General features: G+C 72.7%; 108 protein-coding genes and 7 pseudogenes. 57 read left to right on the plus strand and 58 right to left on the minus strand.

The features are described from left to right. Positions 1-970: 970 nt before the first annotated feature. Positions 971-1309 carry a hypothetical protein gene (locus tag ABD832_RS37905; RefSeq protein WP_344906231.1) on the minus strand — a complete coding sequence of 113 codons (339 nt, stop codon included), beginning with the start codon at positions 1307-1309 and terminating at the stop codon, positions 971-973. A gap of 165 nt (positions 1310-1474) precedes the next feature. On the opposite strand from ABD832_RS37905, the gene ABD832_RS37910 reads away from it, so the two are divergent. The 3 genes from ABD832_RS37910 to ABD832_RS37920 all read left to right on the plus strand — a co-directional run bounded on the left by ABD832_RS37910 (position 1475) and on the right by ABD832_RS37920 (position 3427). Next, positions 1475-2545 (plus strand): CocE/NonD family hydrolase, encoded by a 1071-nt coding sequence (locus ABD832_RS37910; protein ID WP_344906234.1) that lies wholly within the window; start codon positions 1475-1477, stop codon positions 2543-2545. Then, on the plus strand, positions 2443-3039 hold the full coding sequence (locus tag ABD832_RS37915) for a CocE/NonD family hydrolase C-terminal non-catalytic domain-containing protein (RefSeq protein ID WP_344906237.1): 597 nt from the start codon (positions 2443-2445) through the stop codon (positions 3037-3039). The genes ABD832_RS37910 and ABD832_RS37915 overlap by 103 nt, the downstream gene beginning before the upstream one ends. 217 nt (positions 3040-3256) lie before the next feature. Further along, positions 3257-3427: a hypothetical protein gene (locus ABD832_RS37920; RefSeq protein ID WP_344906241.1), complete on the plus strand. Its 171-nt coding sequence runs from the start codon at positions 3257-3259 to the stop codon at positions 3425-3427. Positions 3428-3921: 494 nt separating this feature from the next. Here ABD832_RS37920 and ABD832_RS37925 read toward each other — a convergent pair whose 3' ends face one another. Both ABD832_RS37925 and ABD832_RS37930 read right to left on the minus strand, forming a co-directional pair. Further along, on the minus strand, positions 3922-4140 hold the full coding sequence (locus ABD832_RS37925; RefSeq protein ID WP_344906244.1) for a DUF2277 domain-containing protein: 219 nt from the start codon (positions 4138-4140) through the stop codon (positions 3922-3924). A gap of 140 nt (positions 4141-4280) precedes the next feature. After that, a complete protein-coding gene (locus ABD832_RS37930; protein WP_344906247.1) occupies positions 4281-4652 on the minus strand; it encodes an ArsR/SmtB family transcription factor in 372 nt (123 codons plus the stop codon). Positions 4653-4802: 150 nt separating this feature from the next. Here ABD832_RS37930 and ABD832_RS37935 point away from each other — a divergent pair, with 150 nt between their 5' ends. Then, positions 4803-5903, plus strand: coding sequence for an NADH:flavin oxidoreductase/NADH oxidase (locus ABD832_RS37935; protein ID WP_344906250.1), 1101 nt, complete (start codon positions 4803-4805; stop codon positions 5901-5903). Positions 5904-6146: 243 nt separating this feature from the next. On the opposite strand, the gene ABD832_RS37940 is transcribed toward ABD832_RS37935, so the two are convergent. Further along, entirely contained in the window at positions 6147-7448 is a 1302-nt protein-coding gene (locus tag ABD832_RS37940; protein ID WP_344906253.1) for a serine hydroxymethyltransferase, read from the minus strand. 146 nt (positions 7449-7594) lie between these two features. Here ABD832_RS37940 and ABD832_RS37945 point away from each other — a divergent pair, with 146 nt between their 5' ends. The 3 genes from ABD832_RS37945 to ABD832_RS37955 are packed head-to-tail and all read left to right on the plus strand — an operon-like array spanning position 7595 to position 10401. Then, positions 7595-8665 carry a PucR family transcriptional regulator gene (locus ABD832_RS37945; RefSeq protein ID WP_344906256.1) on the plus strand — a complete coding sequence of 357 codons (1071 nt, stop codon included), beginning with the start codon at positions 7595-7597 and terminating at the stop codon, positions 8663-8665. Between the two features lie 53 nt (positions 8666-8718). Then, positions 8719-8853 (plus strand): hypothetical protein, encoded by a 135-nt coding sequence (locus ABD832_RS37950; RefSeq protein WP_344906259.1) that lies wholly within the window; start codon positions 8719-8721, stop codon positions 8851-8853. Positions 8854-8856: 3 nt separating this feature from the next. Beyond that, positions 8857-10401 (plus strand): WS/DGAT/MGAT family O-acyltransferase, encoded by a 1545-nt coding sequence (locus ABD832_RS37955; protein ID WP_344906262.1) that lies wholly within the window; start codon positions 8857-8859, stop codon positions 10399-10401. Here ABD832_RS37955 and ABD832_RS37960 read toward each other — a convergent pair. From ABD832_RS37960 to ABD832_RS37975, 4 genes are all read right to left on the minus strand, one after another. Further along, positions 10288-10821 carry an ATP-binding protein gene (locus ABD832_RS37960; protein WP_344906265.1) on the minus strand — a complete coding sequence of 178 codons (534 nt, stop codon included), beginning with the start codon at positions 10819-10821 and terminating at the stop codon, positions 10288-10290. The two genes, ABD832_RS37955 and ABD832_RS37960, sit on opposite strands and share 114 nt — an antisense overlap. A gap of 393 nt (positions 10822-11214) precedes the next feature. Further along, positions 11215-11769: a type 1 glutamine amidotransferase domain-containing protein gene (locus tag ABD832_RS37965; RefSeq protein WP_344906268.1), complete on the minus strand. Its 555-nt coding sequence runs from the start codon at positions 11767-11769 to the stop codon at positions 11215-11217. A gap of 63 nt (positions 11770-11832) precedes the next feature. Beyond that, entirely contained in the window at positions 11833-12117 is a 285-nt protein-coding gene (locus ABD832_RS37970; RefSeq protein WP_344906271.1) for a DUF4031 domain-containing protein, read from the minus strand. Then, the gene (locus ABD832_RS37975) at positions 12114-12665 is read right to left on the minus strand and encodes a TetR/AcrR family transcriptional regulator (protein ID WP_344906274.1); all 552 of its coding nucleotides are present in this window, start codon (positions 12663-12665) and stop codon (positions 12114-12116) included. The genes ABD832_RS37970 and ABD832_RS37975 overlap by 4 nt, the downstream gene beginning before the upstream one ends. 106 nt (positions 12666-12771) lie before the next feature. Between ABD832_RS37975 and ABD832_RS37980 the strand changes: the two genes are divergently transcribed. Together ABD832_RS37980 and ABD832_RS37985 are read left to right on the plus strand one after the other, a co-directional pair. Then, entirely contained in the window at positions 12772-14355 is a 1584-nt protein-coding gene (locus tag ABD832_RS37980; protein ID WP_344906277.1) for an MDR family MFS transporter, read from the plus strand. A gap of 68 nt (positions 14356-14423) precedes the next feature. Further along, positions 14424-15374 (plus strand): GNAT family N-acetyltransferase, encoded by a 951-nt coding sequence (locus tag ABD832_RS37985; protein WP_344906280.1) that lies wholly within the window; start codon positions 14424-14426, stop codon positions 15372-15374. Between the two features lie 13 nt (positions 15375-15387). Here the strand turns inward: ABD832_RS37985 and ABD832_RS37990 are convergent, their stop codons facing one another. Further along, the gene (locus ABD832_RS37990; RefSeq protein ID WP_344906283.1) at positions 15388-16773 is read right to left on the minus strand and encodes an MFS transporter; all 1386 of its coding nucleotides are present in this window, start codon (positions 16771-16773) and stop codon (positions 15388-15390) included. A gap of 102 nt (positions 16774-16875) precedes the next feature. Here ABD832_RS37990 and ABD832_RS37995 point away from each other — a divergent pair, with 102 nt between their 5' ends. Then, entirely contained in the window at positions 16876-17784 is a 909-nt protein-coding gene (locus ABD832_RS37995; RefSeq protein ID WP_344906287.1) for a helix-turn-helix transcriptional regulator, read from the plus strand. A gap of 87 nt (positions 17785-17871) precedes the next feature. Here the strand turns inward: ABD832_RS37995 and ABD832_RS38000 are convergent, their stop codons facing one another. The 6 genes and pseudogenes from ABD832_RS38000 to ABD832_RS42440 form a co-directional block, all read right to left on the minus strand. After that, complete coding sequence (locus ABD832_RS38000) at positions 17872-19179, minus strand: AAA family ATPase (protein WP_344906291.1); 1308 nt, start codon at positions 19177-19179, stop codon at positions 17872-17874. After that, positions 19176-20645: a hypothetical protein gene (locus ABD832_RS38005; RefSeq protein WP_344906294.1), complete on the minus strand. Its 1470-nt coding sequence runs from the start codon at positions 20643-20645 to the stop codon at positions 19176-19178. Before ABD832_RS38005 ends, ABD832_RS38000 begins: the two co-directional genes overlap by 4 nt. Positions 20646-20658: 13 nt before the next feature. Further along, positions 20659-21786, minus strand: a complete 1128-nt coding sequence (locus ABD832_RS38010) for a hypothetical protein (RefSeq protein WP_344906297.1) — start codon at positions 21784-21786, stop codon at positions 20659-20661. 28 nt (positions 21787-21814) lie between these two features. Next, positions 21815-22600, minus strand: coding sequence for a hypothetical protein (locus tag ABD832_RS38015; RefSeq protein ID WP_344906300.1), 786 nt, complete (start codon positions 22598-22600; stop codon positions 21815-21817). Between the two features lie 102 nt (positions 22601-22702). Then, positions 22703-24070, minus strand: coding sequence for a HelD family protein (locus ABD832_RS38020; RefSeq protein ID WP_344906303.1), 1368 nt, complete (start codon positions 24068-24070; stop codon positions 22703-22705). Between the two features lie 1563 nt (positions 24071-25633). Then, positions 25634-26533, minus strand: a pseudogene (locus ABD832_RS42440) (NADP(+)-dependent, decarboxylating phosphogluconate dehydrogenase). 1259 nt (positions 26534-27792) lie between these two features. Here ABD832_RS42440 and ABD832_RS42445 point away from each other — a divergent pair. The 3 genes and pseudogenes from ABD832_RS42445 to ABD832_RS42455 form a co-directional block, all read left to right on the plus strand. Further along, positions 27793-28215 (plus strand): annotated as a pseudogene (locus tag ABD832_RS42445) (NAD(P)-binding domain-containing protein); the annotation flags it as partial. A gap of 118 nt (positions 28216-28333) precedes the next feature. Continuing rightward, positions 28334-28591, plus strand: a pseudogene (locus ABD832_RS42450) (NADP-dependent phosphogluconate dehydrogenase); the annotation flags it as partial. A gap of 88 nt (positions 28592-28679) precedes the next feature. Continuing rightward, a complete protein-coding gene (locus tag ABD832_RS42455; protein ID WP_425582733.1) occupies positions 28680-29186 on the plus strand; it encodes an NADP(+)-dependent, decarboxylating phosphogluconate dehydrogenase in 507 nt (168 codons plus the stop codon). A 105-nt stretch (positions 29187-29291) separates the two neighbouring features. Here ABD832_RS42455 and ABD832_RS38030 read toward each other — a convergent pair whose 3' ends face one another. Then, positions 29292-29597 carry a hypothetical protein gene (locus tag ABD832_RS38030; protein ID WP_344906306.1) on the minus strand — a complete coding sequence of 102 codons (306 nt, stop codon included), beginning with the start codon at positions 29595-29597 and terminating at the stop codon, positions 29292-29294. Next, positions 29594-29896, minus strand: coding sequence for a TetR/AcrR family transcriptional regulator (locus ABD832_RS38035; protein ID WP_344906309.1), 303 nt, complete (start codon positions 29894-29896; stop codon positions 29594-29596). The genes ABD832_RS38030 and ABD832_RS38035 overlap by 4 nt, the downstream gene beginning before the upstream one ends. A gap of 1212 nt (positions 29897-31108) precedes the next feature. On the opposite strand from ABD832_RS38035, the gene ABD832_RS38040 reads away from it, so the two are divergent. From ABD832_RS38040 to ABD832_RS38060, 5 genes are all read left to right on the plus strand, one after another. Further along, positions 31109-32122 (plus strand): ATP-binding domain-containing protein, encoded by a 1014-nt coding sequence (locus tag ABD832_RS38040; protein WP_344906312.1) that lies wholly within the window; start codon positions 31109-31111, stop codon positions 32120-32122. A gap of 103 nt (positions 32123-32225) precedes the next feature. Next, positions 32226-33011: a hypothetical protein gene (locus ABD832_RS38045; protein WP_344906300.1), complete on the plus strand. Its 786-nt coding sequence runs from the start codon at positions 32226-32228 to the stop codon at positions 33009-33011. Between the two features lie 28 nt (positions 33012-33039). Next, positions 33040-34167, plus strand: a complete 1128-nt coding sequence (locus tag ABD832_RS38050; RefSeq protein WP_344906297.1) for a hypothetical protein — start codon at positions 33040-33042, stop codon at positions 34165-34167. A 13-nt stretch (positions 34168-34180) separates the two neighbouring features. After that, positions 34181-35650 (plus strand): hypothetical protein, encoded by a 1470-nt coding sequence (locus tag ABD832_RS38055; RefSeq protein ID WP_344906294.1) that lies wholly within the window; start codon positions 34181-34183, stop codon positions 35648-35650. Between the two features lie 364 nt (positions 35651-36014). Continuing rightward, the gene (locus ABD832_RS38060; protein WP_344906315.1) at positions 36015-36770 is read left to right on the plus strand and encodes a hypothetical protein; all 756 of its coding nucleotides are present in this window, start codon (positions 36015-36017) and stop codon (positions 36768-36770) included. Between the two features lie 267 nt (positions 36771-37037). Here ABD832_RS38060 and ABD832_RS38065 read toward each other — a convergent pair whose 3' ends face one another. Further along, positions 37038-37634 carry an MmyB family transcriptional regulator gene (locus ABD832_RS38065; RefSeq protein WP_344906318.1) on the minus strand — a complete coding sequence of 199 codons (597 nt, stop codon included), beginning with the start codon at positions 37632-37634 and terminating at the stop codon, positions 37038-37040. Between the two features lie 413 nt (positions 37635-38047). Here ABD832_RS38065 and ABD832_RS38075 point away from each other — a divergent pair, with 413 nt between their 5' ends. From ABD832_RS38075 to ABD832_RS38085, 3 genes are all read left to right on the plus strand, one after another. Continuing rightward, positions 38048-38371 carry an MFS transporter gene (locus ABD832_RS38075; protein WP_344906320.1) on the plus strand — a complete coding sequence of 108 codons (324 nt, stop codon included), beginning with the start codon at positions 38048-38050 and terminating at the stop codon, positions 38369-38371. 58 nt (positions 38372-38429) lie between these two features. Next, complete coding sequence (locus tag ABD832_RS38080; RefSeq protein WP_344906322.1) at positions 38430-39062, plus strand: MFS transporter; 633 nt, start codon at positions 38430-38432, stop codon at positions 39060-39062. A 139-nt stretch (positions 39063-39201) separates the two neighbouring features. Next, positions 39202-39429, plus strand: coding sequence for a hypothetical protein (locus tag ABD832_RS38085; RefSeq protein WP_344906597.1), 228 nt, complete (start codon positions 39202-39204; stop codon positions 39427-39429). Positions 39430-39624: 195 nt separating this feature from the next. Here the strand turns inward: ABD832_RS38085 and ABD832_RS38090 are convergent. Continuing rightward, positions 39625-39768 (minus strand): annotated as a pseudogene (locus ABD832_RS38090) (GNAT family N-acetyltransferase); the annotation flags it as partial. Positions 39769-39883: 115 nt separating this feature from the next. After that, positions 39884-40387: a hypothetical protein gene (locus ABD832_RS38095; protein ID WP_344906600.1), complete on the minus strand. Its 504-nt coding sequence runs from the start codon at positions 40385-40387 to the stop codon at positions 39884-39886. 933 nt (positions 40388-41320) lie between these two features. On the opposite strand from ABD832_RS38095, the gene ABD832_RS38100 reads away from it, so the two are divergent. From ABD832_RS38100 to ABD832_RS38105, 3 genes are all read left to right on the plus strand, one after another. Further along, on the plus strand, positions 41321-41602 hold the full coding sequence (locus ABD832_RS38100; RefSeq protein WP_344906324.1) for a hypothetical protein: 282 nt from the start codon (positions 41321-41323) through the stop codon (positions 41600-41602). Positions 41603-42211: 609 nt separating this feature from the next. Beyond that, positions 42212-42649 (plus strand): hypothetical protein, encoded by a 438-nt coding sequence (locus tag ABD832_RS42460; RefSeq protein ID WP_425582735.1) that lies wholly within the window; start codon positions 42212-42214, stop codon positions 42647-42649. Continuing rightward, positions 42564-42941: a DUF4031 domain-containing protein gene (locus tag ABD832_RS38105; RefSeq protein ID WP_425582736.1), complete on the plus strand. Its 378-nt coding sequence runs from the start codon at positions 42564-42566 to the stop codon at positions 42939-42941. The genes ABD832_RS42460 and ABD832_RS38105 overlap by 86 nt, the downstream gene beginning before the upstream one ends. Before the next feature lie 2365 nt (positions 42942-45306). Here ABD832_RS38105 and ABD832_RS38110 read toward each other — a convergent pair. Beyond that, positions 45307-46096, minus strand: a pseudogene (locus ABD832_RS38110) (wax ester/triacylglycerol synthase domain-containing protein). A gap of 204 nt (positions 46097-46300) precedes the next feature. Beyond that, positions 46301-46720 (minus strand): hypothetical protein, encoded by a 420-nt coding sequence (locus tag ABD832_RS38115; RefSeq protein ID WP_344906326.1) that lies wholly within the window; start codon positions 46718-46720, stop codon positions 46301-46303. 1169 nt (positions 46721-47889) lie between these two features. On the opposite strand from ABD832_RS38115, the gene ABD832_RS38120 reads away from it, so the two are divergent. Then, complete coding sequence (locus tag ABD832_RS38120) at positions 47890-48255, plus strand: hypothetical protein (RefSeq protein ID WP_344906327.1); 366 nt, start codon at positions 47890-47892, stop codon at positions 48253-48255. Between the two features lie 85 nt (positions 48256-48340). Beyond that, positions 48341-48514: a hypothetical protein gene (locus ABD832_RS38125; RefSeq protein ID WP_344906328.1), complete on the plus strand. Its 174-nt coding sequence runs from the start codon at positions 48341-48343 to the stop codon at positions 48512-48514. A gap of 260 nt (positions 48515-48774) precedes the next feature. Here the strand turns inward: ABD832_RS38125 and ABD832_RS38130 are convergent, their stop codons facing one another. Further along, a complete protein-coding gene (locus tag ABD832_RS38130; RefSeq protein ID WP_344906330.1) occupies positions 48775-50268 on the minus strand; it encodes an oxidoreductase in 1494 nt (497 codons plus the stop codon). 280 nt (positions 50269-50548) lie between these two features. Here ABD832_RS38130 and ABD832_RS38135 point away from each other — a divergent pair, with 280 nt between their 5' ends. Further along, positions 50549-50854, plus strand: a complete 306-nt coding sequence (locus ABD832_RS38135; protein ID WP_344906332.1) for an ArsR/SmtB family transcription factor — start codon at positions 50549-50551, stop codon at positions 50852-50854. 141 nt (positions 50855-50995) lie between these two features. Continuing rightward, positions 50996-51214, plus strand: coding sequence for a DUF2277 domain-containing protein (locus ABD832_RS38140; RefSeq protein ID WP_344906244.1), 219 nt, complete (start codon positions 50996-50998; stop codon positions 51212-51214). Between the two features lie 493 nt (positions 51215-51707). Here ABD832_RS38140 and ABD832_RS38145 read toward each other — a convergent pair whose 3' ends face one another. The 5 genes from ABD832_RS38145 to ABD832_RS38165 form a co-directional block, all read right to left on the minus strand. Further along, a complete protein-coding gene (locus tag ABD832_RS38145) occupies positions 51708-51878 on the minus strand; it encodes a hypothetical protein (protein WP_344906241.1) in 171 nt (56 codons plus the stop codon). A gap of 216 nt (positions 51879-52094) precedes the next feature. Further along, positions 52095-54143: a Xaa-Pro dipeptidyl-peptidase gene (locus ABD832_RS38150; RefSeq protein WP_344906334.1), complete on the minus strand. Its 2049-nt coding sequence runs from the start codon at positions 54141-54143 to the stop codon at positions 52095-52097. Positions 54144-54243: 100 nt separating this feature from the next. After that, positions 54244-55281, minus strand: a complete 1038-nt coding sequence (locus ABD832_RS38155) for a glycoside hydrolase family 6 protein (RefSeq protein WP_344906337.1) — start codon at positions 55279-55281, stop codon at positions 54244-54246. Beyond that, positions 55278-57509 (minus strand): radical copper oxidase GlxA, encoded by a 2232-nt coding sequence (gene glxA, locus ABD832_RS38160; RefSeq protein WP_344906340.1) that lies wholly within the window; start codon positions 57507-57509, stop codon positions 55278-55280. The genes ABD832_RS38155 and glxA overlap by 4 nt, the downstream gene beginning before the upstream one ends. After that, entirely contained in the window at positions 57506-59251 is a 1746-nt protein-coding gene (locus tag ABD832_RS38165) for a glycosyltransferase family 2 protein (RefSeq protein WP_344906343.1), read from the minus strand. Before ABD832_RS38165 ends, glxA begins: the two co-directional genes overlap by 4 nt. A gap of 175 nt (positions 59252-59426) precedes the next feature. On the opposite strand from ABD832_RS38165, the gene ABD832_RS38170 reads away from it, so the two are divergent. The 3 genes from ABD832_RS38170 to ABD832_RS38180 are packed head-to-tail and all read left to right on the plus strand — an operon-like array spanning position 59427 to position 61490. Next, positions 59427-60074 (plus strand): pyridoxamine 5'-phosphate oxidase family protein, encoded by a 648-nt coding sequence (locus ABD832_RS38170; RefSeq protein ID WP_344906346.1) that lies wholly within the window; start codon positions 59427-59429, stop codon positions 60072-60074. Positions 60075-60084: 10 nt separating this feature from the next. Continuing rightward, positions 60085-60729: a nucleotidyltransferase domain-containing protein gene (locus ABD832_RS38175; protein ID WP_344906349.1), complete on the plus strand. Its 645-nt coding sequence runs from the start codon at positions 60085-60087 to the stop codon at positions 60727-60729. Further along, positions 60726-61490 carry a nucleotidyltransferase domain-containing protein gene (locus ABD832_RS38180; protein WP_344906353.1) on the plus strand — a complete coding sequence of 255 codons (765 nt, stop codon included), beginning with the start codon at positions 60726-60728 and terminating at the stop codon, positions 61488-61490. Before ABD832_RS38175 ends, ABD832_RS38180 begins: the two co-directional genes overlap by 4 nt. 9 nt (positions 61491-61499) lie before the next feature. Here the strand turns inward: ABD832_RS38180 and ABD832_RS38185 are convergent, their stop codons facing one another. From ABD832_RS38185 to ABD832_RS38195, 3 genes are all read right to left on the minus strand, one after another. Then, positions 61500-62696, minus strand: coding sequence for an MBL fold metallo-hydrolase (locus tag ABD832_RS38185; protein WP_344906356.1), 1197 nt, complete (start codon positions 62694-62696; stop codon positions 61500-61502). A 94-nt stretch (positions 62697-62790) separates the two neighbouring features. Further along, positions 62791-63093, minus strand: coding sequence for a thiamine-binding protein (locus ABD832_RS38190; RefSeq protein ID WP_425582738.1), 303 nt, complete (start codon positions 63091-63093; stop codon positions 62791-62793). 182 nt (positions 63094-63275) lie between these two features. Next, positions 63276-64145 (minus strand): MOSC domain-containing protein, encoded by an 870-nt coding sequence (locus tag ABD832_RS38195; protein WP_344906359.1) that lies wholly within the window; start codon positions 64143-64145, stop codon positions 63276-63278. 38 nt (positions 64146-64183) lie between these two features. Between ABD832_RS38195 and ABD832_RS38200 the strand changes: the two genes are divergently transcribed. The 4 genes from ABD832_RS38200 (at position 64184) to ABD832_RS38215 (ending at position 67274) form a co-directional block, all read left to right on the plus strand. Beyond that, the gene (locus ABD832_RS38200) at positions 64184-64876 is read left to right on the plus strand and encodes an endonuclease V (protein ID WP_344906362.1); all 693 of its coding nucleotides are present in this window, start codon (positions 64184-64186) and stop codon (positions 64874-64876) included. 2 nt (positions 64877-64878) lie between these two features. Next, complete coding sequence (locus ABD832_RS38205) at positions 64879-65844, plus strand: ankyrin repeat domain-containing protein (protein ID WP_344906365.1); 966 nt, start codon at positions 64879-64881, stop codon at positions 65842-65844. Positions 65845-65920: 76 nt separating this feature from the next. Continuing rightward, positions 65921-66469, plus strand: coding sequence for a hypothetical protein (locus ABD832_RS38210; RefSeq protein ID WP_344906368.1), 549 nt, complete (start codon positions 65921-65923; stop codon positions 66467-66469). A 133-nt stretch (positions 66470-66602) separates the two neighbouring features. Next, on the plus strand, positions 66603-67274 hold the full coding sequence (locus tag ABD832_RS38215; protein ID WP_344906371.1) for an SDR family oxidoreductase: 672 nt from the start codon (positions 66603-66605) through the stop codon (positions 67272-67274). Between the two features lie 60 nt (positions 67275-67334). On the opposite strand, the gene ABD832_RS38220 is transcribed toward ABD832_RS38215, so the two are convergent. From ABD832_RS38220 to ABD832_RS38230, 3 genes are all read right to left on the minus strand, one after another. Beyond that, positions 67335-67574: a helix-turn-helix domain-containing protein gene (locus ABD832_RS38220; protein ID WP_344906374.1), complete on the minus strand. Its 240-nt coding sequence runs from the start codon at positions 67572-67574 to the stop codon at positions 67335-67337. Then, entirely contained in the window at positions 67574-68071 is a 498-nt protein-coding gene (locus ABD832_RS38225) for a DUF2975 domain-containing protein (protein ID WP_344906377.1), read from the minus strand. Before ABD832_RS38225 ends, ABD832_RS38220 begins: the two co-directional genes overlap by 1 nt. Positions 68072-68303: 232 nt before the next feature. Next, entirely contained in the window at positions 68304-68708 is a 405-nt protein-coding gene (locus ABD832_RS38230; RefSeq protein ID WP_344906380.1) for a RidA family protein, read from the minus strand. A gap of 145 nt (positions 68709-68853) precedes the next feature. Here ABD832_RS38230 and ABD832_RS38235 point away from each other — a divergent pair, with 145 nt between their 5' ends. Then, complete coding sequence (locus ABD832_RS38235) at positions 68854-69333, plus strand: OsmC family protein (protein ID WP_344906383.1); 480 nt, start codon at positions 68854-68856, stop codon at positions 69331-69333. A gap of 122 nt (positions 69334-69455) precedes the next feature. Here ABD832_RS38235 and ABD832_RS38240 read toward each other — a convergent pair whose 3' ends face one another. Continuing rightward, positions 69456-70046 carry a TetR/AcrR family transcriptional regulator gene (locus ABD832_RS38240; protein ID WP_344906386.1) on the minus strand — a complete coding sequence of 197 codons (591 nt, stop codon included), beginning with the start codon at positions 70044-70046 and terminating at the stop codon, positions 69456-69458. A 71-nt stretch (positions 70047-70117) separates the two neighbouring features. Here ABD832_RS38240 and ABD832_RS38245 point away from each other — a divergent pair, with 71 nt between their 5' ends. After that, positions 70118-70690 (plus strand): dihydrofolate reductase family protein, encoded by a 573-nt coding sequence (locus tag ABD832_RS38245; protein ID WP_344906389.1) that lies wholly within the window; start codon positions 70118-70120, stop codon positions 70688-70690. Between the two features lie 171 nt (positions 70691-70861). Here the strand turns inward: ABD832_RS38245 and ABD832_RS38250 are convergent, their stop codons facing one another. Both ABD832_RS38250 and ABD832_RS42465 read right to left on the minus strand, forming a co-directional pair. After that, positions 70862-71803 (minus strand): MFS transporter, encoded by a 942-nt coding sequence (locus ABD832_RS38250; protein WP_344906392.1) that lies wholly within the window; start codon positions 71801-71803, stop codon positions 70862-70864. A gap of 55 nt (positions 71804-71858) precedes the next feature. Further along, positions 71859-72209, minus strand: a pseudogene (locus tag ABD832_RS42465) (MFS transporter); the annotation flags it as partial. Between ABD832_RS42465 and ABD832_RS38260 the strand changes: the two are divergent. Continuing rightward, the gene (locus ABD832_RS38260; protein ID WP_344906398.1) at positions 72103-72423 is read left to right on the plus strand and encodes a hypothetical protein; all 321 of its coding nucleotides are present in this window, start codon (positions 72103-72105) and stop codon (positions 72421-72423) included. The pseudogene ABD832_RS42465 and the gene ABD832_RS38260 sit on opposite strands and share 107 nt — an antisense overlap. 70 nt (positions 72424-72493) lie before the next feature. Here the strand turns inward: ABD832_RS38260 and ABD832_RS38265 are convergent, their stop codons facing one another. Continuing rightward, positions 72494-72850 carry a hypothetical protein gene (locus ABD832_RS38265; RefSeq protein ID WP_344906401.1) on the minus strand — a complete coding sequence of 119 codons (357 nt, stop codon included), beginning with the start codon at positions 72848-72850 and terminating at the stop codon, positions 72494-72496. Continuing rightward, positions 72811-73149, minus strand: a complete 339-nt coding sequence (locus tag ABD832_RS38270; protein WP_344906404.1) for a TetR/AcrR family transcriptional regulator — start codon at positions 73147-73149, stop codon at positions 72811-72813. Before ABD832_RS38270 ends, ABD832_RS38265 begins: the two co-directional genes overlap by 40 nt. A 155-nt stretch (positions 73150-73304) precedes the next feature. Between ABD832_RS38270 and ABD832_RS38275 the strand changes: the two genes are divergently transcribed. Next, positions 73305-74351: a GlxA family transcriptional regulator gene (locus tag ABD832_RS38275; RefSeq protein WP_344906407.1), complete on the plus strand. Its 1047-nt coding sequence runs from the start codon at positions 73305-73307 to the stop codon at positions 74349-74351. On the opposite strand, the gene ABD832_RS38280 is transcribed toward ABD832_RS38275, so the two are convergent. Then, positions 74323-74736, minus strand: coding sequence for a nuclear transport factor 2 family protein (locus ABD832_RS38280; RefSeq protein WP_344906410.1), 414 nt, complete (start codon positions 74734-74736; stop codon positions 74323-74325). The genes ABD832_RS38275 and ABD832_RS38280 overlap by 29 nt on opposite strands. 283 nt (positions 74737-75019) lie before the next feature. Here ABD832_RS38280 and ABD832_RS38285 point away from each other — a divergent pair, with 283 nt between their 5' ends. Then, positions 75020-75502, plus strand: a complete 483-nt coding sequence (locus ABD832_RS38285; protein WP_344906413.1) for a GNAT family N-acetyltransferase — start codon at positions 75020-75022, stop codon at positions 75500-75502. 55 nt (positions 75503-75557) lie between these two features. On the opposite strand, the gene ABD832_RS38290 is transcribed toward ABD832_RS38285, so the two are convergent. The 3 genes from ABD832_RS38290 to ABD832_RS38300 form a co-directional block, all read right to left on the minus strand. Continuing rightward, the gene (locus tag ABD832_RS38290; protein WP_344906416.1) at positions 75558-76667 is read right to left on the minus strand and encodes a hypothetical protein; all 1110 of its coding nucleotides are present in this window, start codon (positions 76665-76667) and stop codon (positions 75558-75560) included. A gap of 227 nt (positions 76668-76894) precedes the next feature. After that, positions 76895-77551 carry a lysoplasmalogenase gene (locus ABD832_RS38295; RefSeq protein WP_344906419.1) on the minus strand — a complete coding sequence of 219 codons (657 nt, stop codon included), beginning with the start codon at positions 77549-77551 and terminating at the stop codon, positions 76895-76897. Positions 77552-77711: 160 nt separating this feature from the next. After that, positions 77712-78173 carry a hypothetical protein gene (locus ABD832_RS38300; RefSeq protein ID WP_344906422.1) on the minus strand — a complete coding sequence of 154 codons (462 nt, stop codon included), beginning with the start codon at positions 78171-78173 and terminating at the stop codon, positions 77712-77714. 445 nt (positions 78174-78618) lie between these two features. Between ABD832_RS38300 and ABD832_RS38305 the strand changes: the two genes are divergently transcribed. Beyond that, the gene (locus tag ABD832_RS38305; RefSeq protein WP_344906425.1) at positions 78619-80226 is read left to right on the plus strand and encodes a M4 family metallopeptidase; all 1608 of its coding nucleotides are present in this window, start codon (positions 78619-78621) and stop codon (positions 80224-80226) included. 538 nt (positions 80227-80764) lie between these two features. Further along, the gene (locus tag ABD832_RS38310; protein ID WP_344906428.1) at positions 80765-82222 is read left to right on the plus strand and encodes an MFS transporter; all 1458 of its coding nucleotides are present in this window, start codon (positions 80765-80767) and stop codon (positions 82220-82222) included. A 94-nt stretch (positions 82223-82316) separates the two neighbouring features. Here ABD832_RS38310 and ABD832_RS38315 read toward each other — a convergent pair whose 3' ends face one another. Further along, the gene (locus ABD832_RS38315) at positions 82317-82601 is read right to left on the minus strand and encodes a DUF1540 domain-containing protein (protein ID WP_344906431.1); all 285 of its coding nucleotides are present in this window, start codon (positions 82599-82601) and stop codon (positions 82317-82319) included. A 313-nt stretch (positions 82602-82914) separates the two neighbouring features. Beyond that, a complete protein-coding gene (locus ABD832_RS38320) occupies positions 82915-84159 on the minus strand; it encodes a saccharopine dehydrogenase family protein (protein WP_344906434.1) in 1245 nt (414 codons plus the stop codon). Positions 84160-84349: 190 nt separating this feature from the next. Here ABD832_RS38320 and ABD832_RS38325 point away from each other — a divergent pair, with 190 nt between their 5' ends. Together ABD832_RS38325 and ABD832_RS38330 are read left to right on the plus strand one after the other, a co-directional pair. After that, positions 84350-84832, plus strand: a complete 483-nt coding sequence (locus ABD832_RS38325; RefSeq protein ID WP_344906437.1) for a cation:proton antiporter regulatory subunit — start codon at positions 84350-84352, stop codon at positions 84830-84832. Positions 84833-84840: 8 nt separating this feature from the next. Further along, positions 84841-85998 (plus strand): cation:proton antiporter, encoded by a 1158-nt coding sequence (locus tag ABD832_RS38330; protein WP_344906440.1) that lies wholly within the window; start codon positions 84841-84843, stop codon positions 85996-85998. A 75-nt stretch (positions 85999-86073) separates the two neighbouring features. Here ABD832_RS38330 and ABD832_RS38335 read toward each other — a convergent pair whose 3' ends face one another. Beyond that, positions 86074-86505: a MarR family winged helix-turn-helix transcriptional regulator gene (locus ABD832_RS38335; RefSeq protein WP_344906443.1), complete on the minus strand. Its 432-nt coding sequence runs from the start codon at positions 86503-86505 to the stop codon at positions 86074-86076. 81 nt (positions 86506-86586) lie between these two features. Between ABD832_RS38335 and ABD832_RS38340 the strand changes: the two genes are divergently transcribed. Next, the gene (locus ABD832_RS38340) at positions 86587-86997 is read left to right on the plus strand and encodes an organic hydroperoxide resistance protein (RefSeq protein ID WP_344906446.1); all 411 of its coding nucleotides are present in this window, start codon (positions 86587-86589) and stop codon (positions 86995-86997) included. Between the two features lie 27 nt (positions 86998-87024). Here ABD832_RS38340 and ABD832_RS38345 read toward each other — a convergent pair whose 3' ends face one another. Continuing rightward, positions 87025-87387 carry a DUF2203 domain-containing protein gene (locus tag ABD832_RS38345; protein WP_344906449.1) on the minus strand — a complete coding sequence of 121 codons (363 nt, stop codon included), beginning with the start codon at positions 87385-87387 and terminating at the stop codon, positions 87025-87027. A 115-nt stretch (positions 87388-87502) separates the two neighbouring features. After that, entirely contained in the window at positions 87503-88753 is a 1251-nt protein-coding gene (locus tag ABD832_RS38350; protein WP_344906452.1) for a serine hydrolase domain-containing protein, read from the minus strand. Between the two features lie 65 nt (positions 88754-88818). Here ABD832_RS38350 and ABD832_RS38355 point away from each other — a divergent pair, with 65 nt between their 5' ends. Continuing rightward, on the plus strand, positions 88819-89310 hold the full coding sequence (locus ABD832_RS38355; RefSeq protein WP_344906454.1) for a MarR family winged helix-turn-helix transcriptional regulator: 492 nt from the start codon (positions 88819-88821) through the stop codon (positions 89308-89310). A gap of 149 nt (positions 89311-89459) precedes the next feature. Here the strand turns inward: ABD832_RS38355 and ABD832_RS38360 are convergent, their stop codons facing one another. The 6 genes from ABD832_RS38360 to ABD832_RS38385 all read right to left on the minus strand — a co-directional run bounded on the left by ABD832_RS38360 (position 89460) and on the right by ABD832_RS38385 (position 96708). Then, positions 89460-90302: an amidohydrolase family protein gene (locus ABD832_RS38360; protein WP_344906457.1), complete on the minus strand. Its 843-nt coding sequence runs from the start codon at positions 90300-90302 to the stop codon at positions 89460-89462. A gap of 63 nt (positions 90303-90365) precedes the next feature. Next, the gene (locus tag ABD832_RS38365) at positions 90366-91184 is read right to left on the minus strand and encodes an MBL fold metallo-hydrolase (protein WP_344906460.1); all 819 of its coding nucleotides are present in this window, start codon (positions 91182-91184) and stop codon (positions 90366-90368) included. A gap of 247 nt (positions 91185-91431) precedes the next feature. After that, positions 91432-92694, minus strand: a complete 1263-nt coding sequence (locus tag ABD832_RS38370; protein WP_344906463.1) for a PP2C family protein-serine/threonine phosphatase — start codon at positions 92692-92694, stop codon at positions 91432-91434. 267 nt (positions 92695-92961) lie between these two features. Next, positions 92962-93780 carry an SDR family oxidoreductase gene (locus tag ABD832_RS38375; protein WP_344906466.1) on the minus strand — a complete coding sequence of 273 codons (819 nt, stop codon included), beginning with the start codon at positions 93778-93780 and terminating at the stop codon, positions 92962-92964. Between the two features lie 212 nt (positions 93781-93992). Further along, positions 93993-95075, minus strand: a complete 1083-nt coding sequence (locus ABD832_RS38380; RefSeq protein WP_344906469.1) for a TIGR03620 family F420-dependent LLM class oxidoreductase — start codon at positions 95073-95075, stop codon at positions 93993-93995. Between the two features lie 223 nt (positions 95076-95298). Further along, positions 95299-96708, minus strand: a complete 1410-nt coding sequence (locus tag ABD832_RS38385; RefSeq protein WP_344906472.1) for a cation:dicarboxylate symporter family transporter — start codon at positions 96706-96708, stop codon at positions 95299-95301. 86 nt (positions 96709-96794) lie between these two features. Here ABD832_RS38385 and ABD832_RS38390 point away from each other — a divergent pair, with 86 nt between their 5' ends. The 3 genes from ABD832_RS38390 (at position 96795) to ABD832_RS38400 (ending at position 99714) form a co-directional block, all read left to right on the plus strand. Continuing rightward, complete coding sequence (locus ABD832_RS38390) at positions 96795-98480, plus strand: sensor histidine kinase (RefSeq protein WP_344906475.1); 1686 nt, start codon at positions 96795-96797, stop codon at positions 98478-98480. Further along, positions 98477-99148 carry a response regulator gene (locus tag ABD832_RS38395; protein ID WP_344906482.1) on the plus strand — a complete coding sequence of 224 codons (672 nt, stop codon included), beginning with the start codon at positions 98477-98479 and terminating at the stop codon, positions 99146-99148. The genes ABD832_RS38390 and ABD832_RS38395 overlap by 4 nt, the downstream gene beginning before the upstream one ends. An 83-nt stretch (positions 99149-99231) precedes the next feature. Then, entirely contained in the window at positions 99232-99714 is a 483-nt protein-coding gene (locus ABD832_RS38400; RefSeq protein ID WP_344906485.1) for an STAS domain-containing protein, read from the plus strand. On the opposite strand, the pseudogene ABD832_RS38405 reads toward ABD832_RS38400, so the two are convergent. Together ABD832_RS38405 and ABD832_RS38410 are read right to left on the minus strand one after the other, a co-directional pair. Further along, a pseudogene (locus ABD832_RS38405) lies at positions 99700-99804 on the minus strand (HGxxPAAW family protein); the annotation flags it as partial. The gene ABD832_RS38400 and the pseudogene ABD832_RS38405 sit on opposite strands and share 15 nt — an antisense overlap. A gap of 22 nt (positions 99805-99826) precedes the next feature. Then, entirely contained in the window at positions 99827-100273 is a 447-nt protein-coding gene (locus ABD832_RS38410) for a MarR family winged helix-turn-helix transcriptional regulator (RefSeq protein WP_344906488.1), read from the minus strand. Positions 100274-100352: 79 nt separating this feature from the next. Between ABD832_RS38410 and ABD832_RS38415 the strand changes: the two genes are divergently transcribed. From ABD832_RS38415 to ABD832_RS38450, 8 genes are all read left to right on the plus strand, one after another. Then, a complete protein-coding gene (locus ABD832_RS38415) occupies positions 100353-100535 on the plus strand; it encodes a hypothetical protein (RefSeq protein WP_344906491.1) in 183 nt (60 codons plus the stop codon). Positions 100536-100657: 122 nt separating this feature from the next. Next, on the plus strand, positions 100658-100864 hold the full coding sequence (locus tag ABD832_RS38420) for a DUF5302 domain-containing protein (RefSeq protein ID WP_344906494.1): 207 nt from the start codon (positions 100658-100660) through the stop codon (positions 100862-100864). A 167-nt stretch (positions 100865-101031) separates the two neighbouring features. Beyond that, the gene (gene add, locus ABD832_RS38425) at positions 101032-102132 is read left to right on the plus strand and encodes an adenosine deaminase (RefSeq protein WP_344906497.1); all 1101 of its coding nucleotides are present in this window, start codon (positions 101032-101034) and stop codon (positions 102130-102132) included. 9 nt (positions 102133-102141) lie between these two features. Then, complete coding sequence (locus ABD832_RS38430) at positions 102142-102585, plus strand: type II toxin-antitoxin system PemK/MazF family toxin (protein ID WP_344906500.1); 444 nt, start codon at positions 102142-102144, stop codon at positions 102583-102585. Positions 102586-102656: 71 nt separating this feature from the next. After that, the gene (locus ABD832_RS38435; RefSeq protein ID WP_344906503.1) at positions 102657-103199 is read left to right on the plus strand and encodes an RNA 2'-phosphotransferase; all 543 of its coding nucleotides are present in this window, start codon (positions 102657-102659) and stop codon (positions 103197-103199) included. Positions 103200-103511: 312 nt separating this feature from the next. After that, positions 103512-107318 carry a non-ribosomal peptide synthetase gene (locus ABD832_RS38440; protein ID WP_344906506.1) on the plus strand — a complete coding sequence of 1269 codons (3807 nt, stop codon included), beginning with the start codon at positions 103512-103514 and terminating at the stop codon, positions 107316-107318. A gap of 27 nt (positions 107319-107345) precedes the next feature. Continuing rightward, positions 107346-107615 carry a phosphopantetheine-binding protein gene (locus ABD832_RS38445; protein ID WP_344906509.1) on the plus strand — a complete coding sequence of 90 codons (270 nt, stop codon included), beginning with the start codon at positions 107346-107348 and terminating at the stop codon, positions 107613-107615. Positions 107616-107695: 80 nt separating this feature from the next. Next, a complete protein-coding gene (locus ABD832_RS38450; RefSeq protein WP_344906512.1) occupies positions 107696-108523 on the plus strand; it encodes an FkbM family methyltransferase in 828 nt (275 codons plus the stop codon). 70 nt (positions 108524-108593) lie between these two features. Here ABD832_RS38450 and ABD832_RS38455 read toward each other — a convergent pair whose 3' ends face one another. Together ABD832_RS38455 and ABD832_RS38460 are read right to left on the minus strand one after the other, a co-directional pair. After that, positions 108594-109619, minus strand: coding sequence for a phytanoyl-CoA dioxygenase family protein (locus ABD832_RS38455; protein ID WP_344906515.1), 1026 nt, complete (start codon positions 109617-109619; stop codon positions 108594-108596). A 62-nt stretch (positions 109620-109681) separates the two neighbouring features. Next, on the minus strand, positions 109682-111277 hold the full coding sequence (locus ABD832_RS38460; protein WP_344906518.1) for a 4-hydroxyphenylacetate 3-hydroxylase family protein: 1596 nt from the start codon (positions 111275-111277) through the stop codon (positions 109682-109684). Positions 111278-111281: the final 4 nt, after the last annotated feature.

Here is a 111281-nt window from a genome sequence, read left to right on the forward strand (position 1 = left end):
CCCCCGCATCACGACAGAGCCCGCGGGCAACGGCCTTCTACGGGACGACAGCGCGCCGACCAGGAGGGCAGACAGGCTGGAGGGGGAGGGGAGAAGCGAGGAGGCCGCGCTGATCCGCGGATCGCCGACCGTCCAAACGCCATCTGGATTCGGCGGACAGGACTCGCAGGGCAGGGTCGCCGAAATCACGACCAAGCCCGGCAGGCGGGGAGGGTAACCGGTCCATGGTGGGCGTACACACATTAACACGACGCGACTTGCGCCGGCGTTCTCAGCGGGCGGCGCCGCGGGCGCGGACGAGTACCGCGCCTGGATAGGGAGGTTCGCCGCGGGCATCGGCAACCGGCCCGCCTGTGATCGTAGAACCCGACGCGCTGGACCACACCTCGACAACTGCACCGGGGCGGCGGCGGTCGAGCGCCTGGACCGCTCCGCGGCGCCGAGTGGAGGAAGCTAAGAGCAACCGCACAGGGTCTACGTGGACGCCGGGAACGAGGCTGGATCAAGAACCCGACACGACTGGCGAGCCCATGCCAGGGCCCGGGTAACCTCAGGCCGACGGCTTCGCCTTCAACGTCAGCAACTTCTTCCCGTCGAGAAGAGCGTCCGCCGTCGCCCGCAGACTCTCCGACGGGCTGGGGGCGCCCACTACGTCTCGACACCTCCCGCAACGGCAACTGCCCCGCCGCGAAGCCCACGGCGACACGCCTGTGCAAACCCCAAAAGGTCGCGCGCTGGGCACAGATCCGACCACCGAGACCGGCCGAACGTGAGGACGCCTTCTGAGGATCAAGCGACCGGGAGAGTCGGACGGCGAGTGGCCACCGCGGGGAGCCAGGCGGGCGACTGGTTCCCCGAATACGCGCTGGAAATCGCGCGTAACGCGGGATAGCCGCTCATTCGTTATACCTTCGATCTTGCAGGTCAAGATTGCTTCGCAGGAGATTGACCGGAGTAGTCGGATATTCAGCTACCTTCTGGGAGCCTTCCTGATGAACAGATGGAAGATGATCGTCGCCGCGACGGTGGCCGCCGTGCCGCTCGCCGTGCTTCCGGCCGTCGCGTCGCCCGCCGCGGCGTCACCCGCCGATCCACCGCTCCCGGGGTCGCCGGTCGCCGGTGCCCCTCCCGCGGCCGCGCCGGTCACCGCGCCGTCCCCCGCGCCGACGACCGCGCCCGCGGTCCGCGACGGGGAGACCCAGCCGGTCCACTCGCGCGCCGACGCGCTGACCGAGACGGTGTTCGTGGAGGTCGCCGGGGTCGACAGCGACGCCGACGGGCTGCCCGACCGGGTCGCGGTCGACATCATGCGTCCCAAGGCGACCGCCTCCGGCCTCAAGGTGCGGTCATCATGGAGGCGAGCCCTACTACGCCGGTGGCAACGACGTGCCCAACCACGTCGTCGACCTCGACGGCTCCGACCCCGCGGGCATGGAGTACCGGCGCAACAAGTTCGACGACCTGCGCGACGAGGATGTTCGGCGTCGACGGCCTGGACGTGGCCCGCGCCGAGGCCCCGCCCTTCCGCGGCTACTACGACAACTACTTCGTGCCCCGCGGGTACGCGGTCGCCCTGGTGGAGAACCTCGGCTCGGGGCGGGCGACCGGCTGCCCCACGACCGGCCTGCCGAACGAGACCGCCGGCCCCAAGGCCGCGATCGACTGGCTCAACGGCCGCGCCCGCGCCTTCGACGCCGCCGGGAACGAGGTCAAGGCCGGCTGGTCCACCGGGAACGTCGGCATGATCGGCGTCTCCTACAACGGCACGCTGCCCAACGCGGTCGCCGCGACCGGCGTCAAGGGACTCAAGGCGATCGTGCCGATCGCGGCCATCTCCTCCTGGTACGACTACTACCGCGCCAACGGCGGCGTGCTGGCCCCCGGCGGCTACCAGGGTGAGGACGCCGACGTGCTGGCCCGCTACGTGCTGACGCGCGCCGACGCCCAGAAGGCCTGCGGCGCGTTCGTCGACGCGATCGAACGCGACCAGGACCGCGTCACCGGCGACTACTCCGACTTCTGGGACCGGCGCAACTACCTCGACGACGTGCGCAAGGTCCGCGCGGCCGTCTTCCTGGTGCACGGCCTCAACGACTGGAACGTCAAGACCAAGCAGGCCGTGCAGTGGTGGGACGCCCTCGCCGAGCGGAACGTCCCCCGCAAGATCTGGCTCCACCAGGGCGGCCACTTCAACCCGTTCTCCTACGCCGGGCGCAACGCCGAGTGGCTGCGCCAGCTGCACCACTGGTTCGACCACCACCTGTACGGCCTGTCCAACGGCATCATGAACGAGCCCCAGGCCGACGTGGAGTCCGGGCCGGGCCGGTGGGAGCGGCACGCCTCGTGGCCGCTGCCGGGCACCGAGGACGTCCGGCTCCACCTGGCCCCGGGTTCCGGCGGCCGTACGGCACCCTGGACGTCGGCCGTTCCCGGGACCGCGCCGTGGAGTCCTTCGTCGACCAGAGCGTCCGCACCGCCGAGCTGCTCGCCGAGAACGCCGAGGCGACCGACCCCAACCGCCTGGCCTACCTCTCGGCCCCGCTGACCCGCGACACGCGCCTGTCCGGCACCCCCGAGATCTCGGTACGGGCCTCGTTCAAGGGCGGGCGCTCGCCCTACCTGACGGCGCTGCTGGTGGACTACGGCACCGACGCCCGCGCCTACGGCGACGTCGTCTACGGCGACACCCCGGTCTGCTACGGCCAGGGCGTGGCAGGCGACACCGGGTGCGCACGGCTGGCCGAGCACGTCACGGTGACCGCCCCCTACAAGATCATCACGCGGGGGTGGATCGACGTCCGCAACCGTCACTCCGCCTCCCGCACCGACCTGCTGCGCGAGGGCCGCTTCTACAACTTCGGCTTCGACCTGCAGCCGAACGACCACGTGTTCAAGGCCGGTCACCGCATCGGCGTCGTGCTGCTGTCCACCGACCGGGACTTCACCCTGCGGCTGCCCCCGGGCACCGGCGTCTCGGTCGAGCCCGCGCGGACCTCGGTGCGGCTGCCCCTGGTCGGCGGCCGGTCGGTGCTGCGCTGACGGCGACAGGCTGACGACGGCCAGCCGACGGTGTTCGCCCGACGGTGTCCGGCCGACGGGATGGTCGGCCGACGGAGCCCGGCCCCCGCCTCGGCCGGGCTCCGTCGGCCGCGTCCCCGGCGGGGCCCGGGCCACCCCTGAGGGGGAACCCTGGCTTGTCCCTGACATCGGCGCCGGGCCCTGCCGCCGGACGGCGGCGGGGGCCTAGCGTGGGGGCATGGGACGAATTCTGTTGATCGTGGCGGCCGTGGTGATCGCCTTTCTCCTGCTGGGCTCGGTTCTGGGCTTCCTGTTCACGCTCCTCAAGTGGGGGCTGATCATCGGCCTGGTGGGCGTGGTGATCATGTTCGCGAGCAGGCTGTTCGGCTCCTCGAGCACACGCGGATGACCTCCGCGCCCGGGTGACCGGCGTGCCTGGGTGACCACCGTGCCCGGGTGGTCGGCGCCGGGCTCGGCGGACGGCGCCGCGCCGGACGGGTGGTGCCGTCGTCTCCGGACGGGCGGCACCGCCGCCGTGTCCGGGCAGGCGTCACCGGCCCCGGACCCCGGTCCTCCGCGCCGGTCGGTATCGCTCGGGGTTCGATACCGGCCGTGAACGGCGGCGACCGGCCGTCACCGGCCCACCGGTCACCACCGGCCATCACCGCCCGGGACCCCGGCGTGACCGTCAACGGCCCGGCATGCCTGCGCGCATGCCGGGCCTGCGGCGTTCCGGGCCCGCGTTCCGGGCCGGCGCTCGGGGCCCGGGTGGTCAGGGCCTGAACGTTCGGGTCTCAGGTGTCCACGGCCAGGTGTCCAGGCCCCGGGCGTCCGGAGGCCCGGTGGTCAAGGCCCCGACGCCCGGAGCCCCGGTCAGCCCCGATCGGCCCCGGTCAGTCCCGGTCAGTCCCGGGTGGCCTGCTTCAGCCGCAGGTCGCCGAGCAGGGTCCGGGTGGCCGCGGCCACCTCCTCCACGGCTCTGTCGAAGGCCTCGGCGTTGCGCGCCGACGGGGAACGGAATCCCGAGATCTTGCGGACGTACTGGAGCGCGGCGGCTCGCACGTCCTCCTCGGTCACGTCGCTGACGTAGGGCTCACGAAGGGTCTTGATACTCCGGCACATGCCAGGACGGTACTGCGCGCCACCGACGATTCGCCCGCCGGCTCGCCCCGATCCGGTGCGCCGCTCGCCCTCTCGATGGGTCTGCGGATTCCGGCATCGGCCCGGGAGGCGCCGGGAGGCGCCGGGAGCCCCGGCCGGGGTCACGCGGGGGAGCGCGCGAGCCGGTCCTCGCGCCCGCGCCGGGCCGCGTCGGCGGTCAGGATCGCGTCGAGCAGGCCGGGGAAGAGCGCGTCGAGGTCACCGCGGCGCAGCGCGTTCATCTTGGCGGTGCCCCGGTAGACCTGCCTGATCACGCCCGCCTCGCGCAGCACCCGGAAGTGGTGGGTGGTGGTCGACTTGGTGATCGCCAGGTCGATCGCCGAGCAGGGAGCCTCCTCGTCCTGCTCCAGCGGCCACAGGAAGCGCACGATCTGCAGGCGCATCGGGTCGGACAGCGCGTGCAGCACGCCCTCCAGCGTGATCTCGCCGGGCTCGGGGTGGTCCAGGGTCCTGGCGGCGGGGGCGGTCGGCACGCGGTCTCCCTTCTCGTGGGTCGTCACGATTGTACGAGAACGATCGTAGTTTGACATCTATCGTAGTACGTCGTTTATCGTATGAACGTGAGCCGGGGAGCCCGTCCCCGCGTCACCCCGGATGCCCCCCGCGTGAGAAGGAGTACGGCCGTGAGCGCCCTGTTCGAGCCCCTGACGTTGCGCAGCCTCACCGTCCCCAACCGGATCTGGATGTCTCCGATGTGCCAGTACTGCGCGGCGGAGGAGGGGCCGGAGCAGGGGGTGCCGACCGACTGGCACCTGACCCACCTGGGCGCCCGCGCGGTGGGCGGTGCCGGGCTCGTCATGGCCGAGGCCACCGCGGTGACGCCGGAGGGCCGCATCAGCCCGGCCGACCTCGGCCTGTGGAACGACCGCCAGCAGGAGGCGTTCGCCCGCATCACCCGCTTCCTGTCCGAGCACGGCGCCGTGCCCGCCGTCCAGCTCGCGCACGCCGGGCGCAAGGCCTCCACCCGCCGCCCCTGGCAGGGCGGCGCCCCCACCGGTCCCGGCGAGAACGGCTGGCGGCCGGTCGCGCCGAGCCCGATCCCCTTCGCCGACGGCCACCCCGTCCCCGAGGAGCTGGACACCGGCGGCATCGACCGGCTCGTGGACGCCTTCGCCGCCGCGGCCGGGCGGGCACTGGCCGCGGGCTTCCGGGTGGCCGAGATCCACGGCGCGCACGGCTACCTGATCGGCGAGTTCCTCTCGCCGTTCAGCAACCACCGCACCGACGCCTACGGCGGCTCCTACGAGGGCCGGACGCGGTTCGCGCTCCGGGTCGTCGACGCGGTGCGCGCGGTCTGGCCCGAGGAGCTTCCCGTCCTCTTCCGCGTCTCGGCCACCGACTGGCTCGCCGAGGACCCCGCCGACGACCGCGAGGGCTGGAGCGTCGACGACACCGTCCGGTTCGCCAAGGACCTGCTCGCCCACGGCGTCGACCTCCTCGACGTCTCCTCCGGCGGCAACGTCCCCAGGGCGCGCATCCTCACCGGGCCCGGCTACCAGGTGCCGTTCGCGGCCCGGGTCAAGGCCGAGACCGATCTGCCGGTCGGGGCCGTCGGGGAGATCACCGACCCCCGGCAGGCCGAGGAGATCGTCGCCTCCGGCCGGGCCGACGCCGTGCTGCTCGGCCGCGAGCTGCTGCGCAACCCCTACTGGCCCAACCTAGCCGCCCGCGAGCTGGCCCCGGCCGGCGCCCGCTGGCCCGACCAGTACCACCGGGCGGTCTGACCCGCCCCGGGGTCCCGCGCGATCCCGCAAAGCCCCGACGAGGTCCCAGGGCGGCCACTCCCGCTCGCCCGGTCCCCTCCGGACACGCTCGCGAGCGCGACCGGACGGGATCCGGGGCGGGGGCCGGGACGGGGCGGTCCGCGAGGGGGGGACGGGGCCGTCCCGCCGGTCACCGGTGGGAGGGGGAAGCGGACCGGCCCGCCAGGAGGCGAGCCTCCGGGGGTCGAGCGGGCCGGTCCGGGATCATGGGGTGGCGTGGCGCAGCGCCACCGCGTCCCGCAGCACCCTGGCGGGATCATGGCCGTCGATCAGCAGGCGGCGCATCAGGGCCGCGACCGCGCCCATGGCCTCCGGGGGGAAACCGCGCCGGGTCACCTCCTGGGTGCCGATCCGCAGGCCCCGCATGGGCTCGCCGGGCGCCTGGCCGGGCAGGCCGATGCCGCTGAGGTAGACACCGCCCTCGGCCAGCAGCCTGGCGGCCTCGTCCCCGCCGCCGAACGCGGTGGCGTCCACCGCCACGTGATGTGAGGCGGTCCAGCCCCGGTCGGCGGCGAAGACGGTGAAGCCCTCCGCGTCCAGCGCCGAGGCCAGTGCCCGGGCGTTGGCCAGGCAGCGGTCGGCGTAACCGGAGCCCCCGGCGGCGTGCTCGGCGGCGACGACGGCCAGCGGCGCCAGGCGGGAGGCGTCGTAGTTGGCGGTCAGGCCCGGGTAGGCCGCTCCCGACACCCGGCGGGCGAGCTCCTCGTCGCGGGTCACCACGGCCGCGCCCGGAGGACCGCCGAAGGAGGTGTAGGTGGACATGGTCAGCAGGTGCGCGCCCTCGCCCAACGGACACTGGAACCGGCCGCCCGCGATCAGCCCCGCCACGTGCGAGGCGTCGTACACCACCAGCGCGCCGACCTCGTCACAGGCCGCGCGCACCCGCGCGACGTCGTACGGGAACAGCATCAGCCCCGTCCCGAGCACCACCAGCGCGGGCCGGTGCTCGCGCAGGAAGGCCGGGAGGGCGTCGTGGTCGACGTCGAGCCGCGCGGCGTCGTAGGGCAGGTCGGCGACCTGCAGCCCCCGGATGCCGGCCACGGCCCGCGCGTTGCGGGCGCCGTGGCCCCCGGCTCCCTCGGGCGGCACCGCGATCGTGTCGCCCGGGGCGGTGAACGCGCTGTAGCAGGCCAGATTGGCCAGCGTGGCGCTCTGCAGCCGCACCTCGGCGAACGCGCCGCCCATCAGCGCGGCGACCTGGAGCGGGACGAGCACCTCCAGCACGTCCAGCTCGTCCAGGCCGGTCTGGTACTTGTCGCCCGGCCAGCCCATCGAGGGACGGCATCCCATGGAGATCTCGTGGGCCGCCCTGGCCCGCTCGCTCATCGTGTTGGTGCCCGCGTACAGGACCACGCCGTCCTCGTCGAGGCGGCCCCGGTGCTCGGCCAGCACCGCGTCGACCAGCCGGGTCACCGCGTCCAGGCCCAGCCCGGACACCTCCGACTCCAGCTCGGTCAGGCGCAGCTGTGCCCGGGGCGGGGCCCACGGGGCGACGCGGCTGCGCATCTCCAAAGAACGTCCTTCCGCCGATCGGCCGGACGGCTCTGACGAGACGCGCGCCCGGACTGTGACTACTGTGACGCTACGACGCGCGCGGTGGCCCGTCATCGTTCCGCCGGTGGAGATCCTTCCTACATATGTAGGATCGGACGGTGATCGCGGATGATGTTCAGGAACTGCTGGAGTCGCTGGCCGCGGCGGTGGGCCGGGGCATGTCCGTGGACGACCTGGAGGGCCGGGTCGTGGCCCACAGCGCCCACCACGGCGACGCCGACCCGGTCAGGGCGCACGCCATCCTGTCGCGGTCGGTCCCGGCGGAGGTGACCGCCTGGCAGGAGGCGCACGGGGTGAGCACGGCCAGGGAGCCGGTCCGGGTCCCCGAGAACGCCGCGCTCGGCATGGTCGGCCGGCTCTGCGTGCCGCTGCTGCACCAGGACCGCAGGGTCGGCTACCTGTGGATCATCGAGGGGGCCGGCCCGCTGAGCCCGCAGGAGCGGGCCAGGGCCGTGCGCGACGCCGCCGCGATCGCCGCCCTGCTCGACGACGGCGGCAGCTCGCACACCCTGGGCCACCTGCTCACCGGCGACATCGGGGTGCGGCGCGCGGCCGGCGTGCTCGGCGAGGGACCGTTGCGCGTCCTCGCGCTCCGGGGGGAACCGGCCGGGGTGCGCGAGGCGGTCGGCGCGGAACTGGCCAGGACGCTGCGCCCCCCGGCCTTCACGATGCTGGACCGGCACGCCGTGCTGCTGCTCAACCGCGGTGAGGACGCGGTGGCGCTGGGGGAGCGGCTGGTCGCGCGGACCGGTGCGGGCGCCGGGGTCAGCGCCGTGCACCCGGGGCTGGAGTCGGCCGTACGGGCGCACCGCGAGGCGCTCGTCGCGGCCAGGGCGGCGGCGGCCGAGCCGAGGCTGGGACCCGTCGCCCGCTGGCCGGACCTGGGCGTGTACCGGCTGCTGGCCGAACCGGTCACCGACGCCTCCGGTCAGGCCGGCGGGCCGCTGGACGCGCTGCGCGAGCACCCCGGGCTCGTCGTCACCCTGGAGACCTACCTGGACAGCGGAGGGGACGTCCAGGAGACCGCCCGGCTGCTGCACCTGCACCGCACCAGCCTCTACTACCGGCTCACCAGGATCGAGCAGCTGGCCGACCGCGACCTCAAGAACGGAACCCACAGGTTAGAACTCCATCTCGCGCTGAAGCTCGGACGCTGGAACGCGGTGTAACGGCGGGACGAACCGGGCAGGGCTCTCCGGTGTCGCAGTTGATCAGTGAGATCATGACCGTTCTCGTCGTGTTCGCTCTCATCCCGCTGTCACTGGTCCTGGTGTCGTTGGTCGTGCTCGCCGCGCTCGCGGCGCTGGCCCTGACGACCTCACGGGAGCAGGATGGGAGGACGACTTCCCGGAGGTAGACGGTGCGACAGCTCAACGCGGTGGACACGCAGTTCCTGAATTTCGAGACCTCGACGAACGTCGCGAACATCGGGGGGCTGGCGATCCTGTCGGGCGGGCTGTCGCGCGGTGACCTGGTGTCGCTGCTGGCCAGGAGGCTGCACCTGGCGGCGCCCTTCCGGATGAGGCTGGTGCCCGTCCCGCTCGGCCTGGACCACCCCTACTGGACCGAGGAGCACGCGGTCGACCTGGACTACCACGTGCGCGAGCTCGCGCTGCCCGCGCCCGGCAGCGACGAGCAGCTCGGGGAGCAGGTGGCCAGGCTGCACGCCCGCAGGCTGGACCGGCGGCTGCCGCTGTGGGAGATGTACCTGATCCACGGCCTGGCCGGGGACCGCACGGCCCTGTACATGAAGGTGCACCACGCCGCGGTCGACGGCGTCACCGGCGCCGACGTGCTGGCCGGTCTGCTGGACACCTCGCCGGAACCGCCCGACCTCGCCGAGCCCGAGTTCCCGGACTCCCCGCGCTCCCCGCGCTCCTTGGGGTCCGCAGCGTCCGCGGATCGCGCGGATCCCGCGGAGCCCGAGGACTCTGCGGAGTCTTCGGGGCTCGTGGAGATCGCCGAGCCCGCGGAGACGATCGACACCCGGGAGATGCTCGCCAGGGGGATCGCCAAGGCCGTCGTCAACCCGGCCAACACGGTGCGCTTCCTGGTCAACGCGGTCCCGCACCTGGACGAGATCCCCCTGGTCTCCCAGATACCCGGGGCCAGGACGATCTCACGGGCCACCCGGCACCTGGCCAACCGGCTGGCCGGAACCGCCGAGGTGCCCGAGATGCCGCGCATGCTGGTCCCCCGCACCCCGTTCAGCGGGAGGATCAGCGCGCACCGCAGGTTCGCCTTCACCACCCTGCCGCTGGAGGACGTCAAGCTCGTCAAGAACGCCCTCGGCGTCACCGTGAACGACGTGGTGATGGCCCTGTGCGCCGGGGCGCTGCGCCAGTGGCTGCTCAAGCACGGCTCCCTGCCCGACCAGCCGCTCGTCGCCGGGGTGCCGTTCTCGCTGCGCACCCCCGGGGACCGGCGGACCGGGAACCAGGTGACCATCATGATCACCACATTGGCCACCCAGGTGGCCGACCCGCTGGAACGCCTGATGGCGGTGCGCGACGCGATGCGGCTGATCAAGGAGCGCTCCTCGCTCGCCCCGGCCCGCTGGCTGCAGGAGATGAGCGACATGATGCCGGCCGCGCTGACCGGCCTGGCCGCGCGCGCCGCCTTCAACCTCTTCGCCGGGAGCGCGGGCCCGATCAACGTGATGATCTCGAACGTTCCGGGCCCGCAGCTCCCGCTCTACATCAGCGGCGCACGACTGCTGGCGTACCATCCGGTCTCGGTGGTGACCGACGCCAGCGGAGGGCTGAACATCACGGTCTTCTCCTACGACGGCTCACTTGACGTCGGCGTGATCGCCTGCCGGGAGATGGTCCCCGACGTGTGGACCGTCACCGACTACCTCGGGGAGGCCCTCGTCGAGCTCAAGCTCCTCGTTGAGCAGCAGTGACAGCCCCGGGGCGTCGTCGACGAAGCGCAGCGCCTTCTCCAGGCAGACGATCGAGCCCTTCTCGTGCCGGTTGACGAAGCGGATGTCGTCGGCCAGGGCCTGCATGATCAGCAGTCCCCTGCCGTGCTCGGAGGTGGAGGCGGGGGCGGAGGAGGAGGCGCCGTCGAAGTCGAAGCCGTTGCCGGCGTCCACCACCTTGATGATGCAGCGGTCCCGGGACAGCTCGGTGCTGACCATGTAGTCGTCGCTGGGGGTGGCGTGCTGGATGACGTTGGAACACGCCTCCGAGAGCATGAGCTGGATGTCCTCGCGGATCTGGGGGATGACGCCCAGGGCCTGCAGCGAGGAGTCGAGAAGTTGCCTGATGACGGGAACACTCGCGGCGTCACGCGGCAGACGCAGCGCGATGGTGGCTTCCACGGTCCCCTCCTTTCACAGCCGGTTGCCAGAGCACTTGCCCTGCACGTCACGGCCTAATCTGTCGCGGCCGATTCCCCGCCCGCGCGGTGCCGGTGCGGGACGACGCGACCGGACGACGATCGCCCAGGTCGGACGCGGGAGACACCCCCGCCACGAGACCGCGCACGAGACCGCGAAAAGCCGGGCCGTGTACGAGGACGCGAAAGGCCGTCGCGTACGAGGATGTGAGAAGCCGCGTCGCGTACGAGGACGCGAGAAGCCGGGGCGCGTACGAGGACGAGCGGAAGCCAGGAGGGCGGAGGAGGAGGCCGGGAACGGCGGCGGCGCGCCGGAACGGGTGGGTTCCGGCGCGCCGCCGACGCTGCCCCCGGACCGTGCCGGGGACCGGACGGGTCAGCCGCCCCCTCCGGAGAAGGCGTCGACCGCGGCCTGGCAGAAGGCCTTGAGGTCGTCGGGCTTGCGGCTGGTGATCAGTGTGTTCGGGCCCGCGGAGCAGACCACGACCTCGCGGTCCTCCCACTCCGCCCCGGCGTTGCCCAGGTCGGTCCGCAGGCTCGGCCAGGACGTGACCTTGCGGCCGCGTACCACGCCGGCCTCGATCAGCGTCCAGGGCGCGTGGCAGATGGCCGCGACCGGTTTGCCCGCGTCGAAGAAACCCTTCGCGAACGCGACGGCCTCGGGCACGGTACGCAGCAGGTCGGGGTTGGCGACGCCGCCGGGAAGTACCAGCCCGTCGAAGTCGGCGGCCGAGACCTCGTCGGCCGTGGCGTCCACCGGGAAGCGGTCGGCCGGCTCCAGGTGGTTGAAGGCCTGGACCTGACCCTTCTCGGTGGAGACGAGCCGTGGCGTGCCGCCCGCCTGCTTGACGGCGTTCCACGGCTCGGTCAGCTCGACCTGCTCGATGCCCTCCGGGGCCACGAGGAACGCGATCGTTTTGCCGTTCAGCATGTCGTCCCCTCTGTGACGTGCGGTGATGTCCTCACCCGGGCCTGATGCCCGATACGCCGGGATCTATGCGGGGCTGTCGCTGCCGTCCCGGACACGGCGCCTGCGGAGACCGGCGGCGGTCAGCCGGGCGACGAGCTCGCGGGAGGGCACCTCCTCGGCGCCGAGCGCCACGGCCCGCGCGTACACGGTCTCGGGGACGTCGTAGTGGTCGCGGTCGAACGCCCGGCGCGGCACGCCGAGCGTCTCGGCGAAGGCGTGCAGCTCCTCCACCGAGGTGTCGCTGACCAGATGAGACCAGAGCAGCCCCCGGGGACCCGGCCATGCGGGCGGGTCGATGAGGACGCTCACCGCCTGACGAGGTCGAGCGCGACCTCCAGGGCGGCGGCCTCCACCTCGTCGTCGGCGAGCGTCTCGTCGCGCATCACGAACCAGGCGGAGTGCAGGACGAACAGGGCCATCCTGTTCCGCAGCCGGGTGGTGGGAGGGTCGTCCGGATCGACCAGGAAGTCGACCAGCTGGAAGATGTGCTCCCGGGCCTTCTCCATGATCGGGTGGTTCTTGAGCGAGGTCTGGTTGCGCTCGAAGAACCGGATGATCTGGCGGTGCCTGCCCTGCTTCAGGTCCCGGGAGTAGCGGCGGACCAGCTCGCGCCGGGTCTCCTCGGTGCGCGGCTGCTCCTCGGCCCAGGAGACGAGCTCGCCGATCGTGCGCGACCTGTCCTCGGCCAGGCTGAGGACGATGTCGTCCTTGGTCTTGAAGTGGTAGTAGAGAGCCGCCTTGGTCACGCCCAGGGCCTCGGCGATCTCGCGCAGCGAGGTGGCCTCGTAGCCCTGTTCGATGAAGAACGTCAGGGCGGTCTCCTGGATGCGTGTCCGCGTGTCGGGGTGTTCCCTCATGGCTCCCTTTACCGATGAATCAACTTGACGGCCGGCAAGTAAGCGGCCTACATTCCCAGCATATCCGACGCTAGCCGGTCGGCAAGTAAGCAGATTTCCAGGGGGCGTGGAAGTGAAGGAGACCGCGGCCGCACCGGGGCGGCGCCGCGAGGTCATGGTAGTGCTGCCGGGGCTCATGCTCGCGATAGTCCTGGCCATGCTCGACAACATGATCGTCGGAACCGCGATGCCGCGCATCGTCGGCGAGCTCGGCGGCCTGACCCACCTGTCGTGGGTGGTGACCGCCTACGTGCTCGGCACCACCGTCTCGACCCCCATCTGGGGCAAGATCGGCGACCTGTACGGCAGGAAGAACATCTTCCTCGCCTCCATCGTCCTCTTCATGCTCGGCTCCGCGCTCTGCGGGATGGCCGGCTCGGACCTGCTCGGCGGTCCCTCGGACGGCATGGCCCAGCTCATCGCGTTCCGCGCGCTGCAGGGGCTGGGGGCCGGCGGCCTGATGGTCAACGCCATGGCGATCATCGGCGACCTGGTCCCGCCCCGCGAGCGCGGCCAGTACCAGGGCATCATGGCCGCCGTGATGTCACTGGCCATGATCGCCGGACCGCTCGTCGGCGGGTTCATCACCGACCACCTGAACTGGCGCTGGGCCTTCTACGTGAACCTGCCCCTCGGCTTCGTCGCGCTGGCCATGCTGGCCGTCACGCTGAAGCTGCCCAGGCTGCGCACCGAGCACCGCATCGACTGGCTCGGCGCGGTCCTGCTCTCGATCGGCATCACCGCGCTGGTCCTCATCACCACCTGGGGCGGCAACGATTATGCCTGGGGCTCGCCGCAGATCCTCGGCCTGGCGGCGCTCGCCGTGGTCACGCTGGCCCTGTTCGTCCCGGTGGAGCGCCGCGCCGCCGAGCCCATCCTGCCGCTGCACGTCTTCCGCGACCGCAACTTCAGCCTGATCTCGGCCGTGGGGTTCCTGCTCGGGTTCGCCATGTTCGGCGCGATCAACTTCCTGCCGCTCTTCCAGCAGACCGTCCAGGGCGCCACGGCCACCAACTCCGGCCTGCTGCTGCTGCCCATGATGGGCGCCTCCATGGTGGTCTCCCTCTTCGTCGGCCGCGCCATCACCAGGACCGGCCGGTACAAGATCTACCCCGTCCTCGGTGGCGCGATCATGGCCGTGGGCATGTGGCTGCTCTCCCTGATGGACGTGCACACGCCCGCCTGGCAGACCGGTGTGTTCATCGGCGTCCTCGGCCTCGGCATGGGCTTTTTGATGCAGATCACCATGCTCATCGCCCAGAACAGCGTCGAGCAGAAGGACCTCGGCGTGGCCAGCAGCGCCTCCACCTTCTTCCGCTCCATCGGCGGCTCGTTCGGCGTCTCGCTGTTCGGCGCGGTCTTCAACAACGAGCTCACCGCCGGTCTGCAGAGCAGGCTGGGTGCGGCGGGCGAGAAGCTCGCCTCCGGCGGGGCCCAGTTCGACCCGGCCGCCCTGCACCGGCTTCCCGGCAACGTGCGGGCCGGCTTCCTGGAGTCCCTGGCCGTCTCCATCTCCGAGGTCTTCTGGTGGGCGATCCTGTTCGCCGTGCTGGTGCCGCTGCTGGCGGCCTTCATCAAGGAGATCCCGCTGCGCGGCGGGCCCGGGGACGCCGCCGAGTCCGAGGAGCAGCCGGTCGCGGCCCTGGACTGACGCCCCGGCCGTGCCCGCGCCAAGTCCGGGCCCAGTGATTGTCAAGTCGCCCCCGCCACGATGGGCACATGACGACGAGCATCCCCGCCGGGTACGTCACCCGGCGGCCCCGGGCCGACGACGCCCCCCGCATCCACGAGCTGATCTCGCTCTGCGACGTCCAGGTGATCGGCAAGGCCGACATGACCCTCGACGACGTGGCCGACCAGATCAACGACCCCTCCTTCGACCTCGGGACCGACGGCCTGCTGGTCCACGACACGACCGGACGCCTGACCGGCTGGGCCTGGGCGTGGCGCAAGGGCACCGGCGACAACGTCGACATCGACGTCGTCGTGCACCCCGCCACGCCCGAGCTGACCGGCCCGCTCTGGGACACCGTGATCGAGCGGGCCCGGGGGATCACCGCCGGTCTCGGCCACGACCGTGCCGTGGTGGACATCGCCCTGTACCGCGAGGACGGCGGCAAGCGCGCGCTCGCCGCGGCCCGGGGCTTCGGCGCCGCCACCACCTTCGTCCGGCTGCGGGCCGACCACACCGGGCCGGTCGGCCACCCCGCACTCCCCGCGGGCGTGACCGTGCACGACGGGCTCACCGAGGAGGTGCGCCGCCAGGCCCACGCCGTGGAGCAGGCCGGTTTCGCCGAGCACTTCGGGTTCGCCCCCAAGGGCTACGACGAGTGGTACGACGAGCTGGCCTCCTCCGCGAGCACCGACTGGTCGCAGCTCGCGCTCGCCCGCCTGGACGGCGAGCCGGTGGCGATGCTGCTGGGCACCGACGCCTTCCTCGGCGACGAGAACTGCGGCTACGTGCGCCGCCTGGCCGTGGCGCCCGCGTTCCGGGGCCGGGGCCTGGGCCGGTTCATGCTGCGCAGGGCCTTCGCCGAGGACGCCGGCCGCGGGCGGGCCGGCACCTACCTGCACGTCGACGCCAACAACGGCACGCCCGCGCTCGGCCTCTACCTGTCGGTGGGCATGCGCCAGGTGCTGGCCATCGACGTCTGGCGGCGCACGGTCTGACGTCCCCCCGTCGTCACGGTGTCGCGGGCCGGGGGTCTCGGCGCCGCAGCAGCGGCAGCGCGCACGCCCCGGTGAGCAGGATCGTCCCGGTCAGGGCCAGGCAGGTGGCCGCCACCGACCCCGAGCCCAGATAGAGCGTCCCGAACGTGGCGACCCCGACCACCTGGCCGAGCTGGGTCATCATGACGAACAGGCCGCTGACGTCCGGGGCGTCCTCGGGGGCGGCGTGCGCCAGCCCCACCGACAGCGTCGGGCTGAACGCCCCGCCCAGACCCACCCCGATCACCACGAACGCCGCCGCCAGCAGCGGCCGGTTCCCCGCGGTGAGCGCCGGCGACAGCAGCAGGTAGCCGAGCCCGGCCACGCCGAGGGAGACGACGATCATCCAGCGGTGCAGGCGTGCGGGGACACGGCGCCAGCCGAGGCTGACGACGGTGAACCCCACTGCGGCCGGCACGAACGTCAGGCCCGCCGCCAGCGGGTCGTCACCCAGCGGTCCCTGCAGGTGCAGGGCGCAGGCGAGCAGGAACCCGCCGTAGGTCGTCATCGTCCCGAAGACCACCAACGCCGACGGCACCGTCCCCGGCGCCCGCAGCACCCGTACCGGCACCAGCGGGGCGGCGACCCTGCGCTCGACCAGGACGAACACGCCCGCCATCACCGCGCTCGCCACCAGGGCGGCCAGGCTCCACAGCGGCCAGCCCCGCTCGTGGCCCAGCACCAGGGGGACCACCAGCAGGCCGACCGCCGCCGAGAGCGTGACCAGGCCCGGCAGGTCGAGCGCGCGGTGCCGCGACGGGCCCCCGGCGGGCAGCAGCCGCGCCCCCAGCACGAGCAGGACCACGCCGATCGGCACGTTCACCAGGAACACCGGCCGCCACGAGGAGCCGAACAGGTCCGCAGAGACCAGCACGCCGCCCAGCACCTGACCGGCCACGGCGGCCCCGGAGACCACCGCGGCGTACAGGCCGAGCGCGCGGGCCCTGGCCGCGCCCGCGAAGCTCGTCTGGATCATGCTCAGCACCTGGGGCACCATCAGGGCGGCCCCCGCGCCCTGCAGGAACCGGAAGGCGATCAGCTGCCCGGCCGACACGGCCAGCCCGCAGGCCAGGGAGGCCGCGGTGAATCCCGCCAGGCCGTACAGGAACAGGCGGCGCCCGCCGTGGCGGCCGCCCAGCCGGGCACCGGTGACCAGGAGCATGGCGTAGGCGATGGTGTAGCCGGAAACGATCATCTGCAGGCCCGACCCCGACGTGCCGAGGTCGGAGCGGATCACGGGGGAGGCGACGTTGACGATGGAGACGTCCAGGACGGCCATGAACTGCCCGGCCAGGATCACCGTCAGCGGCCAGGGGGAGGAGGTACGGGCGGCCGGGGCCGGAGCCGATGTCACGGTCATGGCAAGGAGCCTGGGACCGGGCCGGTACGGGTGACGAGAGCCCGCTCATCCTGGTATCGACGGCACCTGGCAACCGGATCGCCCGTCGGCCACCATGGGGGGATGACCGTCACCGCACCGGGTACCGGGAGGGGAGCCGGGTCGGCCACCCGCCGCGCCGAGCTGGCGGCGTTCCTGCGCAACCGCCGCGAGCGCATCTCCCCCGAGGCCGCGGGACTGCCCCCGGGGTCGCGCCGGCGCACCCCCGGGCTGCGGCGCGAGGAGGTCGCCCTGCTCGCCGGGGTCGGCGTCACGTGGTACACGTGGCTGGAGCAGGGGCGGCCGATCAACGCCAGCGTGCAGGTCCTCGACGCGATCTCCCGCACCCTGGAGCTCGACCAGGCCGAGCGCGAGCACCTCTACCGGCTCGCCGACGTGCCCGCCGTGTCCGAGGGCGACGCCTCCCGCGGACGGCTCGCCCCGGAGATCCAGGTGATCCTCGACCGGCTCGACCCGATCCCCGCGGCCGTCTACAACGGCCGCTACGACCTGCTGGCCTGGAACGCGGCCTACGGTTCCCTGTTCCCGAACGTGGTCGCCCAGCCGGTCGCGACCCGCAACGTGCTCTGGCAGATCTTCGCCATGCAGGAGTGCTGCAGCCAGATCGCCAACCGGGCCGAGGAGGTGGCCCAGATGGTCGCCGTCCTGCGCGCCGGGTTCGGGCGGCACCTGGGCGAGCCCGCCTGGACCGGGTTCGTCCGCGCCCTGTCGGCCGCCAGCCCGGAGTTCGCGAGCATGTGGGCGGCCCACGACGTGGCCAGGCCGGGAAGCCAGATGAAGATCTTCCACCATTTCTCCGGCGGGCAGGTCCGTACCGTCTCGACCAGCATGACGCTGCCGTCGCCGCCGGAGACCAGGATGGTCGTCTACACGCCCGCGGACGAGGAGAGCCGCGAGCGCATCGAGTGGATCAGGGCCAACCCCGAGGCCCCCGCGACCGCGCACATGCACCCGGTGACCGTCACGGGCTGACCGCGCCCGGGGGATCGCTCCGGCCGGCGGCCCGGTCACGAGATCGAGGCCACCGCTCCGGACACGGGCCCGGGACGGCCGCCCCGGTCAGCGGTCCGGCCGTACCCGGTGCTTGGACAGGTGGGCCAGCACCGCCTGGTTGGCCTCCCAGCCGTCCGGGAACTTCACCGGCACGCCGAGCTGGACCGGTTCGGCCGACGGGTGGGCGTCCAGCAGCTCGGGGATGCCCGCCCTGGCCACCACCACGCAGGCGTGGCGATGCCGGGAGGTCAGCACGCACAGCCGCCCCGACTCCAGGTGGAACGCGGTGGCGTCACGCCGCCCGGAGAGCGGGTGCAGCACGATCGTCACGTCGTACTCCCGGCCCTGCAGCCGGTTGGCGGTGTCCACGGTGATCTCCGGCGGCACCCCGGCGGCCCTGATCGCGGCCACCTGGTCGCGGTGCGCGGCGCCGACGGCGATCCGGCCCGCGGTCACCGGATGGGCGCCCCGCTCGGAGTACGCGACCGGGCCGCGCTGCAGCAGCCGCACCGCAAGCTCAGCGGTCGCCCGTACGGCCTCGGCGTCGGTGCGCACGGTGTGGCGGCTCGGCAGCTCGTACAGCGCCCAGCCCGACGCGGCCGCCTCCTCCAGCGCCCGGTCCTGGCAGGTGCGCATGCCGTCCACGGTGAACTCCAGCCTCCGGTCGGCGTGACCGGTCCCGGCACGGAAGCCGGTGAACGGGTAGAACGCCTCGGAGATCACCGGTGCCGCCGAGGCGGGCAGCCGCCAGGAGACCGGCAGCCGGTGCACCGGCAGGTCGGGGTTGTGCCGCAGCAGCACCGCGACCGCGCTCTGCACCGGGTCCCACGACAGGCCCGCCCAGCGGTCGCCGTCCACGATGGAGAACGGGTCGAGCTGGCCGGGGTCGCCGACGAACAGCGACCGCTCGAACAGCGAGGCGATGCGCAGCAGCTTGTCCGACCGCATCTGGTACGCCTCGTCCACGATGGCCCAGGGCCAGGTGCGGTCGCCGACCCAGGCCCACTTGTCGGCGGTGGCGATCACCACCGCGGGGTCCCCGAGGTCGGGCAGCTTGCCCGCGACCGAGACGTTGGGGTGGGCGAGGATGCGTCCGGGCGTGATGTAGCCGCTCGCCGACAGGCGGCCGATCGGCAGGTCGGGATGCTCTGTCGCGAGCCGTTCCACCAGGTCGTCGACCTGCTCGTTGGTCTGGGCGACGATCATCAGCGGCTCGCCGGTCTCGGCGATGTGCCCCGCGGCCTTCACCACCAGCGTGGACTTGCCCGCGCCCGGCGGGGAGTCCACCACCACGCCGCGGTGGCGGGGCAGGTCGGCCAGGACGGCGTCCACCACGGCGGCCGCCTCCTGCCGCGGCGTCGGGCGGGCGCTCACAGCCACTCCTCCTGCGCGTCGTCGTCGCTCGGGACGTACTCCTGCGGGGGGCCGCCGTGGGTCCACGGCGTCCGCTCGGGATCGGGCAGCGCCGCCGACGACTGGAAGTCGTCGGTCAGCGAGGTGTACGAGACCCGCTCGCCCGGCTCGGGCACCGACCCGGGGACCGGTGTCTTCCCCCGCCCCATGCCCTTGACGATCTTCAAGGTGATCTCCCCGTCCGCGATCCCGACGATCTCGGCGGCGTGCCCGCGGCGGTCGGGGCTGCCGACCACGGTGCCGGGCGTGAGCCGTACCGGATCGCCGGTCCGGACCGTGACCAGCGGCCGGAGCTTGCGCGAGCGGCCCTCGCCCTCGCTGTGCTCGGGGTCGGCGGACGTCACCGTCCCGGCGAACGCCTCACCGGTCAGCCGGTACTCGGCCATCAGCAGCGGATCGTCGTGGGCCCGCTGCACGTCGTAGCCGGCCCGCGCCCGCTCCAGCCCGGCCAGCCGGGCCGCCGCGCCGACCGCCCCGTCCCTGCGCGCCTGCGGCGGCCCGCCCTCTGCGACCCGCTCGGTGAACCGGGTGAACGACCCGCGGTCGAACTCCCAGCGGTCCTTCACCCGCGCTCCCTCGGGCAGGGAGCGCAACAGCTCCACCGCCCGCCACATCAGCCGCCAGGTGGGGTCGAGCTGGGTGCGCAGCGCCTGGCTCACCCGGTCCACGGCACGGTCGGTCGGCGCCTCCTCGTAGGCGCGGATCGCGGGACCGAGCACCTCGTTGTCGAAACCCGGGTCGGTGGCCGGACCGGCCGGGGGCCACAGCAGCGGATCCTCGGCCTCCTCGGCGGCCTGGCGCCCGGAGGTGCCTGGCGGGGGATCGATCCATCCCATCAGCGCCGCGAGGTTGGCGTCCTCCAGGCCGCTCTGCCCGGTGGCCCAGTGCAGGCTCAGCGCCTCGGTCGCCACGAGCAGCATCGACGAGCCGGGCTGCTGCGACCGGTCGGCGAAGTAGGTCAGCCACCGGCCGAGCAGCGGCACCGACGGGTGGACCGGGTAGGGGCCGTCGGCCCGGCGGAACCGGGTGGAGCGGCCCAGCAGCCCGACGAACGAGGCCGCCGACCGGTTCGGCACCAGGATCTGCGGCGCGTCCAGGCACCGCTCGTACGGCTCGCCGCTCCTGCGCTCGACCGTCTCGGTGCTCTTGGCGAACCCCTCGACGTACGGCAGCAGCACCTCGGCCAGCCCGGCGGCGAAGGCGAACCGCAGGTCCCGGTTGCGCGGCTGGGGCACGACGAGCAACCGGGGATGGCCCGGGTCGGTGCCCACCATCGCGGCCAGCGGCGCGGCGGCCTCGCCCGCGAGCTTGAGCGGGATGAGCACCATCGGCTGGGCGGAGACGTGGCAGTGCCGGACCGTGGTGATCCGCTGCGCGACACCGTCCCGGATCGCCCGCAGCTGCGCCAGCGCCGTCAGCGCGCTCATCCGCGGACCGCCCTCACCGCAGCGACTCCTCGCGCAACCGGTTCGCCAGCCGCAGCAGGCGGGCGATCTCCTCCTGGCCCTCGGCGGGCTCGCGGGTGCCCTCGGCCAGGCCGAGCGCCTCGTCCACCCCGGAGACGCCGCCCAGCTGGTCGCGGACCTGACGTCCCAGCAGGTCGGTGGACCCGCAGGCGCGTGCCTCGTGACGGCAGAACATGCACATGTCGCAGGTGGACAGGCAGTCCGGGGCGTACCGGGCCGGCACCCGCATCAGCGCCTGGGCCAGCTCGTCGGCCGAGCGGGTCGGCACGCCGTCCTCGCCGGGGGCCAGGTCGAAGGTGACGTCGGCGGGCAGGCCCTGGAGCAGCTGCTCGATCCTGGTCATCCGGGTGAGCTGGCGGTTGAGCACCGAGAGCTGCTTGCGCACGTCGACCAGGGCGGCCGTCGGGCGGTTGGCGAAGTTCTCCGGGCAGACCAGGACCACGTCGTGGGAGACCCGCAGCGGGTCGTGCCCGAGATCGGCCATGAGCGTGCGCAGCGCCAGCACGTACACCGCCGCCTGCCGGGCCGCCGCCGCCACCTTGTCCGGCTCGGCCTGCCCGTCGATCATGCCGAACGACTTGATCTCCACGATGTGGAAGCGCCCGCCGATCTGGAAGGCGACCACGTCGGGCTCCAGGTAGGAGGTGTGCCCGGCGATCTCCAGGCTGAGCAGCGGGTGGTCGTAGAAGACCGCGGAGCCGTCGTCCTGGCGTGCCGCGCGGTCGATCAGCGCCCGCGTGTGGGAGTGGCGCAGGTGGGAGCCGACGCTCTCCACGTCCTGGTAGCCGACCTGCTCGACGGGCAGGTCCAGCAGCTCGCGCAGCAGCCGGAGCAGCTCGGCGCAGCCGTTCTCCTTCACCAGGGCCTCGAACACGTTCCCGCGGGTGATCGCGAACTGCGACTGGCCGAACGGCGCGGGGAAGCCGACGTGCCGGGCCGTGAGGTCCTTGTCCACGCCGGCGGCGTCCATCACCGCCCGGCGGGTGCAGCCGGGGTTGGCGGCCAGCGCGGCGATGGCCCGCGCGTCGTGCGGGCGCGCGGGCACCGGCCCGCGCAGCTCGTCGAGCCTGATCACGACGGCTCTGTCCCGGACCGTGCTCACGAGCCGGTCCTTCCGTCCAGCCTGGTCTTCATAAGGCCCCCCTCACGGCGTTCATCGCGGTGACGCCGAACAGGCGCTCCGCGTCCGGTAGTTGCCTCGTGGCCCGCGCGGCCACCTCGGCCCGCTGCGCGGCGTCGGTGGCGCGGTGCACCTCCAGCTCGGCCCGTGCCGCGCGGATCGCGGTCGCGGGACTGGCCGGGGCGAACCCCTCGACGGCGCCCGGGATGTTCTGCGCCATCCGCGACAGCAGCCGCACCGCGCCCGCGGGCGGTTCCGCCAGCCGCGTCAGGTGCTCGGCGATGCGCATGGTCGAGACGAGGAAGTCGACGCGCGGGCTCAGCGGCCCGAGGACCCGCCGCTCGGGCGGCCACGTGCTGTCGGCCAGCAGCCCCCGGGCCGGGGAGAGGCGGTCCGTCAGCGCGGCGCACAGGTAGTACGGCCTGGCGTACGGGTCCCCCCGGAAGGAGCGCTCCTCGTCGCGGCGCAGGCTCGTCAGCTGGGAGCCGCGCAGCTCGCGGGAGAAGAACGCGTCGTTCACCGCCACGATCAGCTTGGCCGGCGTCGGCACGCCCAGCATGGCCAGCGCCTGGTGGACCTGCTCCCTGATGGGGAGCAGCGAGGCCCCGGACTCGCGCGGGGCGGGCGCCGGGACCGGGGTCTCGACGGCCACCGCCGCGTCCCAGGCCTGCTCGGCCCGGCGCAGGTCCCCGCGAAGCGTCCTGGCGAGCGAGTTCTCCCTCGCCTTGACCGCCCGCCGCACCTCGGCGCGGAGGTCGGCTATTCGCCGTTCCAGCGCGTCCAGTGAATCACTCACGGCCCGGAGCGTAACAGGAGTTCCTCCTGTCTCCGTGAATTCCAGCCATTTCCAGCATTAGGTGTGTCGGATTAAAGACGAATAATCGGGCGAAAGGAACATTTAATACGAAAGATCACTGCCGATGTCGGCGGGCTCCGGGAACCAGGACGGGAGCGGGCGGGTGTGCACCACGTCCAGCCGCGACACCGCGCGGGTCAGGGCGACGTAGAGCAGGTGGGGACCCCGCGTCCCGGTCTCCGCGATCCGCGCCGGCTCGACCACCACCACGTGGTCGTACTCCAGACCCTTGGCCATCGAGACGGGCACGGCGGTGACGCGGCCAGCGCAGGTGCCGTCGCCCAGCGGGGAGACCTCGACGCCCCCGGCGTCCAGCGCGGCCGTCAGCGCGTCCAGCGCGGCGTCGGCGGCGATCACCGCGACCGAGCCCTCGTGGCCGAGCGCGGCGCGTACCGCGGCCACCGTGCCCTCGCCCGGATCGGACACCCGCCGGACGGCCAGGTGGCCGTCCGTGCGGAACGAGCGGGTCCCGGGCACGTCCACGGCCAGCTCCTCCAGCAGCCGGTTGGCGACCGCCACCACGGCCGCGGGCACCCGGAAGCCCGTGGTCAGGGCGATCAGCTCCGCCTCGGGCCTGCCCAGGTGGGCGAGCTGGTCCCGCCAGGCGCGGGCCGCCCACGGCGTGGTGCCCTGCGCCAGGTCGCCGAGCACGGTGATCGAGCCGTGCTCGCTCCTGCGCGCGATCGCCCGGCACTGCATCGGGGAGAGGTCCTGGGCCTCGTCGACGATGACGTGACCGTGGCCCCGCGGGCGCTCCAGCAGCCCGGAGATCTCGTCGAGCAGCACCATGTCGGCCGCCGACCACCTCGCGCTCCTGAACGAGCGCGGGGGCCGGTCCCACAGCAGCGCGGCCCGCTCGGCGGGGGACAGGACGCCGTCCGCGGCCTCGTCCAGCACCGCAGGGTCGCCGAGGACCTCCGCCAGCACCTCCTCCGGCCGGACGACCGGCCAGACCGCGTCGACGTACCCGGTGACCGCCCTGGCCGTCCTGCGTGCCCAGGCCGCGTTCACGTTCTGCCCGCGCGCCTCGGCCTGCCGCAGCAGCAGGGCCACGACCCGCGAGAGCACGCGCTCGCGGCCCACCCCGTACGAGGTCGTCTCCCGCAGCGCGCCGGTCACGACGAGGCGGAACTCCTCGGCCCCGATCCGCCACCGGTAGGAGCCGTCGGGGACGGCGATCCCGTCCGCCGGCCGCGTCACCCGCCGGTACAGCGCCCGGCGCAGCACGTGCGCCATCCGGGCGTCGTGCTTGACGACCGCGGTCTGCTCGGGGTCCTCGGCCCGCAGCGGCCCGCGTGCCAGCAGGCCGTCCACGGTGGTCTGCTCGACGTCGACCTCGCCCAGCGCCGGGAGCACGGCCGCGATGTACCCCAGAAAGACCCGGTTGGGGCCGAGGATCAGCACGGCCACTGCGTCGCGACCACGAGAGCCGCTCGCCGGTGGGTCGGGTAGTAGAGCAGATAGGCGCCCGGTTGCAAGCCCACCGCGGTCTTGACGGTGTGCACGCGCCCCCTGGACAGCAGATCCGACTCTCCAGGCCGGCGCGCGGAACGCCAGCTCGTCCTGCTCGGGGCCTGCTATGGATGGTGGCCCGATGTCGCGCATTCGGCCCGACCGCGGGGCCGTTCGATCTCGGCTGCCACGATCCGCTCGCCACGCCGTCGCTCCCCGCATCCTCCTCGGATCCCTCCCGGGGCTCTGCGTCATCGAGGAGCTCGTCATCGAAGCCGGTCAGCGCCACCGGCCCGGGACCAGCCACGAAAACGACCCCGTACGGACACCCCGCGCAGCGGGTCGCGGGCGCTCGCCCGGTTAGAAACGCGGTGGAGACCGGAGGGCCAGCCAGTCGATCACCATCGGGCTGCCCGTCCGGGACCACCCGGAGACGTGGCCCGGGGCCGATGTAGTAGCGCTGACCGCCGTGCTCGGCGGGAGGCGGGGCCGAAAGTCCAGGCGGCCGAAGAAAAACGGCGGGCCGTCCGGTCGTTCACTCCAGCTCCTTAGGCCGGCTCCTGAGGAATCGTAGCCCAGCCCTCCACGCGCGCTCGCCTAGCGTGCGCCCGCGGACCCGCTCGCCGACGACGACGTTCAACCCGCGCCCCGTCCCCACGATCACATCCGGCGGGCACGGCAACCGCCTCGCACATCCGCCAGGTAGGCCCCGCTTCGACGTACGAGTCCAAAAACACGTCGCCGAGTCCGTCCCGCCGCGTCCAACCGTCGCAATTTCCTGTCAGAAGTCCGGTCCTTCGGGCCCCGCCGGTCGGACACGGTCATCACGCTCACCCCTAAGTGTTAAACTCGTAAAATATTAACGAGTAACCGCCTGTTAGGCTGGAACACCCGTGAACAGGGCCTTCGTGAAACGCAAGAGACGGCAGGCCGCGAAGACGACTCGGCGACCGGCCGTCCTCTCGCTCTTCCTGGAAGCGGGGGGTTCAGACGAAGGGCCCGTCGTTCGCGCAAGACGGTCGCGACGGCCGGCTGAGGTCTCCAAGACGCACGCTGTTCAAGTATTCCCGACCAAGGAGGACATCGTCCTGCACAGCATACTCCCGACCATCAGGCGAGCCCGCCCGGGTCGACGCGGAACGGAGACAGGGCAAGGCGCCGTGGAGGCGCCTGCAACCAGCCATTCCTGGCCGGTCTGAAAGGGCCGGGACCGTGAACGGGGCTCAATCAACGACCATCCACGAGGATCTAGGTACCACCGGACTGAGTTCTCCACCACCGCCCGCCCTGGCCGGCGAGGGTCTTCCGGTACATGGCCCTGGACGAGGAGGCGCTCGCCGCTGGCGACTCCACCGAGGTCACCGACGACCCCCTCACCGACCCGGCTCGTCGCCCGGCAGGTGGACCCGTGCAGCGGGTGCTGGCACCGGCGCAAAAACGGGCAGGTGATCGGTGGAGGGTGGAGACGGCCGAGCGGGCCATCCCGCGGCCGTCGCCGCCCCCGACCACGCCTCGCCACTGCTACGGCGATCCGCTGACCACCCGGCCGGCCCGGCCCCGGACCGGCCCGGCCGGGCCGGTGGCGGGCGGAGGCGCCGTCCCCCGTGGGGGCGGGCGGCCCGTACGCTCCCGCCCGCCCGTGGTGCTCAGCCCGCGACATCGGTGCGGTCGGCCGACCACAGGTGTGGAAAGGAGCCCTCGCGTCCACAGCTGAGTAGGGTGCGCGCCGAAGAAAGTCGCGCTGCCCCTAGATCCAGGCACCCGCCGCGGGCCAGCCGATCGGCGCGCAGCCGTCGAAATAGTAGGCCAGCGCAGGTCGCGAAAAAACCCCGGGGCCGGGAAATGCCCAGCTCCGCGGCATTGGACACCAACCCGCCGCCAGGAGTCCGCGCCCAGGGTCAGCGTCGTCGGCCAACAAAAAAAAAAAAAAAAAAGTAGGGGGGGCGGCAGAGCAGGGTGACCCGGCTTCTCCTCCGCCTCGTACGCCTCGCGGATCCGGTCCAGGAAGACGGCGCGGATGATGCAGCCGCCCCGCCAGATCGTGGCCCCAGCGCGACGAGCGTCGACAAAGTCCCACGCGTACTCGGTGCTGCCGGCCCGGAGCTGCGTCGAAGCACTGGCGTAGGCGACGATCTTCGAGGCGTACAGCGCCCGCCGCACGTCCTCGGCGAAGTCCTCGACGAGGAGTCCCGGCACGGCACGCCCGAGGGGAACCGGCGCAGGCCCCGCGCGGGCGGCCCCGCAGGTCCGCGCTGCCCCGTACAGGAAGCGCGCGAAACACCGCCTCGGCGATGCGCTTCACCGGGACGCCCAGGTCCAAAGCGCCGATTGACCAACCGTCCAGCGGCCGGTGCCCTTCCGCTCGGCCCCGTCGGCGATCACGTCGACCAGCGAGCGTACCGTGTGAACCGCGTCCGACATGCGGAGCACCTCCGCTGATGACTCGAATCAAGGTACGAGGAACAGCTCGACCCTCGTTCCACTCGGCGAAGATGTCCGACAGCCTCCGCCGGGGTCGCCGAGCCCCTGCCTGCAGCAGGCGATAGGCCTCGGCGATGAGTGCATGTGGCGTAACTCGACTGCCGTTGCTGCACCAATCTTCCCAACGTAGGCCCGCCCCGTCGGCAGCCGATGTCGTGCAGCAGGGCCACACGTCCACCCTGGCCCGCGATGTCCTCCAGCAGCGGAACCAGCGCCTGGTCACACGACTCCTATCGAAACCCCGCCGGGCATGATGCTCGGCACGAGCAGCGCGCCACCCCTCCCCGCCGGAGACCCCCCCCCCGACGAAGATGCAGGCCACGCGCGCGCAGGTCGGCCCTCAACGCCGGCGGGTGTCGGCGAAAGGGCGTTGCCCGCCGTACCAACAAGCATGCGCCATCCAGGCTCCAGCAGGGCGGCGCGAACCCTCGATCACCGTCGGTCGGCGCCCCCGCCTGACCATGAATCAGAATCGGCCGCGCGGGCGCCCAGGCCGCGACCAGACCTCCGGCCGGTGTCACAGGGGACGAAGGTGCCATCGTCACCAGTGCTCCTCGCATCAGTGCCTTCGATCCTGTACGGGAGGCGGTTGTGCACCGCCACCCGCATGTCCGTGCACTGGGCAGTGGTGTTGCGGGCTAGGTTCGCCCCCATGACGGCACTCAGGGCCATGTCACCACCGATCTGATGACCTTGCGTTCCATTGAAAACCCCCATCCCAAGCTCGGAAAACGCGAAAAAACGGTTATCGTGACAGAAGCAGAAACACGGCGAAATGCCCGTGGGGGAAACTACAATCGAAAACCCTGACGGCGAATGATTCCGGACGTCACAAATGTTCCATGACCTACGCGGAACCACAAGAACGGGCTATTCATAAAGAGCGGTGCATCATTCTTCTACTAAATTTTTACCCCATCCCCCTTTTTTCCTTCCAAACAGTGAGTTGTTGTTAATGTGAACGGAGAAATCACACGCCGCGCTATTATAACCGCCCCCGCGTACGAGAGTTGCGTTCCGTGTAACGGTCATTGGCACAGATGGCTGACGTCCAGCAGAATCTAACTTTCGCTCAGGTTTTCGATGAATTCACCCACGGCATTCCGCCGTGTTCTGCTTTCCGCGTCACGAGACCGGTTTCTCCGAGCTGGAGGTTTTCAATGACGCAGGCACAGATCGGTGTGACAGGGCTGGCCGTCATGGGGGCGAACCTCGCCCGCAACCTGGCCAGGCACGGACATGCGGTGGCGGTGCACAACCGCTCCCAGTACAGGACGAAGGCACTGATCGAGGAGCACGGTGACGAGGGCACCTTCGTCCCCTGTGACACCCCGGAGGAGCTGGTCGCGGCACTGGAGCGCCCGCGCCGCATTCTGATCATGGTCAAGGCGGGGGCGCCGACCGACGCGGTGATCGAGGAGTTCGCCCCCCTGCTGGAGCCGGGCGACATGCTGGTGGACGGCGGCAACGCCCATTTCGCCGACACCCGCCGGCGTGAGGCCGACCTGCGCGCGCGTGGCCTGCACTTCGTCGGGGCGGGGGTCTCCGGCGGGGAGGAGGGCGCGCTGCTCGGGCCGAGCATCATGCCCGGCGGCTCGAAGGAGTCGTACCAGGCGCTGGGTCCGCTGCTGGAGGACATCGCGGCCAAGGTGGACGGTGTGCCCTGCTGCACGCACATCGGCCCCGACGGGGCCGGGCACTACGTGAAGATGGTGCCACAACGGCATCGAGTACGCCGACATGCAGCTCATCGCCGAGGCCTACGACCTGCTCAGGCAGGGGCTCGGCCGGACCCCGGCGGAGCTGGCGGACATCTTCGCCGAGTGGAACGAGGGCGAGCTGTCCTCGTACCTGATCGAGATCACCGCGGAGGTGCTCCGCCAGGTCGACGCGGTCACCGGTACGCCGCTGGTCGACGTGATCGCCGACCGGGCCGAGCAGAAGGGCACCGGCCGCTGGACGGTGCAGATCGCGCTTGACCTGGGCGTCCCGGTGAGCGGCATCGCCGAGGCGGTGTTCGCGCGCTCCCTGTCGGGGCACGCGGACCTGCGGGGCCGCCGCGCGCGGCCTGCCCGGCCCCTCGGGCGTGCCGGCCGGGACCCTCGGCGAGGACTTCGCCGAGGACGTGCGGCGGGCGCTGTACGCCTCGAAGATCGTCGCCTACGCCCAGGGCTTCGACCAGCTCCGGGCCGGCAGCACCGAGTACGCGTGGGACCTCGACCTCGGCGCGCTGGCCACGATCTGGCGGGGCGGCTGCATCATCCGCGCCGTCTTCCTGGACCGCATCCGCGAGGCGTACGAGGCGGAGGAGAAGCCGGTCACCCTGCTCGCCGCCCCCTACTTCGCCGACGCGCTGACCCTGGCGCAGGACTCCTGGCGGCGGGTGGTGTCCAAGGCCGCGGAGCTGGGCATCCCGGCCCCCGGTTTCGCGACCGCGCTGGCCTACTACGACGGGCTGCGCGCCGAGCGGCTGCCCGCGGCCCTGATCCAGGGGCAGCGCGACTTCTTCGGCGCGCACACCTACCAGCGGGTGGACCGCGAGGGCTCCTTCCACACCCTGTGGTCGGCCGACCGCACCGAGGTCGCGGGCTGAGCACCACGGCGGGCGGCGCGTACGGGCCGCCCGCCCCCACGGGGGACGCGCCGCCGCCCGCCACCGCCCCGGCCGGGCCGGGCCGGGCCGGGCCGGGCCGGGTGGTCAGCCGATCGCCGGGAGCAGGGCGAAGGCGTGGTCGGCGGCGGCGACGGCCGCGGGATGGGCCCGCTCGGCCGTCTCCCCCTCCACCAGCACCTGCCAGTTGCGCCGGGCCAGCACCCGCTGCACGGTCAGCACCTGCCCGGCGACGAGCCGGGCGGTGAGGTCGTCGGTGACCTCGGTGAGCGCCACGGCGAGCGCCTCCTCGTCCAGGGCCATGTACCGGAAGACCCGCGCCGCCAGGGCGGGCGTGGTGAAGACCATCCGGTGGTAGCCGAGCACCTCGGGATGGTCGTTGAGCCCCGTCACGGGGTCCCGCCGTTCCAGACCGGCCAGGAAGTGCCGGTGCAGCGCCTCCAGCGGCGCCTGGCCCGGTCTCCGTTCCGCACGACCCGGGCGGCCTCGCCCTGATGGTCGGAGATGCGGTGCAGGACGAGGTCCTCCTTGGTCGGGAAGTACTTGAACAGCGTCGGCTTGGAGACCTCAGCCGCCGCCGCGACCTCCGCGACCGACACCTCGTCGAACCCCCGCTCCAGGAAGAGCGAGACGGCCGTCGCCGAGATCGTCTCGCGGACCTGCCGTCTCTTGCGTTCACGAAGCCCTGTCACGCGTTCCAGCCTAACAGGCGGTTAACTCGGTTAATATATTTACCGAGTTAACACTTAGGGGTGATGCGTGATGACCGGTGCCGGACCCGGCGGGCCCGACGACCGACTCGACAGGGAAATCGACGGTGGACTCGGCGACGGACTCGGCGACGGACTCGACGTCGAGCGGGCCTACCTGGCGGAGTGCGAGGCGGCCGTCCGCCGGATGATCGACGGGGCACGGTTGAACGTCGTCGTCGGCGAGCGGGTCGCGGGCGACCGCTACAGCGCCGAGAGGCTGGGCTACGACCTCAGGAGCCAGGCCAAGGAGCTGGAGGAACGACCGGACGGCCCGCCGTTCTTCGGCCGCCTGGACTTCGGCCCCGCCTCCGCCGAGCACGGCGGGCAGCGCTACTACATCGGCCGCGGCCACGTCTCCGGTGGTCCCGGACGGCAGCCGATGGTGATCGACTGGCGTGCCCCGGTCTCCACCGCGTTCTACCGGGCGAGCGCCCGCGACCCGCGCGGGGTGTCCGTACGGCGTCGTTTCGGCTGGTCCCGGGACCCGGTGGCGCTGACCGGCTTCGAGGACGAGCTCCTCGATGACGGCCAGGGCCCCGGGGAGGGATCCGGGGAGGAGGCGGGAGCGACGGCGGGGGTGGCGAGCCGGATCGTGGCAGCCGAGATCGAACGGCCCCGGGTCGGGCCGATGCGCGACATCGTGGCCCACCATCCAGCCCGAGCAGGACGAGCTGGTCCGCGCCGGCCTGGAGGAGTCGATCTGCGTCCAGGGGGCGCCCGGCACCGGCAAGACCGCGGTGGGGCTGCACCGGGCCGCCTATCTGCTCTACACCCACCGGCAGCGGCTCTCGCGCGCGGGCGTGCTGATCCTCGGCCCCAACCGGGTCTTTCTGGGGTACATCGCGGCCGTGCTCCCGGCGCTGGGCGAGGTCGACGTCGAGCAGACCACCGTGGACGGCCTGCTGGCACGCGGGCCGCTGCGGGCCGAGGACCCCGAGCAGACCGCGGTCGTCAAGCACGACGCCCGGATGGCGCACGTGCTGCGCCGGGCGCTGTACCGGCGGGTGACGCGGCCGGCGGACGGGATCGCCGTCCCCGACGGCTCCTACCGGTGGCGGATCGGGGCCGAGGAGTTCCGCCTCGTCGTGACCGGCGCGCTGCGGGAGACGACCTCGTACGGGGTGGGCCGCGAGCGCGTGCTCTCGCGGGGTCGTGGCCCTGCTGCTGCGGCAGGCCGAGGCGCGCGGGCAGAACGTGAACGCGGCCTGGGCACGCAGGACGGCCAGGGCGGTCACCGGGTACGTCGACGCGGTCTGGCCGGTCGTCCGGCCGGAGGAGGTGCTGGCGGAGGTCCTCGGCGACCCTGCGGTGCTGGACGAGGCCGCGGACGGCGTCCTGTCCCCCCGCCGAGCGGGCCGCGCTGCTGTGGGACCGGCCCCCGCGCTCGTTCAGGAGCGCGAGGTGGTCGGCGGGCCGACATGGTGCTGCTCGACGAGATCTCCGGGCTGCTGGAGCGCCCGCGGGGGCCACGGTCACGTCATCGTCGACGAGGCCCAGGACCTCTCCCCGATGCAGTGCCGGGCGATCGCGCGCAGGAGCGAGCACGGCTCGATCACCGTGCTCGGCGACCTGGCGCAGGGCACCACGCCGTGGGCGGCCCGCGCCTGGCGGGACCAGCTCGCCCACCTGGGCAGGCCCGAGGCGGAGCTGATCGCCCTGACCACGGGCTTCCGGGTGCCCGCGGCCGTGGTGGCGGTCGCCAACCGGCTGCTGGAGGAGCTGGCCGTGGACGTGCCCGGGACCCGCTCGTTCCGCACGGACGGCCACCTGGCCGTCCGGCGGGTGTCCGATCCGGGCGAGGGCACGGTGGCCGCGGTACGCGCCGCGCTCGGCCACGAGGGCTCGGTCGCGGTGATCGCCGCCGACGCCGCGCTGGACGCGCTGACGGCCGCGCTGGACGCCGGGGGCGTCGAGGTCTCCCCGCTGGGCGACGGCACCTGCGCTGGCCGCGTCACCGCCGTGCCCGTCTCGATGGCCAAGGGTCTGGAGTACGACCACGTGGTGGTGGTCGAGCCGGCGCGGATCGCGGAGACCGGGACGCGGGGTCCCCACCTGCTCTACGTCGCCCTGACCCGCGCGGTGTCGCGGCTGGACGTGGTGCACACCCGCCCGCTCCCGTCCTGGTTCCCGGAGCCCGCCGACATCGGCAGTGATCTTTCGTATTAAATGTTCCTTTCGCCCGATTATTCGTCTTTAATCCGACACACCTAATGCTGGAAATGGCTGGAATTCACGGGAGACAGGAGGAACTCCTGTTACGCTCCGGGCCGTGAGTGATTCACTGGACGCGCTGGAACGGCGAATAGCCGACCTCCGCGCCGAGGTGCGGCGGGCGGTCAAGGCGAGGGAGAACTCGCTCGCCAGGACGCTTCGCGGGGACCTGCGCCGGGCCGAGCAGGCCTGGGACGCGGCGGTGGCCGTCGAGACCCCGGTCCCGGCGCCCGCCCCGCGCGAGTCCGGGGCCTCGCTGCTCCCCATCAGGGAGCAGGTCCACCAGGCGCTGGCCATGCTGGGCGTGCCGACGCCGGCCAAGCTGATCGTGGCGGTGAACGACGCGTTCTTCTCCCGCGAGCTGCGCGGCTCCCAGCTGACGAGCCTGCGCCGCGACGAGGAGCGCTCCTTCCGGGGGGACCCGTACGCCAGGCCGTACTACCTGTGCGCCGCGCTGACGGACCGCCTCTCCCCGGCCCGGGGGCTGCTGGCCGACAGCACGTGGCCGCCCGAGCGGCGGGTCCTCGGGCCGCTGAGCCCGCGCGTCGACTTCCTCGTCTCGACCATGCGCATCGCCGAGCACCTGACGCGGCTGGCGGAACCGCCCGCGGGCGCGGTGCGGCTGCTGTCGCGGATGGCGCAGAACATCCCGGGCGCCGTCGAGGGGTTCGCCCCGGCCAGTCCCGCGACCGCGATCCGCGCGGCACGGGCCGAGCTGGAGGTGCACCGCGCCACCGACGCCGCGCAGCGGGCCGAGGTGGCCGCGCGGGCCACGAGGCAACTACCGGACGCGGAGCGCCTGTTCGGCGTCACCGCGATGAACGCCGTGAGGGGGGCCTTATGAAGACCAGGCTGGACGGAAGGACCGGCTCGTGAGCACGGTCCGGGACAGAGCCGTCGTGATCAGGCTCGACGAGCTGCGCGGGCCGGTGCCCGCGCGCCCGCACGACGCGCGGGCCATCGCCGCGCTGGCCGCCAACCCCGGCTGCACCCGCCGGGCGGTGATGGACGCCGCCGGCGTGGACAAGGACCTCACGGCCCGGCACGTCGGCTTCCCCGCGCCGTTCGGCCAGTCGCAGTTCGCGATCACCCGCGGGAACGTGTTCGAGGCCCTGGTGAAGGAGAACGGCTGCGCCGAGCTGCTCCGGCTGCTGCGCGAGCTGCTGGACCTGCCCGTCGAGCAGGTCGGCTACCAGGACGTGGAGAGCGTCGGCTCCCACCTGCGCCACTCCCACACGCGGGCGCTGATCGACCGCGCGGCACGCCAGGACGACGGCTCCGCGGTCTTCTACGACCACCCGCTGCTCAGCCTGGAGATCGCCGGGCACACCTCCTACCTGGAGCCCGACGTGGTCGCCTTCCAGATCGGCGGGCGCTTCCACATCGTGGAGATCAAGTCGTTCGGCATGATCGACGGGCAGGCCGAGCCGGACAAGGTGGCGGCGGCGGCCCGGCAGGCGGCGGTGTACGTGCTGGCGCTGCGCACGCTCATGGCCGATCTCGGGCACGACCCGCTGCGGGTCTCCCACGACGTGGTCCTGGTCTGCCCGGAGAACTTCGCCAACCGCCCGACGGCCGCCCTGGTCGACGTGCGCAAGCAGCTCTCGGTGCTCAACCGCCAGCTCACCCGGATGACCAGGATCGAGCAGCTGCTCCAGGGCCTGCCCGCCGACGTCACCTTCGACCTGGCCCCCGGCGAGGACGGCGTGCCGACCCGCTCGGCCGACGAGCTGGCCCAGGCGCTGATGCGGGTGCCGGCCCGGTACGCCCCGGACTGCCTGTCCACCTGCGACATGTGCATGTTCTGCCGTCACGAGGCACGCGCCTGCGGGTCCACCGACCTGCTGGGACGTCAGGTCCGCGACCAGCTGGGCGGCGTCTCCGGGGTGGACGAGGCGCTCGGCCTGGCCGAGGGCACCCGCGAGCCCGCCGAGGGCCAGGAGGAGATCGCCCGCCTGCTGCGGCTGGCGAACCGGTTGCGCGAGGAGTCGCTGCGGTGAGGGCGGTCCGCGGATGAGCGCGCTGACGGCGCTGGCGCAGCTGCGGGCGATCCGGGACGGTGTCGCGCAGCGGATCACCACGGTCCGGCACTGCCACGTCTCCGCCCAGCCGATGGTGCTCATCCCGCTCAAGCTCGCGGGCGAGGCCGCCGCGCCGCTGGCCGCGATGGTGGGCACCGACCCGGGCCATCCCCGGTTGCTCGTCGTGCCCCAGCCGCGCAACCGGGACCTGCGGTTCGCCTTCGCCGCCGGGCTGGCCGAGGTGCTGCTGCCGTACGTCGAGGGGTTCGCCAAGAGCACCGAGACGGTCGAGCGCAGGAGCGGCGAGCCGTACGAGCGGTGCCTGGACGCGCCGCAGATCCTGGTGCCGAACCGGTCGGCGGCCTCGTTCGTCGGGCTGCTGGGCCGCTCCACCCGGTTCCGCCGGGCCGACGGCCCCTACCCGGTCCACCCGTCGGTGCCGCTGCTCGGCCGGTGGCTGACCTACTTCGCCGACCGGTCGCAGCAGCCCGGCTCGTCGATGCTGCTCGTGGCGACCGAGGCGCTGAGCCTGCACTGGGCCACCGGGCAGAGCGGCCTGGAGGACGCCAACCTCGCGGCGCTGATGGGATGGATCGATCCCCCGCCAGGCACCTCCGGGCGCCAGGCCGCCGAGGAGGCCGAGGATCCGCTGCTGTGGCCCCCGGCCGGTCCGGCCACCGACCCGGGTTTCGACAACGAGGTGCTCGGTCCCGCGATCCGCGCCTACGAGGAGGCGCCGACCGACCGTGCCGTGGACCGGGTGAGCCAGGCGCTGCGCACCCAGCTCGACCCCACCTGGCGGCTGATGTGGCGGGCGGTGGAGCTGTTGCGCTCCCTGCCCGAGGGAGCGCGGGTGAAGGACCGCTGGGAGTTCGACCGCGGGTCGTTCACCCGGTTCACCGAGCGGGTCGCAGAGGGCGGGCCGCCGCAGGCGCGCAGGGACGGGGCGGTCGGCGCGGCGGCCCGGCTGGCCGGGCTGGAGCGGGCGCGGGCCGGCTACGACGTGCAGCGGGCCCACGACGATCCGCTGCTGATGGCCGAGTACCGGCTGACCGGTGAGGCGTTCGCCGGGACGGTGACGTCCGCCGACCCCGAGCACAGCGAGGGCGAGGGCCGCTCGCGCAAGCTCCGGCCGCTGGTCACGGTCCGGACCGGCGATCCGGTACGGCTCACGCCCGGCACCGTGGTCGGCAGCCCCGACCGCCGCGGGCACGCCGCCGAGATCGTCGGGATCGCGGACGGGGAGATCACCTTGAAGATCGTCAAGGGCATGGGGCGGGGGAAGACACCGGTCCCCGGGTCGGTGCCCGAGCCGGGCGAGCGGGTCTCGTACACCTCGCTGACCGACGACTTCCAGTCGTCGGCGGCGCTGCCCGATCCCGAGCGGACGCCGTGGACCCACGGCGGCCCCCCGCAGGAGTACGTCCCGAGCGACGACGACGCGCAGGAGGAGTGGCTGTGAGCGCCCGCCCGACGCCGCGGCAGGAGGCGGCCGCCGTGGTGGACGCCGTCCTGGCCGACCTGCCCCGCCACCGCGGCGTGGTGGTGGACTCCCCGCCGGGCGCGGGCAAGTCCACGCTGGTGGTGAAGGCCGCGGGGCACATCGCCGAGACCGGCGAGCCGCTGATGATCGTCGCCCAGACCAACGAGCAGGTCGACGACCTGGTGGAACGGCTCGCGACAGAGCATCCCGACCTGCCGATCGGCCGCCTGTCGGCGAGCGGCTACATCACGCCCGGACGCATCCTCGCCCACCCCAACGTCTCGGTCGCGGGCAAGCTGCCCGACCTCGGGGACCCCGCGGTGGTGATCGCCACCGCCGACAAGTGGGCCTGGGTCGGCGACCGCACCTGGCCCTGGCCATCGTGGACGAGGCGTACCAGATGCGGTCGGACAAGCTGCTGCGCATCGCCTCGCTGTTCGAGCGGTCGCTGTTCGTCGGCGACCCCGGCCAGCTCGACCCGTTCTCCATCGTGGACGGCGACCGCTGGGCGGGCCTGTCGTGGGACCCGGTGCAGAGCGCGGTCGCGGTGCTGCTGCGGCACAACCCCGACCTGCCGGTGCACCGGCTGCCGGTCTCCTGGCGGCTGCCCGCCTCGGCGGCACCGGTGATCTCCGAGGCGTTCTACCCGTTCACCGGCTTCCGTGCCGGGACCGGTCACGCCGACCGGAGGCTGGAGTTCACCGTGGACGGCATGCGCACCTGCCAGGACCGGGCGCTGGAGGAGGCGGCCGCGTCGGGCTGGGCGCTGTACGAGCTGCCGAGCCGCCACACCGTGCGGCACCGACGCCGAGGCCGTACGGCGACCGCTGAGCTTGCGGTGCGGCTGCTGCAGCGCGGCCCGGTCGCGTACTCCGAGCGGGGCGCCCATCCGGTGACCGCGGGCCGGATCGCCGTCGGCGCCGCGCACCGCGACCAGGTGGCCGCGATCAGGGCCGCCGGGGTGCCGCCGGAGATCACCGTGGACACCGCCAACCGGCTGCAGGGCCGGGAGTACGACGTGACGATCGTGCTGCACCCGCTCTCCGGGCGGCGTGACGCCACCGCGTTCCACCTGGAGTCGGGCGGCTGTGCGTGCTGACCTCCCGGCATCGCCACGCCTGCGTGGTGGTGGCCAGGGCGGGCATCCCCGAGCTGCTGGACGCCCACCCGTCGGCCGAACCGGTCCAGCTCGGCGTGCCGGTGAAGTTCCGGACGGCTGGGAGGCCAACCAGGCGGTGCTGGCCCACCTGTCCAAGCACCGGGTACGGCCGGACCGCTGACGGGGCGGCCGTCCCGGGCCCGTGTCCGGAGCGGTGGCCTCGATCTCGTGACCGGGCCGCCGGCCGGAGCGATCCCCCGGGCGCGGTCAGCCCGTGACGGTCACCGGGTGCATGTGCGCGGTCGCGGGGGCCTCGGGGTTGGCCCTGATCCACTCGATGCGCTCGCGGCTCTCCTCGTCCGCGGGCGTGTAGACGACCATCCTGGTCTCCGGCGGCGACGGCAGCGTCATGCTGGTCGAGACGGTACGGACCTGCCCGCCGGAGAAATGGTGGAAGATCTTCATCTGGCTTCCCGGCCTGGCCACGTCGTGGGCCGCCCACATGCTCGCGAACTCCGGGCTGGCGGCCGACAGGGCGCGGACGAACCCGGTCCAGGCGGGCTCGCCCAGGTGCCGCCCGAACCCGGCGCGCAGGACGGCGACCATCTGGGCCACCTCCTCGGCCCGGTTGGCGATCTGGCTGCAGCACTCCTGCATGGCGAAGATCTGCCAGAGCACGTTGCGGGTCGCGACCGGCTGGGCGACCACGTTCGGGAACAGGGAACCGTAGGCCGCGTTCCAGGCCAGCAGGTCGTAGCGGCCGTTGTAGACGGCCGCGGGGATCGGGTCGAGCCGGTCGAGGATCACCTGGATCTCCGGGGCGAGCCGTCCGCGGGAGGCGTCGCCCTCGGACACGGCGGGCACGTCGGCGAGCGGTAGAGGTGCTCGCGCTCGGCCTGTCGAGCTCCAGGGTGCGGGAGATCGCGTCGAGGACCTGCACGCTGGCGTTGATCGGCCGCCCCTGCTCCAGCCACGTGTACCACGTGACGCCGACCCCGGCGAGCAGGGCGACCTCCTCGCGCCGCAGCCCGGGGGGTGCGCCGGCGCGACCCCGGGGGCAGTCCCGCGGCCTCGGGGGAGATGCGCTCGCGGCGGTTGCGCAGGAACGCCGCCAGCTCGGCGCGGCGGGTGGCCGACCCGGCTCCCCTCCCGGTACCCGGTGCGGTGACGGTCATCCCCCCATGGTGGCCGACGGGCGATCCGGTTGCCAGGTGCCGTCGATACCAGATGAGCGGGCTCTCGTCACCCGTACCGGCCCGGTCCACAGGCTCCTTGCCATGACCGTGACATCGGCTCCGGCCCCGGCCGCCCGTACCTCCTCCCCCTGGCCGCTGACGGTGATCCTGGCCGGGCAGTTCATGGCCGTCCTGGACGTCTCCATCGTCAACGTCGCCTCCCCCGTGATCCGCTCCGACCTCGGCACGTCGGGGTCGGGCCTGCAGATGATCGTTTCCGGCTACACCATCGCCTACGCCATGCTCCTGGTCACCGGTGCCCGGCTGGGCGGCCGCCACGGCGGGCGCCGCCTGTTCCTGTACGGCCTGGCGGGATTCACCGCGGCCTCCCTGGCCTGCGGCTGGCCGTGTCGGCCGGGCAGCTGATCGCCTTCCGGTTCCTGCAGGGCGCGGGGGCCGCCCTGATGGTGCCCCAGTGCTGAGCATGATCCAGACGAGCTTCGCGGGCGCGGCCAGGGCCCGCGCGCTCGGCCTGTACGCCGCGGTGGTCTCCGGGGCCGCCGTGGCCGGTCAGGTGCTGGGCGGCGTGCTGGTCTCTGCGGACCTGTTCGGCTCCTCGTGGCGGCCGGTGTTCCTGGTGAACGTGCCGATCGGCGTGGTCCTGCTCGTGCTGGGGGCGCGGCTGCTGCCCGCCGGGGGCCCGTCGCGGCACCGCGCGCTCGACCTGCCGGGCCTGGTCACGCTCTCGGCGGCGGTCGGCCTGCTGGTGGTCCCCCTGGTGCTGGGCCACGAGCGGGGCTGGCCGCTGTGGAGCCTGGCCGCCCTGGTGGCGAGCGCGGTGATGGCGGGCGTGTTCGTCCTGGTCGAGCGCAGGGTCGCCGCCCCGCTGGTGCCGGTACGGGTGCTGCGGGCGCCGGGGACGGTGCCGTCGGCGTTGGTGGTCTTCGGGACGATGACGACCTACGGCGGGTTCCTGCTCGCCTGCGCCCTGCACCTGCAGGGACCGCTGGGTGACGACCCGCTGGCGGCGGGCCTGACGTTCGTGCCGGCCGCAGTGGGGTTCACCGTCGTCAGCCTCGGCTGGCGCCGTGTCCCGCACGCCTGCACCGCTGGATGATCGTCGTCTCACTCGGCGTGGCCGGGCTCGGCTACCTGCTGCTGTCGCCGGCGCTCACCGCGGGGAACCGGCCGCTGCTGGCGGCGGCGTTCGTGGTGATCGGGGTGGGTCTGGGCGGGGCGTTCAGCCGACGCTGTCGGTGGGGCTGGCGCACGCCGCCCCCGAGGACGCCCCGGACGTCAGCGGCCTGTTCGTCATGATGACCCAGCTCGGCCAGGTGGTCGGGGTCGCCACGTTCGGGACGCTCTATCTGGGCTCGGGGTCGGTGGCGGCCACCTGCCTGGCCCTGACCGGGACGATCCTGCTCACCGGGGCGTGCGCGCTGCCGCTGCTGCGGCGCCGAGACCCCCGGCCCGCGACACCGTGACGACGGGGGGACGTCAGACCGTGCGCCGCCAGACGTCGATGGCCAGCACCTGGCGCATGCCCACCGACAGGTAGAGGCCGAGCGCGGGCGTGCCGTTGTTGGCGTCGACGTGCAGGTAGGTGCCGGCCCGCCGCGGCCGGCGTCCTCGGCGAAGGCCCTGCGCAGCATGAACCGGCCCAGGCCCCGGCCCCGGAACGCGGGCGCCACGGCCAGGCGGCGCACGTAGCCGCAGTTCTCGTCGCCGAGGAAGGCGTCGGTGCCCAGCAGCATCGCCACCGGCTCGCCGTCCAGGCGGGCGAGCGCGAGCTGCGACCAGTCGGTGCTCGCGGAGGAGGCCAGCTCGTCGTACCACTCGTCGTAGCCCTTGGGGCGAACCCGAAGTGCTCGGCGAAACCGGCCTGCTCCACGGCGTGGGCCTGGCGGCGCACCTCCTCGGTGAGCCCGTCGTGCACGGTCACGCCCGCGGGGAGTGCGGGGTGGCCGACCGGCCCGGTGTGGTCGGCCCGCAGCCGACGAAGGTGGTGGCGGCGCCGAAGCCCCGGGCCGCGGCGAGCGCGTCGCTTGCTCGCCGTCCTCGCGGTACAGGGCGATGTCCCACCACGGCACGGTCGTGGCCGAGACCGGCGGTGATCCCGCCCGCTCGATCACGGTGTCCCAGAGCGGGCCGGTCAGCTCGGGCGTGGCGGGGTGCACGACGACGTCGATGTCGACGTGTCGCCGGTGCCCTTGCGCCACGCCCAGGCCCAGCCGTCAGGCGTCCGGTCGTGTCGTGGACCAGCAGGCCGTCGGTCCCGAGGTCGAAGGAGGGGTCGTTGATCTGGTCGGCCACGTCGTCGAGGGTCATGTCCGCCTTGCCGATCACCTGGACGTCGCAGAGCGAGATCAGCTCGTGGATGCGGGGGGCGTCGTCGGCCCCGGGCCGCCCGGGTGACGTACCGGCGGGGATGCTCGTCGTCATGTGCCCATCGTGCGGGGGCGACTTGACAACACTGGGCCCGGACTTGGCGCCGGGCACGGCCGGGGCGTCAGTCCAGGGCCGGACCGGCTGCTCCTCGACTCGGCGGCGTCCCCGGGGCCCGCCGCGCAGCGGGATCCTTGATGAAGGCCGCCAGCGGGCACCAGCACGGCGAACAGGATCGCCCACCGAAGACCTCGGAGATGGAGACGGCCAGGGACTCCAGGAAGCGGCCCGCAACGTTGCCGGGAAGCCGGTGCAGGCGCGGGTCGAACTGGGCCCCGCGGAGGCGAGCTTCTGCCCGCCGCACCCAGCCTGCTCTGCAGACGGCGGTGAGCTCGTTGTTGAAGACCGCGCGAACAGCGAGACGCCGAACGAGCCGCCGATGGAGCGGAAGAAGGTGGAGGCGCTGCTGGCCACGCGAGGTCCTTCTGCTCGACGCTGTTCTGGGCGATGAGCATGGTGATCTGCATCAAAAAGCCCATGCCGAGGCCGAGGACGCCGATGAACAACCGGTCTGCCAGGCGCGGGTGTGCACGTCCATCCAGGGAGAGCAGCCACATCCACGGCCATGATCGCGCCACCGAGGAACGGGGTAGATCTTGTACCGCCGGTCCTGGTGATGGCGCGCCGACGAAGAGGGAGACCACCATGGAGGCGCCCATCATGGGCAGCAGCAGCAGGCCGGAGTTGGTGGCCGTGGCGCCTGGACGGTTCTGCTGGAAGAGCGGCAGGAAGTTGATCGCGCCGAACATGCGACCGAGCAGGAACCCCAACGCCGAGATCAAGGCTGAAGTTCGGCGCGGAAGACGTGCAGCGGCAGGATGGGCTCGCGGCGCGGCGCTCCACCGGGACGAACAGGGCCAGCGTGACCACGGCGAGCGCCGCCAGGCCGAGGATCTGCGGCGAGCCCAGGCATAATCGTTGCCGCCCCAGGTGGATGAGGACCAGCGCGGTGATGCCGATCGAGAGCAGGACCGCGCCGAGCCAGTCGATGCGGTGCTCGGTGCGCAGCCTGGGCAGCTTCAGCGTGACGGCCAGCATGGCCAGCGCGACGAAGCCGAGGGGCAAGGTTCACGTAGAAGGCCCAGCGCAGTTCAGGTGGTCGGTGATGAACCCGCCGACGACGAGCGGTCCGGCGATCATGGCAAGGACATCACGGCGGCCATGATGCCCTGTACTGGCCGCGCTCGGGGGGCGGGACGGCATGGCCGATGATCGCCATGGCGTTGACCATCAGGCCGCCGGCCCAGCCCCTGCAGCGCGCGGAACGCGATGAGCTGGGCCATGGCCGTCCGAGGGACGCCGCGAGCAGGTCCGAGCCGCCATCCCGCAGAGCGCGGAGCCGAGCATGAAGAGGACGATGGAGGCGAGGAAGATGTTCTTCCTCCGTACAGGTCGCCGATCTTGCCCAGATGGGGGTCGAGACGGTGGTGCCGAGCACGTAGGCGGTCACACCCCACGACAGGTGGGTCAGGCCGCCGAGCTCGCCGACGATGCGCGGCATCGCGGTTCCGACGATCAGTTGTCGAGCATGGCAGACTATCGCGAGCATGAGCCCGGCAGCACTACCATGACCTCGCGGCGCCGCCCCGGTGCGGCCGCGGTCTCCTTCATTCCACGCCCCTGGGAAATGCTTACTGCGACCGGCTAGCGTCGGATATATGGGGAAGTAGCGCCTTACTTGCGGCCGTCAAGTGATTCATCGGTAAAGGGAGCCATGAGGGAACACCCCGACACGCGGACACGCTCAGGAGACCGCCCGACGTTCTTCATCGAACAGGGCTACGAGGCCACCTCGCTGCGCGAGATCGCGAGGCCCTGGGCGTGACCAAGGCGGCTCTCTACTACCACTTCAAGACCAAGGACGACATCGTCCTCAGCCTGGCCGAGGACAGGTCGCGCACGATCGGCGAGCTCGTCTCCGGCCGAGGAGCAGCCGCGCACCGAGGAGACCGGCGGAGCTGGTCCGCGCTACTCCCGGACCTGAAGCAGGGCAGGCACCGCCAGATCATCCGGTTCTCGAGCGCAACCAGACCTCGCTCAAGAACAACCCGATCATGGAGAGGCCGGGAGCACATTTCCAGCTGGTCGACTTCCTGGTCGATCCGGACGACCTCCCACCACCCGGCTGCGGAACAGGATGGCCCTGTTCGTCCTGCACTCCGCCTGGTTCGTGATGCGCGACGAGACGCTCGCGACGACGAGGTGGAGGCCGTGCCGCCCTGGGAGGTGGGGCGCGCTCGCACCTCGTCAGGGCGGTGAGCGTCCTCATCGAACCCGCCCGCAGTGGCCGGGGTACGCCGGGGGCTGGCTCTGGTCTCATCTGGTCAGCGACACCTCGGTGGAGGAGCTGCATGCGCCTGTCGCCGAGACGCTCGGCGTGCCGCGCCGGGCGCTCGACGCGACCACTACGACGTCCCCGAGGACCGTGCTAGGCGCGCGGCGCCGTGGCGACTCGGCGCCCCTGAGGAGGTGCCTCCCGCGAGCTCGTCGCCCGGCTGTACCCCGGGGCGCGGTCTCCGCATGTAGGCGCCGTGTCGGGACGCAGCCCTGACAGCCGGCCGCTATAGATCCGGCGTCTCGGGCCATCAGGCCGCGGGTGAGGAGCAGGTCACCGGGGTGCACGGGTCACAGAGTGGGGACGACAGTGCTGAAGGCGGGTGCGAAACTGATCGCGTTCCTCCGATGGTGGCCCGCGGGGCATCTGAGCGGTCGAGCTGACGAGCTCGTGGAAGGCGCCGTCAAGCAGCAGGCGGCGGCGCACGGCACGCTCGTCTCCGAGCCACGAGATAGGGGTCAGGTCAGGCCTTCAACCACGTGGTAGCGCGGCCGAGACGCGATGGCACGGTATGACGCCACGCACGACAGAGGGCTCGGCCGCGGCGACTTCGACGGGCTGGTGTACAAGGATCCGGCGGCTGTGTCGGCCAATCGGCCCCGACCTGCTGCGCTACCGCTGCCCGAGGGTGGCCGTCATGCGCGTTGCGCGAAGGGGTTCTTCGACGCGGGCGAAGAACCGGTCCGTGACGGGCCATTACTGCACACGCGCTGACGCTGACATGCGAGGCCGGTCGTGGTGACGCGGGCCGCAAGTGTCACGGATCCTGGCCGAGCCTGCGCGACCGTGACACATGGGCAGACGCGGGGCGAGAGTGGGAGGACCGCGAGTCGGTGGTCTGCTCCGTGCGAGGCCCGAACACGACTGTGTGATCACCATGGGCCGCAAAGCCGACGACCTCAAGGCCTGTGCGTGCATAAGCCGCGGGTAGTCAGACGCCTTCTCCGAGGTGGGCGGCTGGACCCGTCCGGATCCCGCACGGTGCGGGGCAGCGTGTCGTGGCGGCGCGGCCGAGAACCCACCCGTTCGGCGCGCCGCCGCCGTTCCGCGGCCTCCTCCATCGCCCTCCTTGGCTTCCGCTCGTCCTCGTACGCGCCCGGCGTCGTCGCGTCCTCGTACTGCTGACGAACCGCTTCTCACATCCTCGTACACGCAGACGTGCCTGTTCGCGTGCTCGTATCACCGGGCCGGCTTTTGCGTGCGGTCTCAGTGCGCGGTCTCGGTGGCGTGGGGTGTCTCCGCGCCGTCCGACCTGGGCGATCGTCGTCGCGGTCGCGAGTCGCGTCCGCACCGGCACGCGCTGCGGGGAATCCTGGACCGCGACAGATTAGGCGGTGACGTGCTGTGCAAGTGGCTACTGGCATACGCGCGCTGTGAAAGGAGGGACCGTGGAAGCCACATCGCCGCGTGCGTCTGCGCGTGACGCCGCGAGTGTTTCCCCTGTCACATCACGGCACTTCTCGCGCCATGCCTCGCTGCAGGCCCTGGGCGTGCATCCCACCAGATCCGCGAGGAGCGATCTGCTCGAGCTCAGATTGTGCTGCTCGGAGGCGTGGTCCAACGTCGGTCCAGCACCACCGCCCGGCGACGTACTACATGGTGCAGCACGCGCCGTCGCGCGAGCCGCTGCATCGATCAAGGTGGTGGACGTCCGGCAACGCTTCGACTGTCGGTGGACGGCGCCTCCTCCTCCGGCCTCCTCCGACTCCACCTCCGAGCACGGCATGACTGCTGATCATGGCAGGCCGCTGGCACGACGTGACAATCCCGCTTCGGTCAACCAGGCGTACGAGGTAGGCTCGCATCGTCGGCCTGAGACGGCAGCTGTGCGCTTTGCGTCGACGGACGCACCCTGGGGCTGTGCACTGCTGCTCAACGAGGAGCTTGAGCTCGTAACGAGGGCTCCCCGAGGTAGTCGGTGGACGGTACACACGACGTCGGGGGACCATCTCCGGCATGTGCTGATTCACGGCACGTGCGACGGCTGGAGTGAGCCGTCGATGAGGAGAAGACGTGATGGTCAGGGCGCCTCTCGCGCGGGCGTCGTGGTGCACCACCGAGGACCGGATGATAAGGTAGCGTCCAGCAGGTTCCGTGCGCACGCTGATGTAGAGCGGGAGGCTGCTGGGCCCGGAACGACGTTCGTAGATCATCAGGACGTTGGAATCGGGGCTCCGGCGACGAGGTTGATGAGGCGGCGCGCGCGCGCAGGCCGGTCAGCGCGGTCACGGCATATCATCGTGCGCTCTATGTCCTCCTGCCAGTGGCCGAGCGGGCCGTGACGAGCAGCGAGGATGGAGCGCGTCCTTGATCGAGCGCCGCATCGCGTCTCGCGCAACGCCGCGCATAAGCAGGACTGGCGATCCGAGCGGCGTGCGGCCACCTGGAGTGGCCAATGTGTGTGAGTCGATGATGGTCACGAAGCGTGGTTGCGTCCGCGGTCCCGCGGGGGTGCGCAGAGCACCTGAGACGGCACCTGCCGGCGACGTGAGCCGCGGCGGCTGGTGCGGCAGGGAGCCGTGCTTGCAGCCAGCCACTGGCGCAGGCGCACGCGCGCACAGGGCTCATCACCGGACGTGCGTCACGGTGACGACCGAGGGCCGTTCTTGGTGAGACTCGCGCTTGTTGACGTGTGTCTGCAGCGGCAGGGTGGTGAAGGCGAACTGCGGTGCGCGCTGATCCTCCGCTGAACGGGGTGCGGCGGGACAGCATGCGCGGCATCTCGGGGCACCTCGGCGGTTCCGGCGCCGCGGTGGCCAGGTGCGGGTGGCCCGTGAGATCGTCCTGGCCCCGGGTATCTGGGAGACCAGGGGGATCTCGTCCAGGTGCGGAGACCGCGTTGACCAGGAAGCGCACCGTTGGCCGGTTGGACGACGGCCTTGGCGATCCCCTGGCGAGCATCTCCCGGGTGTCGATCGTCTCCGCGGGCCGGCGATCTCCACGAGCCCGAAGAATCCGCAGAGTCCTGGGCTCCGCGGGATCCGCGCGATCCGCGGACGCTGCGGACACCAAGGAGCGCGGGGAGCGCGGGGAGTCGGAAACTCGGGCTCGGCGAGGTCGGGCGGTTCCGGCGAGGTGTCCAGCAGACGGCCAGCACGTCGGCGCCGGTGACGCCGTCGACCGCGGCTGGTACGTGCACCTTCATGTACAGGGCCGTGCGGTCCCCGGCCAGGCCGTGGATCAGTACATCTCCCACAGCGGCAGCCGCCGGTCCAGCCTGCGGGCGTGCAGCCTGGCCACCTGCTCCACGAGCTGCTCGTCGCTGCCGGGCGCGGCAGCGCGAGCTCGCGCACGTGGTAGTCCAGGTCGACCGCGTGCTCCTCGGTCCAGTAGGGGTGGTCCAGGCCGAGCGGGACGGGCACCAGCCTCATCCGGAAGGGCGCCGCCAGGGCAGCCTCCTGGCCAGCAGCGACACCAGGTCACCGCGCGACAGCCCGCCCGACAGGATCGCCAGCCCCCCGATGTTCGCGAGCGTTCGTCGAGGTCTCGAAATTCAGGAACTGCGTGTCCACCGCGTTGAGCTGTCGCACGTCTACCTCGGGAAGTCGTCCTCCCATCCTGCTCCCGTGAGGTCGTCAGGGCCAGCGCGCCGAGCGCGGCGAGCCGACCAACGACACCAGGACCAGTGACAGCGGGATGAGAGCGAACACGACGAGAACGGTCATGATCTCACTGATCAACTGCGACCACCGGGAGAGCTGGGCTCGGTTCGTCCCGCCGTACACCGCGTTCCAGCGTCGAGCTTCAGCGCGAGATGGAGTTCTAACCTGTGGGTCCGTTCTTGAGGTCGCGGTCGGCCAGCTGCTCGATCCTGTGAGCCGGTAGTAGAGGCTGGTGCGGTGCAGGTGGCAGCAGCGGGCGGTCTCCTGGACGTCCCCTCGCTGTCCAGTAGGTCTCCAGGGTGACGGACGAGCCGGGGTGCTCGCGCAGCGCGTCAGCGGCCCGCCGGCCTGACCGGAGGCGTCGGTGACCGGTTCGGCCAGCAGCCGGTACACGCCCAGGTCCGGCAGCGGGCGACGGGTCCCAGCCTCGCTCGGCCGCCGCCGCCCTGGCCGCGACGAGCGCCTCGCGGGGCGCCACGTACGGCCGACTCCAGCCCCGGGTGCACGGCGCTGACCCCGGCGCCCGCACCGTGTCCGCGCGACCCGCCGCTCACCCAGCGCACCGCGTCCTCACCTGCGGTTGAGCCAGCAGCACGGCGTGCCGGTCCAGCATCGTGAGGCCGGGGGCGCAGCGTCCTGGCCAGTTCCGCGCGACCGCCTCGCGCACCCCGGCACGGTTCCACCGGAGCGCGATGGACGCGCAAACGGTCCCTCGCCGAGCACGCCGGCCGCGCGCGCCGCCACACGATGTCTGCCGGTGAGCAGGTGGCCAGGGTGTGCGAGCTGCCGCCGTCGTCGAGCAGGGGCGCGGCGATCGCGGCGGCGTCGCGCACGGCCACTGCCGCTCCTGCGGGCTCAGCGGGCCGGCCCCCTCGATGATCCACAGGTAGCCGACCCTGCGGTCCTGGTGCAGCAGCGGCACGCGAGACGGCCGTACCATGCACTGAGCGCGTGGCGTCGTCGGGGACCCGGGACCGGCTCCCTGGCCCGTGCTCACACCCGTGCGCCTCCTGCCAGGCGGTCACCTCCGCCGGACCGACCGCGACAGGATGGCGTGGCCCTGACAGGGTCGGCGTCGCCGTGGTGGGCGCTGTGGGCCACGACCCGGCCCTCAGTGTCGTCCACGGAACATGCCCGCCCAACCGCCGCGGCCAGCGACTCCAGCAGTTCCTGACATCATCCCGCGATCACCGTCCGATCCTACATATGTAGGAAGGTCTCCACCGGCGGAACGATGACGGGCCACCGCGCGCGTCGTAGCGTCACAGTAGTCACAGTCCGGGCGCGCGTCTCGTCAAGCCGTCCGCGATCGGCGGAAGGACGTTCTTGGAGATGCGCAGCCGCGTCGCCCCGTGGGCCCCGCCCCGGGCACAGCTGCGCCTGACCGAGCTGGAGTCGGAGGTGTCCGGCTGGGGCCTGGACGCGGTGACCCGGTGGCGACGCGGTGCTGGCCGAGCACCGGGGCCGCCTCGACGAGGACGGCGTGGTCTGTACGCGGGCACAACACGATGAGCGAGCGGGCCAGGGCGGCCACGAGATTATCCATGGGATGCCGTCCCTCGATGGGCTGGCCGGCGACAACGTACCAGACCGGCCTGGACGAGCTTGACGTGCTGGAGGTGCTCGTCCCGCTCCAGGTCGCCGCGCTGATGGGCGGCGCGTTCGCCGAGGTGCGGCATGCAGAGCGGCACGCTGGCCAAGTCTGGACTGCTACAGCGCGTTCACCGCCCCGGGCGACACGATCGCGGTGCCGCCCGAGGGAGCCGGTGGGCCACGGCGCCCGCAACGCGCGGGCCGTGGCCGGCATCCGGGGGCTGCAGGTCGCCGACCTGCCCTACGACGCCGCGCGGCTCGACGTCGACCACGACGCCCTCCCGGGCCTTCCTGCGCGAGCACCGGCCCGCGCTGGTGGGCTCGGACGGGGCTGATGCTGTGTTCCGTACGACGTGCGCGCGGGTGCGCGCGGCCTGTACGAGGTCGGCGCGCGATGGTGGTGTAGCGACGCACTCGCACGTGGCGGGGCTGATCGCGGGCGGCCAGGGTTCCAGTGTCCAGTTGGGCGAGGGCGCGCACCTACTGCTGACCAAGTCCACCTACACCTCCTTCGCGTCCTCCGGGCGCGGGCCGTGGTGGACCCGCGACGAGGAGCTCGCCCGCCGGGTGTCGGAGCGTCGCTACCCGGCCTGAACACGCCAACATACGACGCCTCCCGCCTGGCGCCGCCTGCCGTCGTCGCCGCCGAGCACGCCGCCCGGGGGTCTCCGGTTACGCGCCGACCGGCTGCCTGGCCAACGCCCGGGCACTGGCTCGGCGCTGGACGCGGAGGGCTTCACCGTCTTCGCCGCCGACCGGGGTGGACCGTCCTCACATCACGTGCGGGTGGACGCCACCGCGTTCGGCGGCGGGGACGAGGCCGCCAGCTGCTGGCCGAGGGCGGGTTGTCTACCTCAGCGGCATCGGCCTGCCGGCCAGGCGCGGCGAGCCCATGCGGGGCCGTGCGGATCGGCACCCAGTGACCCGGCGCGGTTTCCCCCCGGAGGCATGGGCGCACGTCGCGGCCCTGATGCGCCGCCTGCTGATCGACGGCCATGATCCCGCCGAGGGTGCTGGCGGACGCGGTGGCGCTGCGCCAAGCCCACCCATGATCCCGGACGGCCCGCTCGTACCCCGGAGGCTCGCCCCTGGCGGGCCGGTCCGCTTCTCCCACCGGTGACCGGCGGACGGCCCCGTCTCGCGGGACCGCCCCGTCCCGGCCCCCGGCCCCGGATCCCGTCGGTCGCGCTCGCGAGCGTGTCCGGAGGGGACGCGGGCGAGCGGAGTGGCCGCCCTCCGGGACCTCGTCGGGGCATTGGGGGATCGCGCGGGACCCCGGGGCGGGTCAGACCGCCGGTGGTACTGGTCGGCGGGCCAGCGGGCGCCGGCCGGGGGCCAGCTCGCGGGCGGCTAGGCTTGGGGCCAGTAGGGGTTGCGCGCAGACAGCTCGCGGCCGAGCAGCACCGGCGTCGGCCCGGCCGGAGGCGACGATCTCCTCGGCCTGCGGGGGTCGGTGATCTCCCCGACGGCCCGACACGGCAGATCGGTCTCGGCCTTGACCCGGGCCGCGAACGGCACCTGTAGCCGGGGCCCGGTGAGGATGCGCGCCCTGGGGACGTTGCCGCCAGGAGGAGTACGTCGAGGAGGTCGACGCCGTGGTGCGAGAGTCCTTGGCCGAACCGGACGGTGTCGTCGACGCTCCAGCCCTCGCGGTCGTCGGCGGGGTCCTCGGCGAGCCCAGTCGGTGGCCCGAGACGCGGAAGAGGACGGGGAAGCTCCTCGGGCCAGACCGCGCGCACCGCGTCGACGACCCGGAGCGCGAACCACGCGTCCGGCCCTCGTAGGAGCCGCCGTAGGCGTCGGTGGCGGTGGTTGCTGAACGGCAGAGGAACTCGCCGATCAGTAGCCGTGCGCGCCGTGGATCTCGGCACCACCCGGAAGCCCGCGCCAGTGCCCGCCCGGCCGCGGCGGCGAAGGCGTCCCACGAGCCGGTCGATGCCGCCGGTGTCCAGACTCCTCGGGGACGGGTGGGCCACGTCAGGGCGAAGGGGATCGGGCCTCGGCGCGACCGGCACGCCAGCCGTTCTCGCACGGGACCGTTGGGGGCGCCGCCCTCGCCAGGGGCGGCGGGTGGAGGCCTTGCGCCCGGCGTGCGCGAGCTGGACGGCGGGCACGGCGCCGTGCTCGGACAGGAAGCGGGTGATGCGGGCGAACGCCTCCTGCTGGCGGTCGTTCCACAGGCCGAGGTCGGCCGGCTGATGCGGCCCTCCGGGCGTCACCGCGGTGGCCTCGGCCATGACGAGCCCGGCACCGCCCACCGCGCGGGCGCCCAGGTGGGTCAGGTGCCAGTCGGTCGGCTGCCTCCGGCCCCTCCTCCGCCGCGCGCAGTACTGGCACATCGGAGACATCCAGATCCGGTTGGGGGACAGGTGAGGCTGCCGCAACGTCAGGGGCTCGAACAGGGGCGCTCACGGGCCGTACTCCTTCTCACGCGGGGGCATCCGGGGTGACGCGGGACGGGCTCCCCGGCTCACGTTCATACGATAAACGACGTACTACGATAGATGTCAAACTACGATCGTTCTCGTACAATCGTGACGACCCACGAGAAGGGAGACCGCGTGCCGACCGCCCCCGCCGCCAGGACCCTGGGACCACCCCGAGCCCGGCGAGATCACGCTGGAGGGCGTGCTGCACGCGCTGTCCGACCCGATGCGCCTGCAGATCGTGCGCTTCCTGTGGCCGCTGGAGCAGGACGAGGAGGCTCCCTGCTCGGCGATCGACCTGGCGATCACCAAGTCGACCACCACCCACCACTTCCGGGTGCTGCGCGAGGCGGGCGTGATCAGGCAGGTCTACCGGGGCACCGCCAAGATGAACGCGCTGCGCCGCGGTGACCTCGACGCGCTCTTCCCCGGCCTGCTCGACGCGATCCTGACCGCCGACGCGGCCCGGCGCGGGCGCGAGGACCGGCTCGCGCGCTCCCCCGCGTGACCCCGGCCGGGGGCTCCCGGCGCCTCCCGGCGCCTCCCGGGCCGATGCCGGAATCCGCAGACCCATCGAGAGGGCGAGCGGCGCACCGGATCGGGGCGAGCCGGCGGGCGAATCGTCGGTGGCGCGCAGTACCGTCCTGGCATGTGCCGGAGTATCAAGACCCTTCGTGAGCCCTACGTCAGCGACGTGACCGAGGAGGACGTGCGAGCCGCCGCGCTCCAGTACGTCCGCAAGATCTCGGGATTCCGTTCCCCGTCGGCGCGCAACGCCGAGGCCTTCGACAGAGCCGTGGAGGAGGTGGCCGCGGCCACCCGGACCCTGCTCGGCGACCTGCGGCTGAAGCAGGCCACCCGGGACTGACCGGGACTGACCGGGGCCGATCGGGGCTGACCGGGGCTCCGGGCGTCGGGGCCTTGACCACCGGGCCTCCGGACGCCCGGGGCCTGGACACCTGGCCGTGGACACCTGAGACCCGAACGTTCAGGCCCTGACCACCCGGGCCCCGAGCGCCGGCCCGGAACGCGGGCCCGGAACGCCGCAGGCCCGGCATGCGCGCAGGCATGCCGGGCCGTTGACGGTCACGCCGGGTCCCGGGCGGTGATGGCCGGTGGTGACCGGTGGGCCGGTGACGGCCGGTCGCCGCCGTTCACGGCCGGTATCGAACCCCGAGCGATACCGACCGGCGCGGAGGACCGGGGTCCGGGGCCGGTGACGCCTGCCCGGACACGGCGGCGGTGCCGCCCGTCCGGAGACGACGGCACCACCCGTCCGGCGCGGCGCCGTCCGCCGAGCCCGGCGCCGACCACCCGGGCACGGTGGTCACCCAGGCACGCCGGTCACCCGGGCGCGGAGGTCATCCGCGTGTGCTCGAGGAGCCGAACAGCCTGCTCGCGAACATGATCACCACGCCCACCAGGCCGATGATCAGCCCCCACTTGAGGAGCGTGAACAGGAAGCCCAGAACCGAGCCCAGCAGGAGAAAGGCGATCACCACGGCCGCCACGATCAACAGAATTCGTCCCATGCCCCCACGCTAGGCCCCGCCGCCGTCCGGCGGCAGGGCCCGGCGCCGATGTCAGGGACAAGCCAGGGTTCCCCCTCAGGGGTGGCCCGGGCCCCGCCGGGGACGCGGCCGACGGAGCCCGGCCGAGGCGGGGGCCGGGCTCCGTCGGCCGACCATCCCGTCGGCCGGACACCGTCGGGCGAACACCGTCGGCTGGCCGTCGTCAGCCTGTCGCCGTCAGCGCAGCACCGACCGGCCGCCGACCAGGGGCAGCCGCACCGAGGTCCGCGCGGGCTCGACCGAGACGCCGGTGCCCGGGGGCAGCCGCAGGGTGAAGTCCCGGTCGGTGGACAGCAGCACGACGCCGATGCGGTGACCGGCCTTGAACACGTGGTCGTTCGGCTGCAGGTCGAAGCCGAAGTTGTAGAAGCGGCCCTCGCGCAGCAGGTCGGTGCGGGAGGCGGAGTGACGGTTGCGGACGTCGATCCACCCCCGCGTGATGATCTTGTAGGGGGCGGTCACCGTGACGTGCTCGGCCAGCCGTGCGCACCCGGTGTCGCCTGCCACGCCCTGGCCGTAGCAGACCGGGGTGTCGCCGTAGACGACGTCGCCGTAGGCGCGGGCGTCGGTGCCGTAGTCCACCAGCAGCGCCGTCAGGTAGGGCGAGCGCCCGCCCTTGAACGAGGCCCGTACCGAGATCTCGGGGGTGCCGGACAGGCGCGTGTCGCGGGTCAGCGGGGCCGAGAGGTAGGCCAGGCGGTTGGGGTCGGTCGCCTCGGCGTTCTCGGCGAGCAGCTCGGCGGTGCGGACGCTCTGGTCGACGAAGGACTCCACGGCGCGGTCCCGGGAACGGCCGACGTCCAGGGTGCCGTTACGGCCGCCGGAACCCGGGGCCAGGTGGAGCCGGACGTCCTCGGTGCCCGGCAGCGGCCACGAGGCGTGCCGCTCCCACCGGCCCGGCCCGGACTCCACGTCGGCCTGGGGCTCGTTCATGATGCCGTTGGACAGGCCGTACAGGTGGTGGTCGAACCAGTGGTGCAGCTGGCGCAGCCACTCGGCGTTGCGCCCGGCGTAGGAGAACGGGTTGAAGTGGCCGCCCTGGTGGAGCCAGATCTTGCGGGGGACGTTCCGCTCGGCGAGGGCGTCCCACCACTGCACGGCCTGCTTGGTCTTGACGTTCCAGTCGTTGAGGCCGTGCACCAGGAAGACGGCCGCGCGGACCTTGCGCACGTCGTCGAGGTAGTTGCGCCGGTCCCAGAAGTCGGAGTAGTCGCCGGTGACGCGGTCCTGGTCGCGTTCGATCGCGTCGACGAACGCGCCGCAGGCCTTCTGGGCGTCGGCGCGCGTCAGCACGTAGCGGGCCAGCACGTCGGCGTCCTCACCCTGGTAGCCGCCGGGGGCCAGCACGCCGCCGTTGGCGCGGTAGTAGTCGTACCAGGAGGAGATGGCCGCGATCGGCACGATCGCCTTGAGTCCCTTGACGCCGGTCGCGGCGACCGCGTTGGGCAGCGTGCCGTTGTAGGAGACGCCGATCATGCCGACGTTCCCGGTGGACCAGCCGGCCTTGACCTCGTTCCCGGCGGCGTCGAAGGCGCGGGCGCGGCCGTTGAGCCAGTCGATCGCGGCCTTGGGGCCGGCGGTCTCGTTCGGCAGGCCGGTCGTGGGGCAGCCGGTCGCCCGCCCCGAGCCGAGGTTCTCCACCAGGGCGACCGCGTACCCGCGGGGCACGAAGTAGTTGTCGTAGTAGCCGCGGAAGGGCGGGGCCTCGGCGCGGGCCACGTCCAGGCCGTCGACGCCGAACATCTCGTCGCGCAGGTCGTCGAACTTGTTGCGCCGGTACTCCATGCCCGCGGGGTCGGAGCCGTCGAGGTCGACGACGTGGTTGGGCACGTCGTTGCCACCGGCGTAGTAGGGGCTCGCCTCCATGATGACCGGCACCTTGAGGCCGGAGGCGGTCGCCTTGGGACGCATGATGTCGACCGCGACCCGGTCGGGCAGCCCGTCGGCGTCGCTGTCGACCCCGGCGACCTCCACGAACACCGTCTCGGTCAGCGCGTCGGCGCGCGAGTGGACCGGCTGGGTCTCCCCGTCGCGGACCGCGGGCGCGGTCGTCGGCGCGGGGGACGGCGCGGTGACCGGCGCGGCCGCGGGAGGGGCACCGGCGACCGGCGACCCCGGGAGCGGTGGATCGGCGGGTGACGCCGCGGCGGGCGACGCGACGGCCGGAAGCACGGCGAGCGGCACGGCGGCCACCGTCGCGGCGACGATCATCTTCCATCTGTTCATCAGGAAGGCTCCCAGAAGGTAGCTGAATATCCGACTACTCCGGTCAATCTCCTGCGAAGCAATCTTGACCTGCAAGATCGAAGGTATAACGAATGAGCGGCTATCCCGCGTTACGCGCGATTTCCAGCGCGTATTCGGGGAACCAGTCGCCCGCCCTGGGCTCCCCGCGGTGGCACTCGCCGTCCGACTCTCCCGGTCGCTTGATCCACAGGAAGGCGTCCACCCGTTCCCGGCCGGTCTCGGTGGTCGGCTCGGTGCCCAGCGCGCGCCCCTTGGGGTTGCACCAGGCGTCGTCGCCGTGGGCGTCGCGGACGGGGCCGTTGCCGTTGCGGGAGGTGTCGATGACGTAGTGGGCGCCCCCCAGCCCGTCGGAGAGTCTGCGGGCGACGGCGACGCTCTCCTCGACGGTGAAGAAGTTGCTGACGTTGAAGGCGAAGCCGTCGGCCTGAGGGACCCCGGCCCTGCGCATGGGCTCGGCCCAGTCGTCCGGGTTCTTGATCCAGCCTGCGTTCCCGGCGTCCACGTAGACCCTGGTGGCGGGTTGCCTCTTGAGCGTCTCCACCGCGCCGCGGAGCAGGTCCAGGCGCTCACCGGCCTGGCCGCCCCGGGTGCAGTTGTCGAGGATGTGGGCCAGCGCGTCGGGTTCGACGATCACCCAGGCGGGCCGGTCGCCGATGCCCGCGGCGAACCTGCCGATCCAGGCGCGGTACTCGTCCGCGCCCGCGGCGCCGCCCGCGGAGAACCGCCCGCAGTCGCGGTCGGGGATGTGGTACGCCACCAGGACCGGTACCCGCCCCGCCTGCCGGGCCTTGGTCGTGATGTCGGCGACCCTGCCCTGCGGGTCCTGGTCGCCGATCCAGATGGCGTTGGGACGGTCGGCGATCCGGCGGATCAGCGCGGCCTCCTCGCTTCTCCCCTCCCCCTCCAGCCTGCGGACCTCCTGGGCGGCGGCGCTGTCGGGGTCCACGTAGAAGGCCGTGCCCGCGGGGCTCTGCGGTGATGCCGGGGGCGTGGAGGAGGCGGCCGTGGCGGGCGTGCCGGATCCGGACGCGCCCGGACCGGCCGGGCCGGGGTCGGCCGCGCAGGCCGCCGTGGCGAGCGCGAGGGCCAGCGCGGCGGCGAGGCCGTACCTGTTCATCGAGTACCTCCGGCGTGCGGACCCCGGGACCGTTCCTGGGGAGGGGAAGTGACGGGACGCCGTGCGGCGTCCGCGCGGGTCCCCGTGGGAGTCGCGGGGGTCGTGGGGGTCGTGGAGGTGTCCGCGCGGGTCTCGGCGGGGGTCCGCACGGGGGCCTCCGCGGGTGACTCGGCGGGCGTCCTGGTCCACGGGTCCGCCTGCCGGCGCGAGCGCGGCTCCCCTTGGACGCGGACCCAGCGCGCCGGGGACGGCGTGCCCCGCTCGGTGACACCGAACAGCATGTACCACCCCGGAGGGACGAGGGCGGGATTGGAGGGAATTGTCACGATGATGCCGCTCTTCACCCGGATGAAGTTCAGCCTGATCGAGCGCTGCTCCACGTCGGTGACGTGGGTGACCGCGCTCGGGCGCATCAGCCGCACCTCGCGGATACGGGCGGCGTCGGGGGTCTGGAAACCGGCCCGGCGGCCCAGTCCCACGCTCTCGCGCCCGCCGGTGAACACCGGCGCCTTCTCCCCGTTGTGCAGGTAGGTCGGGGTGTAGATCTCGATCCGCTGGTCGAAGGTGCCGGGGAGCGACCCCACCTCGTCGGCGAAGAGCGGGTCGGACCCCATGCTGAGCACCCGGCCGTCGGGCAGCAGCAGGCCCTCGGCGTGGTAGTTGCGGCCGACCGCGGGAGAGGCGGCCTCGTGGAAGCGGTTGGTCGCCGGACGGTAGACCTCGGCGCGCAGCACGTCGCTGGCGCCCCGCCCCCGGTAGTCGCCGGAGCCGTTGAAGGAGAGCACGGTGTCGTCGGGCAGCAGCACGGCCGACGGGTAGCGCACCGGGTGCGACAGGTCGGGGCCGCGCACGTAGCGGGGGCTGGCCTCGTTGAGGTCGACGACGGCGGTCCTGGCGGTGGAGTTGGGCAGGCCCGGCTGGCGTTCGCCGACCGGCCCGCCGCCCATCACCATGACCCGCTGGTCCTGGGCGGGCGGCAGCAGCACCGAGGCGCCGGTCTCGTTCAGCTCCGGCTGCGGCAGGCCCGGAACGGGGGTGAACGCCTCCGTCTCGTCCGGTGCCAGGCCGCCCACCCCTCCGGGGGTCCTGACCAGGCGGTCGGTGTCGCGCCGGTAGTCCCAGATGCCGGGCGGGCGCAGGGCGAGCTGCCCGGGGCCGTATCCGGCGCTCATCCCGGAGAAGAACAGCATGTCGTCCTCGAGCAGGAACAGCGCCGGGTAGGTCGGGAAGAAGCGCTTGGGGCCGGGCCGCCAGGTCTTGGTCCTCGGGTCGTAGATCTCGTTGTCCCGGGTGATCTGCCCCACGGTGTCCAGGCCGGAGACGGTCATCACCCTGCCGTCGGGCAGCTCGGTCATGGTCGGGTACCAGCGCCCCTCGGCCATGTCCTGGACCTTGTGGTAGCGCTCGGTGACGGGGTCGAACTCGTAGGCGTCCTTGATGCCCTGGAAGTCCTGCTTCTCCAGCGTCATGCTGCCGCCCATGGCGTACAGGTCGCGTTTCTGGCGGCCCTTGAGTCCCTGGATCCTGTACGTGACCGAGCCGGGCTGCGCGGTGAGCACCCCGGCGCCGCCCTCGGTCACCGCCTCGGCGAAGACCTTGGTCTCGCTGGGCCTGATCCGCACCTTGCCCGGCACACCGCTCTCGATCTTCCTGGCGGGCGGCACGGTGACGTGGTCGAGGGTGCGGTAGACCTGCCCGCCGGGAGCGGTCAGCAACGTACCGGGGTGGAAGTCCCTGGGCCTGGCGTCGGGGTTCTCGTTCTTGATGACCAGGGCTCCCGCGGCCCGCTTCACCTTGGACTTCAGCACCTCGAAGCGCTTGGTGCCGCCCGCGATGAGGAGCCTGCCGTCGGGCAGCGCCACGTGACCGGCGCAGAAGAAGTCCACCGGGGTGTCGACGAGCTTGAACTCCTCGGGCCGGCCGGGCTTCGACGGGTCCCACAGCACGGTCTTGAAGGTGCCCTTGTCGAAGTTCGCGGCGTTGTTGCCGGAACCGGCGACGATGAGCACCTTGCCGGTGTGCAGCAGCGCGGCGTGGATGGCGTTGACCTTGAACCTCTCCGGGACGTCGAGGAAGGTCCAGTGGCCGTGGGTGGCCTTGTAGTCGGGCCGGTTGATGCTGTAGTCGTGCCACTGCCGGGTGGCGAACCCCGCGACGGCGGGCAGGTTGACGGCCAGGATCACGGCCACCACCAACAGGCCGGCCAGGTTCTTGCGCAGGCGGTTCACGAGCGGGCCTCCCCTGGGACCTGCGCACCGGCCCGGGCGGCGCGCAGGCCCCAGGCCCACATGACGAGCGGTCCGGTGCAGATGACCAGGGCGAGGATCGCCCACAGGGTCATCACCAGGTGGACGTGGCCGGTCCAGAACACGGTCAGCAGCAGCCCTCCGCCGAAGATCGCCGCCCACCACAGGTGGATGCGGAACGTGGCGATCTGGTCGGGGCTGGCCGAGTCGCCCTTGGGGGTGACCACGAACTTGCTGGGCCTGCGCAGCGCGGCACCCAGCAGGGAGGTGACGTAGACGGGCGCCGACAGCGCCGACATGACCATTCCCGCGACCCCGGAGGAGCCCTCGGGCTCGTGCGGGCTGACGTTGTGCCGCCGGTTCCAGGTGTAGAGCATGACCTGCAGCAGCGCAGCGTCACCGTACAGCATGAGCCACATGTCCATGGGCACGGTGACCCCCGAGCCTCCGACGGCCATGAACAGGGTCGCGCTGAGACCGGCCAGCAGCCAGTTCAGCGCGGACATCGGGTAGAACGTCACCATCAGGGTGTAGTTGAAGAACCGTCCCGGTGACAGCCGGGGAGCGGCCCTCCAGAACTGGGTGAGCAGCGTCTCGTAGGTGCCGCGGCTCCAGCGCAGCTGCTGGGTGAAGAAGTCGGTCCACGACGACGGCCCCTCCCCCACCGCCAGCACGTCGGGGGTGTAGACCGACATCCAGCGCTCGCCGGTCTCCGGGTCGCGGGCGCGGTGGAACTCGATGCCGGTGGCCATGTCCTCGGTGATCGAGTCGTACAGGCCGCCGATCTGCTTGAGCGCGCGGATGCGCACGGCGTTGTTGGTGCCGACGAACATCGGCGCGCCGTACAGGTTCCCGGCGCGCTGGATCAGCGAGTGGAACAGGAACTGCTGGCTCTCGGCGGCCTTGGTGACCCCGGCCTCGTAGTTGCCGTACACCTGGGGGCCGACCACGAAGGCCACCCTCGGGTCGCGGAAGTAGCCGAGCATGCGCTCGCAGAACTCCGGGAGCGGGACGTGGTCGGTGTCGACCGAGACGAAGAAGTCGTACTCGTCGCCGTGCGCGTCCAGCCAGCTGTTGTAGTTGCCGTGCTTGGTCCTCGCCCGGAAGGAGCCCTTGGGCCGGTTCCAGTGGGGCACGCCCTTGCGGCTGAAGTGGTGGACGCCCAGCCAGTCGCAGAGCTCGTGGATGTCGGGGTCGTCGCCCTCGTCCAGCAGCCAGACGTCGAACACCCCGTCGTGGCGGACCTTCAGCGCTGCGGACAGGGTCTCCCTGACCATCTCCAGCGGCTCCTTGCCGGGGACGCAGGTGGTGATGAACGCCACCCGGGTGCCCGGTTCGGGCGGAACCGGGACGGGGTCCCGCGCCGCGAGCATGGCGTGCACGTTGGAGACCACGCTGACCAGGCGGAAGACCTCGATCAGCGCGATCGCCACGAGCATGACGCGGTCGGCCACCGGCAGGTACCACGGGAGCGCGCCGTAGGGGTCGGGCCGGACGGTCCAGTGGCCGGGCTGCAGCAGCCAGATCATCAGGGTGAACTCGACCAGGAGCGCGGCGACCATCAGCAGCACCGCCCGCACCCGGTGCGGCTCGGTGGCCAGCAGGGAGCGGTGGCGCACGCGGTACGGGGTCCCGGGGTCCGGTTCGGTCACCGGCCCGGCCAGCCTGCTGAACCTCTCGTAGTCGTAGGGAACGGTTCTCGCGGCGTCGGCGGGGGCGCTCATCGATCCAGCGACCCCGCAGCGCGCGAAGACAAGCCCAGCACTGTTCCCCCAGGTAGATCGCGTAGGCCGCTCCGCTCCGTGGAAAAGTCCACCGCGGCCCGCGTGGTGATAAATCGCGACACATCATATTGCGACCGGTAAGTAAGATCGTCCCGCCGGGGACTAGCCTTGTGCCATGGCCTCCCCCGACACCCACGACCCCGGCCGGATCGTCACGATCACCTCGGAGGAGGGGCTCCGCCGGGTCACCGGCGAGCCCTCCGAGGCCGTGCTGCGCAAGGACATCGGCCGTCTCGACGAGCACGCGCGCACCTTCATCGGCGCCTCGCCGTTCGTCCTGCTGGCCACCTCCGGGCCCGACGGCACCTGTGACGTCTCCCCGCGGGGCGAGGAGGCCGGTGGGGTGCTGGTCCTCGACGAGCACACGCTGGTCATCCCCGACCGTCCCGGCAACCGCAGGATCGACAGCCTGCGCAACATCGTGGTGAACCCGAACGTCGGCCTGCTGTTCATGGTGCCGGGCACCGAGGAGACCCTGCGCGTCAACGGACGGGCCCAGGTGGTCAGCCAGGCCCCGTACATGGAGCGGCTGAGCGTGCGGGGGAAGGTCCCGGCGCTGGCGATCAGCGTCGAGGTGCGGGAGTGCTTCTTCCACTGCTCCAAGGCGTTCCGCCGCTCGTCGCTGTGGCGTCCCGAGCGGTGGCCGGCCCGCGAGTCGCTGCCCACGCTCGGCCAGATCATGAAGGACCAGCTCTCCCTGGACGCGCCGGCCGAGCTGATCGACGAGGACCTGAACGCCGCCGCCCGCGACACCCTCTACTGACGGCACAGAAGTGGAACACGTCCCGGATCACGCGGTCCTGTCGGTGGTGGTCGGCTCGCGGGCGTACGGCCTGGAGGTCGACGGCTCCGACACCGACCGGCGCGGCGTCTTCGTGGCGCCGACGCGGCTGTTCTGGCGGCTGGACAAGCCGCCCACGCACGTCGAGGGGCCGCTGCCCGAGCAGTTCTCCTGGGAGGTCGAGCGGTTCTGCGGGCTCGCGCTGGAGGCCAACCCGACGGTGCTGGAGTGCCTGTGGTCCCCGGTCGTCGAGCACGTCACCCCGGTGGGCGAGGAGCTGCTCGCCCTGCGGGACGCCTTCGTCTCCGAACGCGCCTGCCGGACCTTCGTCGGGTACGCCGACGCGCAGTTCCGGCGTCTCGACCCGGAGCGTCCCCGGTGGAAGCAGGCCATGCACATGATCCGCCTGCTGCTCAGCGGCCTGCACCTGGTCCGCCACGGCGAGCCGCTGGTCCGGATGGACGCCCACCGCGACCGGCTTCTCGCGGTGCGCCGGGGAGAGGTGTCCTGGGACGAGGTCGACCGCTGGCGCCGTGACCTGGTCGCGGCGTTCGGCGGCGCGGGCGTGCTGCCCGCCGAGCCCGGCCGGGAGCGCGTCGAGGAGTTCCTGGTGCGGACCAGGCAGGCGGCGCTGTGACCGTCGTCCTGCCCTCCTGGTTGCCCGAGATCCCCGCCGGGCAGGCGTACCGGAGCGTCTTCGCCACGGTCAGCGGCGCGCACCTGTACGGCTTCCCGTCGGACGACTCCGACGTCGACCTGCGCGGCGTGCACCTGCTGCCGCCGGAGGAGGTCGTCGGCCTGCGCACGGGCCCGGAGACCCTCACCCGCTCCTGGGTGCGCGACGGCGTCGAGGTGGACCTGGTCACCCACGACCTGGCCAAGTTCTGCCGCCTGCTGCTGCGCCGCAACGGGTACGTGCTGGAGCAGCTGCTCTCCCCGCTGGTGGTGGCCACCTCGCCGGTCCACCGGGAGATGGTCTCGCTCGCCCCGGGCTGCGTCACCCGCCACCACGCCGGTCACTACCTCGGCTTCGCGCGTACCCAGTGGCGGCTGTTCGAGCGGTCCGGCGAGCTCAAGCCGCTGCTGTACACCTTCCGCGTGCTGCTCACCGGGCTGCACCTGATGCGCACCGGGGAGCTGGAGGCCGACCTCACCCGGCTGCCGGGCGGCCCCGCGTACCTCGGTGACCTGGTGGCCGCCAAGCGCTTCGCCGAGCACGGCCTCCCGCCCGCGGACGCGCCGGGCCGCGAGCGGCTGGCGGACGACGTCGCCCGGCTGACCGCGCGGCTGGAGGAGGCACGCGACGCCTCCCACCTGCCCGGCACCGCGCCGGCCGCGGACGCGGTGCACGACCTCGTCGTCCGCACCCGCCTGTCGGCCGGGCCCCGGGACGCCTGACGTCGCGGGTCAGAGCCTCGGGAAGGGCGACTCGCCGTTCGGCTCCCCGGCCTGCAGGGGTTCCCGGGGAAGGGAGGACGCCGCGGTCTCGCCGCCGTGCAGCAGCTCCCACCAGCTCTCCAGCATGGGCACGTCCACGGTGTCGACGCGCTCGCCGGGACGGGGGACGGCGATGCGCACGCCGCGGGCCTTGGCCTCGTGCCACAGCCGGTCGACCGGCTCGGCCCACGGGTGGGTGGCCAGCGCGAAGGTCGCCCAGTGGACCGGAAGGAGCAGCCTGCCGCCCAGGTCGAGGTGGGCGTTGACCGCCTCCTCGGGGTCCATGTGGATGTCGGGCCAGGCGTCGTTGTAGGCGCCTATCGGCATGAGCGTGAGGTCGAACGGGCCGTGGGCCGCGCCGATGGCCGCGTAGCCGTCGAAGTATCCGGAGTCGCCCGCGTAGAAGACCCGCTTGCCGCTTCCCGCGATCACCCACGAACCCCACAGCGTGACGTTGCGGTCGAAGGTGCGGCCGGAGAAGTGCCGGGCGGCGGTGGCGACGAACCGCAGGCCCGCGACGGTCGCCTCCTCCTCCCAGTCGAGCTCGACGATCCGCGAGGCGGGCACGCCCCAGCGCTCCAGGTGGGCGCCGATCCCCAGCGGCACCAGGAACGGCGCGGTCTGCAGCGCGGTGAGGCGGCGGACCGTGGCACGGTCGAGGTGGTCGTAGTGGTCGTGCGAGATCACGATCGCGTCGAGCGGCGGGAGGCCGGTCAGGGGCACCGGCACCGGGTGCAGGCGGCGCGGGCCGGCCAGCTGGGTGGGCGAGGCGCGCCTGCTCCACACCGGGTCGAGGAGCACCCTTCGGCCCTCGATCTCCAGCAGCGCGGTGGCGTGGCCGTACCAGATGACGCTCAGCCCCGCCGGGGACGGCCCGCCGGACGGGGTGGTCACCACCGGGACCGGCGCGGCCGGGCGGCGCTCGACCCGGTTGGCGAACATGTGCCAGAAGATCTGGCGCGCGCTCTGCGCCGAGGGCACGAAGCCGCCGGGCGTGGAGTTGCGGAAGACGCCCTCGTGGAACTGCGGCGAGCGGCGCATCCGTTCCAGGCGCTCGCCCTCGGCCCTGCCGCCGAGCTCGGCCGGGATGTCCTTCAGCACCCACCCGGCCGCGGCCAGCGCCGCCCCGCCCGCGAGGAGCCGCCCGATCGATCTGCTGCCCGCCATGTCGCCACACTCCTGGAGTCGTCCGTCCCTGCAGAACGATCCCGTCCGGCGAGGTGTTCCCGCGGCGTCCCCGGCGAGGCCGGGGCCGGGGCCGCTACCCGGCCAGGTGGCGTTCGACGGTGGCCACCTTGGCCTCCAGGCGGCCGGGCGATCCCTCGCGGATGTCGGCCTTGAGCACGAGGCTGACCCGGCCGGCCCGCGCCTCCACGGCCGCGACGGCGTCCCTGACGACGGTCATGACCTCGTCCCAGTCCGCTCCCTCGATCGTGGTGAACATGGCGTCGGTCCTGTTCGGCAGGCCGGAGGCGCGCACGACGCGCACCGCCTCGGAGACGAGCTCGCCGACGTCCTCCCCCGTCCCGATCGGAGTCACGCTGAACGCCACGAGCACCGACATGCCGCACCTCTCCCGAATCCCGGATCCCGAGTCCCGCTCCCTGATCCCGCACCCGGATCCCGCGGGCCTTCTCCGGAAACCTTAGCCCCGGTCCCGCGGCGGGCCCGGTACCAGGCCCCGCATCAGGCCCCGCATCAGGCCCCGCATCAGGCCCCGCATCAGGCCCGGTATCGGGCCCGGTGTCAGGACGATCCGGCGGGCCGTTCCCCCGGGACCGGACCCGGGACGACGGTGACGCCGTCCCCGAGGCCGACGGCGCCGGGGCGGGTGACCCGCATGATCACACCGAACCTGTTGCGGTGCTCGGCGATCAGCCACTTCTGCAGCTCGGGCCGGCGCTCGCGGCCCAGCGGGTCCCAGCTCGGCACGACGCACCTGACGCACGGGCCCGTACGCTCGCCGACGACCGAGAGCTCGGCCCCTCCGACGGTGATCACGGTGCCGGGTTCCCAGTCCTCCTCGTCGAAGGCGGGGGCGTCGACGTCCAGGTGCAGGTTGGGCCGGAACCTCTCCACCTCCACCGGCGTGCCGAGCTCCTCGCCCAGCGCGGCCAGGGACCTGGCGAAGGTGACCAGCACGGTCATCGACCGGTCGTGCTGCCCGTCGGCGGCGCGCAGGCTCAGCGGCGTGTTCAGCGACTCGGTCAGCGCGCCCGTCAGGCCGGGGGCGTCCCACTCCCAGACGGTCCCGTCCGGCGCGGTCAGCGTCGGTGCCCGCCCGTCACCGGGCAGGGCGATCCCGTCGCCGTTCCCGGCGAGGATGTCGCCCGAGGACGCGCCGGGGATCGCACCGGCCCCGCCGTCGCCGTTCCCGGCATCGTCGCCGTTCCCGCCGCTCAGGGGCGCGTACCCGGCGCGCCAGTGCAGCATCTCCGGCCGGTGCCGTACGGTCAGCACCTTGCCCGCGTGGCTCTCCCGCTCGTCGACGAGCGCGTAGGCCCGGTCGCCGACCAGCCCCCGCCCGTCGAAGTGACCCCGGCGGAGATCCTCACCCCGCAACGACTTGACCGGCCACCGGAGAATCCGCTGGACGGTTCCAAAATAAGACGTCATAAGCTAAAAGTAGCGATCATGCAGTCATGAGGGGACAAATGCCGCTTACCGTAATGGAAGCCGAGGCCGTTCAGGCGGAGCTCAGGCAACTGCTCGACCTGACCGGTCCCGGCCCGCGGAGGCCGGCCCGGGTGGCGGGAGTGGACGTCGCCTACGACGGGGACAGGCTCGCGGCGGCGGTCACCGTGCTGGACGGCACGACGCTGGAGGTCGTCGAGGAGGTCGCCGTCGACGGGCGGGCGAGCTTCGGCTACGTCCCCGGGCTGCTCGCCTTCCGCGAGGTCCCCTCCCTGCTGGAGGCCCTCGGGAGGCTGTCGGCACCCCCCGACCTGGTCGTCTGCGACGGGTACGGCCTGGCGCACCCGCGCCGCTTCGGGCTGGCCTGCCACCTGGGCGTGCTCACCGGGCTGCCCACCGTCGGGGTCGGCAAGACCGCCTTCGTCGGCGTCCACGCCGAGCCCGCGGCCGAGCGCGGCTCCTGGACCGACCTGACGCTGGACGGCGACGTCGTCGGCCGCGTGCTCCGCACCCGGGACGGGGTCAAGCCCGTCTTCGTCTCGGTGGGCCACCGCGTCGACCTGGACACCGCCTGCCACAACGTACTGAACCTGACACCCCGGTACCGCCTTCCCGAGACCACCCGTACCGCCGACCGTCTCTCCCGGAGGAGACTGGCCGAGAACCGTCGTACCGGGCTGGTTGAATCCGCTCAGCACGACGAGACGAGGTGAACATGGGCGACGAGGAGTGGGCCGAGGACGCCGACGCGTGGCGCGACACCAACCTGGCGCAGATCCGCAGGCACCTGGCGGACGGCTTCGACCCGGGCCGCAGGCTGCCGTGGCTGGGCACGACGCCCCTGCACCAGGCCGCCAAGGAGGGCGCCGCCCAGGTGATCGAGCTGCTGCTGGCCTCGGGGGCGGAGGTGGACCCGATCGACGCCGACGGCGTCACCCCGCTCTGGGAGGCCGTGCGCCACGGCTGTGACGACGCCGCGCGCGTCCTGCTCGCCGCGGGGGCCGACCCCTGGCGGCCGTGCATCGCGGGCCGCTCCCCCGGCGTCCAGGCGCTCTTCACCGAGATGGCCGGCCTGTTCTCCGGCCTGCCCGGCGCCCCGGGCGTCAGCCCCCGCCTGCGCGAGCTGCAGGACACCGTCGACGCGATGATGTTCTCGTACGAGGACTACAACGAGGGGCTCTGCGTCGCCTTCGTCGGCGAGGTGAGCGAGGACGAGGTCGTCCGCCGCCTGGGGGTCGCGCCGGAGCTGTACCCGCCGATGGACATCGCCGAGCTGTGGCGCGCCGAGCAGGAGGCCCCGGTGGAGACCCTGCGGGTGGCCAGTCCCCCGGGCGGCGGGGTGGTGCTCTTCCAGACCGACGGCATCCTGCCGGTGCACGACGCGGTCGGCCGGGCGGTCACCTCGGGCGGCGGGGTGCTGGCCGGGTCGTTCCCGTTCGCCAGCCCGTCGGTCGACATCTGGCGGGACGGCTTCCACACCGGGCGGCCCTCGGTGCACGAGCAGCTCTCCGACGACAGCATCCTCGAGCTGTGGATGTGCCGTTTCGGCGACTGCGGGGCCCACCCCTCCACCTCGATCGAACGCGCGCTGGGCCTGATGTCGCTGCTCACCTCCACCTACATCACCGAGGAGTGGCTGTGGAGCACCCCGATGCGGCTGGTCCCCTTCGACCCGGGCTGAGCCGGGCGGATCCCGGGTGGGGGACTTCGGTGCCCGGCGCGCTGAAGTGACCGGGAATGGGTAGAGTCGCACGACGATGAGACAGCACACGATCACCGCCCTGTGGGAAGAGGTCCCCGACGACGCCGACGACCTCGTCGTGGTGCGCGGCGGGTTCCGGATCTACCGGTGCCTGTGCGGCATCCGGCTGGCCGACCGGGCCGCCGCCGAGCTGCACGCCTCGGAGACCGGCCGGTGCACCACCTGCCTGGGCGGCACCGTCGAGGACATCGTGCCCGGCTTCTCCCAGCCGTGCACGGCCTGCGCGGGGACGGGCCGACGCGGGGTCCAGCTGACCTGGCAGCTCGCCCACCTCGAGGCCCAGACCGTGATCACCGACGAGCTCGTCCGCGGTCTGATCGCCCCCTTCACCGGGCCGTTCCGGCTCTCCCAGGTCGCCGACCTGGTCCGCGACACCCTGGGCCTCCCGCCGGGACGCCTGCCGGTCGGGCCGCGGGTCCGCGACGTGCTGCGCGGCCTGGAGGCGGCGGGCGAGCTCGTGCTGGTCTCCGCGCCGAACGAGCTGCTCCGCGGCACCACGGTCGTGCTCTACCGCGACCCGCACTGGGAGCACGTCACCCGCTGAGCCGGCCTCGCGGGCCCCACCGGAAAGGTCGCGTGCCCGATCCCGGCCGTGACGGCGCCGCCACCGGGTGATGGGGGCGGTCTCGTGCGAGGCTGGGTCCGAGCGCGCCGTCCGGTGCGGGGAGGGCAAGGCCATGAGGGTATTCCAGATCGGCGCCGCCGGAGGCGTGGGACGCCGGCTCGCCCCGCTGCTCATTGCCCGCGGCGACGAGGTCACCGGCATGATCCGCGACCCCGCCCAGGAGGAGACCGTACGCGCGACCGGCGCGGTGCCCCTCGCCGGGGACCTCGTCGAGGACTCCGTGGACGAGCTGGCGCGCAGGCTCCGGGGGCACGACGCCGTGGTGTTCTCGGCCGGGGCCCACGGCACCGGCATGGACCGGACCACCGCGATCGACGGCAAGGGGCTGGAGAAGGCCGCCGACGCGGCCGTCCGCGCCGGGGTGCCGCGTTTCGTGCTCGTGTCGGTGTTCCCGGACGCGGGACGCGGCCGCGAGCCCGTGGAGGGCTTCGAGCACTACATGCGGGTCAAGAAGACCGCCGACGTCCACCTCACCGGTACCGGCCTCGACTGGCTCATCGTCCGGCCGGGCACGCTCCTGGACGAGCCCGGCACCGGGCGTGTCAGCGCGGGCCCGGCGATCGAGTACGGCGACGTGCCCCGTGACGACGTCGCGGCGTTCATCGACGCGGCCCTGCACGAGCCGGCCCTGAACCACGCCATCGTCGAGCTCACCACCGGCGAGACCCCGGTGGCCGAGGCGGTCGCCCGGCTGGCGACCCTGACGGGCCGGCGCCCCTCCTAGTCCCGGTCCGCTCCACCGCGCCTCGGCGCGGGTGTCACCGGAGGCTGGCGCGGGCCCGCGTCACCCGTCCACGGCCTCCCCGTCGTGCCCGTTCTCCCCGGCCTCCCAGCGCAGCAGGTCCCCCGGCTGGCATTCGAGCACCTCGCAGAGCGCGGCGAGCGTGGTGAAGCGCACCGCCTTGGCACGGCCGTTCTTGAGCACCGCCAGGTTGGCGGGTGTGATCCCGACGCGGTCGGCGAGCTCGCCCACGGACATCTTGCGCTTGGCCAGCATCACGTCGATGTCGACGGCGATCGGCATCAGATGACCTCTTCCAGCTCGGCCCGCATCTGCGCCGCCTCGACGTCGCGCGCGACGGCCTGGGCGAGCAGCATCCGCAGGACGAGCACGACGAGGGCGACCCCCAGGACCGCCAGGGATCCCCCGCATATCAGCAGGACCACGCCCGGGGCGACCGGTTCGCCCGGCGCCAGCAGGACCGCGAGCGCGAACACCAGCAGGGCCGCCGCCACGATCGCGCCGATCACGATGTGCACGTACCGGAAGGCGGCGTGGGAGAACACCGTTCCGCGGCGCACCATCGTGACCAGCCTCCACACGCAGACCAGGACGACCTGGGCCGTCACGACGCCCAGGACGATGATCACGAGAAGCGGGACGCGCAGGTAGGCGAACTCCGCGTTGAACCCCTCCATGTCACTGGCCAGCAGCGGCACCATGACCGCCTGAACGAACACCGAACCCGCGAGCAACGCCACGAGCACGGCGCGCAACGCGAGCACTGTCAACTTTCCCATCGCCCCTCCTTCGATCGACTAGCGATGAAAATATATCGATAATCGATAGGTGAGGCAACAGGACGAGGGCCGTCCACCCGGCGACCCTTCCGGTACGGCCGCGGCCCGGCGTCCCGTCGCCCGCCGGGGAGGGACACCCGCGGCCGGACCGGAGGAGGAGAACACACCGTCACGGGCTCGGCGGTCAGGAGCCGGAGGGGCCCGCCCCGACGGGGGCACCGGCCGCGACGGGTCAGCCGGCGGCCGTCACCTCGATCTCCACCAGCCAGTCGCCGGCCAGTGTCTGCGCGACGATCGCGGTGGTGGGAACGGTACGGCCGCCCAGCGCCCTCACCCGGGCCGCCGCGTTCGCCTCGGCATAGGAGGCGTCGCGCAGATAGCTGGTGAGCCTGACGACGTTGTCCACGGTCATGCCGGCCGAGGCCAGGATCGCGCGCAGATTGGCCCAGACGAGGGCGAGCTGTTCTTCGAGCGTGGCTCCGGCGGCACCCGAGGCATCCAGTCCCATCGTCCCGGAGACGAACAGCAACCGTTGCGCGTTGCGGACCTCCACCGCGTGGACGTAGTCCTCGGTGCTGGCGTACACCCCGTCCGTCGGGTCATGGGCGATGATCTCAATCTTCGGATTCGCGGTCATGGCGGGATCCTGTCAGCGTTCCGTCACCTCATGCCAGGGGATTCCCGCGCGGTGACGCCGTGCGTCGCACCGGACGGTACGCCCGGCGGTGGCACCCGTGAGGGGGTGATCCGGGCGTCCGGGGACCGTCCTCTACCCTCGATCCATGACGACGACGCACACCTATGACGTCACGGTCGAGTGGACGGGAAACCTGGGCCCGGGCACGGAGGACTACCGGTCCTTCAGCCGCGACCACGAGATCCTGGCGGCCGGCAAGGTCCCGATCGCCGCCTCCTCCGACCCGGCCTTCCGCGGCGACCCCGCGCGCTGGAGCCCCGAGGACCTGCTCGTGGCCTCCGTGGCCCAGTGCCACATGCTCTGGTACCTGCACCTGTGCGCCGTCGGCGGGGTCACGGTCGTCGAGTACGAGGACCGCGCGCACGGGGTCATGACGATGGACGAGAGCGGCGGGGGCGGCCAGATCACCGAGGTCGTGCTGCGTCCCGAGGTGACGGTCGCCGACCCGTCGATGACGGAGAAGGCCCGCGCCCTGCACGGGGAGGTCCACGCGCTGTGCTTCATCGCCCGCTCGGTGAACTTCCCCATCACCCATCTGCCCTCGATCCGCGTCCGGGGGGCGTAGGCGGGATTCGGCCGAGCCGCAGGGGGCGCCCCTGCCGGAGGAGACGCCCGCCACGGCCTCCGACGCGACGAGGTGACACCGGACACCGGGTGACCTCGGCCAGGGGATGACATCGGTCGTCCTCAGCCGCGCCCGGTCCCGCGCGGGTTCATCATGCGCTGCACGGCGGCGTCCACCAGCTCGCGGACCTCTTCCTCGGTGAAGAGGTCGGGCAGCGTCAGCCGCTCCAGGATGAGCCAGTTCAGGGCGAGGTAGAGGAGCACCACCGAGGTCGGGTCGCCGGGCAGGCCCGACTCGGCGTGGTAGCCGACGTTGGCGTCGATGTCCTCGCGGATCCGCTTCGTCAGCACCGCACGCAGCTCGGGGCGCCGGGTGGACTCCAGCCGGAGCTCCAGCAGGGCCAGGTAGCCGGTGTCGAAGGCGGCGATCCGGGCCAGCAGCTCGTGCATGAGCTCGGTGTAACGGGCCTCGTCCTGGACGCCCTCCCGGCTCCGGGCGAAGGTGGCCTCGTCGGGCAGCAACCGCTCGTAGATACGCCCGCCGACCTGGGTGAACAGGTCGTCGCGGTTGGCGAAGTAGTTGGAGGCCGTCCCCGGGGGCACGGCCGCCTCCGCGTCGACGGCCCGGAAGGTCAGCCCCCGCGCCCCCTCCCTGGCCAGCACCTCGATGGCCGCGTCGATGAGCGCCAGCCGCCGCTCGGGGTTTCTCCGCACTTGACATCACTCCAGATGTAGTACTACGTTCAAACCACTACACATAGAGTACTACATCTAAGGTGATGCTTGTGCGAAAGCTCGTCTACTACATCGCCGTCTCGCTCGACGGCTACATCGCCGGCCCCGGGGGCGAGTTCGACTTCTACCCGCTGTCGGAGGAGATGGCCGCCTGGATCAACGCCCGCTATCCCGAGACGCTGCCCACCCACGTCCGCAGGCACGTCGGCATCGACGACGTGCCCAACAAGGTCTTCGACACGCTGGTGATGGGCCGCGGAACCTACGAGCCCGCCCTGGCCGTCCCCACCACCAGCCCCTACTCCCACCTGCGCCAGTACGTCGTCTCCAGCACGCTGACGATCGACGACCCGGCGGTCGAGGTGGAGACCGGCGACCCGGTCGAGCTCGTCCGTCGGCTGAAGGCGGAGGACACCGGTATGGACATCTACCTCTGCGGCGGCGGCAGGCTCGCCGGTTCCCTGCTCCCGGAGATCGACGAGATCATCCTCAAGAGCTACCCCGTGGTGGCGGGCGCCGGCATCCCGATGTTCTCCGGAGGGTTCGATCCCACCACGTTCACCCCCACCCGGCGCGAGTCCTTCGACAACGGCGCCCAGGTCACCTGGCTCACCAGGACCTAGGCCCACGGGCCCGTCGGGGCGGCTCAGGCAGCCGGACGGCCGGGTGAACCGGGTGGCCGATTCCCGGTCCGGAGCCCTCGGGCTCCGCCGGGGCGACCGGTGGGTCTCCGCCCGCCACATCGCGTCAGGATCCCGTCAGGCCAGGTCGGCGTCAGGTCAGGTCGTGACGCGTCACGCGGCCGAGACCTCGGGCTCGCGGGCGCGAGGGCCGCGGACGAACAGGGCGCCGACCAGGCTCAGCAGGCCGACGCATCCGGCGGCGGCGAAGGCCAGCCGCAGCCCGCCGGCGTCGGGAATCCCGGCCGGGTCGAGGCTGCCGCGCGCGGCCAGGGAGACGAACACGGCCGTGCCGAACGCGCCGGCGACCTGCTGCAGGGTCGACAGGATCGCGCTGCCGTGGGAGTACAGCCTGCTGGGCAGGGCTCCGAGGGAGTCGGTCATCAGCGGAGTGATCATCAGGCCGAGCCCGGCCATCAGCAGCATGTGGATGCCGACGACCACGACCAGCGGCGAGCCCGCCCCGAGGGCGGCGAACAACCACAGGGCTCCCGCGATCGCGGCCGCGCCGGGGATGACGAGCCGCCGGGCACCGACCCGGTCGTACAGGGCGCCCACCGGCCGCCCGAGCAGTCCCAGGACAAGCCCGCCGGGCAGCAGGACCAGGCCGCTGACGAAGGTGCTGGTCCGCAGAACGGTCTGCAGGTACAGCGGGAGCAGGATCGCCGAGGCGCCCAGGAAGCACATGAAGATCAGCGCGGAGACCGCGAGGGAGACGGTGAAGTCCCGGTTCCCGAACGGGCGCAGGTCGAGCAGCGCGCGGTCGGTGCGCTGCAGCCGCGTCTGGCGCCACGTGAACAGCGCCAACGCCCCGAGCCCGACGGCGATCGACGTCCAGGCGAGGGCGGGCCCGGTCCCGCCCGCCTCGCCGATCGTGGACAGCCCGTACAGCACGCCGCTGAACCCGACCGCGGACAGCAGCATCGACAGCAGGTCCAGGGGCACCCGCCGGGTCTCCGCCGGCAGGCGCAGCAGGCTCGTCCCGAGGACCAGGGCCACCGCCGCGAGCGGCAGGACCAGCCAGAACATCCACCGCCAGTCCAGGGTGGACAGCACCGCCCCCGCCGATGGTCGGGCCGATCGCCGGCGCCACGGCGATCACGATCGTGATCGTGCCCATGGTCGCGCCCCGGCGCTCGACCGGGACCAGCCGCATCACCGTGGTCATCAGCAGCGGGATCATCACGGCGGTCCCGGCCGCCTGCAGGACGCGGGCCGCCAGCAGCACCTCGAAGCCGGGGGCCAGCGCCCCCAGCAGGGTGCCGAGGGCGAACAGGGTCATCGCGGCCGCGAAGATCTGACGGGGCCGGAACCGTACGAGAAGGTAGCCCGTGGTGGGGATGACCACGGCCATCGTGAGAAGGAAGCCGCTGGTCAGCCACTGCACGGTGGTGGTGGCCACGTCCAGGTCCTCGGCCAGGTCACGCAGGGCGACGCTCAGGATCGTCTCGTTGAGGATCATGACGAAGGCCGACAGGACCAGGATCGCGAGCACCAGGCCGGTACGGGACCCGCCGGGCGGGCCGGGAACGTCCGGGGTGGCCGCCGGCGTGCCGGCCGCGGACGCGGCGGACGGTGGAGCACTGGACACGATGACATCTCCTGGCATTGCGCGGGTGGGGCGGTGGGCGTCCGGCCGGTACCGGGACGGGGCCGCCGAGGTCTGTCGGGCATGACGGCGAGCGGGCGTCGCCGTCCGTCGCGGAGCGTTCCACGCGAGGTGACGCCGCGGTCAGGTGCGATGGATCAGGCGGGACCACGCTTCGCGTGAAGGTGGTCGAGATCGACGGCCTCGGCCAGGGGCGTGGGGGCGGAGGTGCACAGGCCGTCGACCAGCAGGTCCACGTGGCGGTGCGCGTAGGGGGACGACAGCCGGGCGTCGATGCCCGGTATCGGCCGGCTGAGCTGGCAGAGCGCGAGGAACGCGTCGGCCACCCCGATGTCGGGACGCAGCCCGCCACGATCCTGGCCGTCGGCGATCATCCGGCGCAGCGCGGCCAGCACCCTCTCGTTGGCCTCGGCGAACCCGGGGACCTCCTTGTCCACCCATTCGCTCAGCACCGTCAGGACCGCGCTGATGCGGCTGTCCGCGCCGTGGTGCATGAACGCCCGCAGGGCCGCGACGGGTCCGGCTCCGTGGCCAGCAGCCGCTCGGCCGCCTCGGCGTTCCGTTCCACGACCGCGAGGATCACGCCGCGGACGAGCTCGTCGCGATCGACGAAGTGCCGGTAGACCGTGGCGTTGCCCACCCCGGCCCGTCGGGCGATCTTGTCGAGCGGGGCCTCGGGCCCGTCCTCGAGCAGCACCTCCAGCGCCGCCGCCAGGATGCTCGCCCGGTTGCGCTGGGCGTCCGCCCGGCGAGGCCGGACATCGGCACCGCCCGTGACGACGCCACCGTCCATAGTCCGCACCTCCACTCATACCGGGGACTTTCTCCCCGTTTAGTAGAGCACACCACGAACCGGGGAGCAAATCCCCGTATAGGGGGGTCGTCACCCGACCCGGTCACCTCCCGCCCCCCGGGGTCCTCCGCCCCTCGCTGGCATAGGGTCGTGCCATGAGTGAGCGTCGCGTCATCGTCGTCGGGTACGACGCCGCGGAGTTGCTCGACATCGCCTGCGTGACCACGACCCTGGTGATGGCCAACACGCAGGGGGCCGCTCCCCCGTACCACGTCCGCATGGTGACCCCGGGCGGCCATCCCATCGTCTGCGGCACCGGCCTGACGCTGCAGGCCCAGGAGGCGCTCGAACGGGTGACCGGACCGCTCGACACGCTCATCGTGTCGGGAGGGATAGGTCACCGGGCGGCGGCCGGCAACCGGCTGATCGTGGCCCACGTCCGCCGCCTGGCCCGCGAGAGCCGGCGCGTCGCGTCGGTGTGCACCGGGGCCGACGTGCTGGCCAGCGCCGGGCTGCTCGACGGCCGCCGGGCGACCACCCACTGGCAGTGGGCGGACGCGCTCGCCGCGCGCCACCCCGGGGTCACCGTCGACCCGGGCCCGATCTTCGTCCGCGACGGGAACACCTACACGGCGGCCGGTGTCACCAGCGCCCTGGACCTCACGCTGTCCTTCGTCGAGGACGACCACGGCGCCGAGGTGGCCCGCAAGGTGGCGCAGCACCTGGTGACCTACCTGCAGCGGCCCGGCAACCAGGCGCAGATGAGCATGTACACCGCCACCCCGCCGTCGGACAACGCCCTGGTCAGGCAGATCGTCGACCACGTGACGGGGAACCTGGACGCCGACCTGGCCTCCTCCACGCTGGCGGCCGGGGCGGGCGTGAGCGAGCGGCACCTGACCCGGCTGTTCCTGAGGCACCTCGGGCAGACCCCGGCCCGGTTCGTGCGCAGGGCCCGCACCGAGGGCGCCGCGCACCTGCTGGCCTCCACCTCGCTGCCGATGAGCGCCGTGGCGAACCGCTGCGGGTTCGGCACGACCGAGACCCTGCGCCAGGCGTTCGTCGACCGCTACGGCATCCCGCCCTCGCGCTACCGCTCCACGGCGTCCACCACGCGCTCCGGCCCGGCGGTGCCCGCCCGGCACCCCGGGGGTCAGGAGCCTTCCGGGGACGTCAGTTCTCGCGCGTCCAGGCGGGCGTGATCTGCGACTCGCGGAACCGCCAGCCCGCCGGCGTCCGTACCGCGGTGCAGGTCAGCCGCAGGCCGCTCGTCCGGTGGGGCGCCCGGCCGTCGCGGTAGAAGTACACCAGCGAGTTCGCCGAGGCGGCCGCGCGGTCACCGTCGACGTCCACCAGCAGGTCGGTGGTCAGGTGCTGGGTACGCTCCCCCTCGACCTCGCTCCCCCGCAGATAACCGACGATCTCCTCGATGCCGTGGAGCTCGCCCCCGCGCGGCGAGCGCACCACCACGTCGTCGGTGTAGACGGTGCCCGTGTCCTCCCACCGCGCGTCGTCGAGCAGGTGCGCGAGACGGGTGAACAGGCCGGCGATCTCGACACGGTCGGCGGTCAGGGTGTCGGTGGACATGACGACTCCGTTTCGTTGGTCGTTCCAACATTGGTTTCGCCAACCTTACATGTTTCCATTGGTTTCACCAACGAAATCCGGTGATCGTCATTCACGGGGCCTCGGCGGAGTTCCGGTCGACGTGTCGTCCGGTGGCGGGCTATCGTGGCGCGCATGGAGTGCTTCGCCGCCGGGCGTACCCGCCGCTGAGGGCCGGCTCGCCGTCCGTACCGGGCCGTGAGCGGGCCGATCGATGCCTTTTTCCATCCAGGTGTCACGCCCTCAGCTTGAAAGGCGCACTTCCATGCTCATCCGTCCGTTCGTCCAGCATGACCTGGCGCGGCTCACCGAACTGACCATCGAGACGTTCCGGCCGTTCTACGAGGAATCCTTCCGCCCCCTGGTGGGCGAGGTCGTCTTCGCCAACCAGCACGGCGACTGGCGCGCCGACTACCGCGAGCAGGTCGCCGGACTCCACGCCCCGGAGCGGCACGGGTACGTCGCGGTCGCCGAGATCGGCGACGCCGTCGCCGGTTACGTGGCCTGGAGCGTCGATGTGGCGCGCAGGAACGGAACCGTCTCGCACCTCGCCGTCTCGGCCGGTCACCGCCGGCACCACGTGGGCACCGCGCTGTGCGAGCACGCCTTCGACCGGATGCGGGCCCTCGGAGCCGAGGTGGTCGAGATCGGCACCGGTGGCGACCCCTTCCACGCACCCGCCAGGGCCCTGTACGAGAAGCTCGGGTGCACCATGCTCCCCGTCGCCGTCTACTACCGGACGCTCTGACCGCACCTTCCGGACGGCGGGCCGGGATCGCCCCGCGCGCTCCCGGCCTCGCCGGTCAGACGGGCGGGGCGAGGTAGGTGATCATCGAGGGCTGGTCGGCCGGGGTGGTGCCGGTGTAGCAGGAGACGTACCGGATGCTCACGTACGTGGCGTAGAGCTGCGAGGGATGGGACAGGTTGCAGTACGCGGGGCCGGGCCCGGTGGCGGTGACCTGCACGTTGTCCGCGTACATGTTGATGATCCCGGAGACGGTCACCTGCTTCCTGCCGACCGCCGGGTGCTGGATCCCGATGCCCACGCCGTGGGAGTTGTGGTTGACGGCCGACGGGACCGGCACGTAGGAGCCCGCGGTGGCGGGCGCGTTGTCGAAGGTGTAGGCCGAGTCGTACTGCGGGTACGTCGCGAGAACGGCGTGCGCGCGGTGGTAGGTCAGGTTCCACCCGGTGTCGAGCGGCACGTCGTTCGCGTCGTGGCACCGCACCACGATCCTCTGCTCGGCGGCCGTCGGCGCCCATCCGCCCACCTTGCAGCGGGCCGGTACGGACGGGTTCACCGCCGTGACCTGGATGTTGCCGGCCGGGCCCGTCGTGCCGAGGCCGGGCAGGACGGCCTGCCACACTCCCGGGGCCGTCGCCGACTTCACGACGGAGTTCACGGCGGTCGCCGCCGAGGAGTTGAACCGCCCGGCCACGGCGGAGCCGTCCCAGTGCACGTAGCCGTACGCCTGGCGTGCGGGCAGGATCTGGGCGCTGTGCCCGAAGGCGACGTAGAACGGGACGAGGACCCGCTCCCCGCCGTGGCGGTGGCATCGCACCGACACGATCTCGTCGGCGCCGGACCGCCACCACCCGCCGACCTGGCACCAGACGGGGGCTCCCGACACCGCCGTGACGTGCGCGACTCCCCCGGAGTCGAGGCCGATCCGCGGGAACCTCACCAGCACCTCGCCCGGTTCCCCGAGGGACATCTCGGCCTTGTACTCGGACGGCCACGAACCTCGCTGGCGCTGGACGGGCGTGACGGAGGAAGGGGTGACGAAGGCGATCCCCCACGGGCCGGGAGGCCCAGCCGTCCGCTCGCGGGCGGCCGCCGGGCCGGGCCCGGCCACGAGCGTGGCCGCGAGCACGGCCAGGACACAGAGGATCCGCGTGATCACTTGCCGCATGTGTCGCATGTCGTCCTTCGTCCACTCCGGGGGGTGACCACAGGCGCCCGGGGCGAGGTGATGCCGACGGCCTGAGGTGGGGTGGGGCTTCCGGGCTCCGCAGCTCTTGATAACCCGGTACGCGGGCTCTTGAGAAGACCCAACCTCACCCGGCCCGCGGTCCCGCCTCGCGCGCAAGACCCGACCTCATCCGGCCCGCGGTCCCCCCTCGCGCGCAAGGCCCGACCTCACCCGGCCCGCGGCCCCCCCTCGCGCGCGAGGATTCCCGAGGCCAGGAGGTACTGGGCCGCGACGTAGGTGGCCATGACCACGAGGTCGACCCAAGGGGGCCGGGGAAGACCGGCCAGGCCGAAGGCGATCAACGCGTCGGAGAGCAGGAACAGCGCGCCACCGGCCCCGATCCGCGGGCCGAGACCGGCGGCGGTGACCGCGGTCGCGGTCAGCAGCAGCGAGTACCCGGCCACCGGCAGCCGCAGGTCCCCCAGGCCGGGCCAGAGCAGGGCCACCAGGCCCGCCCACAGGACGGCGTACAGCAAAAAAAACGACGGACGGCGGCGCAGCACGGCGAGCGCCCCCCGCCGGACGAAGAAGGTCACGTAACACACGTGCGCGGCGGCGAACAGGGCCATCCCGGCGAGGAACAGGCCGTCCACGTCCAGGGTCACGTCCCCGCCCCAGGACAGCAGGAGCGCCGCCACCAGCGGGAACGGCCCTCGCCGGGCCAGCACCCAGGCCGTCAGCAGCGGCATCAGCAGCGCCTTGGTCAGGGAGCTCAGCGGGCCGTCCCCGGCGGCGAGCAGCACCAGGTGGGCCGCGGAACAGACCCAGAAGGCGGCGAGCGCCGCGCGGGGGAGCGGACCGGCCCGTAGAACATCGTTCTGCACACGTGGATGGTAGGGCCTGCCGTCCCGCCGGGGCCACGCGCCCCTGGGTCGCGACGTCCCGCCGGCACCGGCCGACGTCCCGGCGCCGGCCCCCGTCGGCACCGGACCCCGACACCCCCGCCGGATCGCCGGACCCGGCGGGGACCGCCGGGACGGGGCGTCAGCTCGCGCAGCCGGCGTACTCGTCACGGCGCCACAGCATGGCGGCCAGCATCAGCGGGAACATCGCCATGTGAGCGATCATCATCAGGCCCTCGGAGTCGATGACGCCCGCCCACAGCAGGGGGAACAGCGGCACGACCGGGACGAACATGGCCGCGCACATCTCCAGCGTGGAGACCCAGCCGTGGCCCCGGTAGCGCATCCAGACGGCCATGCCGACCGACATGTTGAACGCCATCAGCAGGTAGGCGAGCTCGGGCTGCCGGTCGTGGGAGAAACCCAGGCCGACGGCACGCAGGAGCATGCCCAGGACGAACATCCCGACGAACATCGCGATGATCATCTCGACGTAGTGCCAGGCGAACCGGCCCCACCGGATGCGGGGACCCGCCGCCGTACCGGCCTGGCCACCGTCCTGTACCGCCGTGCCCGGTCCGCGAGTCGGTTCTGTCTGTGTCATGTACCCACGGTCCCGCCGGACCGGCCGGGCGCCAAGGAAGGCGGATCGACAGGTCCGGAAAACTGCGACCACTGTCTTTTCTGACCCGTACGAGGTCCCGTCCGGGCCGCGCGGACGCGGGCACGGACCCCGGCTCCCGTCCTGACCCGCGCGGACGGAGGCACGGACCCCGGTCCTCGTCCCGGCCGTGACGCTCCGGAGCCGACCCCTCTTGCTCACGTGATTCCCGGTCCGCGCGGGAGGGCACGCCGGCGGGCCGATCACCCTCGTGTGCTGGGAGTACGCCGCCCCGGCGATCCTGTCACGCCGCCCATAGCACGACGTTATGGAACTTTGTGAGGTGTTCGACCGGCTTTTTCGATGTCAGCTTTGCGTGTAGCCCCCACCTACAGGGCTCCTTGCATCCCTCCTACCCCCCAAGGGACATCGAGAGGAGTCACCCCGCGTGAACTCGAAGCTCAAGGCCGGTGCCGTGGCCGTACTGGCCATCGCCGCCCTGACCACCCCCTCCGCGGTGAACGCCGCCACCGCGCCGGTGGACAACCCCGCACGCGCCGCCTCCGCGGAGCCGCCGGTGTACGCGCCGCCGAGCGCCGAGGCGCGCGCCCAGGCCGTCGCGACCGCCAACGCGACCCTGGCCGCCAGGGCCGACCTCACGCTCAAGGGAGAGAACGAGAAGTTCAACCTGGCCGCCAACGTCTCGGGCGTCAAGGGTCTGCAGTACCTGACCTACTCGCGCAGCTACCGCGGCCTGCGGGTCCACGGCGGTGAGGTGGTCGTGGCCACCGACCGGTTCGGCGAGCGGGTCGGCTCGGTGGAATCGGGCCTGCAGAGCAGGATCACGATCGACGTCACCAGCAGGGTGGACGCCGCCACGGCGTCGGCCACCGCCCGCGCGCAGCTCCCGACCGTGGAGAGCGTGGGCACCCCCGAACTGGTCGTGCACGCGACCACCACGACGCCCAGGCTGGCCTGGGAGGTGGTCGTCAACGGCGCCACCCAGGAGGCCCCGAGCGTCCTGCACGTCTTCGTGGACGCGCTCGACGGGTCGATCATCGAGTCCTACGACGACGTCCACGCCGGCACCGGCAACAGCTACTACAACGGCAACCCGGTGACCATCCAGACGTCGGGGTCGAGCGGCTCGTACTCGATGACCGACACCACCCGTCCCGGCCTGCGCTGCGGCGGCCAGAACGGTGCCGTCTACACCAAGTCGACCGACAACTGGGGCAACGGGTCCGGCACCAACCTGGAGACCGCGTGCGTCGACGCCCTGTACGCGGCGCAGAAGCAGTGGGACATGCTCCGCACCTGGCTGGGCCGCAACGGCGTCACCGGCACGGGCCGCTCCTACCCCGCGCGGGTCGGCCTGGCCGCCGTCAACGCCTACTGGAACGGCAGCTACACCAGCTTCGGCCGTAACTCGGCCAACACCCGGCAGGCCACCCCGATGGACGTGGTCGCCCACGAGTACGGCCACGCCATCTTCCAGAACTCCGGAAGCGGCGGCGGTGGCAGCGGCAACGAGTCCGGCGGCCTGAACGAGTCGACCGGTGACATCTACGGCGCGCTGACCGAGCACTACGCCAACCAGCCCGCCACCCTCGACCCGCCGGACTACCTGGTGGGCGAGGAGGTCAACCTGTCCGGTTCGGGGGAGATCCGCAACATGTACAACCCCTCCGCCAAGGGGCACCCGAACTGCTACAGCTCCTCCATCCCCTCCACCCCGGTGCACTCGGCGGCGGGCCCGCAGAACCACTGGTTCTACCTGCTCTCCGAGGGCACCAACCCGGTCGGCAAGCCGGCCAGCACGGTCTGCTCGGGCCCGACGACCCTGACCGGCATCGGCATCCAGAAGGCCGGCCAGATCTTCCAGTCCGGCCTGAACACCAAGACGGCGCCGTGGACGCACGCCAAGGCGCGCCGGGCCACCGTGTCCGCCGCCAAGTCGCTCTTCCCGGGGAGCTGCGTCGAGGTCAACGCGGTCAAGGCCGCCTGGACCGCGGTGAACGTCCCGGCCACCAGCGGCGAGGTGGCCTGCCCGTGACATCGGGTGATCTCCGGCCCTGAGCTTCTCCGGGGCCGGGGCTCCCCGGTCCGGGACCTCTCCGGTGCCGAGATCGTCCGGCGCCGGGGGGCCCGGGCTGGAAGGGCCTCGGCACCGTGGGAGGGAGCGTTCGGGGCGGGCCGGGTACGGCGGGCGGCGAGGAGGCCGCCCGCCGTACCTTTTTCCATGTGCCCGCCGCGTTCCCTCCCCGCGGGCCCACCGCCCCTTCCCCGCGGGCCTACCGCACTTCCTTCTCGCGAACCCGCCGCCCCTTCTCACGGACTCACCGCGACCCTCCTCACGAACCCACCGCCCCTCACGAACCCACCGCACTCCCGCGCCATGCCCCCCGGAACCGGGCCCGTGATTCGGACGTCCGGAAAGGGTAAGTAGGGGCTGCCGAGTATGGAGCCCGGCCGTCGGCGCGGAGAACGAGGTGGTCACGATGGTCCCCGGCCCGTCGCCCGTGCCGCCCGTGTCGCCCGTGTCGCCCGTGTCGCCGGGGCCGTCCCGCGCCGCTCTCCCCCCGCGTGCGCGGATGAGCGGCGGATCGCCGGGCACGGCCGCCGCCCGGGATCCGGAGGGTGCGGACCCGCGCCGGTGGAAGGCGCTGACCGTCTGCCTGGTCGCCGGGTTCATGACCCTGCTGGACGTCAGCATCGTCAACGTGGCCCTGCCCGCCATCCGCACCGGGCTGGACGCCTCGCAGAGCGCCCTGCAGTGGGTGGTGTCGGGCTACGCGCTCACCTTCGGGCTGGCGCTGATCCCCGCCGGGCGGTTCGGCGACATGTACGGGCGGCGCAACGCGTTCGTCCTCGGCGTCGTGCTGTTCACCCTGGCCAGCGCGGCCTCGGGGATCGCAGGCGACGCGAGCTGGCTGGTCGTGGCGAGGCTCGTGCAGGGGGCGGCGGGCGGGGTGATCACCCCGCAGGTCAGCGGCCTGATCCAGCAGCTCTTCCGGGGGGCCGAGCGGGGCCGGGCGTTCGGCATGCTGGGCACCGTCATCGGCGTGTCGACCGCGATCGGCCCGCTGCTCGGCGGGGCGCTCATCCATCTGGGCGGCGGCACCGACGGGTGGCGGCTGGTGTTCTACGTCAACGTGCCCATCGGCATCCTGGCCGTGGTGCTGGCGTACCGCTACATCCGGCCGCACGTTCCCGCCGAGCGCGTCCGGGAGAGCACCGACCCGGTGGGCGTGCTGCTGCTGGCGGGCGGGATCACGCTGGTGCTCCTGCCGCTCGTCGAGGGGCAGGAGTGGCACGGCGCCGGGAAGTGGGTCTCGGCCGCGGCCGGGGTGGTGGTGCTCGCGGGTTTCGCGGCCTGGGAGCACCATTACGGGCGGTACTCGACGCCGGTCGTCGACCTGTCGCTGTTCCGCAGGCACTCCTACACGTTGGGTGCGCTGATCGGCACGCTCTACTTCGCCGGGTTCACCGCGATCTTCTTCATCCTGACCCTGTACCTGCAGAACGGGCTGCACTACTCGCCCCTGGAGGCGGGCCTGGCCACCACGCCGTTCGCGGCCGGGTCGGCGGTGGCCGCCGCCCTGGGCGGCAGGCTCGTCACCCGGATGGGCCGTCCGCTGGTCGTGGCCGGTCTGCTGCTGGTCGCGGTCTCGCTGTGCGTCACGGCGCTCGCGGTGTGGCTGGTCCCCGGCGAGCACGTGGCCTGGGCGACCGCGCTGCCGCTGCTCGCCGCCGGCGTGGGCAGCGGGCTGGTGATCTCCCCCAACCAGACGCTGACGCTGTCGGAGGTGCCTCCCGCCATGGGGGGAGCCGCCGGTGGGGTGCTGCAGACCGGTCAGCGGATAGGGGCGGCCCTCGGGATCGCGGCGATCGGCTCGGTGTTCTTCGCCGAGGTCGCCTCGTCCGGAGGTGACCAGGCCACGGCGTTCCGGCACTCGCTGCTGGTCACCGTGGCCTTCGTGCTGGTGGCGCTGGTCGTGGCCGTCGCCGACGTGGTCGTCGACCGGCGGACCCGGACGGGCTCTCCCTGAGACCCGGCCGGAGGCCTCCGCCACGGTGAGTCCCGGCCGGGACCCGGCGCCGGGGCGCCGTGCCCGGTCCGCCGCGTCGCCGGGCGGGTGCGGATCAGGCGGGAGCGTAGGTCAGGCAGTCGATGTCCTTCTGCGCGTACCCCACGACGATGCCGGAGGCCTGGCACTCGAACTGGACGTTGTGCTGGCAGTTGGACATCTTGCAGGCGCCGACGTGACCGGTGGCGCTCGGGTCGCCGCCCTTGGTGGAGACCCTGAAGAAGGTCTCGCACTCGGCGTGGGTGCTGTTGCCGACCGTGATGGCCAGCGCGTGGCAGGAGTGGTCGGTGTTGTACGCGCACGCGTCGACCTGGCACTCGTTGACTGCGGGCATCTGCATGGTGAAGCCTCCTGAGGCTGGGGCCGGTCCCGGGATCGGCCGGCCGGCCCCGGGCTCTGCCGCCCGGGAGCCTGTCCGGCGTACCACCCGGCGGCCCGGCGTGTCCCGGTGGGTTGTTACCGCCCTCCGGTCCCGTCCGCCGGGTCCCGATCACGGTCCCCGGCGTCCGTGGCCGGACGTGACGCGGCCCGTGCCCGCTCGTGAGCACGGGAGCTACCCCGTCTCATACCTCGGCCGGAGTGCCCTCACGCCCATGCCCGTGCCAAGTCTTCCCCTCCGACGGTCCCCCGATGGCCCCCGGTGACCAGGGCGTTCACCGGCCGGGGGCCTGCCCGCGCGAGTCGCTCAGCACCCTGAACGTGATGCCCGCGCGCCGCAGGCGCCCGATCAGCGCGTCGCCCATCGCCACGGCGGTGGTCACCTGGCCCGAGACGTCCGGCAGGTCGTCGCTCGCCAGGCAGAGCGCGGCCTCGCCGAGCATCCTGGCGGTCTCGGTGTAGCCGGGGTCGCCGCCCGCGACCTCGGTGACGACGCGTGCCCCGCCGCCCCGGCCGAGGAAGGTGACCTTGAACCAGTTCCGGGCCCGGTGCTCCGGGGTGGGCCCGGCGCCCTGCGGGAAACGCTTCAGCAGCAGGGAGCGGGCCGGGGGGACCTGGGCGAGCAGGGCCAGCGTGCCCACGCCCGCGGCGAGGCCGAGCGCGGCCGGCAGGCTCTTGATCGCGAAGTGGTGGCGGTAGGTGAAGTCGGGGCCGTACCGCTCCAGCGCGCGGGCCGAGCGGGCGACGACCTGCGGGTCGAGCGTGGGCAGCGGCAGCGCCCAGCCCCCGACGTAGCGGACCGTGCCGGGCCCGCCGCGCACCCTCCTGGCCGCGGGCGGCGGCGCGGGGTCCACCGCGCGGTCCGCCGCCGGGCCCGCGACGAGCCGGGGTTCCGGCACTCCTTCGAGCTCCTTCCGGACCCGCGCGGCCTCGCCCGCCTCGCGGAGCCGGGAGGCCGCCAGGACGGCGGAGTGCACGGTGCCGCCCGAGGCGGCGCCCGAGGCGCGGACGAACCCGTCCACCTCCAGCGGCACCCCCTCGGGCAGGTGGCCGACCGTGAAGTAGGCGCCCAGGTCGTGCGGGATCGAGTCGAACCCGCAGGCGTGCACGAGCTTGGCCCCGGTCCGCCTGGCCCGCTCGTGGTGCCGGATGAACATCCGGTCGACGAACTCGGCCTCGCCGGTGAGGTCGGCGTAGTGGGTGCCCGCGTCGGCGCAGGCGGCCACGAGCGGCTCGCCGTAGGTCAGGTAGGGGCCCACGGTGGTCGCGACGACCCTGGCCTGCCGGGCGATCTCCGCCATGGAGGCGGGGTCGGTCACGTCGGCGAGCAGCAGCGGCAGCCCGGGCAGGCCGATCCGCTCCCTGACCGCCTCCAGCCTGGCCCGGTCACGCCCGGCCAGGGCCCAGCGCAGCTCCGGGCCCGCGACACGCGCCAGGTACTCCGCGGTGAGCCCCCCGGTGAAGCCGGTGGCACCGAACAGCACGATGTCGTACGGACGGTCGTACGGGCGGTCGGCCATGCCTGCGGCTCCTCGTCACGAGATCACGTACGGCCACAGTAATCGCATCCTTCCCGGAGCGTCGCGGCAGGGGACGCCGGGCCCGCGGGGCGTCCGTGCTGACCGCGCGCCTCATGGGAGGGGTTGGTAGGTTCTGTGAAGGGTCGTGCTCCGGAGAAGACGGGGCACGCACGCGTGAAGGGCTGGCACGGTGGAGGTCGAGCAGACGGCACTGCCCGGAATAGGACTGCGGCACGAGTTCACCACACGGTCCGGCAGACGCATAGGGCTCGTCTCGCACCGCAACGGCCGCCGCGACCTGGTGATCTACGACCGCAACGACCCCGACCGGGCCTGTGAGACCGTCAAGCTGAACGACGAGGAGGCCGACGCGCTCGCCGAGCTGCTCGGCGCGCCGCGCATCGTGCAGCGCCTCAACGCCCTGCACCGCGAGGTCGAGGGGCTGGTCAGCCTGCAGCTGCCGATCGCGCCGGACTCGCCGTACGCCGGCCGGCCGATGGGTGACGCGCGCGTGCGCACCCGTACCGGGGCCTCCATCGTGGCCGTGGTGCGCGAGGGACAGGTGTTCGCCAGCCCCGCGCCCGACTTCGAGCTGGCCGAGGCCGACGTGGTGGTCGTGGTGGGCAGCCCCGAGAGCACCTCCGCCGTGTCCGACATCCTTTCCGGCGGGTAGGTCAGCGGGTGCACACGGCGGTCCTCTTCCTTGAGCTCGGCGCCGTTCTCCTCGGGCTGGGCATCCTCGGTGCCCTGGCCCTGAGGGTCGGCATCTCCCCCATCCCCCTCTACCTCATCGCCGGGCTGGCGTTCGGCACCGGCGGCATCCTCCCCCTGGCCACCAGCGAGGAGTTCATCTCGGTCGGCGCCGAGCTCGGCGTCATCCTGCTGCTGCTCACCCTGGGCCTGGAGTACAACGCCGACGAGCTCGTGACGAGCCTGAGGAGCAACGCCCGCGCGGGCGTGGTCGACCTGGTGCTCAACGCGGCGCCGGGCGCGATCGCCGCGCTGCTGCTGGGCTGGGGTCCGGTGGCGGCCATCGCCATGGCCGGCGTCACCTACGCGACCTCCTCGGGCATCACCGCCAAGGTCCTGTCCGACCTGGGCTGGATCGGTAACCGCGAGACGCCGGTGGTGCTGTCGCTGCTGGTCTTCGAGGACCTCACGATGGCGATCTACCTGCCGGTCCTGACCGCGGTGCTGGCCGGGCTGAGCCTCGCGGGCGGCGCGGTCACCGTGGCGATCGCCCTGGCCGCGGTCAGCGTCGTGCTGCTGGTCGCGCTCCGCTACGGCAAGGTCATCGAGGCGTTCGTCTCCAGCCCCAACTCCGAGGTGCTGCTGCTGAAGGTCATCGGGCTGGCGCTGCTGGTCGCCGGGGTGGCCCAGCAGCTCCAGGTCTCGGCCGCGGTCGGCGCCTTCCTGGTGGGCATCGCGCTCTCGGGCGAGCTGGCCGAGGACGCCCAGGCGCTGCTCACCCCGGTACGCGACCTGTTCGCCGCGGTGTTCTTCGTCTTCTTCGGCCTGCAGACCGACCCGACCAAGATCCTTCCGGTCGCCGGGCTGGCCGCGCTGCTCGCCCTGGTCAGCATGATCACGAAACTGCTCACCGGCGCGTACGCCGCGCGGCGGGCCGGGATCGCCAAGGCGGGACGGGTGCGGGCCGGTATCGCGCTCATCCCCCGGGGTGAGTTCAACATCGTCATCGCCGGTCTGGCCGTGGCCGCCGGGGTCCATCCCGACCTCGGCCCGCTGGCCGCCACGTACGTGCTCATCCTGGCCGCCTTCGGCCCGCTGGCCGCCCGGCTGGTGCAGCCCCTCATCACCGCCATCGCCAAGCGCGCCTGACCCGGCCGGTCCGCGCCGGTCGTCTCCACACCTGCCCTTGCCGCGTCGTGCCGTCTCGCGCAGGAGCGGCAGGGGTCAGCGTGACGAGGCGTCCAGGGAGGCGACGACGCGGCGCAGGGTGCGCTGCAGCTCGGCGACCTCGGCGGGCTCCAGGCCCGCGGCCCGGAAGATGTGCTCGGGCACGTCGCAGGCCCGCTCCTCCAGGGCCTCGCCCTCGGGGGTGAGGCCCACCAGCACGGAGCGCTCGTCGGCGGCGCTGCGCTCGCGGCGCACCAGGCCCGCCGCCTCCAGCCGCTTCAGCAGCGGTGACAGGGTGCCCGAGTCGAGCCTGAGGGCGAGCCCGAGCTCCTTGACCGTCACCGACCCGCGCTCCCACAGGGTCATCATCACCAGGTACTGCGGGTAGGTCAGGCCCAGCTCGCGCAGCACCCCGCGGTAGACGGCGTCCAGCGCCCGGGAGGCGGCGTGGACGTCGAAGCAGACCAGGTTCTCCACGGAGAGTTTCACGGTCCCGAGTGTACCGGATTTGACTGCGCCACATTAAGTTGTGCACAATCAAATGGTCCGCAACAGATGAAGGGGATCACGATGAGTACGCTCTACACCGCCATCGCCACCGCCAACGGCCGGGAAGGACGGGCGGTCTCGTCCGACAGGCGTCTCGACGTGGCGCTCGCCCCGCCCAAGGAGCTGGGCGGCTCCGGCGAGGGCACCAACCCCGAGCAGTTGTTCGCGGCCGGCTACGCCGCCTGCTTCGCCAGCGCGCTCCAGCTCGTCGCCCGCAGGCACGAGGCCGACGTCTCCGAGGCCTCGGTGACCGCCGAGGTCGGCCTCGTCCCGGCCGGCGAGGGCTTCGGGCTCGCCGTGACGCTCCGCGTCGAGCTCCCCGACGCTCTGCACGGGGAGGCCGGCACCGCCCTGGTGGAGGCCGCCCACCAGGTCTGCCCCTACTCCAACGCCACCCGCGGCAACATCCCGGTGGAGCTGGTGGTCGAGTAGTCCCCACCCAGAGGGGACCCGCGCCGGTCAGGGAAGGGGCCTGCGCCCCGCGAAGCCGAGCTCGTCACGGTGGTACCAGGCCAGGTCGCGGTCCCCTTCGAGCCAGCACAACCGCACCCGCATCCCGTCCAGCACCGCGGGGAAGTCGACCAGCAGCGGCGCGACGCCCTTGACCTCGATGCCCCGCTCCTCGAACCAGCCCAGGATCTCCTCCAGCCTGGCCTCGTACGCCTTCGCCTCCGCCAGCCCACCGGCCTCGGAGGTGCCGGTGGTGCGGAGCTCGTACGCGAGCTCGGCCAGCTCGCCCCGCATCGTCACGAACGCGTCGGCCCGCTCCAGCAGCACGGGCATGAGCGCCCGCGCCTCCTCGACGGTGAAGGTCCTGTCCACCCCAGCACGCTAGCGCGTGCCACGGCCGTGGCCGGAGCCAGGGCGGCATGTGGGCGTGGCACGTTCCCGCGACGCACGTTCCCGCGACCGGGCCGGAGCCGCCCGGAGGTCCCGGTCACAGCCGATCGTAGAGCGCCTCCAGGATCGGGGGCCAGCGCGGGTCGGGGCCCGCGGGGACGGTGATCGTACGACTCGGCGTGTAGGCGAACCCGATGCCCGCCACCGGGTCCGCGAAGGCGAGCGAGCCGCCCGACCCGCTGTGCCCGAACGCCTCGGCCCGGGGCGCGAAGGGGCGTACCTCGTTGGGGAGCATGTATCCCAGGCCGAAGCGGGTCCGGCCGCGCAGGACCTCGTCGAAACCGTCGCTGTGCACCGTGGTGGCGCGCTCCAGCGTCCCGGGATCGAGCAGGTCGCCGGACAGGAGGGCGCCGTAGAGGGTCGCCAGGGCCCGGGCGGACGCGTGGCCGTTGGCCGCGGGGATCTGGGCGGCGCGCCAGCGTCCGGTGTTCACCAGCCCGGGAACGAGCTGGTCGGCCGGGTTGAGGAACGCCTTGGCGGTGACCGACGCGGGGTCCGCCATCGCCTCGGCCAGCGGGGAGCCTTCCAGCCCGGACGGGCCTGCCGGGGAGAGCGGGCCTCCCGGCGTGGACGCCCCCTCCGACGTGGACGCGCCTTCCGTTGCGGACGCGCCTCCCGCTGCGGACGCGCCTTCCAGGGTGGACGGGCTCTCCGGGGCGGGCGGGCTCTCCGGAGGGAGCACGAACGCCGCCCGGTGCGCCTCGTGCCGGGGAAGGCCGATCCACAGGTCGGGGACGCCCAGCTCCCCGGAGAGGCCGGAGACACCGCAGACACCGGAGACGAGGTCGCGGATCTCCCGGCCGGTGACCCGGCGGAGCAGCTCGCCGACCAGCCAGCCGAACGTGACCGCGTGGTAGCCGTGCCGCTCCCCCGGCGTCCACCAGGGCTCCTCGGCGGCCAGCGCGCTCGTCATGGCGTCCCAGTCGTAGAGGCTCCCCGGTGGCAGCGGGGAGCGGATCGCGGGCAGCCCCGCGCGGTGGGAGAGCAGCTGGGCGACGGTGGCCCGCGCGGTGAACTCCGGCCAGTAGCGGGCCACGGGCGCGTCGAGGTCGAGGAGCCCGCGCCGCGCGCACAGCAGGGCCACGGTCGCGACGACCCCCTTGGAGACGGAGAAGACATTGACGACCGTGTCGCGCCGCCACGGGCGGGTCCCGCTCTCGTCGGCCGTACCGGCCCAGACGTCCACGACGAGGCGGCCGCCCGCGGTGACGGCCAGGGCCGCGCCTCCGGGACCGACCCCCTGCCTGAACGCCTCGACGACCGGGGTGAACGCCGGATCGCAGAACATGATCCCCTCCTCATTTGCTCAACCATGGTTGCGCAACCTCGGTTGAGTATTGGACGGTGGGACGCATGACGTCAAGCCCCGCCGATCCCGGCGCGACCGGGGACCTCACCCTGCTCTTCACCGCCCTGGCCGCCGCCTGCGACGCCGAGGTGCGCGGGCGCATGGCAGCGGCGGGGCACGCCGAGGTACGCACCGTGCACGGCTACGTCTTCCAGCACCTTCTCGGCGGCCCGGTCCGCGTGAGCGACCTGGCCGGCCTGCTCGGCATGACGCCGCAGGGCGCGTCCAAGGTCGTGACGGAGATGGAACGGATCGGCTACCTCACCCGCAGGACCGATCCGGAGGATCAGCGGGCACGCGTCGTCGAGCTCACCGGGCACGGCAGGGACGCCGTCGACGCGGGCCGCAAGGCGCGCGCCGCCGTCACCGCCGAGCTCCGGTCGGTCCTGGGCGAGGCGGCGGCGGGCGATCTGCTGTCGTCCCTCGACCGGCTGGCCGACCACACGGGGGCCATGCGCGAGCTCCTCGCCCGCCGTCTCCGCCCTCGTCCCGGGTGAACTCCCCCGCGCCGGCGCGAGCGGACGCCGGAGGCCGCCGGTCCCCCTCCCGGACGGGCCGCGGTGCCTGTGCGTGAGCAGGAGCCGGGAGCCGCCGGTCCGTGATCCGGGGAGTTCTCACCCCCGGCGCGGGCGGACGCCGGGAGCCGTCAGTCCTGGATCCGGTAGAAGCGCGTGGCCGTGCCGCCGAGGACGGCGGCGCGCTCGGCCTCGGTCAGGCCCGCGAGCAGCACCCCGGTCTCGCGCCACACCTTGGCGTAGTCCCCGGCGAGGACGGCCACCGGCCAGTCGCTGCCGAACATCAGCCGGTCGGGGCCGAAGACCTCCAGCGCGTGGTCCACGTAGGGTCGCAGGTCCCCGGCCGTCCAGGTCTCCGCGTCGGCCGCGGTGTTGAGGCCGGACACCTTGGCGTACACGTTCGGGTGCTCGGCGGCGCGGGCGATGAGCGACGCCCACGGCTCCCACCCCTTCTCCCTGATCGGCGGCTTGGCCAGGTGGTCGACGACCAGCCGCAGCCCCGGGACGCGCTCGGCCAGCACCGGCACGTGCTCCAGGTGCCTGGGCAGGACCGCGACCACGTCGAACGGCAGCCCCGCCCCGGCCAGCAGGCCCAGGCCCTCGACCACCGGGTCCCGGATCAGCCAGTCGGGGTCGGGGTCGTCGTGGATGAGGTGCCGGACACCGGCGAACCTCGGATGCCGGCGGTAGCGCTCCAGCGCCTCGGCGGCCTCGTCCGGGCGGTGCAGCGGCACCCAGCCGACCACGGCCGCGACGAAGGCGTGGGCGTCCGCCTGCGCCAGCATCGCGTCGGTGTCGGCGTAGGTGTCGGCGGCCTGGACCAGCACGGTCCGCTCCACCCCCGCGGCGGCGAGCTGCGGGAGAAGCTCCTCGGGGGCGAAGGTGCGGTGGATCGGCCCCGCCTCCGGCGTCAGCCAGGGGTAGGAACCCGTCTCCAGGTTCCAGAAGTGCTGGTGGGCGTCGACGACGGCCATCCGCCGCTCCTTCTCGATCGGTCGGTCGGGCCCGCTCACGCTAGGGGCGTCCCGGAGGGCACGTCAACGCTGCGCCGGGCCGGGCAGCGGGTGGCTCTCGCCCCTGGCCAGGTAGACGACCCGGGCGCCGTTGCCGTCCCGCTCGACCTCCTCGCGGAAGTCGGACAGCGGGGAGCTGAAGACGCCGTAGTCGTCGTAGTGCACCGGCAGGACGCGGCGTGGATTGATCATGGTCACCCAGTCGGCACCCTGCCGTCCGTCCATCGTCACCATCACCATCCCCAGCAGTTTGGTGCCGCCGAGGTGGACGATGCCGACGTCGATGTCGGGGAAGCGCCGCGGGATGGCGTCCAGTTCCCTGCCCATCAGCGTGTCGCCGCTGACGTGCAGGCGCAGGCTCACGAGCCCGCCGGGGTCGGTGAACTCCAGCATGCTTCCCATGACCGGTGGCATGAGGGCGTTCATCACACCCGGGCCGTGCCGAGCGGGCAGCGAGGTGATCTTGACCGAGCCGCCCGGGCCCCGCAGCTCGTGGTCACGCCAGGTGGTCAGGCCGACCGCCTCGCCGAAGCCCTGCCGCCTCAGCTTCCGCGCGGCGTGCGGCGTGGTGACGACCGGCAGGCCCTTGTCCAGCCCCCTGCGGGCCACCCGGTCCCAGTGGTCGCCGTGCATGTGCGAGAGCAGCACGGCGTCCAGCGGCGGGAGACGGTCGACGCTCAGCGCGGGTTCGGTCAGCCGCCGGGTGGACAGGCCGTAGCCCAGGTAGGCGCGCTGGCCGCGGTGCAGGAAGTTGGGGTCGGTGAGGATGGTGAACCCGTTGTAACGGATGAGGGTGGTGGCGTTGCCGATGAACGACACGCTCGCCTCGTCCCGGTCGGACATACCGCGGCTCCGTGTCAGGTCGATGGGACGGGATGGGGAGAGCGAGTCATGCCCCGGCACCCCGGACGCACACCTCGCCCGTCTCATGCCCCGGCACCCCGCGGGCACACCTCGGGCGTCCCTCCCGCGACCCGGCCCGCGCCGTGACCTGGTCCGAAGCCGGTCCGGGGCCGGTCCGGGGCCTGTCCAGGGCCGGTCCGGGGCCGGTTCGGAGCCGGTCCGTGACCGGTGCGGGGCCGGTGCCGGGTCAGTTCGGGGTCAGCGTGCGGTAGGCGTTGCCCTGCCACTCGACCAGCAGCACGGTGGCGTCGTCCTGGAGCCTGCCGTCGTGGTACTCCAGCACGTGGTGGATCAGGCGGCGCAGGGTCTCGGAGACCGGCAGGCCGTCGGAGTGGTGGCGGACGATGAAGTCGACGAAGCGCTCCAGCCCGAACTCCCGGCCCTCGCGGTTGCGGGCCTCGGTGACGCCGTCGGTGTAGAGCAGCACCCGGTCGCCGGGCTGCAGCTGCTCGCGGCAGACCGTGACGGGAAGGTCGAAGTCCAGGCCCATGGGGTGGGCGGGCGGGCAGCGCAGAGTGGTGATCGCCTTCCCGTTCCGGATCACCACCGGCGGGTGGTGACCGCGGTTGATCCAGTTGAGCATCCCGGTGGGGAGGTGCAGTTCGGCCAGGATGCCGGTGACGAAACGGGTCGCCCGGCCGAACTCGGCGATCAGTACCTTCTCGATCTCCTCGCTGTTGTCGGCCAGGCCCATGCCCTGGCGTCGGTTGTTACGGCAGGCGGCCAGGGCCAGGTTCGCGGTCAGCCCGGCCGAGACGTCGTGGCCCATCGCGTCGAAGATGCCCAGGTGCAGCAGGTCGCCGCCGACGGCGTAGTCGAAGGCGTCCCCGCCGACCTCGTAGGCAGGCTCCAGCGCGGCGCTGACCACCACCTCGGTGTTGGCGAAGGTCAGCGGCGGCATCAGCGTCCACTGCATCTCCGCGGCCACGTGCATCGGCCGGGTGCGCACCAGACGGGGGTAGGAGTCACTGTGGCCGCGCTTGCTGGCCACGATGAGCGCCATCGCCGCGGCCAGCGCGCGCATCGCCTCCTGGCCCGCATTCCCGAGGTCGGCCGGGGCCTGGATGCGCAGCATGCCCAGGCGTTCGGTGCCGTCCAGCAGCGGCATCCACCAGTGGCCCGTCCCTGCCTCGTCGTCCTCGTCGCCGGGCCGGAAGAGCACCCGCGACTCCTGGAAGCCGCGCCCGGCCAGCGTCGTGTCGATGCGCAGCTCGGCGGCGTGCCCGTCGGCCTCCTCACCGGCGTCCTCGCCCTGGCCGGTCAGCAGCCGGAGCACCTTCTGCTGCAGGTCGGCCAGGTAGATCAGCACCTCGCCCAGACCGGCGTGCGCGGCGTTCTCGGTGACCAGCGGGGGCAGATCCTCCAGCGCGCTCAGATGGCTGGCGGTGAGCAACCCGGTCAGCATCCGGGCGGTACCGCGCTGGACGCCCGGCTCGTCATGTACGTCCATCTGTGACCACCCACGTCTCTTCACGCTCCGCCCGCACCGGATCGAGTATGCGGCAGCGGGCACACCGGTTCGGCACTCTTGAGCGCACCGGCCGGAATCACTGTACGGGCCCGCCCCCGCTTTCCCGGGAGACGGGCACGGTACCGGCGCGGGGAGACCGCGCCGGTACCGGTGCGAGGGACGGACCGGCCCGCGGGAAGGCCGCCCCCGGACGCGGGGTGCGGGCCGTCCCGGGGACGGCGCCGGTACGCCGGCACCGGGTGCGGGTCAGCCCTCGCGCCACTCGCCCGACTTCAGGGCGCCGCCCGCCTGCGGGCCCATGAGCCCCAGGCCGCCGTCCACGAACAGCGAGGCACCGGTGACGTACGACGAGGAGGGGCCGGCGAGGAACGTGACGGCGGCGGCGACCTCACGGGCGTCACCGGGCCGGTCGATGGGGTACCCGGGACGGCTGCCGGGCTCCGGCAGCTCGTCCTCCTGGCCGGTCATCGGGGTGGCGATCTCCCCGGGGGCGATGTTGTTCACCGTGATCCCGTACGGGGCCAGTTCCAGGGCGAGCACCCGGGTCAGCATGCGCAGGCCGCCCTTGGCCGCGCAGTACGGTCCCGAGCCGACCCTCGGGTGCTCCTCGTGGACGCTGGTGACGTTGACGATGCGGCCCCCGCGGCCGGAGGCGACCATGCGGCGGGCGGCGCGCTGGGCGCACGTGAACGCCCCGTCGAGGTCGACCGCGATCACCGACCGCCACTCCTGGAAGTCCATCTCCAGCAGGGGCGTGCTGCTGCCGGTCCCGGCGTTGTTCACCAGGACGCCGAGGCCGCCCAGCTCCTCGGCCAGCTCGTCCACGGCGGAGGCGGCCTCCTCCGGCCGGGTCAGGTCCTGCCGGCGCACGGCCGCCGTACGGCCCAGCTCACGGACCAGCTTCGCGGTCTCCTCGGCCCCGGCCTGGTCGGAGTGGTAGGTGATGCCCACGTCGAAGCCCTCTTCGGCCAGCGCCACCGCGCTCGCCTTGCCGATGCCGGAGTCCGCTCCGGTGACGATCGCGACCCGGTCGTAGCCGGATGGGGATATGGGTGCTCTGCTCATGACGAACCGCTTTCCTGGGAGTACCTGCCGTCCCGGCCGGGACGTCCGCGCGTGGCGGGCCCGGCCCGGACGATGTCCGGGAACGCGATGTCTCCCCCGGGGACGACCCCTTAAACGGCTCCCGGCGGCGTCCGGACGGCCCGATGGTCCCCGTCCGGACGGCCCGGTGGTCCCGGGGGCGGACGGGACCCCGCCCGCCCTGACGGCCGAGGTCACCCGCGACGCCCGGGACCGCCCCGGACACCCGGGAACGCCCCGGACACCCGGGAACGCCCCGGACACCCGGGAACGCCCCGTACGCCCGGGTGAACCCGGTACGCCTGGGGACGCCCCGGAACGTCCGGGGACGCTCGGGGACGTCCAGAACCGGGGACGTCCGGAATCGGGGACGTCCGGAATCGGGGACGTCCGGAATCGGGGACGTCCGGGACGTCTATGCCAGGGCGGCGCCCAGGCGGCGCCACTGCTCGCGCGGGAAGGCGTCCGGATCGGCCGTGAGCACCTGGAGGGCGACGTGGTCGGCCCCGGCGGCGCGGTGCTCGTCCACCCTGCGCCTGACCGCCTCCTCGTCCCCCCCATGCGATCAGGGCGTCGAACAGGCGGTCGCTGACCGACTCCAGGTCCTCGGGCGAGAAACCCAGGCGCAGCAGGCTGTTGGCGTAGTTCGGGAGGGTGAGATAGCCCCGCAGCCAGTCGGTCCCGATCGCGCGCGCCTCCTCGGCTCCGGAGCACAGGATGACCGTCTGCTCCGGAAGGACGAGCGGGCCCTCGCCCAGCGCCTCGCGGGCGAGCCGCGTGTGGTCGGGGGTGACGAGGTAGGGATGGACCCCGCGCGTCCTCTCCCCCGCGAGCCGGAGCATCTTCGGGCCGAGTGCGGCAAGCACCCTCCTGCCGGCGGGCACGGGGGGCTCCGCCGCGTCCAGGCCGTCGAGGAACGTCTCCATGGCCGCCATCGGCCGCCGGTACCGGCCGGCCTCGGTCTGGTCGACCAGCGGGGCGTGGCTCACCCCGATCCCCATCAGGAACCGGTCGCCGTGGGCGGCCGACAGCGTCGCGTACGACGCCGCGGCCTCGGCCGGGGTGTGCATCCACAGGTTCAGGATGCCGGTCGCGACGACCGTCCGGCGGGTCGCCGCCAGCAGGTGTTCGACGGCGTCGAACAGGGCCCCTCCGACGTCGGGGATCCACAGCGCGCCGAAGCCCAGCTCCTCCAGCTCGGCCGCCGCCTCGGCGGACTCGGCCGGGTCCCCGTACCGCAACTGAGTGCTCCAGACGCCCACACCAGAGAGATTCATCGCGACCTTCCCGTTTCCCAGGACGCCGGCCGGCACCGCGTGGCGTGGTGCCGGGACCACCGGGACGGCCGCCGCGCACCGAGGTACTCGGGTGCCCGGGTGCCCGCCGTCCCGCCGGTGCCCCGGCCCGCGGCTCCCGCGGGCCGCCGGCGTGGTGTGCCGGCACGGTGTGCCGACGGCGGCGAGGTGCCACCGGCGCCACCGTACCCGGCACGGGCGGGTCCTACGCGGGCGAGAGCGCCGGGTCGCCCGAGCGGGTCGCGGGCGGCGGGGGGTCCCCGTCGTCCCCGTCCTTCCCGTCGCCGTCACCGCCGTCACCGTCGTCGCCGTCGTGGTCGTGGTCGTGGTCGTCCAGCAGGGTCGCCTCGTCGAACGGCACCCTGCCGGCCAGCACCTCCTCCGCGCGCTCCCGGTCGAACTCGCCGGTCCAGGTGCCGACCAGCACGGTGGCGACCGCGTTGCCCGCGAAGTTGGTCAGCGCCCGCGCCTCGGACATGAAGCGGTCGATGCCGACGATCAGGCCGACCCCGTCCACCAGGTCGGGGCGGTGCGACTGCAGGCCGCCCGCGAGGGTGGCCAGGCCCGCGCCGGTGACCCCGGCGGCCCCCTTGGAGGCGATCATCATGAAGACCAGCAGGGAGATCTGCTCGCCGAAGGAGAGCGGGGCTCCGGTGGCGCTCGCGATGAACAGCGTGGCCATGGTCAGGTAGATGGCGGTGCCGTCCAGGTTGAAGGAGTAGCCGGTCGGCACGGTGATGCCGACCACGGGCCTGCTGACGCCGAGGTGCTCCATCTTGGCGATCAGGCGGGGCAGCGCCGACTCCGACGAGGAGGTGGACAGGATCAGCAGGAACTCCCGGCCCAGGTAGCGCAGCAGGGAGAACAGGCCGACCCGGGCCACCAGCCACAGCAGCGGGCCGAGCACCACGAACACGAAGAGCAGGCAGGTCAGGTAGAAGGCGAGCATGATGACGCCGAGGCTCCTGAGCGCGTCCATGCCGGTGGCGCCGACGACCGCGGCCATCGCGCCGAAGGCGCCGACCGGGGCGGCCCACATGATCATGGCGAGGATCCGGAAGACGAGCCGCTGGACGTGCGTGATGCCGTTCAGGATCGGCCTGCCGCGCTCGCCCATGGCCTGCAGGGCGAACCCGGCCAGCAGCGCGACCAGGAGGGTCTGCAGCACCTCGCCGGAGGTGAGCGCGGAGACCAGCGTGGTGGGGATGATCCCGAGCAGGAACGTCACCGTGTCGCTCTCGCCGCCCTTGGCCGCCTCGGCCCCGGCCGCCTTGCGCAGCTCGTCGGTGAGCTGGAGGCCCTGGCCGGGGTCGATCATGTTGCCGACCAGCAGGCCGATGCCCAGCGCGACGGTCGACATGGCCAGGAAGTAGCCGAGCGCGAGCCCGCCGACCCGGCCGACCTTGGCGGCCTTGGTGACGGAGCCGACGCCGAGCACGATGGTGCAGAAGATGATCGGGCTGATCATCATCTTGATCAGGGCGACGAAGGCGGTGCCGATCGGCTTGAGTTCCTTGGCCAGATCGGGGGCGGCGAGCCCGACGGCGATACCGGCGACCACGGCGACGATCACGGCGATGTAGAGGTAGTGCGTTCGATCCCGGGCCGCGCTCATGCGTGCCTCCCGCTCTGGATGAGAATCCGGTCGAGCGACTATGAGCCGGTGCTGTGATCTAAGTCACCATTGCGTACATTTCGTTCGTGGACTTGTGGACGCTTCCCCGCCGCGTGCGCGGCTGGAGCCTGGCCGTGCGCGGCTGGAGCCTGGCGCGGCAGATGCTGGCGCTGCAGATCGTCGTCGTGGGCGTCACCGTGGCCGGCGGCGCGTCGCTGGCCCTGCTGCAGACGCGGGACCTGCTCGTCGAGGAGGCCGCCGGCACCGCCAGGGCGGTGACGGTCAGCGTGGCCGACTCCCCCTCCGTGCTGGCCTCCCTCGGCGACCCGTCGGCGCTGCAGCCGTACGCGGAGCGGGTCAGGAGGGAGACCGGGGTCGACTTCATCACGATCATGAGCCTGGACGGCGTGCGCTACACGCATCCCAACCCGGCCCAGATCGGCCGTCGCTTCCTGGGCACCACCGCGCCCGCCCTGGCGGGACGGACCTTCACCGAGACCTACACCGGCACGCTCGGCCCCTCGGTGCGCGCCGTCGCCCCGGTCCGCGACGCCGGTGGCCGGGTCAGGGCCCTGGTGAGCGGCGGCATCACGATCGACAGGATCAGCATCAGGCTCCGCGACCAGCTCGCCGGGGCCCTGCTGATCGGCGGGCTGGGCCTGTCGGTCGGCGGGGCCGGCACGTACCTGGTCGGGGCCCGGCTGCGGCGCCAGACGCACGGCATGGGCCCGGCCGAGCTGAGCCGGATGTACGAGTACCACGACGCGATCCTGCACGCCGTACGGGAGGGGCTGCTGCTCGTCGACGCCGAGGGCCGGGTGACGCTCTCCAACGACGGCGCGCGCGAGCTGCTGGGCCTGACGGGCGAACCCGCCGGGCGGCACGTCACCGAGATCGGCCTTCCCCCCTCACTGGCCGAGCGGCTGGCGACGGGCGAGAACCGTACCGACGAGATCCACATGACCGGGGAGCGGACGCTGGTGGTGAACGCGGCGGTGGTCCGCTCGGGCAACCGCTCGCTGGGCACCGTGGTCACCCTGCGCGACCACACCGAGCTGCAGTTCCTCGCCGGGCAGCTGGACGCCGAGCGCGGGTTCGCCGACTCCCTGCGGGCCGCCGCGCACGAGTCGGCCAACCGGCTGCACACCGTCATCACCCTGGTCGAGCTGGGCCGTACCGAGCAGGCGGTGGAGTTCGCGACCGCGGAGATCCGGGCCGCGCAGCAGCTCACCGACCGGGTGGTGGGCGCCGTGCGCGAGCCGGTGCTCGCCGCGCTGCTGCTGGGCAAGAGCGCCGAGGCCGCCGAGCGCGGGGTGGAGCTGGCGATCACCCCCGACAGCGAGCTGGGCGACCTCGGCCTGGACACCCGCGACCTGGTGACGATCGTCGGCAACCTGGTGGACAACGCGGTGGACGCGGCCATGGCGGGTACCCGTCCCGCGCGGGTGGAGGTGCGGCTGCGCGCCGACGAGACGACCTTCGTGATCGGCGTCTCCGACAGCGGCCAGGGGCTGGACCCGGCCAGGACGGCCGACGCCTTCCGGCGGGGATGGACCACCAAGGGCGACGGCCGCGGTCTCGGCCTGGCCATGGTCGGGCAGGCGGTCCGCCGGGCGGGCGGGACGATCGCGGTCGGCGGGACGGGCCCGGGCGGCCACGGCGACGGACACGACGACGGGGACAGCGGTGACGGCCACGACCACGGACACGGACACGGACACGGCGCGGTGTTCACCGTGCGGCTGCCGCTGAACGGGAGGGAGGCCCCATGATCTCGGTACTGGTCGTGGAGGACGAGGAGATCACCGCCGAGGCGAACCGGGTCTTCGTGGAGCGGGTGCCCGGCTTCCGGGTGGAGGGGGTGGCGAGGTCGGGCGGTGAGGCGCTGCGCTTCCTGCGCCGCCGCCCGGTGGACCTGGTCCTGCTCGACCTCTACCTGCCCGACATGCACGGGCTGGAGGTGTGCCGGGCGCTGCGGGCCGCGGGGGTGATGTCGGACGTCATCGCGGTCACCTCGGCGCGCGACCTGTCGGTGATCAGGTCCGCGGTCTCGGTGGGCGTGGCGCAGTACCTGCTCAAGCCCTTCACCTTCGCCTCGCTGAACGAGAGGCTCACCCGCTACGCGGAGTTCCGGTCGTCGGTGGCGGGGGTGGGCGAGGCCAGCGGCCAGGACGAGGTGGACCGCGCGCTGGCGGCGCTGCGGAACCCGGCGCAGGGCCCGCTGCCCAAGGGGATGACACAGGTCACCCTCGACGCCGTCCTGGCGGAGCTGCGCGCGAACCCCGGCGGCCTGTCGGCCCAGGCCGCCGGAGCGGCGATCGGCGTCTCCCGGGTGACCGCACGCCGCTACCTGGAGCACCTGACCGAGAGCGGGATCGCCCGCCGGGTGCCCCGGTACGGTGGGATCGGACGGCCCGAGTTGCTCTACCGGATCGTCTGAGGCCGCTTCTCCGGGGCATCGCGTCCCCGGAACTGGTAGGAAAAAGACAGCCCGCCCTGTCCCCGCGGGCGAAGGAGCCCAGTATGACCTTTTTCACGATCTCATCGAGCCTGCTCGGGACGGCGCTGGTCGTCCGGGTGCTCGGGGAGCTCGACTACCGGCACGCCCCCGCATTCCGCGGGGAGATGGACAAGGCATGGGAGGCCGGTACGCCCTCCATGGTCGTGGTCGACGTCGGTGAGATCACCTTCTGCGACTCCACCGGGGTCGCCCAGCTCGTCCAGGTGCTCCGGCGGAGCCGCTCCCAGGGCTTCGGCCTGGCCCTGGTCGGCCTGCACGGAGTCCTGGAGCGGATTCTCACCATCACCGGCCTGCGCTCGTCCTTCGGCGTCTTCGCCACCGTGGAGGAGGCGCTGGAGTCCGGTGGATCGGCCTCAGCGCTGGTCCATCGGAGCCCGGGGGGCGTCGATGATGACGTCCGAGAAGATGTCCACCATCAGGGCGATCACGCCGCCGACCGCGACGATCCCCGCGCCGACCCAGAAGAACGTCCAGTTGGGGCCTAGGCACAGCGCCACGCCCCCGACGGTGAACCCCAGCAGGATGACGATCACCGCGAGCCAGGACTTGGGGCTTCCCCCGTGACTACCGGCCATGAGCCTTTCCTCTCCACGTGAGTCAGTGATGCGCGCCGCCGGCCGCGGCGATCACCCGGGTCAGCGACCGGTGAAGCTCCTGGAGCTCCTCCAGGTCCATCCCCAGGCGCTCGGCGATCGCCGGCGGGATCCTCTCCGCCTCGTCCCGCAACCGGAGGCCCTCCGGGGTGAGCGTGACGGCCAGGACACGCTGGTCCTGGCCGTCCCGTCGCCTCCGGACGTAGCCGACGGTCTCGAGACGCTTCAGCAGCGGGGACAGCGTACCGGGGTCGAGGTGCAGTAGCTTGCTCAGCTCCTTGACGGACAGCGGTGCCCGCTCCCAGAGGGCGAGCATGACCAGATACTGCGGGTGGGTGAGCCTCATCGGTTCCAGCAGCGGCCGGTAGAGCGCGATGACGTCACGCGAGGCGACCGCCAGGGCGAAACAGACCTGCCGCTCCAGGCTGAGGGCATCGATCATGTCCCTCATCACCTCTCATCTGAACATAGTAGGATATTTAGCGTACAAATGATTATCGCCCCAAGCATCGGCGAGCAAAGGATCCCCCATGTTTCACCGGAAGCCGATCGAGGAACGGATCGCCGAGCGCCAGGCCGGGAGGCCCGCCCTGAAGGAGGGCCGGCACTTCGAGCACGGCCCGGCCAAGTTCGTCTTCGTCTTCGTGCTCGTCTTCGTGGTCGTGGGCCACCTGGCCGGCCTGCTGGTCCTGATGGCCCTGGACGTGCACTGAGGCGGACGGCCGCCCTTCCTCTCACAGCCGAAGCCACGGCGCCACCCGGACGGTGTCCGGGTGAGAGAATGACGATCCTGTTGGTCGGGGTTGGACCGCCCGCCAGATCAGGAGGTCTGTAGATGTCTGACGTCACACCGGAGCCCCAGAGCTCCGACGAGAGTTCCGACGACGAGCTGAAGCGCAAGTTCCGCGAGGCACTGGAGCGCAAGAAGCTCGCCGAGACGGACGCGGGTTCCGGGGGCAAGGGGAAGAACTCCTCGAAGATCCACGGTGCCCACGGCCCGGCTGCGGCCAAGCGCTCCTTCCGCCGCAAGAGCGGCGGCTGAGCCGCCTTCCGGATCAGGGGCCTTCCGGATCGATCGTCTTCGGGGACGGGGGCCTTGCGGGCCGGGAGCGGAATCGCCCGGCCCGTCTCGTGAACCACGGCCCGGGCCGGGCACCCGCCCGGCCCGGGCCGCGGTCGCTTCACCACGAGGCTCTAGCATGCTGCGACGTGAGAGATCTCCGTCTGCTTCCCAAGGCCCACCTGCACGTCCACCTGGAGAGCACGGTACGCCCGGAGACCGTGCGCGAGCTGGGCGGGCCACCCGAGCCCGAGGGCGCGTTCACGAGCTTCCGGGAGTTCGCCGACCAGCGGGCCAAGGTGCGCGGGCTGCTGCGCACACCCGAGCACTTCCGCCGGATCGCCCTGGAGTTCTGCGAGGACGAGGCCGCCCAGGGCACCCGCTACGCCGAGGTGACCTTCACCGCAGCCTCGCACGGGGAGCGGGTCGGGCGGCTGGAGATGCCGCTGGAGGCGGTGCTCGACGGGCTGGCCGAGGGCGAGGCCAGGTTCGGCGTCCGCAGCCGGGTGCTGCTCGACCACTCCCGGCGCCGGCCGGTGGAGCGGCTGTGGCGGACCTACGAGCTGGCCACCCGCTACGACGAGGTGATCGGCATAGGGCTGGCGGGCGACGAGAGCCATCCGCTGGCGCCGTTCGCCGAGGTGTTCGGCGCGGCCGCGGACGCCGGCCTGCACCTGGTCCACCACGCCGGGGAGTCCGCCGGCGCGGCCAGCATCCGCGAGGCCCTGGACCTCGGGCGTACCGAACGGCTCGGGCACGGCATCCGGGTGCTCGACGACGAGGCGCTGGTGGCGCGGGTGCGCGAGAGCGGCATCGCGCTGGAGGTCTGTCCCACCTCCAACGTCCTGCTCGGCCTCGTCCCCTCGCTGGCCGACCACCCGCTGCCCCGGCTGCGCGCGGCCGGGCTGAGGGTCACGATCAACACCGACGGCGAGACCGCGCTGGCCGACGAGTACGCGCGGCTGCGCGAGGTCTTCGGGTACGGCGACGACGTCCTGGCCGAGCTGGCCCGCGCCTCGATCGAGGCGTCGTTCGCCCCCCGGGACCTGGTCGCGGCGCTCCTGGCCGAGGTCGACGCCTGGTCGTCCACGCCCACTCCCGCGTCCACGGCCTCGTCCGAGGGCGGGTCCGGGGGCGGGTCCGAGGGCGAGGTCGGGGGCGAGGTCGGAGCCGGGGGCGGGTCAGGGCACAGGCCGGGGAACGCCTCCCCGGGCCGGTCCGGCGGTGGGTCCGGGAACACGCCCGTGTAGGCTGTCCGCGTGCGTGATCTTGGCGATGACCCCCGTCCGGCCCGTGGCGCGGTCCGCGAGATCCTTCGCGTCGACCGGAGCGCGACCCTGCACTACTCCCCCGACCTCGACGGGCTCGCCGACCCCGGCGAGATCGTCTGGGCCTGGGTCCCGTACGAGGAGGACCCGGCCCGGGGCAAGGACCGGCCGCTGCTGGTCGTCGGCCGTCACGACCGCGACCTGCTCGCCCTGATGCTCTCCAGCCGCGCCGGGGGCGGCCGTCCGGACGACTGGCTGGAGATCGGCCCCGGCGCCTGGGACCGGGACGACCGCGTCTCCTACCTGCGCCTGGACCGGGTCTTCGTCCTCGGCGAGGACGACATCCGGCGCGAGGGCTCCGTCCTCGACGGCGAGCGCTTCGCCCGGGTGGCGGCCGTGCTCAAGCAGACCCACAACTGGGCCGCCGACGGCTGAGTCCCTCCCGTGACGCGGGACGGCGTGAATTCGATGGAGAACGGCGTCGCCGGTCGGCATCCTGGTCTCCCATGGACGACAGAAGGCTCGTTCGAGTCTCCAAGTACCTCTCCAAGCATCTGCGGCACCAGCCGGAGAGCATCGGCCTGACACTCGACCCGCAGGGCTGGGTGGAGGTCGAGGCCCTGCTCGCCGCCGCGGCGCGGCACGGGTTCACGATCACCCGTGACGAGCTCGCGCGGGTGGTGGAGGGCAACGACAAGCGGCGCTTCACCGTCGAGGGCGACCGGATCCGCGCCAACCAGGGGCACACGGTCGAGGTCGACCTGGACCTTCCCACCGTCGAGCCGCCCGAGTTCCTGTTCCACGGGACGGTCGCCGCTCAGCTGGCGGCCATCCGAAGTGAGGGCCTGCTGCCGATGGCCCGCCACGCCGTGCACCTGTCGCCGGACCGGGAGACCGCGACCCGGGTGGGCGAGCGCCGGGGCCGTGCGGTCGTGCTGGTCGTCCGCTCCGGGGAGATGCACCGGGCCGGCCACGAGTTCCAGGTGAGCGCCAACGGCGTCTGGCTCACCGCCCACGTGCCGCCCGACCGCATCACGTTCCCCGACTGAGGCCCGGCACCGCGTCTCGTTCCCCGGCCGACACCCCGCACCACACGACCCGTATCGCATCTCGTTCCCCGGCCGAGACCCGGCACCGCGTCTCGGCTCCCCGGCCGGGACCCCGCACCGCACGGGCCTGCACCGCGTCCCGTTCTCCGGCCGTCGCCCGGCAACCGAGGAGATGCGGCCGCGCGACCCCGGAGCGGACCATGGGTCGCGCGACCACCGGCCCGCCGCGTCCCACCGGCACGGCGGGCCAGCGGGCCGGCGCCCGAAGGGGAACGGAACGCGGCACCGCACGAGAAGGCGGGAGGGCAGGACGTGGCGTCTCACACGCGTGCCGTCCGAGGCAGACGGGCGGTCACGTCCTGCGCGCAGGACGGGCTGTGGCTGCTCGACGCGCTGGACCCGGAGCCGGGGGCCCACGATGTGGGCACGGCCTACCGGATCCGCGGCGACCTCGACGTCGGCGCGCTGCGCGCCGCCTGGAACGAGGTCGTCCGCCGTCACGAACCCCTCAGGACCGTCATCCGCGAGAGCGGCGGCCGTCTCGTCCAGCACATCTCACCGTCGTCCGAGGAGGCCGGCCACGCGCTCGCGCTCCTCGATCCTGACGCCGTCATCGGCGACGGTGCCGACGACGGTGCCGACGACGGTGCCGACATCGGTCGCGCCATGGGTCCCGACGTCGGTCCCGGCGGCCCCGGCGACGACCCCGACGACGACCTCGGCACGGAACGGCGTGCCGAGCGGGTCCGCGCCGCGCTGAGCGCCGAGCCGTTCGACCTGGCACGGGGTCCCCTGGCCCGGGCGACCCTGGTCCGCCTGGACGAGAACGACCACCTGCTGACACTCCGGCTGCACCGCGCCGTCGCCGACGACCGGTCCGTGTCGATCGTCGTGGACGAGCTGTCGGCCGGCTACGCCGCGGCGCTGGCCGGCAGGCCCGCGGGCACGGCCCTGCCCGCCCTCACGTCCCGGTTCGCCGACCACGCGCGACGGCAGCGCCGCTGGATCCGCACCCCGGCGTTCCACGAGCTGCTGGACTGGTGGACCCGCGCGCTGACCCCCATGCCTCCCGTGACCCTGCCCGTGGACCGCGGCCGTCCCCGATCCGCGCGCGGCCGGACCGTCCGGTTCGACTGGGGCCCGGACGCGCGCTCCCGGGTCGAGGAACTGTCCCGCGCCGCCGGGACCACGCCGTCCACCGTCCTGCTCGGCGCGCTGCACTGCCTGCTGCACCGGTACGGGGGCACGGACCGGACGGCGGTGACGGTCCCGGTGAGCCTGCGCACCGCTCCGGGGACGGACCTTCTGGCCGGGCCGTTCGTCAATCCGCTCGTGCTGACCGCCGACCTCTCCGGCGGGCCGTGCTTCCGCGAGCTGCTCACCCGGCTGGACGGACGCGTCCGCGAGGCCCTCGCCCGCAGGGAACTGCCCTTCCCGTACGTGGTCCGGGCACTTCGCGCCGACCGGGACCCGTACCGGGTGCCGCTGTCCGACGTCGTGCTCGACGTGCGGGAGAGCCCGGAGGCCGAGCTCCGGCTTCCCGGCGCCGAGGTGCGCCGCCTCCCGGCCGCGGACGGCGTGGACCGCGCGGACGGCACGGCCGTGGCCGCGAGCCTGGCCGACCTGACGTTCACCGTGGACCTGGCCGGGCCCTCGGTCACCGGTTCGCTGACCTACCGTGACGGCCTCCTGGACGAGCACTCCGCCCGCTCCGTCCTGGACCAGCTGCGCACCCTGCTGACCGCTGCCGCAGAGGACCCCGGCCTGCCGGTGGACGCTCTCCCCCTGGAGTCCGCCGACCGCGTCCGCGAGGCCGCCCGCGAGGCGGACCGGACCGGAGCCGCCCCCTCCCCCGGCCTCGGGGTCCACGAGCTCGTGCGTCTGAACGCCGCGCACCGGCCGGACGCCGTCGCGGTCGCCTGGGAGGGTGCCGCCACCTCCTACCGTGAGCTGGCCCGGCGGGCGTCCGTCCTCGACGCCCACCTGCGCCGCCTGGACCACGGGGGCGGTGCCGGAGACGGTACCGGGAGCGGTGGGGGTGTCGAGGGCGCGGCGGTTGCGGTGCGCGTACCGCCGGGTCCCGGCCGGATCGCGGCGCTACTGGGGGTGCTCGGCACGGGCGCCCATCTGGTGTGGCTCGGCACGGGCGACGCCGGGGATCGCGTCCGGGCGGTCCTGTCCGACCTGCGCCCCGCCTGCATGCTCGTGGAGGGGGCACCTGACGGGGACGAACTGGCCCGCTGGTACCGCGACGAGCTGGGAGGGCGGGTCGTCGACATCGCCGCCGACCACGGCGGCACCACCGGCACCGGCACCGCCACCGCCACCGCCACCGACGGCACAGCGGGCACGGCCGGCCTCACCGCCGACATCGTGGCCGGGACCGAGGACTCCCCGGCGGAGGCGCCGCTTCCCGGCGTTCCGGATCCGGACGCCTGGGCGTACGTCGCCTACACGTCGGGGTCGACGGGACGTCCGAAGGGGATCCCGCAGACCCACGCCGCCCTCGCGCAGTTCGTCACCTGGTTCGCCGCGGGGTTCGGCATCGGGCCCGGTTCCCGGGTGGCGCAGTGGGTGACCCCCGAGCACGACCCGGCCCTGTGCGAGGTGTTCGCGACGCTCGTCTCCGGGGCGACGCTCTGCCCGGTGCCGGACGGCATCAGGGCGCACCCCGAGAAGCTGGTGGCCTGGCTCGCCGACCAGGAGATCACGCACATCCAGACCGTTCCGAGCTTCGCCAGGACGCTCCTGGGTGCGATCACCGGCGGAGGAGCCGGGCGTCCCGCCCGCCTCGGGCACATCCTGCTGATGGGTGAGGCGGTATCGCCGGAGTTGGTGCGCGGCCTGCGCGCGGCCCTGCCGTCCACCCGGCTGATCAACCTCTACGGGCCCACCGAGACGATCGCGGCGACGTGGCACGAGATCGGCGGCCCGACCGGGGACACGGCCGGTCGCCCCGTCGATGACACGACAGTGGACACGGTCGGGGACGCAGCCGGGGACACGATCGGGGCTGCGGTCGGGAACACGGTCGGCCACGGGAGCGGCGACGCGGCCGGGGTGATCCCCATCGGGCGTCCCATCCCCGGCCGGCAGGTCCTGGTCGTTGACGACCGGGACCGCCCCTGCCCGGCGGGGGTGACCGGTGAGATCGTCGTGCGCACCCCGTACGTCACCCCCGGGTACATCGGCACGGCCGGTGGCGAGCCCGTCTTCGAGCCGCTCCGGGGGCCCGGGAGGCCCGAGGAGCCCGCGGTGGCCTGCCGGACCTACCGGACCGGGGACCTGGCGCGCCGGCGCTGGGACGGCCGCCTGGAGTTCCGCGGGCGCAAGGACTTCCAGGTGAAGCTCTCCGGCGTCCGGATCGAGCTCACCGAGGTCGAGGCGGCCCTGTCCGCGCACGAGTCGGTGGCCGAGTGCGCGGTCGTCGCCCGTACCGGCCGGGACGGCCTGCCCGACGCGCTGGTCGCCTACGTCGTCCCGGCCCCCTCCGCGGCCGGGGACGCCTCCCCGGCCCGGGCCTGGCGAGCCTGCCTGCGGCGGCGTTTCGGCCGCGACACACCGGCCGTGCTGTTCACGGTCCTGGACCGCCCGCTGCCGCGGAACCTCACCGGCAAGGTCGACCGGGCAAGGCTGCCCGGCCCTCGGCACGCCGCCTGGCGGTCGGAACCCCCGGCCCCGACCCCGACCCAGAAGGGCGTGATCGCCATCTGGTCGGACCTGCTGGGACGGGCGGAGATCGGCGTCGAGGACGACTTCTTCGCGGCCGGTGGCCACTCCCTGCTGGTCCCCCGGCTCGTCGCGCGCGTCCGGGACCGCTTCGGCGTCGAGCCGTCCCTGCGGCGGTTCTTCGCCGAGCCGACCCCGGCCGGGCTCGCGGCGCTCGTCGACGAGGCCACCCGGCCGCCGGCCGAGGATGTCCACGAGGCGGCCCGGCCACCGATGGCGGATGTCCGGGGAGACCGGCCCGGCGTCCCGCGGGGAGGAACGGCCGGTGGGGACGACCCCCAGGACGGCCCGCGCGGACACGGTCCCCAGGACGGCCCGCGTGGACGGGGACGTGCCGTGCACCCCGGTGCCGCCGTTCTCGCCGGAGCCCTCTCCGGGGCACAGGGATGATTCACATTGACGGCAGGAGGAGAGCCAATGACCGTTGACCAGCGCCCGAGCCCCGTCGCCTCGGACATCGAGCGGCGGGTCGAGCGGATCTGGAAGGACGTGCTCGGCGTGGCCGAGTTCCCGTCCGACGCCACCTTCTTCGAGCTGGGCGGGCAGTCCGTCTCGGCGGTCCGGATCATCGCCCGGATCGAGGAGGAGATCGGCGTCACGATCGACATGGGCGACCTGTTCGAGGACCCCGACCTGGCGACGTTCGTCCGCGACGTCGCCGCCAAAGCGCCGCACGAGCAGGCGTAGCGAAGCGACGAGGACGGCCGGGGCGGCGCGGCCGGCCCCGGCCGTGCCGTGCCGCCCCGGCCGCGCCGTGAGGAGGAGAGATGGGACTCGTGCGCAGGCGTCTGCCGAACGGCCTGGAGGTGACGCAGGTCGATCCCGGAGAAGCCGCTGTGATCTATCGGGAGGTATTCGTCGAGGAGTCGTACCTGAGGGACGGCTTCCCTTCCACCGGCCTTGACGTGATCTTCGACATCGGCGCGAACATCGGTCTCGCGTCGATCTTCTTCAAGCAGCGTCACCCGGACGCGCTCGTCGTCGCCGCGGAGCCCGGGCCGGACACCTACGCGGCGCTGCGCGAGAACTTCGACCGGCACGTCCCCTCGGGAGTGGCGCACGAGGTGGCCGTGTCCGACCGGAACGGCACCCGGCGCTTCGGCTACTACCCGCAGGCGCCTGCGGAGTCGGGTTTCTACGCCGACGAGCCGGAGGAGACCGAGCTCGCCAGGCGGCTCCTGGTGCGCGGCGGGGTGCCCGCGCCGGCCGCCGAGAGGCTGGCCCGGTCGCGGCACCGGCTGTCCCACGTGGAGTGCCGGACCGTCACCCTCTCCTCCCTGATCCGGGAGCACGGGGTGGACCGGGTGGACCTGCTGAAGATCGACGTGGAGAAGGGCGAGCTGGACGTGCTGGCCGGCATCGAGGAGCCCGACTGGGCCAGGATCGGCCATCTGGCGCTGGAGGTGCACGACATCGGGGGCCGGCTGGCGCGGGTCGTGTCGATGCTGCGCGAGCGCGGCTTCGGGGTCGCCGTCGAGCAGGAGGACCGGCTCTCGGACACCGGCATGCACATGCTGTTCGCCACCGCCGGGCGGAGGACCGCCTCGCTGTCGTCCGGGGCCTCCCGGTCGTCCGGTGTGACGAACCCGGGATGACGCGGACGGACGCGGATGCGAGAAGCCCCTGGCCATCGGCCAGGGGCTTTTCGGTCGCCGGGAGGTCGGCTCACGCGTCGACCGTCTCCCGGGGTGCACGGGTCGCCTCACGGGAGGCGTCGTCGCCGGGAACACCCTCGCGGGAGACGCTCTCGTGGGTGTTCTCGCGGACGGCGTTCTCGCGGACGGTGTCGTCGCGGACGGCGTTCTCGCGGGAGGCGTTGAGTCCCATCAGGTCCGCGGCCGCGCGTGCCTGGGCGATGTCGTCGTGCTCCAGCACCATGTGCGGGTCCTGGAGCTCGAACCAGCCCACTCCCGGCGGGCAGCGGTCGTAGCCGAGCAGGCGCCGGACCTCCTCGGGGTGGGCCAGCACCGCCTCCCTGGGCACCGCGATGTACTGGTTCTCCTCCTGGCGCAGGTTCGCCACGTCCAGCGAGAGGGTCAGGCCGACGCGCGGCCGGTCGCTGTCGTTCCTGCCGCCGCAGTGGTACACCCCTCCGGTGAACAGGAGCGCCGACCCCGCGGGCATCTCGGCGGGGATGCTCTCGGCGTACCGCGGGGCGCGCTCGTCGTCCCAGTGGTGGCTTCCCGGGATCACCAGTGTGGCGCCGTTCTCCGCGGTGAAGTCGGTCATGGCGAGCATGAGCTGCAGCCGGATGGTGGGGCCCGGGTGCGGGCGCAGGTAGAGCGTGTCCTCGCGGTGCAGGGGCTGCTTGCCCTGTCCGGGGTCGATCTGGATCGCCTGGGTGGCGCTGATGTGGATGTTCGGCGTCATCTCGATGCGGGAGCGGCCGATCCAGATCGGCACCGGCCGCTGCATGATCGTCCGGGCCGGTCCCAGGTAGAGGGGGTGGGTGACGACCGGCGTCAGGTGGGTCGTTCGGGCGAACAGCGAGGAGATCCGCCGGGTCCGGTGGCCGTCGTAGCCGCTCTCGCAGTAGTCGGAGGCCTCCAGGTCCGGGCCGAGGTCGGCCCAGAGGCCCTTCATCGTCGCCTCGTCGGCGAGTCCTTCGACGATCACCACGCCGTCGCGCTCGAGCGCCTCGACGACCTCCTCGGGAGCGGCATCCGGTTTCACGCGGATGAGGGCTGTCATCGTCGGTTACCCCTTTCGTGCTTGTCAGGACGCTTCTCGTACCGGCCGGCGGGAGGGGCCGCTCAGCCGTTGAACGCGTCGGAGGTGAAGTGCCGCAGCTCCTCGAAGGAGGACAGGTCCGGCACGGTCCAGCCCTCCAGGTCGTACTCGCCGAGGCACCGGTCGACCAGGGCCTTGTAGTCGTCGATCTGCCGGCCGGCGGTCTGGCTGAAGAGGAGCTCCAGCCGGATGTTCTCGTGGTTGCCGGAGTAGTTGCGCTCGTACAGCTCGTGCCGGCCGCCGAACTCCGAGCCCACCGCGTCCCAGAGGAGTTTCATCAGCTTGACCCGGTCCACGGCGTCCGCGCCGTGCGAGCCGCGCAGGTACTTGTCCAGGTACGGGCGGATCTCGGGGTTCTTGAAGTCGGCGGTGCTGGAGTTGACGTAGATCAGCCCGCTGGCCACGTCCTGCTCGATGATCTCCTTGATCCGCGTGTAGCCGAGCTGCATGAACCAGCGGTAGGCCATCACGTACTGCGGGTTGGGCAGCAGCGCGGAGTTCTTCCACGGCACCGGGTTGCGCGCCGCCGCGTCCGACAGGCCCCAGAACAGGTTCCGCCAGGCCAGCACCTCGCCCAGGCGGGTCTGCACGCCGCGGAAGTCGGCGGTGCCGTTCATCTCCAGCGCCTTGACGAGCAGGCCCGCGATGAAGTCCAGCTTCACCGCCAGCCGCGTGCAGCCGTGGAAGGCCGCCCTCTCCATGAAGCCCGACTGGCCGGAGAAGGCCCGGACCTTGCCCAGGTGGCCGTAGACGAACACGTTCTCCCAGGGGATGAGCACCTTGTCCAGGATGAGCAGGGTGTCGTTCTCGTCCATCCGTGAGGAGAGCGGGTAGTCGAAGGGCGTCCCCATGACCGCCGAGGCCGCGGTGTAGGAGGTGCGGCAGACCAGCTTCATCCCGGGAGCGGACATCGGGACGGTGGCGACCAGCGCGAACCTGCGGTCCTTGACCGGCAGGCCGGCGTGCGCGATGAAGTTGTAGTGCGTCAGCGCCGAGCCGGTGGCCACCACCTTGGCCCCGCTGACCACGAGGCCGGCGTCGGTCTCCTTCTCGACGTGCACGAAGACGTCGGCGACCTCGTCCGGCGGCCGGTCCCGGTCCACCGGCGGGTGGACGAACGCGTGGTTCCAGTACAGCACCTTCTCCTGCGACTCCCGGTACCAGCGCCGCGCGTTGTCGTCGAAGGGCGCGTAGAAGTCGGCGTTGGCGCCGAGCGTGCCGAGGAAGGAGGCCTTGAAGTCGGGGCTGCGTCCCATCCAGCCGTAGGTCATCCGGGCCCACTCGGCGATGGCCCGCTGGTCGGCGACCAGGTCGTCGACGCTGCGGGGGGTGGTGAAGAACCGGTGGGTGTACCCGTCGCTCCCGGTGTCGGTCGGCGCGGTGAGCACCTCGCGCCGGGCCGGGTCGTGCAGCGCGTCGTAGAGCCGCGCGACCATGCGCGCGGGGTTGTGGAACGCGGGGTGCGACGGCACGTCCTTGACGCGCTCCCCGTAGATGTAGATCTCACGGCCGTCCCGGAGGGTCTCGATGTACTCCTCCCCGGTCAGGGGACGGGTGCTTCGCCGGGGACCGGCGTCCGGCCGGGAAGCGTCCGGTCCGGCGGTGGGGTGGTCGACCATGGCG

Origin of the sequence: Streptosporangium longisporum, from assembly GCF_039534895.1 — a bacterium.
Lineage (GTDB): Bacteria > Actinomycetota > Actinomycetes > Streptosporangiales > Streptosporangiaceae > Streptosporangium > Streptosporangium longisporum.

Excerpts from the sequence above, each read along its gene's own strand:
- ABD832_RS37905 (WP_344906231.1), bottom strand. The coding sequence starts at position 1,309 with ATGATGTCGACCGCGACCCGGTCGGGCAGCCCGTCGGCGTCGCTGTCG.
- ABD832_RS37910 (WP_344906234.1), top strand. The coding sequence starts at position 1,475 with ATGTTCGGCGTCGACGGCCTGGACGTGGCCCGCGCCGAGGCCCCGCCC.
- ABD832_RS37920 (WP_344906241.1), top strand. The coding sequence starts at position 3,257 with ATGGGACGAATTCTGTTGATCGTGGCGGCCGTGGTGATCGCCTTTCTC.
- ABD832_RS37925 (WP_344906244.1), bottom strand. The coding sequence starts at position 4,140 with ATGTGCCGGAGTATCAAGACCCTTCGTGAGCCCTACGTCAGCGACGTG.
- ABD832_RS37940 (WP_344906253.1), bottom strand. The coding sequence starts at position 7,448 with ATGCGCAGCCGCGTCGCCCCGTGGGCCCCGCCCCGGGCACAGCTGCGC.
- ABD832_RS37950 (WP_344906259.1), top strand. The coding sequence starts at position 8,719 with ATGACCGTTCTCGTCGTGTTCGCTCTCATCCCGCTGTCACTGGTCCTG.
- ABD832_RS37965 (WP_344906268.1), bottom strand. The coding sequence starts at position 11,769 with ATGCTGAACGGCAAAACGATCGCGTTCCTCGTGGCCCCGGAGGGCATC.
- ABD832_RS37975 (WP_344906274.1), bottom strand. The coding sequence starts at position 12,665 with ATGAGGGAACACCCCGACACGCGGACACGCATCCAGGAGACCGCCCTG.
- ABD832_RS37985 (WP_344906280.1), top strand. The coding sequence starts at position 14,424 with ATGACGACGAGCATCCCCGCCGGGTACGTCACCCGGCGGCCCCGGGCC.
- ABD832_RS37990 (WP_344906283.1), bottom strand. The coding sequence starts at position 16,773 with ATGACCGTGACATCGGCTCCGGCCCCGGCCGCCCGTACCTCCTCCCCC.
- ABD832_RS37995 (WP_344906287.1), top strand. The coding sequence starts at position 16,876 with ATGACCGTCACCGCACCGGGTACCGGGAGGGGAGCCGGGTCGGCCACC.
- ABD832_RS38005 (WP_344906294.1), bottom strand. The coding sequence starts at position 20,645 with ATGAGCGCGCTGACGGCGCTGGCGCAGCTGCGGGCGATCCGGGACGGT.
- ABD832_RS38055 (WP_344906294.1), top strand. The coding sequence starts at position 34,181 with ATGAGCGCGCTGACGGCGCTGGCGCAGCTGCGGGCGATCCGGGACGGT.
- ABD832_RS38075 (WP_344906320.1), top strand. The coding sequence starts at position 38,048 with ATGACCGTGACATCGGCTCCGGCCCCGGCCGCCCGTACCTCCTCCCCC.
- ABD832_RS38080 (WP_344906322.1), top strand. The coding sequence starts at position 38,430 with ATGATCCAGACGAGCTTCGCGGGCGCGGCCAGGGCCCGCGCGCTCGGC.
- ABD832_RS38095 (WP_344906600.1), bottom strand. The coding sequence starts at position 40,387 with ATGACGACGAGCATCCCCGCCGGTACGTCACCCGGGCGGCCCGGGGCC.
- ABD832_RS38105 (WP_425582736.1), top strand. The coding sequence starts at position 42,564 with ATGCGCGACGAGACGCTCGCGACGACGAGGTGGAGGCCGTGCCGCCCT.
- ABD832_RS38120 (WP_344906327.1), top strand. The coding sequence starts at position 47,890 with ATGGGCTGGCCGGCGACAACGTACCAGACCGGCCTGGACGAGCTTGAC.
- ABD832_RS38130 (WP_344906330.1), bottom strand. The coding sequence starts at position 50,268 with ATGTCTCCGATGTGCCAGTACTGCGCGCGGCGGAGGAGGGGCCGGAGG.
- ABD832_RS38140 (WP_344906244.1), top strand. The coding sequence starts at position 50,996 with ATGTGCCGGAGTATCAAGACCCTTCGTGAGCCCTACGTCAGCGACGTG.
- ABD832_RS38145 (WP_344906241.1), bottom strand. The coding sequence starts at position 51,878 with ATGGGACGAATTCTGTTGATCGTGGCGGCCGTGGTGATCGCCTTTCTC.
- ABD832_RS38150 (WP_344906334.1), bottom strand. The coding sequence starts at position 54,143 with ATGAACAGATGGAAGATGATCGTCGCCGCGACGGTGGCCGCCGTGCCG.
- ABD832_RS38155 (WP_344906337.1), bottom strand. The coding sequence starts at position 55,281 with ATGAACAGGTACGGCCTCGCCGCCGCGCTGGCCCTCGCGCTCGCCACG.
- ABD832_RS38165 (WP_344906343.1), bottom strand. The coding sequence starts at position 59,251 with ATGAGCGCCCCCGCCGACGCCGCGAGAACCGTTCCCTACGACTACGAG.
- ABD832_RS38170 (WP_344906346.1), top strand. The coding sequence starts at position 59,427 with ATGGCCTCCCCCGACACCCACGACCCCGGCCGGATCGTCACGATCACC.
- ABD832_RS38185 (WP_344906356.1), bottom strand. The coding sequence starts at position 62,696 with ATGGCGGGCAGCAGATCGATCGGGCGGCTCCTCGCGGGCGGGGCGGCG.
- ABD832_RS38190 (WP_425582738.1), bottom strand. The coding sequence starts at position 63,093 with ATGTCGGTGCTCGTGGCGTTCAGCGTGACTCCGATCGGGACGGGGGAG.
- ABD832_RS38195 (WP_344906359.1), bottom strand. The coding sequence starts at position 64,145 with ATGACGTCTTATTTTGGAACCGTCCAGCGGATTCTCCGGTGGCCGGTC.
- ABD832_RS38200 (WP_344906362.1), top strand. The coding sequence starts at position 64,184 with ATGCCGCTTACCGTAATGGAAGCCGAGGCCGTTCAGGCGGAGCTCAGG.
- ABD832_RS38205 (WP_344906365.1), top strand. The coding sequence starts at position 64,879 with ATGGGCGACGAGGAGTGGGCCGAGGACGCCGACGCGTGGCGCGACACC.
- ABD832_RS38210 (WP_344906368.1), top strand. The coding sequence starts at position 65,921 with ATGAGACAGCACACGATCACCGCCCTGTGGGAAGAGGTCCCCGACGAC.
- ABD832_RS38215 (WP_344906371.1), top strand. The coding sequence starts at position 66,603 with ATGAGGGTATTCCAGATCGGCGCCGCCGGAGGCGTGGGACGCCGGCTC.
- ABD832_RS38220 (WP_344906374.1), bottom strand. The coding sequence starts at position 67,574 with ATGCCGATCGCCGTCGACATCGACGTGATGCTGGCCAAGCGCAAGATG.
- ABD832_RS38225 (WP_344906377.1), bottom strand. The coding sequence starts at position 68,071 with ATGGGAAAGTTGACAGTGCTCGCGTTGCGCGCCGTGCTCGTGGCGTTG.
- ABD832_RS38230 (WP_344906380.1), bottom strand. The coding sequence starts at position 68,708 with ATGACCGCGAATCCGAAGATTGAGATCATCGCCCATGACCCGACGGAC.
- ABD832_RS38235 (WP_344906383.1), top strand. The coding sequence starts at position 68,854 with ATGACGACGACGCACACCTATGACGTCACGGTCGAGTGGACGGGAAAC.
- ABD832_RS38265 (WP_344906401.1), bottom strand. The coding sequence starts at position 72,850 with ATGCACCACGGCGCGGACAGCCGCATCAGCGCGGTCCTGACGGTGCTG.
- ABD832_RS38270 (WP_344906404.1), bottom strand. The coding sequence starts at position 73,149 with ATGGACGGTGGCGTCGTCACGGGCGGTGCCGATGTCCGGCCTCGCCGG.
- ABD832_RS38275 (WP_344906407.1), top strand. The coding sequence starts at position 73,305 with ATGAGTGAGCGTCGCGTCATCGTCGTCGGGTACGACGCCGCGGAGTTG.
- ABD832_RS38280 (WP_344906410.1), bottom strand. The coding sequence starts at position 74,736 with ATGTCCACCGACACCCTGACCGCCGACCGTGTCGAGATCGCCGGCCTG.
- ABD832_RS38285 (WP_344906413.1), top strand. The coding sequence starts at position 75,020 with ATGCTCATCCGTCCGTTCGTCCAGCATGACCTGGCGCGGCTCACCGAA.
- ABD832_RS38290 (WP_344906416.1), bottom strand. The coding sequence starts at position 76,667 with ATGCGGCAAGTGATCACGCGGATCCTCTGTGTCCTGGCCGTGCTCGCG.
- ABD832_RS38300 (WP_344906422.1), bottom strand. The coding sequence starts at position 78,173 with ATGACACAGACAGAACCGACTCGCGGACCGGGCACGGCGGTACAGGAC.
- ABD832_RS38310 (WP_344906428.1), top strand. The coding sequence starts at position 80,765 with ATGAGCGGCGGATCGCCGGGCACGGCCGCCGCCCGGGATCCGGAGGGT.
- ABD832_RS38315 (WP_344906431.1), bottom strand. The coding sequence starts at position 82,601 with ATGCAGATGCCCGCAGTCAACGAGTGCCAGGTCGACGCGTGCGCGTAC.
- ABD832_RS38320 (WP_344906434.1), bottom strand. The coding sequence starts at position 84,159 with ATGGCCGACCGCCCGTACGACCGTCCGTACGACATCGTGCTGTTCGGT.
- ABD832_RS38340 (WP_344906446.1), top strand. The coding sequence starts at position 86,587 with ATGAGTACGCTCTACACCGCCATCGCCACCGCCAACGGCCGGGAAGGA.
- ABD832_RS38350 (WP_344906452.1), bottom strand. The coding sequence starts at position 88,753 with ATGTTCTGCGATCCGGCGTTCACCCCGGTCGTCGAGGCGTTCAGGCAG.
- ABD832_RS38355 (WP_344906454.1), top strand. The coding sequence starts at position 88,819 with ATGACGTCAAGCCCCGCCGATCCCGGCGCGACCGGGGACCTCACCCTG.
- ABD832_RS38360 (WP_344906457.1), bottom strand. The coding sequence starts at position 90,302 with ATGGCCGTCGTCGACGCCCACCAGCACTTCTGGAACCTGGAGACGGGT.
- ABD832_RS38365 (WP_344906460.1), bottom strand. The coding sequence starts at position 91,184 with ATGTCCGACCGGGACGAGGCGAGCGTGTCGTTCATCGGCAACGCCACC.
- ABD832_RS38370 (WP_344906463.1), bottom strand. The coding sequence starts at position 92,694 with ATGGACGTACATGACGAGCCGGGCGTCCAGCGCGGTACCGCCCGGATG.
- ABD832_RS38375 (WP_344906466.1), bottom strand. The coding sequence starts at position 93,780 with ATGAGCAGAGCACCCATATCCCCATCCGGCTACGACCGGGTCGCGATC.
- ABD832_RS38380 (WP_344906469.1), bottom strand. The coding sequence starts at position 95,075 with ATGAATCTCTCTGGTGTGGGCGTCTGGAGCACTCAGTTGCGGTACGGG.
- ABD832_RS38385 (WP_344906472.1), bottom strand. The coding sequence starts at position 96,708 with ATGAGCGCGGCCCGGGATCGAACGCACTACCTCTACATCGCCGTGATC.
- ABD832_RS38395 (WP_344906482.1), top strand. The coding sequence starts at position 98,477 with ATGATCTCGGTACTGGTCGTGGAGGACGAGGAGATCACCGCCGAGGCG.
- ABD832_RS38400 (WP_344906485.1), top strand. The coding sequence starts at position 99,232 with ATGACCTTTTTCACGATCTCATCGAGCCTGCTCGGGACGGCGCTGGTC.
- ABD832_RS38410 (WP_344906488.1), bottom strand. The coding sequence starts at position 100,273 with ATGAGGGACATGATCGATGCCCTCAGCCTGGAGCGGCAGGTCTGTTTC.
- ABD832_RS38415 (WP_344906491.1), top strand. The coding sequence starts at position 100,353 with ATGTTTCACCGGAAGCCGATCGAGGAACGGATCGCCGAGCGCCAGGCC.
- ABD832_RS38420 (WP_344906494.1), top strand. The coding sequence starts at position 100,658 with ATGTCTGACGTCACACCGGAGCCCCAGAGCTCCGACGAGAGTTCCGAC.
- ABD832_RS38435 (WP_344906503.1), top strand. The coding sequence starts at position 102,657 with ATGGACGACAGAAGGCTCGTTCGAGTCTCCAAGTACCTCTCCAAGCAT.
- ABD832_RS38445 (WP_344906509.1), top strand. The coding sequence starts at position 107,346 with ATGACCGTTGACCAGCGCCCGAGCCCCGTCGCCTCGGACATCGAGCGG.
- ABD832_RS38450 (WP_344906512.1), top strand. The coding sequence starts at position 107,696 with ATGGGACTCGTGCGCAGGCGTCTGCCGAACGGCCTGGAGGTGACGCAG.
- ABD832_RS38455 (WP_344906515.1), bottom strand. The coding sequence starts at position 109,619 with ATGACAGCCCTCATCCGCGTGAAACCGGATGCCGCTCCCGAGGAGGTC.
- ABD832_RS38460 (WP_344906518.1), bottom strand. The coding sequence starts at position 111,277 with ATGGTCGACCACCCCACCGCCGGACCGGACGCTTCCCGGCCGGACGCC.